This window comes from Paenibacillus sp. SZ31 (assembly GCF_012912005.1).
In the GTDB taxonomy this organism is placed as follows: Bacteria; Bacillota; Bacilli; order Paenibacillales; family Paenibacillaceae; genus Paenibacillus.
Map to the genome: position 1 here is coordinate 1 of NZ_JABBEA010000012.1, position 115,343 is coordinate 115,343.

96 protein-coding genes, 1 tRNA gene and 2 riboswitches (1 of these 99 running past the window's edge) are annotated in these 115,343 nt (G+C 47.0%); of the genes, 80 read left to right on the forward strand and 17 right to left on the reverse strand.

The window, feature by feature from the left end; genetic code table 11:
* Positions 1–81 precede the first annotated feature (81 nt).
* The 9 genes from HF638_RS20335 (at position 82) to yajC (ending at position 8,372) form a co-directional block, all read left to right on the forward strand.
* Positions 82–155: transfer RNA gene (locus tag HF638_RS20335), tRNA-Pro, on the forward strand.
* A gap of 205 nt (positions 156–360) precedes the next feature.
* Positions 361–1,053 carry a BofC C-terminal domain-containing protein gene (locus HF638_RS28915; protein WP_169481805.1) on the forward strand — a complete coding sequence of 231 codons (693 nt, stop codon included), beginning with the start codon at positions 361–363 and terminating at the stop codon, positions 1,051–1,053.
* A 310-nt stretch (positions 1,054–1,363) separates the two neighbouring features.
* Positions 1,364–1,867 carry a crossover junction endodeoxyribonuclease RuvC gene (gene ruvC, locus HF638_RS20345; RefSeq protein WP_017686765.1) on the forward strand — a complete coding sequence of 168 codons (504 nt, stop codon included), beginning with the start codon at positions 1,364–1,366 and terminating at the stop codon, positions 1,865–1,867.
* Positions 1,864–2,478: a Holliday junction branch migration protein RuvA gene (ruvA, locus tag HF638_RS20350; protein WP_169481806.1), complete on the forward strand. Its 615-nt coding sequence runs from the start codon at positions 1,864–1,866 to the stop codon at positions 2,476–2,478. Before ruvC ends, ruvA begins: the two co-directional genes overlap by 4 nt.
* 55 nt (positions 2,479–2,533) lie before the next feature.
* A complete protein-coding gene (ruvB, locus tag HF638_RS20355) occupies positions 2,534–3,544 on the forward strand; it encodes a Holliday junction branch migration DNA helicase RuvB (protein WP_169481807.1) in 1,011 nt (336 codons plus the stop codon).
* 87 nt (positions 3,545–3,631) lie between these two features.
* The gene (locus HF638_RS20360) at positions 3,632–5,734 is read left to right on the forward strand and encodes a SpoIID/LytB domain-containing protein (RefSeq protein ID WP_211175715.1); all 2,103 of its coding nucleotides are present in this window, start codon (positions 3,632–3,634) and stop codon (positions 5,732–5,734) included.
* Positions 5,735–5,741: 7 nt separating this feature from the next.
* A complete protein-coding gene (gene queA, locus HF638_RS20365; RefSeq protein WP_169481809.1) occupies positions 5,742–6,770 on the forward strand; it encodes a tRNA preQ1(34) S-adenosylmethionine ribosyltransferase-isomerase QueA in 1,029 nt (342 codons plus the stop codon).
* An 85-nt stretch (positions 6,771–6,855) separates the two neighbouring features.
* Positions 6,856–7,992, forward strand: coding sequence for a tRNA guanosine(34) transglycosylase Tgt (tgt, locus tag HF638_RS20370; protein ID WP_036616872.1), 1,137 nt, complete (start codon positions 6,856–6,858; stop codon positions 7,990–7,992).
* 68 nt (positions 7,993–8,060) lie between these two features.
* Complete coding sequence (gene yajC, locus HF638_RS20375; RefSeq protein WP_036616875.1) at positions 8,061–8,372, forward strand: preprotein translocase subunit YajC; 312 nt, start codon at positions 8,061–8,063, stop codon at positions 8,370–8,372.
* Positions 8,373–8,491: 119 nt separating this feature from the next.
* On the opposite strand, the gene HF638_RS20380 is transcribed toward yajC, so the two are convergent.
* Entirely contained in the window at positions 8,492–8,884 is a 393-nt protein-coding gene (locus HF638_RS20380; protein WP_017686772.1) for a TIGR04086 family membrane protein, read from the reverse strand.
* Between the two features lie 226 nt (positions 8,885–9,110).
* Here HF638_RS20380 and HF638_RS20385 point away from each other — a divergent pair, with 226 nt between their 5' ends.
* Complete coding sequence (locus HF638_RS20385) at positions 9,111–9,830, forward strand: YetF domain-containing protein (protein ID WP_169481941.1); 720 nt, start codon at positions 9,111–9,113, stop codon at positions 9,828–9,830.
* Positions 9,831–9,833: 3 nt separating this feature from the next.
* Here the strand turns inward: HF638_RS20385 and spoVB are convergent, their stop codons facing one another.
* Positions 9,834–11,456, reverse strand: a complete 1,623-nt coding sequence (spoVB, locus tag HF638_RS20390; protein WP_169481810.1) for a stage V sporulation protein B — start codon at positions 11,454–11,456, stop codon at positions 9,834–9,836.
* Positions 11,457–11,683: 227 nt separating this feature from the next.
* On the opposite strand from spoVB, the gene HF638_RS20395 reads away from it, so the two are divergent.
* The 6 genes from HF638_RS20395 to HF638_RS20420 all read left to right on the forward strand — a co-directional run bounded on the left by HF638_RS20395 (position 11,684) and on the right by HF638_RS20420 (position 18,198).
* Positions 11,684–11,923: a post-transcriptional regulator gene (locus HF638_RS20395; RefSeq protein ID WP_036617497.1), complete on the forward strand. Its 240-nt coding sequence runs from the start codon at positions 11,684–11,686 to the stop codon at positions 11,921–11,923.
* Between the two features lie 91 nt (positions 11,924–12,014).
* Positions 12,015–13,265: a protein translocase subunit SecD gene (secD, locus tag HF638_RS20400; RefSeq protein WP_169481811.1), complete on the forward strand. Its 1,251-nt coding sequence runs from the start codon at positions 12,015–12,017 to the stop codon at positions 13,263–13,265.
* Positions 13,255–14,163 (forward strand): protein translocase subunit SecF, encoded by a 909-nt coding sequence (gene secF, locus HF638_RS20405; RefSeq protein ID WP_169481812.1) that lies wholly within the window; start codon positions 13,255–13,257, stop codon positions 14,161–14,163. Before secD ends, secF begins: the two co-directional genes overlap by 11 nt.
* Positions 14,164–14,236: 73 nt before the next feature.
* Complete coding sequence (locus HF638_RS20410) at positions 14,237–15,196, forward strand: cation diffusion facilitator family transporter (protein ID WP_169481813.1); 960 nt, start codon at positions 14,237–14,239, stop codon at positions 15,194–15,196.
* A 40-nt stretch (positions 15,197–15,236) separates the two neighbouring features.
* Positions 15,237–17,645, forward strand: a complete 2,409-nt coding sequence (recJ, locus tag HF638_RS20415) for a single-stranded-DNA-specific exonuclease RecJ (protein ID WP_169481814.1) — start codon at positions 15,237–15,239, stop codon at positions 17,643–17,645.
* Between the two features lie 37 nt (positions 17,646–17,682).
* On the forward strand, positions 17,683–18,198 hold the full coding sequence (locus HF638_RS20420; RefSeq protein WP_047844084.1) for an adenine phosphoribosyltransferase: 516 nt from the start codon (positions 17,683–17,685) through the stop codon (positions 18,196–18,198).
* A 157-nt stretch (positions 18,199–18,355) separates the two neighbouring features.
* Here the strand turns inward: HF638_RS20420 and uraA are convergent, their stop codons facing one another.
* The gene (gene uraA, locus HF638_RS20425) at positions 18,356–19,672 is read right to left on the reverse strand and encodes a uracil permease (protein WP_169481815.1); all 1,317 of its coding nucleotides are present in this window, start codon (positions 19,670–19,672) and stop codon (positions 18,356–18,358) included.
* Between the two features lie 372 nt (positions 19,673–20,044).
* Between uraA and HF638_RS20430 the strand changes: the two genes are divergently transcribed.
* Entirely contained in the window at positions 20,045–22,222 is a 2,178-nt protein-coding gene (locus HF638_RS20430) for a RelA/SpoT family protein (RefSeq protein WP_169481816.1), read from the forward strand.
* Between the two features lie 12 nt (positions 22,223–22,234).
* Positions 22,235–22,696, forward strand: coding sequence for a D-aminoacyl-tRNA deacylase (gene dtd, locus HF638_RS20435; protein ID WP_047844082.1), 462 nt, complete (start codon positions 22,235–22,237; stop codon positions 22,694–22,696).
* 74 nt (positions 22,697–22,770) lie between these two features.
* Here dtd and HF638_RS20440 read toward each other — a convergent pair whose 3' ends face one another.
* Positions 22,771–22,950 carry a hypothetical protein gene (locus tag HF638_RS20440; RefSeq protein WP_169481817.1) on the reverse strand — a complete coding sequence of 60 codons (180 nt, stop codon included), beginning with the start codon at positions 22,948–22,950 and terminating at the stop codon, positions 22,771–22,773.
* 203 nt (positions 22,951–23,153) lie between these two features.
* On the opposite strand from HF638_RS20440, the gene HF638_RS20445 reads away from it, so the two are divergent.
* The 12 genes from HF638_RS20445 (at position 23,154) to HF638_RS20500 (ending at position 38,504) form a co-directional block, all read left to right on the forward strand.
* Positions 23,154–23,660, forward strand: coding sequence for a type 1 glutamine amidotransferase domain-containing protein (locus HF638_RS20445; RefSeq protein ID WP_169481818.1), 507 nt, complete (start codon positions 23,154–23,156; stop codon positions 23,658–23,660).
* A gap of 104 nt (positions 23,661–23,764) precedes the next feature.
* Positions 23,765–24,211 (forward strand): hypothetical protein, encoded by a 447-nt coding sequence (locus HF638_RS20450; protein WP_169481819.1) that lies wholly within the window; start codon positions 23,765–23,767, stop codon positions 24,209–24,211.
* 630 nt (positions 24,212–24,841) lie between these two features.
* On the forward strand, positions 24,842–26,110 hold the full coding sequence (locus HF638_RS20455) for an SEC-C metal-binding domain-containing protein (protein ID WP_169481820.1): 1,269 nt from the start codon (positions 24,842–24,844) through the stop codon (positions 26,108–26,110).
* A gap of 599 nt (positions 26,111–26,709) precedes the next feature.
* On the forward strand, positions 26,710–27,963 hold the full coding sequence (gene hisS, locus HF638_RS20460) for a histidine--tRNA ligase (protein ID WP_169481821.1): 1,254 nt from the start codon (positions 26,710–26,712) through the stop codon (positions 27,961–27,963).
* Between the two features lie 213 nt (positions 27,964–28,176).
* Entirely contained in the window at positions 28,177–29,955 is a 1,779-nt protein-coding gene (gene aspS, locus HF638_RS20465) for an aspartate--tRNA ligase (RefSeq protein ID WP_169481822.1), read from the forward strand.
* Between the two features lie 18 nt (positions 29,956–29,973).
* Complete coding sequence (locus HF638_RS20470) at positions 29,974–30,732, forward strand: tRNA threonylcarbamoyladenosine dehydratase (protein ID WP_169481823.1); 759 nt, start codon at positions 29,974–29,976, stop codon at positions 30,730–30,732.
* A gap of 431 nt (positions 30,733–31,163) precedes the next feature.
* A complete protein-coding gene (locus HF638_RS20475; RefSeq protein ID WP_074096222.1) occupies positions 31,164–32,462 on the forward strand; it encodes an NCS2 family permease in 1,299 nt (432 codons plus the stop codon).
* 73 nt (positions 32,463–32,535) lie between these two features.
* The gene (locus HF638_RS20480) at positions 32,536–34,335 is read left to right on the forward strand and encodes an ABC transporter ATP-binding protein (RefSeq protein ID WP_169481824.1); all 1,800 of its coding nucleotides are present in this window, start codon (positions 32,536–32,538) and stop codon (positions 34,333–34,335) included.
* Between the two features lie 146 nt (positions 34,336–34,481).
* The gene (locus HF638_RS20485; RefSeq protein ID WP_169481825.1) at positions 34,482–35,147 is read left to right on the forward strand and encodes a TetR/AcrR family transcriptional regulator; all 666 of its coding nucleotides are present in this window, start codon (positions 34,482–34,484) and stop codon (positions 35,145–35,147) included.
* Positions 35,148–35,183: 36 nt separating this feature from the next.
* Complete coding sequence (locus tag HF638_RS20490; protein ID WP_169481826.1) at positions 35,184–35,975, forward strand: DUF4097 family beta strand repeat-containing protein; 792 nt, start codon at positions 35,184–35,186, stop codon at positions 35,973–35,975.
* A gap of 41 nt (positions 35,976–36,016) precedes the next feature.
* Positions 36,017–36,187 carry a hypothetical protein gene (locus HF638_RS20495; protein ID WP_167544426.1) on the forward strand — a complete coding sequence of 57 codons (171 nt, stop codon included), beginning with the start codon at positions 36,017–36,019 and terminating at the stop codon, positions 36,185–36,187.
* Positions 36,188–36,323: 136 nt separating this feature from the next.
* On the forward strand, positions 36,324–38,504 hold the full coding sequence (locus HF638_RS20500) for a HelD family protein (protein ID WP_169481827.1): 2,181 nt from the start codon (positions 36,324–36,326) through the stop codon (positions 38,502–38,504).
* 119 nt (positions 38,505–38,623) lie between these two features.
* Here HF638_RS20500 and HF638_RS20505 read toward each other — a convergent pair whose 3' ends face one another.
* Entirely contained in the window at positions 38,624–39,547 is a 924-nt protein-coding gene (locus tag HF638_RS20505) for a DMT family transporter (protein ID WP_211175716.1), read from the reverse strand.
* Positions 39,548–39,683: 136 nt separating this feature from the next.
* On the opposite strand from HF638_RS20505, the gene HF638_RS20510 reads away from it, so the two are divergent.
* Genes HF638_RS20510 through crcB (HF638_RS20525) form a run of 4 tightly spaced genes read left to right on the forward strand, consistent with a single transcriptional unit; the run spans position 39,684 to position 42,712 of the window.
* Positions 39,684–40,571 carry a LysR family transcriptional regulator gene (locus HF638_RS20510; protein ID WP_169481828.1) on the forward strand — a complete coding sequence of 296 codons (888 nt, stop codon included), beginning with the start codon at positions 39,684–39,686 and terminating at the stop codon, positions 40,569–40,571.
* 42 nt (positions 40,572–40,613) lie between these two features.
* Positions 40,614–41,921 carry a replication-associated recombination protein A gene (locus HF638_RS20515; protein ID WP_036616934.1) on the forward strand — a complete coding sequence of 436 codons (1,308 nt, stop codon included), beginning with the start codon at positions 40,614–40,616 and terminating at the stop codon, positions 41,919–41,921.
* Positions 41,922–41,954: 33 nt separating this feature from the next.
* Positions 41,955–42,356 carry a fluoride efflux transporter CrcB gene (gene crcB, locus HF638_RS20520; protein ID WP_169481829.1) on the forward strand — a complete coding sequence of 134 codons (402 nt, stop codon included), beginning with the start codon at positions 41,955–41,957 and terminating at the stop codon, positions 42,354–42,356.
* Positions 42,353–42,712 carry a fluoride efflux transporter CrcB gene (crcB, locus tag HF638_RS20525; protein WP_169481830.1) on the forward strand — a complete coding sequence of 120 codons (360 nt, stop codon included), beginning with the start codon at positions 42,353–42,355 and terminating at the stop codon, positions 42,710–42,712. Before crcB (HF638_RS20520) ends, crcB (HF638_RS20525) begins: the two co-directional genes overlap by 4 nt.
* A 131-nt stretch (positions 42,713–42,843) precedes the next feature.
* Here the strand turns inward: crcB (HF638_RS20525) and mnmA are convergent, their stop codons facing one another.
* Entirely contained in the window at positions 42,844–43,968 is a 1,125-nt protein-coding gene (mnmA, locus tag HF638_RS20530) for a tRNA 2-thiouridine(34) synthase MnmA (protein ID WP_036616942.1), read from the reverse strand.
* A gap of 321 nt (positions 43,969–44,289) precedes the next feature.
* Between mnmA and cymR the strand changes: the two genes are divergently transcribed.
* The 15 genes from cymR to HF638_RS20605 all read left to right on the forward strand — a co-directional run bounded on the left by cymR (position 44,290) and on the right by HF638_RS20605 (position 60,848).
* The gene (cymR, locus tag HF638_RS20535; protein WP_062835876.1) at positions 44,290–44,709 is read left to right on the forward strand and encodes a cysteine metabolism transcriptional regulator CymR; all 420 of its coding nucleotides are present in this window, start codon (positions 44,290–44,292) and stop codon (positions 44,707–44,709) included.
* A gap of 112 nt (positions 44,710–44,821) precedes the next feature.
* Positions 44,822–45,973, forward strand: a complete 1,152-nt coding sequence (locus HF638_RS20540) for a cysteine desulfurase family protein (protein ID WP_169481831.1) — start codon at positions 44,822–44,824, stop codon at positions 45,971–45,973.
* A gap of 164 nt (positions 45,974–46,137) precedes the next feature.
* Complete coding sequence (locus HF638_RS20545) at positions 46,138–46,659, forward strand: PRC-barrel domain-containing protein (RefSeq protein ID WP_169481832.1); 522 nt, start codon at positions 46,138–46,140, stop codon at positions 46,657–46,659.
* Positions 46,660–46,669: 10 nt separating this feature from the next.
* Complete coding sequence (locus HF638_RS20550; RefSeq protein WP_017686815.1) at positions 46,670–46,879, forward strand: hypothetical protein; 210 nt, start codon at positions 46,670–46,672, stop codon at positions 46,877–46,879.
* Positions 46,880–47,175: 296 nt separating this feature from the next.
* A complete protein-coding gene (locus HF638_RS20555; RefSeq protein WP_169481833.1) occupies positions 47,176–48,243 on the forward strand; it encodes an AI-2E family transporter in 1,068 nt (355 codons plus the stop codon).
* Positions 48,244–48,678: 435 nt separating this feature from the next.
* A complete protein-coding gene (alaS, locus tag HF638_RS20560) occupies positions 48,679–51,309 on the forward strand; it encodes an alanine--tRNA ligase (protein WP_169481834.1) in 2,631 nt (876 codons plus the stop codon).
* 242 nt (positions 51,310–51,551) lie between these two features.
* Positions 51,552–51,812 carry an IreB family regulatory phosphoprotein gene (locus HF638_RS20565; RefSeq protein ID WP_017686818.1) on the forward strand — a complete coding sequence of 87 codons (261 nt, stop codon included), beginning with the start codon at positions 51,552–51,554 and terminating at the stop codon, positions 51,810–51,812.
* A gap of 128 nt (positions 51,813–51,940) precedes the next feature.
* On the forward strand, positions 51,941–52,357 hold the full coding sequence (gene ruvX / locus HF638_RS20570; RefSeq protein WP_169481835.1) for a Holliday junction resolvase RuvX: 417 nt from the start codon (positions 51,941–51,943) through the stop codon (positions 52,355–52,357).
* A gap of 12 nt (positions 52,358–52,369) precedes the next feature.
* Positions 52,370–52,669 (forward strand): DUF1292 domain-containing protein, encoded by a 300-nt coding sequence (locus tag HF638_RS20575; RefSeq protein ID WP_017686820.1) that lies wholly within the window; start codon positions 52,370–52,372, stop codon positions 52,667–52,669.
* Positions 52,670–52,984 carry a DUF1292 domain-containing protein gene (locus HF638_RS20580; RefSeq protein ID WP_169481836.1) on the forward strand — a complete coding sequence of 105 codons (315 nt, stop codon included), beginning with the start codon at positions 52,670–52,672 and terminating at the stop codon, positions 52,982–52,984. It abuts the gene before it with no gap.
* A 75-nt stretch (positions 52,985–53,059) separates the two neighbouring features.
* Positions 53,060–54,100 (forward strand): endolytic transglycosylase MltG, encoded by a 1,041-nt coding sequence (mltG, locus tag HF638_RS20585; protein ID WP_211175717.1) that lies wholly within the window; start codon positions 53,060–53,062, stop codon positions 54,098–54,100.
* A 14-nt stretch (positions 54,101–54,114) separates the two neighbouring features.
* Positions 54,115–55,044: a peptidase U32 family protein gene (locus HF638_RS20590; protein WP_169481837.1), complete on the forward strand. Its 930-nt coding sequence runs from the start codon at positions 54,115–54,117 to the stop codon at positions 55,042–55,044.
* 17 nt (positions 55,045–55,061) lie between these two features.
* Positions 55,062–56,390, forward strand: coding sequence for a peptidase U32 family protein (locus HF638_RS20595; protein WP_169481838.1), 1,329 nt, complete (start codon positions 55,062–55,064; stop codon positions 56,388–56,390).
* A 235-nt stretch (positions 56,391–56,625) separates the two neighbouring features.
* Entirely contained in the window at positions 56,626–58,914 is a 2,289-nt protein-coding gene (locus HF638_RS20600; RefSeq protein WP_248278213.1) for a methyl-accepting chemotaxis protein, read from the forward strand.
* A 236-nt stretch (positions 58,915–59,150) separates the two neighbouring features.
* A complete protein-coding gene (locus tag HF638_RS20605) occupies positions 59,151–60,848 on the forward strand; it encodes a peptidoglycan D,D-transpeptidase FtsI family protein (RefSeq protein ID WP_248278214.1) in 1,698 nt (565 codons plus the stop codon).
* Here the strand turns inward: HF638_RS20605 and HF638_RS20610 are convergent.
* Complete coding sequence (locus HF638_RS20610; RefSeq protein ID WP_169481841.1) at positions 60,827–62,023, reverse strand: AI-2E family transporter; 1,197 nt, start codon at positions 62,021–62,023, stop codon at positions 60,827–60,829. The genes HF638_RS20605 and HF638_RS20610 overlap by 22 nt on opposite strands.
* Positions 62,024–62,197: 174 nt before the next feature.
* Here HF638_RS20610 and HF638_RS20615 point away from each other — a divergent pair, with 174 nt between their 5' ends.
* Positions 62,198–63,601: a polysaccharide deacetylase family protein gene (locus tag HF638_RS20615; protein ID WP_169481842.1), complete on the forward strand. Its 1,404-nt coding sequence runs from the start codon at positions 62,198–62,200 to the stop codon at positions 63,599–63,601.
* A gap of 85 nt (positions 63,602–63,686) precedes the next feature.
* Here HF638_RS20615 and ilvD read toward each other — a convergent pair whose 3' ends face one another.
* From ilvD to HF638_RS20630, 3 genes are all read right to left on the reverse strand, one after another.
* Complete coding sequence (gene ilvD, locus HF638_RS20620; protein WP_036616973.1) at positions 63,687–65,372, reverse strand: dihydroxy-acid dehydratase; 1,686 nt, start codon at positions 65,370–65,372, stop codon at positions 63,687–63,689.
* Between the two features lie 309 nt (positions 65,373–65,681).
* Positions 65,682–65,933 (reverse strand): KGG domain-containing protein, encoded by a 252-nt coding sequence (locus tag HF638_RS20625; protein ID WP_169481843.1) that lies wholly within the window; start codon positions 65,931–65,933, stop codon positions 65,682–65,684.
* A 123-nt stretch (positions 65,934–66,056) separates the two neighbouring features.
* Complete coding sequence (locus HF638_RS20630) at positions 66,057–67,097, reverse strand: acyltransferase family protein (protein ID WP_169481844.1); 1,041 nt, start codon at positions 67,095–67,097, stop codon at positions 66,057–66,059.
* A gap of 221 nt (positions 67,098–67,318) precedes the next feature.
* On the opposite strand from HF638_RS20630, the gene HF638_RS20635 reads away from it, so the two are divergent.
* The 6 genes from HF638_RS20635 (at position 67,319) to mgrA (ending at position 72,795) form a co-directional block, all read left to right on the forward strand.
* Positions 67,319–68,284 carry a sugar kinase gene (locus HF638_RS20635; protein WP_169481845.1) on the forward strand — a complete coding sequence of 322 codons (966 nt, stop codon included), beginning with the start codon at positions 67,319–67,321 and terminating at the stop codon, positions 68,282–68,284.
* Between the two features lie 88 nt (positions 68,285–68,372).
* Positions 68,373–69,038 carry a bifunctional 2-keto-4-hydroxyglutarate aldolase/2-keto-3-deoxy-6-phosphogluconate aldolase gene (locus tag HF638_RS20640; RefSeq protein ID WP_169481846.1) on the forward strand — a complete coding sequence of 222 codons (666 nt, stop codon included), beginning with the start codon at positions 68,373–68,375 and terminating at the stop codon, positions 69,036–69,038.
* Between the two features lie 93 nt (positions 69,039–69,131).
* Complete coding sequence (locus HF638_RS20645) at positions 69,132–69,896, forward strand: alpha/beta fold hydrolase (protein WP_169481847.1); 765 nt, start codon at positions 69,132–69,134, stop codon at positions 69,894–69,896.
* A 33-nt stretch (positions 69,897–69,929) separates the two neighbouring features.
* Positions 69,930–70,697 carry an HAD family hydrolase gene (locus tag HF638_RS20650; protein ID WP_169481848.1) on the forward strand — a complete coding sequence of 256 codons (768 nt, stop codon included), beginning with the start codon at positions 69,930–69,932 and terminating at the stop codon, positions 70,695–70,697.
* Between the two features lie 271 nt (positions 70,698–70,968).
* A complete protein-coding gene (locus tag HF638_RS20655; RefSeq protein ID WP_169481849.1) occupies positions 70,969–71,709 on the forward strand; it encodes an NAD-dependent protein deacylase in 741 nt (246 codons plus the stop codon).
* A gap of 78 nt (positions 71,710–71,787) precedes the next feature.
* Positions 71,788–72,795: an L-glyceraldehyde 3-phosphate reductase gene (gene mgrA, locus HF638_RS20660; protein ID WP_169481850.1), complete on the forward strand. Its 1,008-nt coding sequence runs from the start codon at positions 71,788–71,790 to the stop codon at positions 72,793–72,795.
* A 74-nt stretch (positions 72,796–72,869) separates the two neighbouring features.
* On the opposite strand, the gene HF638_RS20665 is transcribed toward mgrA, so the two are convergent.
* Positions 72,870–73,844 carry an AraC family transcriptional regulator gene (locus tag HF638_RS20665; protein ID WP_211175718.1) on the reverse strand — a complete coding sequence of 325 codons (975 nt, stop codon included), beginning with the start codon at positions 73,842–73,844 and terminating at the stop codon, positions 72,870–72,872.
* A gap of 153 nt (positions 73,845–73,997) precedes the next feature.
* Here HF638_RS20665 and HF638_RS20670 point away from each other — a divergent pair, with 153 nt between their 5' ends.
* Genes HF638_RS20670 through HF638_RS20680 form a run of 3 tightly spaced genes read left to right on the forward strand, consistent with a single transcriptional unit; the run spans position 73,998 to position 77,783 of the window.
* Positions 73,998–75,179, forward strand: coding sequence for a galactokinase (locus HF638_RS20670; protein ID WP_169481851.1), 1,182 nt, complete (start codon positions 73,998–74,000; stop codon positions 75,177–75,179).
* 1 nt (position 75,180) lies between these two features.
* The gene (gene galE / locus HF638_RS20675; RefSeq protein ID WP_017686840.1) at positions 75,181–76,170 is read left to right on the forward strand and encodes a UDP-glucose 4-epimerase GalE; all 990 of its coding nucleotides are present in this window, start codon (positions 75,181–75,183) and stop codon (positions 76,168–76,170) included.
* 14 nt (positions 76,171–76,184) lie between these two features.
* Positions 76,185–77,783: a UDP-glucose--hexose-1-phosphate uridylyltransferase gene (locus tag HF638_RS20680; RefSeq protein WP_169481852.1), complete on the forward strand. Its 1,599-nt coding sequence runs from the start codon at positions 76,185–76,187 to the stop codon at positions 77,781–77,783.
* 81 nt (positions 77,784–77,864) lie between these two features.
* On the opposite strand, the gene HF638_RS20685 is transcribed toward HF638_RS20680, so the two are convergent.
* A complete protein-coding gene (locus HF638_RS20685) occupies positions 77,865–79,874 on the reverse strand; it encodes a leucine-rich repeat protein (RefSeq protein WP_169481853.1) in 2,010 nt (669 codons plus the stop codon).
* Between the two features lie 235 nt (positions 79,875–80,109).
* Between HF638_RS20685 and HF638_RS20690 the strand changes: the two genes are divergently transcribed.
* From HF638_RS20690 to ptsP, 8 genes are all read left to right on the forward strand, one after another.
* Entirely contained in the window at positions 80,110–80,697 is a 588-nt protein-coding gene (locus tag HF638_RS20690; protein ID WP_248278215.1) for an MSMEG_1061 family FMN-dependent PPOX-type flavoprotein, read from the forward strand.
* A gap of 92 nt (positions 80,698–80,789) precedes the next feature.
* Entirely contained in the window at positions 80,790–81,953 is a 1,164-nt protein-coding gene (locus tag HF638_RS20695; protein WP_169481854.1) for an iron-containing alcohol dehydrogenase, read from the forward strand.
* Between the two features lie 218 nt (positions 81,954–82,171).
* Positions 82,172–82,708 (forward strand): NfeD family membrane protein, encoded by a 537-nt coding sequence (locus tag HF638_RS20700; RefSeq protein WP_169481855.1) that lies wholly within the window; start codon positions 82,172–82,174, stop codon positions 82,706–82,708.
* A 60-nt stretch (positions 82,709–82,768) separates the two neighbouring features.
* Positions 82,769–84,325 carry a flotillin family protein gene (locus tag HF638_RS20705; protein WP_169481856.1) on the forward strand — a complete coding sequence of 519 codons (1,557 nt, stop codon included), beginning with the start codon at positions 82,769–82,771 and terminating at the stop codon, positions 84,323–84,325.
* A gap of 165 nt (positions 84,326–84,490) precedes the next feature.
* Positions 84,491–85,345 (forward strand): glucose PTS transporter transcription antiterminator GlcT, encoded by an 855-nt coding sequence (gene glcT / locus HF638_RS20710; RefSeq protein WP_169481857.1) that lies wholly within the window; start codon positions 84,491–84,493, stop codon positions 85,343–85,345.
* 287 nt (positions 85,346–85,632) lie between these two features.
* Positions 85,633–87,684 carry a glucose-specific PTS transporter subunit IIBC gene (gene ptsG, locus HF638_RS20715; RefSeq protein WP_169481858.1) on the forward strand — a complete coding sequence of 684 codons (2,052 nt, stop codon included), beginning with the start codon at positions 85,633–85,635 and terminating at the stop codon, positions 87,682–87,684.
* Positions 87,685–87,761: 77 nt separating this feature from the next.
* Complete coding sequence (locus HF638_RS20720) at positions 87,762–88,037, forward strand: HPr family phosphocarrier protein (RefSeq protein WP_017686848.1); 276 nt, start codon at positions 87,762–87,764, stop codon at positions 88,035–88,037.
* Positions 88,030–89,742 (forward strand): phosphoenolpyruvate--protein phosphotransferase, encoded by a 1,713-nt coding sequence (gene ptsP, locus HF638_RS20725; RefSeq protein ID WP_169481859.1) that lies wholly within the window; start codon positions 88,030–88,032, stop codon positions 89,740–89,742. Before HF638_RS20720 ends, ptsP begins: the two co-directional genes overlap by 8 nt.
* 236 nt (positions 89,743–89,978) lie before the next feature.
* Here ptsP and gcvPB read toward each other — a convergent pair whose 3' ends face one another.
* The 3 genes from gcvPB to gcvT all read right to left on the reverse strand — a co-directional run bounded on the left by gcvPB (position 89,979) and on the right by gcvT (position 94,044).
* On the reverse strand, positions 89,979–91,442 hold the full coding sequence (gene gcvPB, locus HF638_RS20730; protein WP_169481946.1) for an aminomethyl-transferring glycine dehydrogenase subunit GcvPB: 1,464 nt from the start codon (positions 91,440–91,442) through the stop codon (positions 89,979–89,981).
* A 113-nt stretch (positions 91,443–91,555) separates the two neighbouring features.
* Positions 91,556–92,911 (reverse strand): aminomethyl-transferring glycine dehydrogenase subunit GcvPA, encoded by a 1,356-nt coding sequence (gene gcvPA, locus HF638_RS20735; RefSeq protein ID WP_169481860.1) that lies wholly within the window; start codon positions 92,909–92,911, stop codon positions 91,556–91,558.
* On the reverse strand, positions 92,908–94,044 hold the full coding sequence (gcvT, locus tag HF638_RS20740; RefSeq protein ID WP_169481861.1) for a glycine cleavage system aminomethyltransferase GcvT: 1,137 nt from the start codon (positions 94,042–94,044) through the stop codon (positions 92,908–92,910). The genes gcvPA and gcvT overlap by 4 nt, the downstream gene beginning before the upstream one ends.
* 216 nt (positions 94,045–94,260) lie before the next feature.
* A riboswitch (glycine riboswitch) is annotated at positions 94,261–94,362 on the reverse strand.
* A gap of 3 nt (positions 94,363–94,365) precedes the next feature.
* A riboswitch (glycine riboswitch) is annotated at positions 94,366–94,488 on the reverse strand.
* Positions 94,489–94,831: 343 nt separating this feature from the next.
* On the opposite strand from gcvT, the gene gcvH reads away from it, so the two are divergent.
* From gcvH to HF638_RS20765, 5 genes are all read left to right on the forward strand, one after another.
* Positions 94,832–95,224, forward strand: coding sequence for a glycine cleavage system protein GcvH (gcvH, locus tag HF638_RS20745; protein ID WP_169481862.1), 393 nt, complete (start codon positions 94,832–94,834; stop codon positions 95,222–95,224).
* 420 nt (positions 95,225–95,644) lie between these two features.
* Positions 95,645–97,099: a PTS mannitol transporter subunit IIBC gene (locus HF638_RS20750; RefSeq protein WP_169481863.1), complete on the forward strand. Its 1,455-nt coding sequence runs from the start codon at positions 95,645–95,647 to the stop codon at positions 97,097–97,099.
* Between the two features lie 38 nt (positions 97,100–97,137).
* Complete coding sequence (locus tag HF638_RS20755) at positions 97,138–99,240, forward strand: BglG family transcription antiterminator (RefSeq protein WP_169481864.1); 2,103 nt, start codon at positions 97,138–97,140, stop codon at positions 99,238–99,240.
* On the forward strand, positions 99,237–99,671 hold the full coding sequence (locus HF638_RS20760) for a PTS mannitol transporter subunit IIA (RefSeq protein ID WP_169481865.1): 435 nt from the start codon (positions 99,237–99,239) through the stop codon (positions 99,669–99,671). The genes HF638_RS20755 and HF638_RS20760 overlap by 4 nt, the downstream gene beginning before the upstream one ends.
* Complete coding sequence (locus tag HF638_RS20765; RefSeq protein WP_169481866.1) at positions 99,668–100,813, forward strand: mannitol-1-phosphate 5-dehydrogenase; 1,146 nt, start codon at positions 99,668–99,670, stop codon at positions 100,811–100,813. The genes HF638_RS20760 and HF638_RS20765 overlap by 4 nt, the downstream gene beginning before the upstream one ends.
* A 57-nt stretch (positions 100,814–100,870) precedes the next feature.
* On the opposite strand, the gene HF638_RS20770 is transcribed toward HF638_RS20765, so the two are convergent.
* Complete coding sequence (locus tag HF638_RS20770) at positions 100,871–101,122, reverse strand: cysteine-rich CWC family protein (protein WP_169481867.1); 252 nt, start codon at positions 101,120–101,122, stop codon at positions 100,871–100,873.
* Between the two features lie 139 nt (positions 101,123–101,261).
* A complete protein-coding gene (locus tag HF638_RS20775; protein WP_169481868.1) occupies positions 101,262–103,265 on the reverse strand; it encodes an endonuclease MutS2 in 2,004 nt (667 codons plus the stop codon).
* 513 nt (positions 103,266–103,778) lie between these two features.
* Between HF638_RS20775 and HF638_RS20780 the strand changes: the two genes are divergently transcribed.
* The 8 genes from HF638_RS20780 to HF638_RS20815 form a co-directional block, all read left to right on the forward strand.
* Positions 103,779–106,115, forward strand: a complete 2,337-nt coding sequence (locus HF638_RS20780) for an AraC family transcriptional regulator (RefSeq protein WP_169481869.1) — start codon at positions 103,779–103,781, stop codon at positions 106,113–106,115.
* A gap of 282 nt (positions 106,116–106,397) precedes the next feature.
* Positions 106,398–107,351 (forward strand): ABC transporter permease, encoded by a 954-nt coding sequence (locus tag HF638_RS20785; protein ID WP_017686861.1) that lies wholly within the window; start codon positions 106,398–106,400, stop codon positions 107,349–107,351.
* A 45-nt stretch (positions 107,352–107,396) separates the two neighbouring features.
* Positions 107,397–108,269 (forward strand): carbohydrate ABC transporter permease, encoded by an 873-nt coding sequence (locus HF638_RS20790; protein WP_169481870.1) that lies wholly within the window; start codon positions 107,397–107,399, stop codon positions 108,267–108,269.
* Positions 108,270–108,331: 62 nt separating this feature from the next.
* On the forward strand, positions 108,332–109,831 hold the full coding sequence (locus HF638_RS20795; RefSeq protein ID WP_169481871.1) for an extracellular solute-binding protein: 1,500 nt from the start codon (positions 108,332–108,334) through the stop codon (positions 109,829–109,831).
* A 24-nt stretch (positions 109,832–109,855) separates the two neighbouring features.
* Entirely contained in the window at positions 109,856–110,959 is a 1,104-nt protein-coding gene (locus tag HF638_RS20800; protein WP_169481872.1) for a glycoside hydrolase family 88/105 protein, read from the forward strand.
* 107 nt (positions 110,960–111,066) lie between these two features.
* A complete protein-coding gene (locus tag HF638_RS20805) occupies positions 111,067–112,578 on the forward strand; it encodes an extracellular solute-binding protein (RefSeq protein ID WP_211175719.1) in 1,512 nt (503 codons plus the stop codon).
* 346 nt (positions 112,579–112,924) lie between these two features.
* The gene (locus HF638_RS20810; protein ID WP_169481873.1) at positions 112,925–114,193 is read left to right on the forward strand and encodes an S-layer homology domain-containing protein; all 1,269 of its coding nucleotides are present in this window, start codon (positions 112,925–112,927) and stop codon (positions 114,191–114,193) included.
* A 396-nt stretch (positions 114,194–114,589) separates the two neighbouring features.
* Positions 114,590–115,343: the beginning of a DUF5704 domain-containing protein gene (locus HF638_RS20815; protein WP_248278216.1), read on the forward strand. 2,540 nt of this gene lie beyond the right edge of the window; 754 of the gene's 3,294 nt are visible here — the first part of the coding sequence; the start codon lies at positions 114,590–114,592; its stop codon lies beyond the right edge, outside the window.

Sequence of the window (115,343 nt, forward strand, 5' to 3'; positions counted from 1 at the left end):
CGTGGCGGAATGGCAGACGCGCTCGACTCAAAATCGAGTGGGAAACCGTGGAGGTTCGAGTCCTCTCGCCGGTATATATAACGGGATGTAGCTCAGCTTGGTAGAGCACCTGGTTTGGGACCAGGGGGTCGCATGTTCAAATCGTGTCATCCCGATCTCGAAAAAGTACTATCTATATAATTAGATAGTACTTTTTTATGTTTATCTTTATAAGTTACGATCATTACAAGTCGGATACTATCACAATATGCGCACTAACATAACACGTGCGGGTTCCCCTCTTCAGACGACGAGTTAGTTTTGCATAAAGCCCCGTTATTTAGGTCACAATAGGTTTAAAAAGTGATAGAAGGGGTTCATGTGAACACGTTTAACTTCAGAAAACAATTCAAGAGACGCTGGCGACGGTGGAAACGAACATTATGGATGACTGTGGCTTTACTTGCAGTTACCATATTGGCTTATAGCGGTTTGCCTATCTCATCTACGATTGAACGTTTGCTGACGACTAATTTCAGTGAGGCAACCAGTGTGATGGGACCTGTTACGCAGGAAACAAGATCTGAACAGGAGATTCAGGCGCTAGTAGAGCAACTTGATGCTGATCCGGATCATTTAACGAGTGTAGTTTTGGAAACACAGTACATCTGCGGAGTGGAGACAGAGCAGTTAGGCAAGATGGCTAGACCACAGTTGAAGATGCTGCTGGCTCAGCATCCGGAATGGGATGCTAACGTTGGAACATCAGATGAACTGCATCTGAAGCAACGTATAGATGACCTTTCACCACTTTGTAAACAGCAGGCGTACATCAGCATAGATGCTGTAGGGAACCTTAATTTGTATGAGGGTAAGCCAGCAGAAGAGAAGGTCATTCGTACATTCTTTCAATTGGATGTTGGGACGTTGGAGAGTTCTTTGCCTGAAGGCGTACTGGAGCAATTGCAGCAGGGCATTCGGATTCAGGACAAGGATGAATATGATAGCGTAATCTCTACGTTCAGTGACTATGCAGTGGATGAAGACCATCATCTAATCCGCAATGGCGGGTAATCCAATAGTCCTCACCTAAAGCATTAAGATGCTGAAGTACTGATAAGATGGTGGGTATAGCAATAACATTGTTTGGGGTTGCGAAACTAAGGGATAGACCCCAAAATATGTGGAATGTGATGAAGGACATCGAAGAGATGTCCTTTTTGTCGTTTGAACTGAAATACATGAAAATACGTATAAACATGTAAAAAATTCACGAATAAAGACGAGTAATCGGTTAGACAAAGTTTTTCCTGCCGCAGGGTCTATCTTTTGTTATAATGAAATGAACGATACATATGTTCGCTTTTGTGAGGGAGAGATGGTTTTGCGTTTTTTGGGAATTGACCCGGGGATTGCGATTGTTGGTTTTGGTTTTGTGGATAAAATCGGCAGTAAGGTGGTACCCGTACAATATGGATGTATTCAGACGGAAGCTCATACCCCTGAAGAGGAACGGTTGCTTCACGTATATGAAGGTATGGTGCAATTGATTGATAAATACAAACCGGACGCAGTAGCGCTGGAGAAACTTTTTTTCAATCGGAACGTTACAACAGCGATGTCTGTCAGTCAGGCCAGAGGAGTTATGGTACTCGCTGCCGCGCAGAAGGGTTTGCCTATTGCAGAGTATACGCCAATGCAGATCAAGCAGGCCGTTGTTGGGTACGGTAAAGCAGAGAAGAAGCAAGTACAGGAGATGGTTAAAATGTTCTTGCGTCTTCAAGTCGTACCTAAGCCGGATGACGTAGCGGATGCATTGGCTGTAGCTGTGTGCCACGCACACTCTTATACATTAAATTCCAAGTTGAATGAGGTATTGCGAAAATGATTGATTTTCTAAGAGGACAGTTCATTCATGTAGAGAATGATTATATTGTGCTGGATGTTCATGGTGTAGGGTATCGTGTATTCTGTCCGAATCCATTTGCGTTTGCGAAGCAAGAAGGCGAAATTACGGTGTACACCCACCATCATGTGCGTGAGGATGCGATGTTGCTGTTTGGATTTGTTACACGAGATGAACAGCGTTTGTTCCGTAAACTGATTGAAGTATCTGGTATCGGTCCAAAAGTAGCGCTGGGCATACTCGCTGGAGGTACACCAGAACATGTGGTTACGGCGATTTACCAGGAGAATCTTACGTTCTTGACCAAATTGCCAGGCATCGGCAAGAAGACTGCACAACGCATGATCCTGGATCTCAAGGATAAGCTGGATAGTTTTGGCACGGCAGCTTATGCAACAGGTTTGTTCGCTCCTCCATCGGAAGAGTCGGGAAGTGGTTCAGCCTGGGATGAGGCACGTGAAGGTCTCAAGGCACTTGGGTATACTGACAGTGAGCTTGATAAAGTATGGCTCAAAATGAAAAAGGATGTTACTACAGCGGATTCCGTTGATGTGTTGATGAAAAAGGCGCTGCAAATGCTGTTTACGGGATAATACAATTTGCATATTATAATCTAGCTGTAGCCTGCAAAAAAAGGTAGGGATGAACATGGATGATCGGATTATTTCCGCGAACCTGATGATGGAGGACCAGAATGTTGAGTTGAGCCTTCGTCCCCGGTATCTGAATGAATATATCGGGCAGAATCAGGTGAAGGAAAATTTAAAGATATATATTGAAGCTGCCAAATTTCGTAATGAGGCATTGGATCACGTTTTGTTATATGGACCACCTGGACTTGGTAAAACAACACTTGCCAATATCATTGCCAACGAATTGGGCGTTAATTTACGAACTACGTCAGGCCCGGCCATTGAACGCCCGGGTGATCTGGCAGCATTGTTAACCAATCTGCAGGAAGGCGATGTCCTGTTTATTGATGAGATTCATCGTTTGCATCGTACGGTTGAAGAAGTCATGTACCCCGCTATGGAAGATTCCGCATTGGACATTATGATTGGTAAAGGTCCAAGTGCACGTTCCGTTCGGTTGGATCTGCCGCCATTCACTCTGATTGGGGCTACAACGCGCGCTGGCTTGCTGTCTGCGCCACTTCGAGACCGATTTGGTGTTATCAGTCGCTTGGAATTCTATACGGTTGATGAGCTGGCTTACATCGTCTCACGCTCTACAGAAATTTTGGGTGTGGAGATTGTGGGAGATGCTGCGGAAGAGATTGCATTGCGCTCACGTGGGACACCGAGGATAGCGAACCGTTTGTTAAAACGAGTACGTGACTTTGCACAGGTACGTGGTGATGGAATTATAACGCAGACACTGGCGGAAGAAGCGCTACAACGTCTCCAGATCGATCCACGTGGCTTGGATGACATTGATCATAAGATGCTCAAGTCGATGATCAACAGCTTCCGGGGAGGCCCGGTAGGCCTAGATACAATTGCCGCTACGATCGGTGAAGAAAGTCAGACCATCGAGGATGTCTATGAACCATATCTGCTTCAGATTGGTATGATTCAGCGTACACCAAGGGGCAGGGTCGTAACAGATCTCGCTTATCATCACTTGGGTCTACCTGTTCCACCAAGAGACGGGAAATAATCGAACCTGTTGAACATGCTCATTTGAACGTTCACCATAAACATTGAAATAATTACGTGTTAATCCGATATAAAATGAAAGAAATGCATGGAGAGGAGTCTGATTGTGGGAAAAGCAATACGAACGAAGAAGTGGAGTCGTCGATTGAAGGTACTGGCGGCAGCTCTTTTGACAGTGGGTTGTCTGCAAGTGCCTGCGTATGCAGCAGGAAATGATGGACAGACGATCCGGGTAGCCATGTTTGCGAATCTGGGTAGTACGTATAAATCAACTACACCACTCATTACGCTTGAATCGACGGGACAATGGAGCATTCAATCGGAGAGTGGCGCAAATGTAAGCCTTCCGGCAGGACAAGTCCGTTTCAGTACAGATGGATTCCGAGTGAAGGTGTTGGAAACAGCGGACTTTAAGGCAGCATCTGCAGCAGCAAAATTGTTGCAGGCAACCGCGGATAAGCCGTTGCTGTTCACAACCTCTTTGAATGGAAATGCGATCTACCAGCTCTACACTGGTAACTATGCAACGGAGGCACTTGCTGGACAAGCTGTTACACGGATACAAAAGGTAGCAGCAGCTCAATTGGCTGGTCAAAAGCCAGCTGTAACGGGAAGTAAACGCCTGTCTGCTGGAACCTATGGTTCGATTCAGGAAGCAGAGGCAGCTCAAGCCAACCTTTTATCAACAGGAGTTAGTGCCTATCCAGTCCTTCAACTAAGTGGGGGAAGTCAAGCATATGCAGTATGGGTGGGTGAAGCTTCAACGGATGCGGAATTATCCACATTGAAGAAAAGTGTGGAAGCCAAAGCTCCGGGGGTAAGTCTTTCACCTGTCAACAATAGCGCAGGGCTCATCATCCGTCAGGATGCAGGATTAAGTACGGATGCACTGAAAACAGCTCCGCATTACACCCTTGCAGGTACTGATTCCAAAGCATTGGTACAAGGAAATAGCAATGGTATCAAAGTGGTGGAGCGTTCCGAGCGAACGTATCGTGGAGATATGGAAATCAGCATCGTGAGCGGTGATCTGGCGTTGGTCAACGTCGTTCCACTGGAGCAATACCTGTACTCTGTCGTAGGGGCAGAGGTGTATTCCTCCTGGCCTGCTGAGGCTCTGAAAGTCCAAGCCGTAGCTGCTCGATCCTACGCGCTTCAACAGGGTGAACGTTTCAAAATAGCGAATGTCGTGGATACGACGCTCAGCCAAGCCTATAACGGGATTGGTTCGGAGAATGATAAAGTAACCAGCGCAGTAGATGCAACGGCTGGAGAAGTGGTCAAGAGCGGTGGTAAAATCATCGAAGCTGTGTTCTCCTCCAACGCGGGCGGACAAACGGCTCATCCTTCCGAGGTATGGAACGGCGGAGCAGGTGTGTTCACCAATGTGGTTAGCTCAGGGGATACATCGGCCCAGGCAGGATTACATACGTGGTACCATGTGATGCTCAGTTCAGGCGTTAGCGGGTACATTCGTGAGGATAACATCAAAGAATTAACGACAAAGACCAATGCGGGACTGGCCAAAGTGACGGTAACGGCTCAGAATACCAATGTGCGTGCCATTCCGTTAATTCAATCCACCGTTGAACCTGTAGCCAAAATGAATCCAGGTAACGAAGCTGTTGTACTGGCAAAAGTGGCTCAATCCAACGACTATGCCTGGGTGAGAGGACCTTTCACGTCAGCTCAGTTGGTTAAATCTCTTCAGGGTAAAACAACAGCATCTGTTCCTGCTTCAATCTCAACCTTGGAAGTAACCAAGCGTGGACCTTCCGGAAGAGCACTTGAAGTCACTGCCAACGGACAGGCTATGACGGTGAAATATGCCGATACCTACCGCTCTGCGTTGGGTGGATTACCGAGCACTTTATTTGATATTGCAGGGACCGGAAGTTATACTGTATTAGGCGCTGACGGCAAAACAGCCAGTAAAACCGGCTCAAATGGGGCCTCTGTATTGTCTTCCTCTGGTACAGGAACGTCATCCGGTAATGCACTTGTGGTTATGAGTGGTGATGGTCAAGCGAGAGCTGTAACGCAGGGTCAGACCTACATGTTCATCGGTCAGGGTAATGGCCACGGATTGGGCTTGTCCCAATGGGGAGCCAAAGGTATGGCAGATGAAGGGTATGATTACCAGGCAATATTGAAACACTATTATCAAAATGCGACTATTGTTAAGGAATGAAACTAAAATGAATGTGAACTTATATGATTTTGAATTACCAGAGCAATTGATTGCACAGACGCCGCTGCTTGATCGCACGGCATCCCGATTGCTTACCTTGAACAAAGATAGTGGTGAGATTAATCATCAAACATTTCCTGATATCATCGACTTTCTGGAGTCTGGCGATACATTGATTCTGAATGATACCCGTGTTCTTCCAGCCCGTCTGTTCGGTACAAAAGAAGATACCGGAGCAAAAGCGGAAGTGTTATTGCTTAAAAATGTGGAAGGCGACAAGTGGGAAGCACTGGTTAAGCCGGGTAAAAAACTGAAAGCCGGTTCGGTCATCGTATTCGGTGATGAACTGAAAGCGATCATTGAAGAAGAAGGCGAGATGGGGGCACGTACACTCACGTTCACGTATAATGGAATCTTCCAGGAGATTCTGGACCGTTTGGGCGAGATGCCGTTGCCACCTTATATCAAAGAGACATTGGATGACCGCGAACGGTATCAGACCGTGTATGCCAAGCATGAAGGATCAGCGGCTGCACCTACGGCGGGACTACATTTTACGGATGAATTGTTGGATCAGATTCGTGCCAAAGGCGTTAATGTCGCCTTCATCACGCTTCATGTAGGACTGGGAACATTCAGACCGATGTCTGTAGATGTTGTAGAAGATCATGTCATGCATGAGGAGTATTACTCCTTGTCACAAGAAACAGCAGACCTGATTAACCAGACCAAAGAGAATGGACACCGCGTTTTTGCGGTTGGGACAACGAGCTGCCGTACTTTGGAAACGGTAGGGAGCAAATTCGAGGATGGATTACTGCAAGCGAGCAGCGGATGGACCAGCATTTTCATCTATCCAGGCTACTCCTTTAAAGTGATCGATGGGATGCTTACGAATTTTCATCTTCCGAAATCCACGTTGGTGATGTTGGTTAGTGCACTTGCAGGCAGGGAACATATTATGCAGGCATATGAGGAAGCCATTCAAGAGCAATACCGCTTCTTCAGCTTCGGCGATGCCATGTTGATATATTAGAAGCAATTTCATAACTCACTAATAAAGGTATTATGAAATTGCTTCATTAGTATAACGATTAACTTTTAGAGGATGATTAAAACCAATGGCAGCAATTACGTATGAACATATCAAAACTTGTAAACAGTCCGGTGCACGTCTGGGACGTGTACATACACCTCACGGTATCATTGAGACACCGACCTTTATGCCTGTAGGTACACAGGCGACTGTCAAAACAATGAGCCCTGAAGAATTGAAAGAAATGGATGCTCAGATTATCTTGAGTAATACGTATCATCTGTTTCTAAGACCAGGACATGAAATTATTCGTGAAGCTGGCGGATTGCACAAGTTCATGAACTGGGATCGTCCAATTTTGACGGACAGCGGCGGATTCCAAGTGTTTTCTCTCAGCGAGATGCGCAAAATTACGGAAGAAGGCGTTAACTTCCGCTCCCATCTGAACGGAGACAAGAAGTTCCTTTCTCCTGAAGTGGCGATGGAAATCCAGAATGCACTTGGCTCCGATATTATGATGGCGTTTGATGAATGCCCACCGTATCCGGCTGAATATGAATATGTCAAAAAATCACTCGAAAGAACGAGCCGCTGGGCAGAACGTTGTCTCGAAAGTCACGCTCGTCCGCATGATCAAGGTTTGTTTGCCATCGTACAGGGAGGCATGCATGAAGATCTTCGCCGTCAGAGCGCCGCAGATTTGACTTCCATGGATTTCCCGGGGTATGCTATTGGTGGACTGAGTGTTGGAGAACCGAAACATTTGATGTATGGTGTATTGGATTACACGTTACCTTTGTTGCCATCCAATAAACCACGTTATTTGATGGGGGTAGGTTCGCCCGATGCATTGATTGAGGGATCAATTCGTGGAGTGGACATGTTCGATTGTGTTCTGCCTACTCGGATTGCCCGTAACGGAACAACAATGACCAGTCAAGGACGTCTGGTAGTTCGTAATGCCAAGTTTGCAACTGATTTTGGGCCTCTTGACCCTGAATGTGATTGCTACACTTGTCGCAACTATTCCAGAGCTTACCTGCGTCATTTGATCAAAGCAGATGAAACATTTGGCCTGCGTTTGACGACAATCCATAATCTTCATTTCTTGCAGAATTTGATGCGTAATGTACGTAAAGCCATTATGGAAGATCGTTTGCTTGATTTCCGGGATGAATTTTTCGATCAATATGGTCTTCATGACAATGACAAAGGTTTCTGATTGAGATTTAAAGGAAACCGGCGTAACAAGCAATATCTGTATGTATAGTCGATAAGGGGGAGTTTTGAATGTTTCAAGGAATGCCTCTAGCAGGAGCGCAAGGCGGTGGGATCGTATCTTTGATTGTACCTTTAGTACTCATGGTTGCGATTTTCTACTTCTTAATGATTCGTCCACAGAACAAAAAGCAAAAGCAACGGAATTCCATGCTGAGCCAATTGAAAAAAGGCGATAAAATTGTAACGATTGGTGGCCTTCACGGTACGATCGCTGAGATTACGGACGATGTGGTTGTATTGCGTGTAAACGATGTAACTAAGCTTACATTTGACCGTAATGCAATCAGCACGGCTGTAGCTCGTGATACGGCTGTTGAATAGTTACTGTAACATAGAATAACGAGGGTGCGTTTGTGGCGTATTCCTTAGTAGAGAACCGGTCTCCCTGGAGATCGGTTCTCTTTTTTTTATGAGGGAAGGTCGATGTACTCACCGGTCAATCAGGAACGATGTGTGTTAACGCCAAACATGCCACCGAGAGCTGAGATGAAGAAAGCACTGAGTAGTTGCAAACTATCTTTCCAATTAAACGAAGCATCCAACGCGAGAAATCCGATCAACAGTACAAGGAGTCCATATACGATTCCGGTAATCCCTCCGTAGTACCATCCTTTTTCACCAGAGCGTTTGCCTGCCACGAAACCACCAACCAATAACGACAAGCCATGAACAACATAGGTATACAACGAGAGGTCCTGTTCCCGCATTCCGCTCATCCAGAGAAACAAGGAGAGAATTAATGCTCCGATAAACATCCATACAAAAGCCTGACAGAGGCCTGACAGAATCGGATTGGACACTCGAAACGAAACCAAGCGGCGGATCAATTGCATGAAGCAACCCCCTTGTACAAGTTATAAGTTAATACAGTGTATGGTCAAGCCTTCGGACTTATGAACTGATTTCCATTAAATGAACGGATTATTTCTGCATGAGCATGTAAGGTTCAGGTCAAAATAGGGATTGCACTACAGCTAACTGTCAAAAACTCAGTTTCGAAGGAGGACCCCTATTGTGAACTTCCCAGATGTCGGAGCACATATCTTTCGAACCATTCTCATGTACTTTCTTGTGTACTGTGCTATTCGGGTTATGGGTAAACGTGAGATCGGTAAGCTATCCATGTTTGATCTGGTCGTGTCGATTATGCTCGCGGAGATGGCTGCCTTTGTCATTGAAGATATAGATAAACCTTTGTCTCATGGGATTGCACCCATGCTGACGGTCATCATCGTGCAAATCGGAATGGCCTTTGTCGGTTTGAAAAGTCGGAGACTGCGCTTAATGATTGATGGCAAACCTACCGTATTGATATCCAAAGGCGTTCTTCATCGGGATGAGATGCGCAAACAGCGATATAACCTGGATGATCTGTTGTTACAGCTTCGTGAACAGAATGTAGATAGTATTGGCGAAGTTGATTTCGCCATTTTGGAGACTACAGGTAAGCTGACCGTGTTTCCTAAAGATCAGAATGATTCTAATGGCAGCAGTAGCAGTTCTTCTGACTCTGACTCAGAAGGGTCTTCTTCCAGTAAATCCAAAGCAGGAAAAAATCAGATTGATGGATTCCCCAATATCAAATATGAAGGTCTGCCACTGCCCTTAATTATGGACGGCAAGGTCCAAGATCAGAATCTGGAACTCATTCAGAAAACGAGATTTTGGCTAAAAAATCAAATTCAGCACAACGGAATTATGGATTTCAAAGATGTGTTTATATGTTCTATCGATCACAATGGCAAGGTGTATGTAAGTCCAAAAGATGATAAAAAGTGAACATCATTTGCTTGACCGACGTTTGAACCATGAACCTATAAAAGGAGCACGGGACAGATCATGGAAGTCAATCATCTTGGTCCAGCCCATAACGATGAAATAAACGATGAGGCCAACGAAAGGAGCGAGAAGCATTCGGACCCAGAAAGGCAAAATCATGGCAGTCTCTTCGTATACAAGCAGGGTTGCTGCTCCCATAATAAACATTCCGGCTCCCGTTTTGACCCAATCCATGATCTTGAAGCGGAACTGTAGCATTTTACGTACGCTTTGGGCATGTAATAGGGTAACGACAGTAGAATTCACACAGATCGCGATAACTGCACCGAAGATGCCATACTCGGGCCGGGAAGCGAGCGTTAAAATCAACGTGATTTTGATAACAGCACCGATAAATGTATTTAGCAGTGCTTTGCCTGGACGGTCAAGGGCTTGCAATGCAGCTTGAAGAGGGGCTTGAATATAAATGAACAAAGCAAAAGGAGCCATTAGCTTAAGCATGCTTCCGATCGATGCATCATTATACAGAACAAGACACATCGGTTCGGCAAGCACATACATAAACACAGAAAACGGAGCACCTGTCACGAGTGCCAAACGTAATGCCTGATGCATTCTTTTGTGAATCAGTGCGCGATCTCCCTGAGCAGAAGCTTCGGACAGTGAAGGTACAAGTGATGTCGCAAGAGATGAGGTTAGTGCTCCTGGCAGCAGCAGTAAAGGGATAATCATACCTTGTAGTGCACCATACTGTGCTGTGGCAAGTCCTTTGGATATGCCTGCCAGAGCAAGACTCTGGGCAGTGACAATGGTTTCAGCCAGATAGGAGAGAGAGCCAACCAATCGACCTGCCGTAACGGGAACAGAAATCGCAAGCAAACGCCGAATTAATCCGGTCTGCGTAGTATCTGTATCTTTCATAACTGGGGTTCCTGTGGTTATAGGCTTGCTTGAGAGATTGGACATATTCTGATGATTACCTAGCGGCAACTCATTCTTCTGCCTGTTATACTTCCACAAGAGTACAAGCATACCGCCGAATTCTCCAACGAGTGCGCCCAGCATGGCACCTGCAGCCGCCTGTGCAATACCGTGGGGGAGGAGAAGCCAGGCAAACCAGATGACACAGACGATGCGAATGATGGTTTCAACAATGGATGAAATGGCAGTAGGCATCATATTTTGCTTGCCTTGGAAGTACCCTCTGTAGACGGCAGATACCGCGATAATGGTAATCATGGGGCTCATACTAACGAACGTATGGTACACCCGTTCATCTGTGAGCACGTACTTGGTAACCCATGGTGCAAATATAATGCACAAAAACATGAATACTACACCCAGCGTCAGCGTGAAGCTTAAGCTTATTTGCAGGATGCGCTGGGGGGAATAACGATTGGCACCGGTGTCAGCTTCGGCTACGAGCTTGGCTACTGCTAGCGGAATACCACCCGTAATTAATGTCACCAGTACGATAAAAAAGGGATAGCTCAATTGGTAGATGCCAACACCTTCTGCACCGATGACTCGTGGCAGCGCTATGCGGGGGATGAAACCAAGTATTCGATTAACTATGCCTGCCGCGAGCAGGATCATGGCCCCCTGGATAAATGTCTGTTTCTTCAAGACTACCCCTCTTTCCCGGTTGAAAGTACAGGTTATCATCATAAACGGGACAAAGCCGTTGTACTTCATCCTATGCCAGTCCTTCATCTTCTCATGACAACTTGGACACGATTAACAAAAAGAACCATAACCAGCAAGAAGGAATATGATCAGGCGAAGTCGAATGATGTAATATTGATGCCGCATAAAGGCTTGGATGTACGAAGGGAGGCTCCCCGTTGGAAGAAATGAATGATGTGGAGTTGGAACAGTCAATAGAGATGCTCTGCCGTAGCAAGGCGGAGGAATTAAGGCTTGTCGGTTACGAATATGTCACCAGCAAAGATGTCTGGAATTGCGTCAGTCATAAATATGAAAAACAGGGCATCCCACCGCTTCACCAGCTGGTGAACGACATTTTGTCACTGAAAGCAACAAGCTTTATGAACTTTATGACCGTGTCTGCATACCGGGGGTCCTCTTTCTAGACGAAAGGGATCTTTTTTGTTGAAAATTGACTGCTTTTTACGGCATCGCTATAATAGGAATATTGAGAACGAAAGGGGATCTAGGAACGGCATGAAAAGAATTATCAGTTTCATTCTGGTCGTGCTTGTCACCACAGGGGTAATGGTGGGAACAAGCCCGGAGCTGCTCAAAAATATACGCTTGGGCCTTGATTTAAAGGGAGGCTACGAGATCTTATATGAAGCAGAGCCGCTCGATGAGGGACAACAAGTCACCAAAGCGTCACTGGTGCAAACGGCCAAGAGTCTTGAAAGCCGCGCCAATGCGCTCGGAACAAGCGAACCGGAGGTAACCACTGAAGGAAGCAACCGGATTCGATTGAAGTTGGCAGGGGTAACGGACGAGGCTGAAGTTAGGGCCAAAATGAAAGAACCAGCAGTTTTGACCTTCCGTAGTAAAGCTGAGAATGACAAGGAAGGCGAATACACCAAAATCGAACTTCGCGGAAATGAATTTGTTGAGAATGCAGCCAAAGTTGTATTCACTCAATTGAATGAGCCGATGATTGACATTCAAGTGAAAGACAAAGCCAAATTTTCCGAGATTACCAAACGTTTGATCGGACAACCTCTTGCTATTTATTTGGACGATGAGTTGCTCTCTGCTCCAACCGTTAGACAACAGTTGACAGATGGTTCGGCTCAGATTTCGGGTGCCTACACACGTGACGAAGCAAACCAGCTTCGTGACACCATTAACTTGGGTGCATTGCCACTGAAACTTACAGAGAAGTATTCACAAAGTGTTGGTGCAACACTTGGTAAGCTTTCTCTGGATCAGACCATTAAAGCAGGATTAATTGGTTCCGTTATTATTCTGGTGTTCATGATTGGGCTTTATCGCATTCCTGGTATTATTGCGAGTTTTGCCTTGATCACACATACGTGGCTGGTACTTGCGATCTTCTACATGGGAGAATTCGTACTTACCCTTCCAGGTATTGCGGCGTTCATCCTGGGTATAGGTATGGCGGTCGATGCCAATATCATCACGTACGAACGGATTAAAGAAGAAATGCGCAGTGGTAAGTCGATCTTGTCTTCCGTTAAAGCGGGAAGCAAGCATTCCTTCCGGACAATCATCGACTCCAACATCACAACCATTATTGCTGCGGCTGTTATGTTCTTCTTGGGTACAGGTGCGGTTAAAGGGTTTGCACTCGTGCTGATTTTTGACATTGTCACCAGTATTATCACGAATATTTTCTTCTCCCGCTTCCTGTTGACCCTGCTTGTACGGGGTAACGTGTTGAAGAAGCCTAAGTACTTCGGAGTGAAGGAGAGTGAAATTCGTGCGCTTTAATTGGAATTTTGATTATATTAAAGGCAGTAAGATTGCCTATATCTTCTCGATTATTCTGACGATTACGGGGATCATTAGCATTCTGGCTTTGGGTTTGAATTATGCGGTTGATTTCCGTGCTGGATCGAATGTGGATATCTCGGTATCCAAAGCAATCACAGCGGAGCAGATTAAACCTATCGTTAAGGACATCGGTGTTGATGAGGGTGATGTTACCATTACACCGGGGGCTGACCGTGTAAACGTTCGTTTCTCCAATGAACTGGATGAGACCCAAGAGAGCAAATTTAAAGAAGAATTTACTAAACTGGATGCATCTGCTTCCTATGAAGTAAATACGGTTGATCCGGAGATGGCCAAAGAATTGGAACGCAACGCGATCTACGCGGTACTCATTGCAAGTATCGGGATCATGATCTATGTTGCGATCCGATTCGAGTGGCGCTTTGGTTTGGCTGCGGTTATCGCACTCTTCCATGATGCATTTGTCGTAATAAGTGTGTTCTCCATCTTCCGTTTGGAAGTGGATCTGACCTTTATTACCGCAGTATTGACCATTGTCGGGTTCTCGATCAACGATACCATCGTTATCTTTGACCGGATTCGTGAGAATCTGCGTTTTGCCAAAAAGACAACCAAAGCCGACTTGCGTGAGGTAGTCAATCGCAGTTTGGCTCAAACGATGACACGTTCCCTGAATACAACATTTACCGTGTTTGCAGCTTCAATCTGTTTGTTCATATTCGGTGGAGAATCCATTCGCATGTTCTCACTTGCAATGGTTATCGGAACACTGTTCGGCGCATATTCTTCAATCTATATCGCTGCCCCACTATGGCTGATGCTCAAAGGTAAACAAGTGGATAAGCCAAAAACAGTAGCTAAAGAATCTAACTAAACATCTTATTGTGAAGCCGCGTCTGCCAGGCGCGGTTTTGCAACTTTATGTACAGAATTAAGGGGGAATATTCATGACCAGAGAACATATCCCATCGGCTCATGCTGCCACATGGAGCGGTATTGCTGGTAATATGGGACTTGCGGTGATCAAAGCGGGAGTCGGTTATATGGCAAACAGCAAATCATTGCTCGCTGACGGCTTGTATTCTGCTTCTGAAGCTGGTTCTGCCCTGGCTGGTCTCTTTCCCTCCAAGTCTGTACGCCATAAGAGCAAGGCTCGCAGGGAACGGTTTAGAGAACATTCACGTGTTGCCAGACCGGGAATTTCAGTATTGTTATCTGTCCTGATCCTCATGGGTGGATTGCAGCTTGCCATCTCTGCATTGGGTAGTCTCTCCGGAAGTGAACCGGCAGCACCTGGCAAGTCAGTACTTTTGGTGGCTGTTGCGGCTCTGGCTGTGAAGGAAGCAATTTTTCAATTTCAGTACAGATATTTCCGTAAACGAAATCAGTCTCAGGCGCTGGCCTATGCACAGCAACATCGGCGTGCACTCTATTGCTCGCTTACCGTATTAATCGGTATTATCGGTTCGATGGCTGGTGAAGAGACGGGCTTGAGCATGCTGCTCTACTTGGACCCCACGGCTGCATTGATTGCTTCCTGTTTTGTACTTCACAAGGGTTACCGAATGATTGTGGACACAGTCTATGGTTCACTCGTTCAGGAACTGGAGCAAGAAGAAGCGTCCGATTTCAAAGAGACAGTACAGCGGGTGTATGGCATCATTACGATCGAGCATTTGGTCGCACGTGAACAGGAACATGACGTTACGATTGAGCTGGTCATTAGTGTGAATCCAAGGATTTCAATATTGGAAGCACAGGAAATTGCGAATCGGGCCAAGACACTACTGCTAACCCGTTTCAGTCATGTGAAAGAAGTACAGATTCAAGCGATACCTTATGATCCAGGTTATCCCTATAAATCCAATCATGAACTGCCCGATCACGAAGCGACATTAATTCAGTAGTGAAGCGCGGGTCCAGTAGATCAGGAAAGGAGCGTTATCATTGCTTTATTCGCAATACCGGTGGAATACACCGAATATCGATTTGGAGGCGGCTGCGGGACTCTCGCAGGCGCTTTCCGTTTCACCCCTTGTTGGACGTTTGCTTGTGAGTCGAGGAGTGCACAATGAGAAGGAGGCAGAACGTTTTTTGCATCCTGATCTGAATCAGATGCATGATCCCTATCTGCTACTGGGCATGAATGAAGCAGTGCCTCGAATCAAGCTGGCTTTGGAGCGGGAAGAACACATTTTAATCTACGGGGATTATGACGCTGATGGCGTATCCAGTACATCGCTGATGATCCATTTGATGCGTCATCTTGGGGCTTCGTACGATATATACATTCCTCATCGCTCGAATGAAGGGTATGGGTTACACAACCATGCGTTGGATTGGGCCCATCAACAAGGCGTTTCATTGATTATTACCGTGGACACCGGAATCAGTGCTGTTGAACAGATTGCCTATGCGGCAACACTGGGTATCGAAGTCATTGTGACAGACCACCACGAACCGCCTGATGTTTTGCCCGAAGCCTTTACACTTATCAATCCAAAACTTCCGGGATGTCCGTATCCTTTTAAAGGTTTGGCAGGAGCGGGGGTAGCCTTGAAGCTGGCTCAGGCATTGATCGGGGAAGTGCCCGGTGAATGGATGGAGATTGCCGCTATTGGCACTGTAGCCGATCTGATGCCTTTGGAAGGTGAGAATCGGGTTATCGTCAGTTATGGAATAGAATCTATGCGTGGTTCACGTCTTCCGGGTGTAAGTGCATTGCTTGAAATCAGTGGTGTGGATCAGAGTCAGGTGACTTCGATTAATATTGCCTTTGCTATGGCACCGCGTATTAATGCCAGTGGACGGTTGGATCATGCCGGGAGAGCAGTGTCGCTTCTCACCACCGAGAATCTGGATGAAGCTCATACGCTTGCCGGCCAGCTCGATCTATTGAATCGGGAGCGGCAGCAAGTCGTTGAGGGCATATTACAAGAAGCAACGGCACAGTTGGAACAAAAGATACAGCTTCGTTCAGGATCCGTTCCAGATGTAATCGTATTGGCTGGTGAGGGCTGGAATGTTGGAGTGGTTGGTATTGTGGCTTCCAAATTGCTGGACCGCTATTACCGACCTACACTTATTCTTGGGATCGATCCGGAGAGCGGTGTCTGCAAAGGCTCTGCACGCTCCATTGAGGGCTTGGATATCTATCAGGCGCTCACAGTCAATAAACACACCATGGACCATTACGGGGGACATCCTGCTGCAGCAGGTATGACCCTGCATCGGGATCAGCTGGAGGAACTTGAGGCTGGCTTGAATGAGTTTGCTGCAACGGTGTTGACCGAAGAGGACTTTGTACCTCAGCGTCTTGCAGATGATGAATGCAGAATCAGTGATGTTCCGCTGAAAGTGATCCAGGAGATTGACAGACTTCAGCCTTTCGGGATGAGTAATCCTTCGCCAAGGTTTGTGTTTAGAAGTGTGACTGTGAAGGAAACCAGAACGATGGGTCGAGAGAAACGTCATCTGAAATTGGTTCTGGAGCAAGATGGTCAGCAACTGGAAACGGTGGCTTTTGGTAAGGGAGCGTTAGCAGAGTTCCTTCTCCCAGGTTCCGTTATTGATGTGATGGGAGAACTGTCCATCAATGAATGGAATGGGATGAGAAAACCTCAATTGATGCTTCAGGACATTCATGTTCCTCAGGTCCAAGTATTTGATTTGCGCGGTAATGCGGAGCCATTGAATGCGATGAAGCATTTCTTGAGCTCACTTGAGGTGCATCTGCGATACAAATCAGGTTCTGTTGGCGCTATTGTTCGGAAAGAAACAGACGTTTCCGAGGGAAATTCATTGTATGAACCTTGCCTTTGGGTATATGATAGAAAGGTCGGGTTATTTCCGTGTAATGCTGCTGCACAGCATTATGGACAGGAACAAGTCCGGACGTTATTTGTGTTTGATACGCCGGAAACCCCGGAACAACTTGATGCCATGCTGGCTTTGTTCAGTAGAGCTGAAAATATCATCCTTCTACACGGATCAGGCAACCGCCGAGATCGCCTTCAGATGCCTTCCAGAGATCTCTTTAAGCGTATTTATATGCAGGTGTTAAAATGGAAAGCTGAACCCGTGGAGGAACAAGAGATTACTCCTGTGCTCAGTCGTCAGTGTGGATGTTCGCCGCGCATGATTACGATGATGTTGGATGTATTCGAAGAGTTATCCTTCATTTCCCGTGATAACGGCAAAATTGCGTTTGTGGATAACCCACCTAAGCGTGAACTAACCGCTTCACGTCACTACCAGGCGATCGAAAACATGGCTGAGATAGAACAGGTGATGCTGGATGCAGCCACACCGCAACTGACACAATGGATGATATCCCGGATGAAGGGCGTATCTTAGATGGAAGTTTGTGTATTTATTTTAGGAGGAGATTATTTTGGATTTTAAAGATTATATTCGTGTCATCCCTGACTTTCCACAACCGGGAATCAGCTTTAAGGACATTACAACATTGTTGAAAGATGGAGAAATGTACCGCAAGGCGATCAATGAACTGAAAGTGATGGTTTCTGATCTCAAAATTGATGTCATTGCTGGACCTGAAGCACGTGGTTTCGTTGTGGGCGCCCCTCTGGCATATGCTTTAGGTGTCGGTTTTGCTCCGATTCGTAAAAGTGGAAAACTGCCTGGAGAGACGATTGAAGTTGGTTATGATCTCGAGTATGGCAAAGATACACTCGCGATGCACACAGATGCGATTGAAAAAGGTCAAAATGTCTTGATCGCAGATGATCTGCTCGCAACGGGTGGAACGATTGCAACTTCCATCAACTTGATTGAACAATTGGGTGGGAACGTTGTCGGTGCTGCATTCCTGATCGAGCTGTCTGATCTGAATGGTCGTGCTAAATTGCCTGAGAAAATCGATGTATTCACATTGATGAACTACTAAGTTTAAAATCTCCACTTGGAGTGTTGTGATTAAAACCTGAATTGCTTTTCCCTTTTCCCGGGAAATAATATACAGCATTAATGATTGCGAAAAAGCCTGTTCTCTCCATCTCCGTTAGGGTTGGAAAGAACAGGCTTTTGATGTATATACGATGGAATTAATGTTGCGTCTTTTCAGTGATAGGCTGTTTTTTTGAATCATCATTCAACCAACCCAGCACTTCAAACAGTTTGAACAACAAGCTCATCAGGATTCCCACGATGGTTGCCAGTGCCATCCCTTTCAGATGAACGCCGTAGAAAGTAACTTCTGTACCACTCAGTCCAATGACCAATACAAGTGTAGTAAGCAACAGATTGGTCGGTTTGGCAAAATCGACTTTCTGTTCAACCAGAATACGCAGACCGGATGCTGCAATAACCCCGAACAGAAGCAGGGATACACCACCCATAACTGGCACAGGAATGTTGGCTACAAGCGCCGAGAATGTTCCTGAGAAGGAAAGTACGATTGCAATGACCGCTGCGCCACCAATGACATATGTGGAGTATACGCGAGTCAGGGCCATAACACCGATGTTCTCACCATAGGTTGTATTGGGAGTTGATCCTACAAACCCGGACAGAATGGTGGATACGCCGTTACCAAGCAGGGAACGATGGAGGCCAGGGTCTTTCGACAGATCTTTGCCTACGATGCTGCTCGTTACAAGCAAATGTCCAATATGTTCAACGATAACTACAAGCGCTACAGGTAAAATAGTGAAAATAACGGACCAGTCAAATGTAGGCGTTGTTACCGTAGGAAGTGAGATGAAATCAGCGGTTCTAATAGCCGCTTTATCAACCAGACCCATAGAATAGCCAAGCACATAACCCACTACAATACCGATTAGAATATGAATGATTTTGGGGAATCCACGGAACGTTACGGCCCCAATGACAGTGATACCGAGCGTGACCATGGATAAAATAATGGGTTTGGCCTGCGGCACCCAGTTCGGGTTAGCTACAGGATCAGAATTAATCAATCCTGCCATGCCAGCTGCAACAGGTACAAGCTCCAGACCGATCAGAGCAACGATGGCGCCCATAACCGCTGGTGGAAAGACTACGTTAATCCATCCGGTACCCGCAAATTTAATAATGAGGGCTACGAGACAGAACACAAGTCCTGTTATGATAAAAGCTCCAAGTGCCATGGAGTAGCCATTCTCTGGATGTTGTTTTAATACCATTGTGACAGGTGCAATAAAGGCAAAGCTTGATCCGAGATATGCTGGAATCTTACCTTTACACATGAGTATGTACAACAGTGTCCCAATCCCGTTCATCAGCAGGATCATACTTGGATCGACACCGAACAGGTTCGGTACAAGTACTGTGCTACCAAACATGGCGAACAAATGCTGAAGGCTAAGCAGTGAACCCGAGCCAAGTGGCATCTTTTGATTAACCTGAATTTCGCGTTGCAATGAATTTCATCTCCTTTTCCGAAACACAAACTTTCAATAGATTACAGAGTTTCTCTTAATTAAGCAATAACATATTTGACGCAGCAGAGCGATGGAATTTATATTTTCATGAAATTTCCTTCTATTTCAGCAAATAACGGTAATAATACATAAGAATGAAGAAATATATTCAATCACCTGTGCGTCATGGAAAACAGCTTAGAGGTCATGCGGATCACCAATATAAAAATTGGATAAGCGCTCTTATTCGTCAGCAGTTGACGGGAAACGGGCGAAGCGTCATAATTATAGGAAATTACTTTTACGGGGAACCTGTGTTGCAGCATTGTCACGGGTTCCATTTGGTATAGAAAGGACACGGAACAGATCAGAATGGGCATAGAGCAATTACTCGAGAAGGCCGGGGCATATATCAAAGAACCCGATCTGGTGCGCATACGAGAAGCTTACGAATTTGCTGATCAGGCCCACCATGGACAGACGCGAAAATCGGGAGAACCGTATATTCTGCATCCGCTTGCGGTTGCCGACATTGTTGTGAACATGCAGATGGACACCATCTCCATAATAGCAGCGCTTCTTCATGATGTAGTAGAAGATACTACGGTCTCACTTGAAGAGATCCGCAATCATTTCGGCAATACGTGTGCCATGCTTGTTGACGGCTTGACGAAGCTGGAACGTATTCAGTTTCGCTCCAAGGAAGAACAGCAGAACGAGAACTACCGCAAAATGTTCATCGCCATGGCGCAGGACATCCGTGTCATCGTGATTAAATTGGCTGACCGTCTGCATAATATGCGGACACTCAAGTTTCAGTCGGAAGAAAGCCAGCGCCGAATCTCATATGAGACGTTGGAAATTTTCTGTCCGATTGCGAACCGTTTGGGTATCTCTGCGATCAAATGGGAAATGGAGGACATCGCCCTCCGTTATTTGAATCCGCAGCAATACTACCGAATTGCAAACCTGATGCACAAAAAGCGTGCGGAACGTGAGCAATATATTGATACAGTTATGGATGGAATTACGAACAAACTCGATGAGATGGGAATTCAGGCAGACCTTTCTGGCCGCCCGAAACATATCTACAGCGTGTTCAAGAAAATGACCACCAAAAACAAGCAGTTTAACGAAATTTACGACCTGCTTGCCATCCGTATTATTGTGGATAATATCAAGGATTGTTATGCTACCCTGGGAATTATACACACGCTATGGAAACCGATGCCTGGACGCTTTAAGGACTACATTGCAATGCCTAAGGCGAATATGTATCAATCGCTGCATACAACGGTAGTCGGTCCCAATGGTGAACCAACGGAAGTACAGATTCGGACATGGGATATGCACCGGACTGCTGAATTTGGTATCGCTGCCCACTGGGCTTACAAAGAAGGCGCTGCGAACGGAAATCATTTTGAAGATAAAATTACGTTCTTCCGTGAAATTCTTGAACTTCAAAACGAAGCACAGGATGCTTCGGAATTCGTAGAATCACTCAAAATGGATTTCTTCTCGGATCTGGTATTTGTATTTACGCCCAAAGGAGAAGTCATCGAATTGCCGATCGGTTCTGTTCCTTTGGATTTTGCTTACCGTATTCATACGGAGGTTGGTAATCGCACCATTGGTGCCAAAGTGAATGGTCGAATTGTTCCGCTTGATTACCATCTGAAGACAGGCGATATCATCGAAATTTTGACGTCCAAACATTCTTACGGACCAAGCCAGGACTGGATGAAAATTGCTAAATCTTCTCATGCACGAGCAAAGATCAAGCAATGGTTCAAGAAGGAACGCCGTGAAGAAAACGTTGAAAAAGGTCGGGAGAGCTGTGAGCGTGAACTGAAACGTATGGGGCTTGATCCTTCTGCGTGGATGACGGATGACAAGTTGATGGAAGCTGCCAAAAAATATGCGTTTAACGATATTGATGACATGCTTGCGGCTGTTGGATTCGGTGGGATTACTGCTGCACAGATTGTAACCAAAGCAACCGAAAAACTGCGTAAAGAGCAGGAAGAGTCCAGTTTGCTGGAATTGAATTCCGAGATGCGCGAGCTGAAACCTGCACCTGAGCGTAGAAATCGACCAACCAACGGTATTCGTGTCAAAGGCATCGATAATCTGCTTGTTCGATTCGCACGATGCTGTAATCCTGTACCTGGGGATGACATTATCGGATACGTTACACGGGGCCGCGGCGTTTCGGTACACCGTAGTGACTGTCCGAATATCCCGACAAGTGCAGACGGAGAAGAAGCAGCACGTGTTATTGAGGTCGAGTGGGAAGAGAATATCGAAGCGAGCTACAGTGTGGATATTGAGATCACAGGCCATGATCGGAATGGCTTGCTCAACGAGGTACTTCAGGCTGTTTCCGAAAGTAAAACCAATATATCTGCCGTTACGGGACGGACAGACAAAAATAAATTAGCATTGGTGCACGTGACCATTCTGATTCGCAACACGGATCATCTGCATTCCGTTGTAGAACGGATCAAACGGGTGAAAGATGTTTATTCTGTGCATCGGATTATGCAGTAAGGAGCCTGTAAGATGAGGGTGCTTGTACAACGCTGTAAAGAGGCTCAGGTGACCGTTGGAGACGAGCTGACAGGTAAGATCCAATCCGGACTAATGCTGCTCGTAGGCATTACCCATGAGGACACAGAGAAGGATGCCCAGTATCTGGCTGATAAAGTTAGTGGGTTACGGATTTTTGAGGATGATCAGGAGAAGATGAATCTCAGTCTACTGGATGTAGGTGGTGCTGTATTGTCTGTTTCCCAGTTCACCTTGTACGGGGATTGTCGCAAAGGAAAACGCCCGAGCTTTGCGGCTGCGGCCCGACCTGAAGCGGCAGAACTGTTGTATGAAACGTTCAATCAGCTACTACGTGATAAAGGTATTCAAGTTGAAACGGGTCGTTTCGGAGCGATGATGGATGTAACATTTACCAACTGGGGACCGGTGACCTTGATGCTTGAAAGTCCTGTTCGTCAGGAACCGCGTGCATAATTTCGTGGAGTTCAGGCCATAATGAGGGATAATTCGTTGATGACAATTTTATGATCAAAGGAGTATCCAACCCATTATGCGCCAATCTGCGAAAGAAACACGTACTCGTACGGAACCTTTGGTGTTCCCTGGAAACTTGTATGAATCATTGCATCTTGCCCGTGCGGCTGCTGAATGTGTTGCAACAATCTGGGCACTTCAGGATTCAGACAAAGGGAAGCAGAGCCATCTTCCGCGATCTTGATTGTCTTCACAGGTATATAAACATCCGAAATTTGGATTATACAGATTCTGAAAAAGTCCTGGTTCGTAGTTATCGAATCAGGACTTTTTGTTGTGTGTTGTTATAAATTGCTCTGGTGAGGGTAATAACAAAACGAGGCACAACGAAGTGCCAATGTACTGCAAGTCCCGATTTCTAAAGAAAGTTCGAACACGGAAAGGAGAACATTACGTTATGAGTAAAGTTGCTTTTTTATTGGCGAATGACTTTGAAGATTCGGAGATGCAGGTCCCGTATGACGAAGTGAAAAAAGCTGGACATGAAGTGGAGATTATCGGATTAAAAGCCGGCGAGACCCTTAAAGGTAAGGGAGGAAAGGCCTCCTATACGGCAGATAAGGCGATTACCGATGCATCCGCTTCGGATTATGATGCGGTCGTAATTCCTGGTGGATCATCCCCTGAGAATTTGCGAAGTGATGCGCATATCTTGAAGTTCGTCACCGAGATCAACAGTGCGAAGAAACCGATCGCAGCGATCTGTCATGGTCCGCAGATTTTGGCAAGTGCCGGTCTGTTGAAAGGCCGCACGATTACATCTTATCCACCACTTAAGGATGACATGGTAAACGCAGGAGCAGAGTTCAAGGATCATGAGGCCGTTGTGGATGGAAACTATATTACATCCCGCACACCTGAAGATGAGCCAGCATTTGTACGCGAACTGCTAAAAGTCATTTAACTTCACCCAGTTTAACTGACATACATGGATGTATCTTAACTACGTTACATCGTGAAGCCTACAAACTTCACGTTGCATTTCATTCCGAAAAAGGAGGGTTTGACATGACAAAACATATTCAGGCGTATTTTCGAACCGAAGACGAGGCAGAGGGAGCAAGAACTTCGCTCCAAACGTTCCGTACGGAGCATTTGGAAGTAGGTCAACTGGACAGTGCGGTAGGTAGAGACACGCGTGTTATGGTGCCACTGGTGCCTTATAATACAGCAGGTGGCGTAGGCACCAACGGAGCCATGGGTGTAGGTGCAGCCCCTGGTGTTCCAGCCAGCGAAAATGTGATTCCTGTGGTAGCGAATGTGGACCGTGATGCAGAACGTGATTCTCGTGACAGAGTGAATGAGGATGGAGACCTGCTGGATGCAGCGGATGTGTCTTCGGCCGATTATGATGATCTGCATTATGTTCTGTCTGCCAAAGTAAGAGATGAGGACTATGACGAGATTGTTCATAAGCTTCGTTCCAACCATGCCTATGTGGAAGATTTGAATTAACGTGTAGATACTTCTTGGCCCTTGTACTGCTCGACCACACAGTCGAGTGATGTGCAAGGGCTTTTTAATCAGGAGGATATTAAAAAACTAATTTATAAAGCGCTATCATTTTTGTAATATTACTGTAATATTAGATACATAAGCCTTTAACATTGTGGGCTTATAATAACACACATGACCCCCTTTTTTTATATATCCTTTGAGCCTGCACACCGTGTGCAGGCTATTTTTTTGAGCTGAGAATGTGTATGTTTTGGGCAGAGCTTACCCCTTTATTCAATTTTTGCTAGAATAGAGAGATGGGTTTATATATTCTACAGCGAATTGTTTTCATAGTTGGGCTACATTGGACGGTAAATCTAGCCCAAGCGATTAGGTTCAGGCGAATCCAATCCTATGACAGAGAGTATGAGGAATTCATCGCCAGAGTGATCCGTCATATTCCAGATGAACATATAATCGCTGAAACGGCCCCACCTTTTTTATATAAGTACGGGGCAGTCGTTTCTGCTTGATCGATGGAATTCGAAAGTTATATAGAATGCCTCGTTTGAGAAATGACACCTGCAATGCTAAAGCAACAGAGTTCTCATGCGAATGGCTAGAGACAGATTTAAGGGGGAATTAGTTTTGAGTAAGGTTGGAAGAAATGATTTATGCCCATGTGGTAGTGGGAAAAAATATAAGAAATGTTGTCTGAACAAGGAGTCCTCTGCAGTAGAATCCATACTGGGGATAATATCAACGGAGCAACCGGTTCGGGAAGCCTCCATTCAGCCTGAGAGCAAGCTGACCTTGACTAAGTTGAAAAAGATGGTGGCAAGCGAATTGAAATGGGAGCATCCGGCTCACGAACAGCTGGCCCTGCAGACTATTGAGAACATGAGGAACCAATACGAGCCAGAGGTGATTTTGGAAGCTCTGGTGCTATGGAACGGCTACTCCCGTCAGACCCGCCCTACTGTGAAGAAGACAGGCTCGTTCTCTGCTGCAATTGAGTATTTGCTGTCCGAGGAATACGGCTTCAATGTCTCAAAGGCTGAGCTGGCTGATAAATATGAGGTAACGACAGGCACGATCTCCCGGAAGGTTAAGGAGATGAATAGTTACATCGAAGAATACGGCATGGGCGGTGAAACGGACGAGCTATTGATGCTGAACGGCCCAGGCACATCGAAAGACAAAGCACAGGCTCTGCTGTCTAAGGCGATGGAAGCGAGCTCTTCCAAACGGAGAGTACATCTGGCGGAAACAGCGCTAGAGATGTATCCTGACAGCTCTGATGCGTATCTTATTCTTGCTGAGGAATCGGACGATGAGCAAGATGCACGAGCTTACCTCAAGGCTGGAATCGCTGCTGGCGAACGTGAACTGGGCGAACTGTTTTTTGAGAAGAACAAAGGGGACTTTTGGGGGCTTCATGAGACGCGTCCCTATATCCGGATATGCAAAAGCTATGCCGAATCCTGCTGGTTTGGCGGAGATGCCAAAGAAGCGGCACAAACCCTGGAGCATATTCTGGAGCTTAATACGGAAGATAATACCGGAGCACGTTACCTGCTCGCTGCTGTGTATTTGTACACCAACCAATTGGATCAGGCGGAGCAATTGTTAGAGAAGTATGGAAAAGGTGACGCTGCAGCTGCATTTGCCTATGACCAGATCATTCTGGAGTATAAGAAGAATGGAATCACCTCCCAGCTCAAAATGCTGTATCGTGTAGCCCGGGGTGTGAACAAACATGTGCCTGATTACCTGCTGGGTTTGAAGCGACTGCCGCTTAACCTCCCTGATTTTGTGGGAATGGGCGACTCCGACGAAGCGATTGAATATGTCATTATGCATTCCCGTTTATGGGCGAGCGCGCCGGATCTGTTGAAGTGGATGCTAAAACAATAGCGTTATGAAGCAATAGAAGTTGGAATTCATTGGTGGAATCCAGCTTCTATTAGCCGTGATTTCAGTGGACTCCCCATACCGTACAGCGTGTGAGTAAATTTTTTTAATGCTATCTTTTCGTGTTAACCCTTGACTTTAGCACTGCGGTTCATTACAATCAGAAAATAATACGTTGACTATAGTCAATTTAAGTCGTTTCTTGAACTATATTATTGATTTGATGACGGGACCAAGTACTCCGTGCCCACATGACCAGAGAGGAATCCCCAGGCTGTAAGGATTCTCTTGATGAGCGGACGAATGACTTCCCCGAGAACAGACGGCGAACACAGCAGACATGATCTGTTGACCAGTAGCCGGCCTGCGCAGGACGTGCGTTACACGTAGAGCGGAATATCTGCTTGATTACAATGCCCTAGGCAATGTTGAGTCACCAGATATCACCTGAACGGCTAAAGTGTCAGGTTTTCCGGAATGTGGGTGGTACCACGGGTGAATGTATATTACACAATCTCTCGTCCCTTTGTTTGCTGTATACACAGCGACAGGGCGAGGGATTTTTTTGTTATATAGAGAAAATCAATGCTGGAGGGATCATTATGGCTTTTCAAAAACCGACTGGAACGCAGGATTTACTGCCTGGAGTTGTCGAGAAATGGCAGTATGTAGAAGAAAAAGCACGAGATCTATGTCGACGGTTTAATTATCGCGAGATTCGTACACCGATCTTCGAACAGACTTCTTTATTTGTACGCGGTGTAGGAGAGACTACCGATATCGTTGAGAAAGAAATGTATACCTTTGATGACAAAGGCAATCGCAGCATGACGCTTCGTCCAGAGGGAACAGCGGGTGTTGTCCGTGCGTATGTAGAGAACAAAATCTACGGTGAACCGGATGTGAGCAAGCTCTATTACATCGGTCCGATGTTCCGGTATGAGCGCCCGCAGGCAGGTCGTCAGCGTCAGTTCCACCAGTTTGGTGTAGAAGCCATCGGTGCGCTGGACCCGGCGATTGATGCGGAAGTAATCGCACTTGGCTACCAGTTGTGTGTAGAACTCGGCTTAAAGGATGTCAAAGTGGAGATCAACTCCGTTGGTAACTCAACCAGCCGTGCAGAATACCGCGAGACGTTACTTGGGTTCCTCAGACCGATGAAAGACAGCCTGTGCAAGGACTGTCAGTCCCGTATGGAGCGTAATCCGCTGCGTGTGCTTGACTGCAAAGTCGATCAGGACAAATTCGTAGGGGCACCGTCCATACTGGATAGCCTGGATGAAGAGTCTTTGAATCACTTCGCCAAGCTGCAGGCTTACCTGGATGATTTCGGAGTAGATTATGCTGTGAACAATCGCTTGGTACGGGGCTTGGACTATTACACGCTGACTGCTTTTGAATTAAAAGCCCAAGGTATTGGAGCAATTGATACCGTTGGCGGCGGTGGTCGATACAATGGTCTCGTTGGTGATATCGGCGGACCTGATCAGCCGGGTATCGGCTTCGGTATTGGTCTGGAGCGCATTCAACTGATTCTGGAGCACCAAAATATTGAGGTTACTACGCTGGCTCCACTGGATGTGTACTTTGTTGCTCTGGGAGAGGCAGCTGATCGTGAAGTGAACCGACTCTTGTTCAAACTTCGTCAGTCTGGACTCTCTGGGGAACGTGATTATCTGGGCCGTAAGATGAAAGCACAGATGAAATCAGCTGACCGTTTCAAATCCCGCTATACTGCCATCCTTGGTGATGACGAGCTGGAGCGTGGTGAGATTGCCCTCAAGTCGATGAATACGGGTGAGCAACAAACCGTGAAGCTGGATGATCTGGTAGCGGCAATTCGCGAAGGTAAATGAGCACGAAGTGTTACATTAAATCTTAAACATTCAAGTAAAACAATTGATCCGGCAAAATTACTGAGGTTCACCGACGATTCCAATTAAGCGGAAGTTGGCGAGCCAGAGGTAACATGCCTTTTCGAATACATGGTCTACACGTAACCGGACTGTTGAAGAGCAGGCACTAACTGCCCATACAGAACGGAAATTCACATAATGAGGAGTTTGGTTATGAAAAGAAGTCATCATTGCGGCGCATTAACACCCGCACACATCGGTGAAACAGTAACATTAAACGGTTGGATTCAGACCCGTCGTGACTTGGGGGGCGTACTCTTCATCGACCTGCGTGATCGCAGCGGGATTGTACAAGTTGTCTTTAACCCGGCTTATTCCGGTGAAGCTCTACAAATCGCAGATCGCGTACGTAGCGAGTATGTTATCGCTGTAACGGGTAAAGTCGTTAAACGTGATGCAGAAACAGTTAACAAAAACCTGCCTACAGGCGAAATTGAAGTTCAAATTACAGAAATTGAAGTGCTGAACGCAGCAAAAACACCTCCATTCTTCATTGAAGATGGTGTCGAAGTTGATGAATCCCTTCGTTTGAAATATCGTTACCTGGACCTGCGTCGTCCGGAAATGTTCGAAACATTGAAACTGCGTTCCAAAGCATCCAAAGTGTTCCGTGACTACCTGGATGGAGAAGAGTTCGTTGAAGTGGAAACACCAATCCTGACCAAGAGCTCCCCGGAAGGTGCGCGTGATTATCTCGTACCGAGCCGTGTGCATGAAGGTGAATTCTTCGCCTTGCCACAATCCCCACAAATCTACAAACAATTGCTGATGGTGGGTGGCGTTGAGCGTTATTATCAGATCGCTCGTTGTTTCCGGGATGAGGATCTGCGTGCAGACCGTCAACCAGAATTCACTCAAGTCGACATCGAGACTTCTTTCTTGCAACAGGATGACCTGCTGCCAATGATGGAAGAACTGATGGCCAAATTGCTACGTGAAACCAAAGGTATTGAGCTGGAACTACCTTTCCAACGGATTACGTATGCAGATGCAATGGGCAAATATGGTTCAGACAAACCAGATCTGCGCTTTGGTATGGAACTGGTTGAAATGAACGATATTGTAGCAAACAGTGGTGTGAAAGTATTTGCTTCTGTCATCGAAAAAGGTGGAGAAGTCAAAGTATTGAACGCTAAAGGCTGTGGCACATGGAGTCGTAAAGAGATCGATGATCTTGGACCATTTGCTGCACGTTACGGTGCGAAAGGTCTGGCTTGGATTCAAGTGAAAGACGGCGAGTTCAAAGGGCCAATCGTGAAGTTCTTCACGCCTGAAGAAATCGAAGCTGTCAAAGAACGTACAGGTGCTGAAGATGGCGACTTGCTGCTCTTCTCCGCAGACACCAAAAAAGTGGTTGCTGACGTTCTGGGCGCATTGCGTCTGAAAATCGGCCGTCAACTCGGTCTGATTGATGACAGCAAATTCAAATTTGCTTGGGTTGTGGACTTCCCACTCCTCGGATATGATGAAGATGCAAAACGTTATGTGGCAGAACACCATCCGTTCACTCGTCCAAAAGACGAAGATGTGCATCTATTCGACACTGATCCGGGTGCAATTCGCGCTCAAGCCTATGACCTTGTTCTCAATGGTTATGAAGTAGGTGGCGGTTCGATGCGTATCTACAAACGTGATGTTCAAGAGAAAATGTTTGCTGCCCTTGGACTCTCTACAGAAGTAGCGAATGAGAAATTCGGCTATCTGCTGGAAGCATTCGAATATGGAACTCCACCACATGGTGGTATTGCCTTTGGTCTGGACCGTCTCGTCATGTTGCTGGCAGGCCGTACGAATCTGCGTGAAACGATTGCCTTCCCGAAAACGGCAAGTGCAACGGATCTGCTCATGAATGCACCTTCCGAAGTGGATGACTCTCAATTGGAACAACTTCACATCCGCGTAGCCCGTAAACCGGTAGCGGAAAAGAAATAAAGGAGGCATCGATTCTCAATGCTCCATCAATTTTCAAGAACAGAACTTGCGATCGGACCTGAAGGTCTGGATACGTTGAAGAATAGTACAGTCGCTGTGCTCGGTATTGGCGGCGTAGGTGGTATTGCTGTAGAAGCTCTTGCCCGTAGCGGCGTTGGGCGCATCATCCTGATTGATAAAGACGTAGTGGACATCACCAACATTAACCGCCAGATTCATGCGCTGACTACGACAGTGGGGCAGAAGAAAGCGGATCTGATGGTGGAGCGTGTGAAACTGATCAATCCGGAATGTGATGCGATTGCCCTGAATATGTTTTACACGGAAGAGACGTATGAGGAATTGTTCAAATATGAACTGGATTATGTGCTGGATGCATCCGACACAATTATCTATAAAATCCATCTCATTAAAGAGTGTCTGAAACGTAAAATTCCGATGATTTCCAGCATGGGTGCGGCGAATAAAATGGACCCGACGAAATTCCAGGTTGCGGATATTTCGAAAACGACCATGGACCCGATTGCCCGTGTTGTGCGTACCACACTTCGCAAAGACGGCATTAAAAAAGGCGTGAAAGTGGTCTTCTCGACTGAAAAGCCGATGAAACCACGCGAGGACGTAACACAGAAAATCGTTCCCGAGAATGCTCCGGAAATTCGCAAGGCCAAACAGCCACCTGCGAGTAACTCATTCGTGCCTCCGGTAGCTGGACTGATTATGGTCAGTGTTGCCGTTAAGGATTTGTTAGAAATTGCAGAGAACAAGCAGCAGTAACATGCTGCTAACAGAAAAAGCGTGGATGCCGATGAGGCATCTGCGCTTTTTTGTGTAGGTCATACGTCGAAAGACGGAGCAACGGGACGTCAATCGTCTATGATAGCCGAACTGCATCTCTAGATAAATGTCAGAGTTACGTCATGTACTTCAAAGTCAAAACCGTGTATGATATTCACTGCTGCGCGAAATGATGATACATACATAATGAATTTGCGGCCATATAAGTTGAATAAGATTTACACAAGAACGAAGAGGACAGAAGAAACCTGAAGAAGCAGAGCGTTCGCCTTTATCACCGGATTCGTACATTTAAAAAATTTAAACAAAATCTGGGGATAACAGCGATCGGAAAGTTGTTCTGTCCACGTAGTGGTGGAGTGTAAATACTCAGTTATTCAGCCTATATAGAGAGAGGGGAATAGAACGAAATGAAACACGGATGGATGACCAGACGGCTTGGCATGGAGCCAGGAGACCAGTGGAAGAAGGAAGTCGTGGCGGGAGCCATTTCCTATTTTGCCGTGGTCTATATCGTTATGGTCAATGCTACAATTCTTTCCGATGCCGGGATGCCCTTGCAGGCGGCTATGGTTGGAACCCTGCTGACGTCCATTGCAGGCTGTTTGCTCATGGCATTTGGCGGAAAATCACCGATTATCGTAGTACCCGGAATGGGGATTAATGCATTTTTTACGTATACACTCGTACATTCCATGAAATTAAGCTGGCAAGAAGCATTGGCCGTTGTAACCGTTACAGGTATACTGTTTGCCATTGTTGCATTTACGTCATTATACAAAATGATTAGCGAAGCAATTCCGAAAAATTTGCAGCATGGCATTACGGTCGGGATTGGTTTGTTTCTGACATTTATCGGTTTACAAAAAAGTGGAATCGTCATCGCACATCAGACCACGTTTGTCGCGATTGGGCATTTCAATGATCCGAATGTCATTACAGCCTGCGTTACGCTGGTGCTTGCCTTGATTTTATTTATACGAAATGTACAGGGGGGACTTCTGATCAGTATTCTGGTCGGGACAGGCCTTGCCTATGTACTTGGAGCAGTGAACCCGGGTGAATCCGTATCAGCGATGGATGCGCTGCGTCAATACGGCGGTTTGTTTGGCGAATTGTCTTTGATGAAGTTGGCTGATGTCGCGTTCTGGATCGCGGTATTTTTGCTACTGCTAATTGTAGTGTTCGAAAATATCGGATTAATTACCGCTCAGACACAGATGATTGGTCGTCCAGAGCGGTTCAAAGGAAGTTTGCGCGCACTATCCATTAGTACCGTGTTGGCAGGCATATTCGGAAGCAGTCCTCCAGTTGCTGCAGCAGAGACTACAGCCGGAATTGCGGCAGGCGGTCGCACAGGTTTGACTCCGCTCGTTACAGCCGTGTTATTCGGGGCTACTTTTTTCTTCATCCCGCTGCTCGGTTACATTCCGGACAGTGCGATTGCTCCCATTTTGATCATTATTGGTGGTCTGATGGTACAAGGTGTGAAAGATATGGATTTTGGTGACTTCACAGAGGCATTCCCAGCATTTCTGATCATGGTCATGATTCCATTTACATATAGCATCGTGGACGGTATGGCGTTTGGATTTATTGCCTATCCATTAGCGAAGCTGGCAGCAGGTCAAGGTAAACAGGTGCCTGTGGTCATGTATGGCATTTCCATCCTCTTTTTAGCCAACTTTGTGTTGCATGGAGTTTTGTAATAACAAAAGGCAACGTCATGTAAGTTCATACGTATGATCTCTGGTGAGCAGATGGAGAACGGGAGGAACGGGAATGGAAGAGCAGCAACAAGCAGGGCAGAATGAACCGAAGGTAGGAAAAAAGGGATTTAAGGATTTCGTCAAGCTTATCGCCTCCACGAACCCGCCAAAACTGATCTTGATTCTGGCCCTCATCTTAACCCTGATTCAAACTACAGCCGGACTGATCGTGCCATTGATGACCAAAGGTCTGATTGATGGATTAACCACTTCGGCATTGAACAAATCTGTTATTTTGTTATTGCTTGGGGCATTTGTGATTCAGGCGATTGCCTCGGGTATTAGCATTTATATGTTAAATTACGCCGGACAACGCGTCGTCGCAACACTTCGCACCAAGCTGTGGAACAAGGTATTGTCGCTACGAATGCCGTATTTCGACCGCAATCGTACAGGCGATACGATGAGCCGGATTACGAATGATACAAGCCAGATCATGACGTTGATCGCAGATTATCTGGTTTCCTTTGTGTCCAACATCGTCGCTGTTGTGGGTGGCGTGGTATTACTTTTTTACTTGGATTGGGTGATGTCGCTCATTATTCTGAGTCTGGTGCCACTTACGCTGTTGATTCTATTGCCGGTCGGTAAGAAAATGTACAAGATCTCCAAGAAACAACAGGATGAGATGGCAGGTCTTACGTCCGTGCTCAGTCAGGTTATTGGTGAGATCCGCTTGGTCAAAGCCTATGGCACGGAGAAACAGGAAGTGGAAGCAGGGGATTCCCGGATTCGTAAAATGTTCGCTTTTGGCTTGCAGGAAGCGCGCATTCTTGCTCTGATCGGTCCTTTGTTTACATTTGTCATGACTGCCGTTCTAGTAGTTATTCTGGGTGTGGGGGGAATGCGCGTAGCGTCTGGACTGTTGTCGCCTGGTGAACTGGTTGCGTTCATTTTACTGTTGTTCCAGGTCATTATGCCAATGGGACAATTCACGACGTTATACTCTCGTTTGCAAAAAGTCGTAGGTGCAACGGAGCGCATACAAGCGATCCTTGCCGATGAGGAAGAGCCACATGACAGCACTAAGGTAGCGCCAAAAGGAAATGAGACGATTGCATTCCATGATGTACATTTTTCCTATGTTACAGGTGAGGAAGTGTTGCACGGAATCAATTTGACGGTACCTACACAAAAAGTGACAGCTATTGTCGGTCCAAGCGGTAGCGGCAAATCAACACTGTTCTCTTTGATGGAGCAGTTCTATATGCCCGATTCAGGCCATATTTCGTATGGAGGACAAGCGATAACCGATTATTCTTTGGCCTCCTGGCGTAGCAAAATCGGGTATGTATCTCAGGAAAGTCCGCTTATGGCGGGTTCAATCCGAGATAATATGACCTACGGATTGAACCGTGAGGTCACGATGGATGAGATCCGGCGAGCTGCTGAGATGGCCTATTCTGCCGATTTCATCGACAAGCTGCCACAGGGATATGACACGGAAGTGGGCGAGAGAGGAATCAAGTTATCCGGGGGCCAACGTCAACGGATTGCTATTGCTCGTGCCTTACTGCGCAGTCCAGATATTCTCATGTTGGATGAAGCGACATCCAGTCTGGACAGTACCTCGGAGTATGAAGTACAACAGGCTTTGTCCAACCTGATGGAAGGAAGAACTACGATCGTGATCGCGCACCGATTGTCCACAGTGGTGGATTCCGATCAGATTGTTGTATTGGAGCATGGACATGTTACCGGAACAGGAACTCATACGGAATTAATTAGCAATCATCCGGTATACCGTGAATTAGCGCAGAAACAGTTTGTGGCACAGGAAGTAAATGCAGCTACAGTACAAAACGAAGAATAATTCTCATTAATGCAGGGTCTCCGTTATACCCATGAGGTATTTCAACGGAGATCCTTTTTCTTTTTCTTAAATTCCTCATATTTACAGTAAGACCAACATACTCTATATTATAGATACCGACCGTTGGTATGTATAAGGAGGGACTTATGGCCAGAAATAAATACCCTGAGCAGACACTGGACCTGATTCTGGCAGTCTCAACTCAAATGTTTACTGAAAAGGGATATGAAAAGACCAGTATTCAAGACATTATAGATGCATTAGGTATGTCCAAAGGTGCAATATATCATCACTTCAAGTCTAAGGAGGATATTCTCAGTGCAGTGATGGAGAAGGAGCTTGGGCGGGCAGAAGATATGTTTATGGAACTCATCCAGAACACGCATGCTCCGAATGCCAGACAGAAGCTCATCAGTATTTTGGAAAATATTATCGTTGATCCTGGAATCCAATCCAACTCAATAGATCAGGTTCTAAGCACTCAGATCAAGAATCCACAGTTTGTACTTGGTGGAATCAGGAAGGGTGTTCTAAAAGACGCACGAATTATTGCCAATATCATGGAGCAAGGCAAGAGTGATGGATCGATCTCTGTCGAATATCCGCTGGAGTGCGCTGAAATCTTCATGCTGCTCGTTAATATCTGGATCAACCCTCTTCTTTTTGGACGAGATCAGGCACAGACATTGGAAAGACTCAAGTTTCTACAGCACATGATGAAGCTTTTGGGAGCGGATATCGTAAGTGAACAGCTCATTCAGCGAATTACGAATCGGCATGCCAGCACGGGAGGCTATGCGGAGGCGGAATAAACATACACCTGATGGTTTGAAATGGAGAGGGAAAAGATGTTGAAAAGTAGTGAGCTTGCCATATGCAAGAGCATAGACATTGATCAATCCATTCATGATATACAGTTAAATTGGTTGTCAGGAGATATCAGAGTTCTTCCGAGTGTGGATGAACTTATCCACGTCATACAATATGCGGATGCGTGGTTTTCCAAGCGAAGGCTGATGCAAGTTAACATAGGAGGGGATACCTTAAGCATTGTGGACGGGAGAAAACGGAGAGGCCTCGTTGGAATAAATGTCGGTAGAACAGCATTGGAGATTCATCTACCAGCTCGGGTTTTTAATCGTATTTTGCTAAACTCCACAGGAGGACAACTCCGGTTGAATCGGCTTCTGGCCACTCGCTGTCAATGCAAGATTACCTCAGGTCATGTAGATCTATCAGGGAGGATGGAGGAGCTTGAACTGTGTGCAGTGGCATCCGTAGTGAAAGTACAACACCTTATTGCAGATAAGCTTAATCTTCAATCCAGTTCAGCCAAGATCGACATTTCGGGGGAGTTTCGTCACTTGCAAATTACCACAACAGGCAGAGAATTAAATATGGACTGTCTCAAGATGCCAGAGAGATTGCATTCCGTATCCACAGGGGCAAAGGCAGTGGTTTCCATTCCAGATAACGAAGGTTTCCGAATCTTACTTAAAAGAAGATCAGGAGCGCTAAAAAGTGAATTTGATTTGACTTCCCTTCATGGGGACAGCAACTGTCTAATACACAAAAGTGGAAAATGTGAATTCCAAGTGGATATTCGAGGAGGAGCTTTTCATCTGAAATCCAAGAAATGAGAGACTGTTCGTGTGTAGTGAAAACAAAGGGGGCAGATATCATGGCTGGTTGGATCGTAGGGATTAGTTTTTCCACCATCGTACTGCTAATCGGGATTTACGGCGCATTGAATAGCAGGCGCAGGCAGTCCAGAAACAAGTGGGCCTGGTGGTTTATTCTGTTTGGTTGTTGTGCGCTTGTCAGTGCCATTATTAATTATCAATTCAGATGAGCCTCATATATTACAAAAGTAAGCCTACAAAACGGATGTGGCTTTCAATTGCCCTATGTGATATAGTAAGTATCCTTTTGTATTTCCAGATGTAGGCGATACAGAGCAAAACATATTCTTAGGAGGTAACTGAAACATGTCAGACAGCTTTCAAAGTGCCTATCAAGAAGAAGAGTACAGGTTAGAGCGAACGATGGAGGAAGTGGACAGTCAGTTGGAACGACTGCAAAATATTCCGGTGTATACCGGCCACGACTTCACAGAACAAGTGCTGGAAGCTGGACGTGAAGAGCGCCGCACCGCCTTGTCCAAGAGCGCGCAGCAACCCTATTTCGGACGCTTGGATTTCGAAGAACAGGGCAGTGGTGCACGGAAACCGCTGTATATTGGCAAAATCGGCGTAGACCGCGAAGAGGTGGGTGAGCATCCGCTCGTCATCGACTGGCGTGCTCCTGTCGCAAGCCTGTTTTACTCATTTACGGGAGGCGAAGCCTCCGCTACGTATGAAGCCCCGGAAGGGCTTATCGAAGGTCTGGTATACCTGAAACGAAACGTTGTCATTCGGCAGCGGATATTGGAACGTGTGGCGGATACATATAACCGTGACAGCGACCAGCCAGCGGTATCTGATGAATTTCTCGTTTATCGTCTGGGAGAGAACAAGGATAACAAACTCCGTGACATCGTATCTACGATTCAGGCGGAGCAGGATCAGATCATTCGTGCGGCGAGAAACACCGCATTGATCATTCAGGGTGTAGCCGGATCCGGGAAAACAACGGTTGCCCTGCATCGGCTTGCCTTTTTGCTGTATCAGTACAAGGAGCAGGTATCTGCGGAGAAAATGGTTATTTTTGCACCCAACCACATGTTCCTGGATTACATCTCAGATGTGCTCCCGGAACTCGGAGTAGGGGACATTCAGCAGCGGACATTCCCGGATTGGGCGATGAACCTGCTGGAGCTGGAAATGCCTTTGGCGAATACGTCGGATACATTGAACACCTGGTTCGAAACTCCAGATGCGCGGCCTGAATTAAATGATGATGTATCTGGACGTTACAAAGGATCCATCCGTTTCATGGAGCTTATTCGAGAGTGGCTCTCGGGCATGGAAGCGGATTCCGTACCGGATATGGACTTCAGTCCATGGGATGGTAAGGTGCTCAGCAAGACGGAGATCGAGAACTGGTTCGGTGAGGAATATAAGCATTATCCACTAGCCAAACGCAAAGAACGGGTCATGGCGCGGGTTCACCGCTGGATTGAGATGGAACTTAAGAAACCGATGCCAGAAGCTGTGCGCAAAGAACGCAAGAAAAAAGCGTCTACTCGTGAGAAAGCTTATGCCAAAAAATGGCCTCAATACGAGCCGCTTACGCTATACAAACAGTTGTTCAAAGCTGCAAAGGGTGGCTCTGTGCCAGCCTCGCTCAGCGGGCTTATTCCAAAACTAGTCATGAAACAAACCGCAGCAGATCTGAAACAGGATATCATCCGTGAAGAGGATCTGCCTGCATTGGTATACATTCATACACTGGTCCATGATATTGAAGGTTCGGAGCGATTTGACCATATTGTGATCGATGAAGCGCAGGACTTTTCACCTTTCCATGTGGCGTTATTGGATCGTTTCGTCAAAGGGCATTCCTTCACCATACTGGGTGACTTGTCCCAAGGCATTCATGAGTACCGTGGTGTTCATGCGTGGGAAGAGATGAGTTCTCTATTTCCTGAGGATCAGAATGCATACTTTGCATTGACTCGAAGCTATCGTTCCACGATGGAGATTATCGACTACGCCAATACGATTCTGGAGCGAGGCGTCAAGAGTGGAATCACGGCAATCCCTGTGTTCAGGAGTGGTGATCCGGTTCGGACATTAGCATATGGAGGCGAAGGGCGGACGGCGAGTCTGGAGCAGGCTTTGAAGGTGTTAACCGTCAAAGACTACCGAACGGTCTCCATCCTGACCCGTACACTGCATGAAGCAGAGGTGCTTCACCGTGACCTTCAGGCCGCAGGCTGGGATCTGAACCTGATCGATGGTGGCAAAAAGCATTACACGGGTGGACACTCTGTTTTACCTGTCTATCTGTCCAAAGGGTTGGAGTTTGATGCCGTTATTGTGGCAGACGTAGATCAGAAGCATTATTTGCCAAATGCGGGTGATGCGAAACTGTTGTACGTTGGTTGTACAAGGGCCTTGCATGAATTGTGGTTGTTCCACGAGGGTGATTTGCCAGAATACGCGGCTGCAACACATAATCCTGACGGCGAGCCTGTAACCATTCAGGGTTGGCCTGAGCTTGGGTAAATAAAAGTTTGCTTATACAAGAAAAGGCATGGCGTTCATGGGAAAGTCCCATAAGCGCATGCCTTTTTTGCTTTTGCGCGAGAATTGCTTAATCTTCCGACGAAGAACGATGGGGGAGTTCAAGTATATGTTACGCTATTTCCCATTCTGGACGAGCGACGGTTCACCAAGAATATGCCGACACCAATGAATAACCCGCCTGCCAATGCAAACCACTGGACATGCTCTCCTAGCAAAATCCAACTCGACAATACACCAAAGAATGGTGCTAGAAACAGATAAGAACTGGTTTGGGCCGGATCACTATGTTGTAGCAAATAAAACCAGAGTGAGAACTGGATAATGGAGCAAACAAGCGTCAACCAGAGCAACACCATAACCGAGGTGGCATTCACTATAAAGTGAGGCTGTTCCGTACATAGGCTCAGTAGAAGAAGCACAGCACCTCCAGCGAGCATCTGATAGGCTGTTAATACAAAAGTATCGTAGCCATCGCCCCAGCGTTTGATGAGCAATGTGGACACGGCAAAGGAGATCGCACCGCCAAATCCAATCCAGGTTCCAGGGCTAAAGCTCATCTGCCATCCAAAGGTTAACATAATCCCTATGAAGCCGAGCATAACACCGATCCACTGGCTGAAACGGTAGGTCACTCTATATAAGAGAGCACTGAGGATAATGACCAGTAGCGGATTGGTAAACGTAATAATGGCGGATTCACCGGATGTAATCCAGTTCATGCTGTAGTAGGCGCAGCCCATCACTCCTGCGGATTGGAACAGACCAATGAGGATTATTTTCAACCAAGACTGCCATCCAGTAGGCAAAGGACGTTTACGAAGGAACAAGGCCATCAATCCACCAGCCAGTACATAACGTATGCCCATGAGCAGGAAAGGTGGGGCATATAACATGCCGATCTTGCCAACTGGAAAAGAAGTACCCATGATTAGCGTTGTTAAAATGATCAAGATTGTATATTTCAAAGGTTTTATGGTGCGTGTACCTGTGATCAAAGTAACTTTATTTTTCCAGTATGTCATGCTCAACACTCCTTATCATCATCCAGTCAGAGGACTGGTTTGGGATCTACATGAATTGTAGTCCGGTTTACACATGAAGTATAATGATTGGTAATGAAGTGGATATCATTTTGAATGATGTCAGAGTGGAGGGACCATGGAGAGCGGGGATCTTAGAATATTTCAGTGTGTTGCACAGGAGGGGAATCTGACCAAAGCTGCTTCTAAACTGGGGTATGTGCAATCCAACGTAACTGCACGAATCCGGCATCTGGAAGCAGAAGTGGGTACAACGCTGTTCATTCGTCATAATCGAGGCATGACGTTATCTCCAGCCGGAGAGATGCTACTGACCTATGCGGATAAAATTATTGGTTTGCTGAATGATGCTTCCAAGGCGCTTCGGGCGACGAGTACACCATCGGGTCCCTTAAGAATAGGATCTACACAGACTGCCGCAGCAGTTCGTTTACCTGAGCTTTTTGCAAAATACTATAAACAGTATCCCGAGGTGTCCTTGTCATTGGCTACTGGCAATTCGCAAATGCTTATTGATCAGGTGATAGGGTATGAATTGGAAGGGGCTTTCATTGGTTGTGCCTGTGATCATCCTGATATTGCGTCTATAGATGTATTTGATGAAGAACTCTATGTGGTATCATCTGGTGTGGGGCCCGAAGAAGAGCTTACCCGTAAACCGATCCTTGTCTACAGTATGGGATGCTCCTACCGACAAACGTTAGAGGAGTGGTTGAACTCAAGTGGGGTAAATCGTCCAGTGATTATGGAGTTTGGAACTTTGGAAGCGATTATTAGTGGAGTAACGTCGGGAATGGGGATTTCTCTGTTACCGGAGATTGTGATTCGGCAGCAAATCGAAAGTGGCAACCTTCGCAAATATTCGCTCCCCTCCGGTATAAGCCGCATGATGACTCGTTTTATTACACGCAAAGATGCGTTTATCAGTAGTGCGCTTGGCGCATTTATGGCTATGTTACCGCGGGAGTATGATATGATAGAGAGTGGAGATACAACAGAAGTGTAATTGTACACAAGCCAAGGCAATTCGTTAAGGAAGTGATGAGCAATGGATTTATTTTCGTTTCAACAGGACTCAAAACCACAAGCTAGACTGCTCGCGGACCGCTTGCGGCCAGAGCATCTGGATGAATATATTGGACAGGAACATATTATTGGACCGGGAAAATTACTCCGGCGGGCCATCGAGGCTGATCAGATTTCGTCCATCTTGTTATACGGCCCTCCGGGATGTGGCAAGACAACCCTGGCACATATTATTTCTCAGCAAACGCAAGGACAGTTCGTACGTCTGAATGCAGTGGAAGCTTCCGTTAAGGATGTGCGTGAAGTCATCGAACAGGCGCAAACGAACAAACAGCTGTATGGAACCAAAACCATTCTGTTCCTCGATGAGGTACATCGGTTTAACAGTTCACGTCAGGACGCGCTATTGCCTGCGGTGGAGAAGGGTACGATTATTTTTATCGGCGCCACAACAGAGAATCCCTTTCATTATGTCAATGGGGCCTTGATGAGCCGTTCTACTCTGTTCCAACTAGAATCGCTAAACAAGGATCATTCCCTAATTGCAATGCGCAGAGCATTGAGCGATGCGGACAAAGGTCTGGGGTTCATGGAACTACAGGCGGACGATGAGGCGCTTGAGCATATTGCTACGATGGCCAATGGGGATATTCGGCGTGCGCTTAACGCGCTTGAACTGGCTGCGTTGACCACGCCACCGGAGAAGGATGGATCCATTCATATTACGCTTGGTGTAGCAGAAGAGTCTATTCGTCGCCCCATTGTGAAGGCGGATGAATCCACACAGTATGATGTGTTGTCTGCATTTCACAAGAGTATTCGAGGTTCCAGTGATGCGGCGCTGTTCTGGTTTCTATACGCGGTGGAGAAGCTCGGCATGGACCCAATGACCTTCATTCGGCGCCTGATTGCAGCGAGCAGTGAAGATATTGGACTAGCGAACCCGCAAGCTATGACTCAGGCGATTGGAGCGCTTGATGCGTACCGGAATAACGGTTGGCCCGAAGCCAAGCTGAATATCGCACAAGCGATTCTGTTTGCAGTCGAAAGTCCGAAATCCAATGCGGTGTACACCGCCATTTCCAAAGCCATGAACGCTATTGATGAGGTGAAATCGGCAGAAGTTCCACTCCACTTGCGAGATACGCATTATTCCGGTGCCGTGAAGCTTGGACATGAGGGCTATCAATATCCGCACAATTACCCTGGGCATTATGTGAAGCAAGAATATTTGCCAAAGCAGCTCTCACGGAGAGTATTCTATGAGGCGACGGAGCAGGGTAACGAATCGAAGATTAGACTGAATCAACAACGACGCAGGGATTTGTAAGATCAGTCAGATCACTCGGGAGATGCACATAACATGAAAGAGCTTTTGTATATAGGAGTAGGTGGGTTTCTCGGTACATTGACCCGATATGCCATACAGTTAGGGACACCAGCTGCTCATGTGGGCTTTCCGTGGGCAGTGCTGCTAATCAATGCGATTGGCAGCCTTTTTTTGGGTTGGTTCTTTACTATAGCTGTTCCAGGCAAAATAACACCACAACTTCGACTTGCGATTGGTACAGGTTTTACTGGCGCATTTACGACATTCTCCACGTTTACTCTGGATATTGTTCGTTTATCCGAGGGTGGAGAATGGGTCAATGCTGCGATTTATATAATCGTAAGTCTATTGGCAGGGTTGTTGCTATGTGCGCTGGGAATGAGTCTTGGACAGCGTATGTTGGCAGCACGAAGACAAGAGGGTGATGCCTCATGATCCTGTGGATTGGATTTGCAGGTGTGCTGGGTGCGATACTGCGTTACAGTCTGGGAAAATGGGTCTCTGGCTTGCTGGGAACGGCTTTTCCATGGGGGACATGGATCATTAACGTCAGTGGTTCACTGTTGCTTGGGTTGTTATATGGGTGGCACCAATCTGAGATGATTTCAGATGCAATCTGGGTGATCTGGGGAACCGGGTTCTGCGGTGCGTACACCACATTTTCCACCTTTGGCTATGAAACGTTAGGACTTATGGGTCGACAACGATACGCCAGAGCGGCGCTCTACGTCGTCAGTTCAGTTGTAGTGGGAGTGTTGGCCGCCTGGGCAGGAGTCTGGTTGACTGCATAACGAACTATTTTTAATTTTTTTGCAAAGAAAAGCAGGAAAAAAGCCATCCTTCATGGTATTACATGAAAGACGGCTTTTTTAATAGGGATACACGGTATTGTGTATAATCCGCTTTTTATGGACAAGCTCTATTACTGCATTGCGGGTACCGGTACTTTTTGCACCTGATCGATCGTACCCCCACCCAGGCAGACCTCTCCATCGTAGAAAACAACGGCTTGTCCTGGCGTAATGGCTTTTTGCTGCTGGTCAAATTGTACATCCACACTTCCATCTTCCTGCCAGGTCAATGTAACACCTTGATCCGGCTGACGATAGCGGAACTTGGCAGTACAACGGTATGGCACATTAGGCATGTGCTCTGCACCAGCAATCCAGTTCACACCCGTTGCGGTTAGACCTGTGGAGTACAGGCTTGCATGGGCATCGCCCTGAACAACAAGTAGTTGATTCTTCTCCAGGTTCTTGTCTGCAACGAACCAGGGTTCACCATTGCCGGAACCGCCAATGCCAAGACCTTGGCGCTGTCCAAGTGTGTAGTACATCAGACCGTCATGACGGCCTTTGACTTCACCAGTCGCGATATCAACCATGTCTCCGCCTTTGGCAGGCAGATAGTTGCTCAGGAACTCTTTGAAATTGCGCTCGCCGATGAAGCAGACACCTGTACTGTCTTTTTTCTTGGCGGTATACAAACCAGCTGCTTCTGCGATTTTGCGTACTTCCGGTTTGGGCAGATGACCAATCGGGAACATGGCTTTGGACAGCTGGTTCTGATTGAGAGCATTAAGGAAATACGTCTGATCCTTATTGTTGTCTACACCACGCAGCAACTTTAACGTGCCATCTTCTTCAATCAGGCGAGCATAGTGTCCTGTAGCTACATAATCTGCGCCGAGATCCAGAGCTTTGTTCAGGAATTCACCAAATTTGATCTCACGATTACACATGACATCCGGATTTGGCGTGCGGCCCGACTTATATTCATCAAGGAAATAGGTAAATACTTTATCAAAATATTCTTTCTCGAAGTTGACAGTGTAGTAAGGAATGCCGATCTGTTCACATACGCGGCGTACGTCCTCTGAATCTTCTTCAGCGGTACAGTGGCCGAACTCGTCGGTGTCATCCCAGTTTTTCATGAAAATGCCGATGACATCGTAACCCTGCTCTTTCAGCAGCAGTGCGGTAACGGAAGAATCGACACCTCCGGACATGCCAACGACGACCCGTGTATTTTCAATTGTTTTGGACATCGTTATCACCATTTCTATATATAAATGTGTTTCGTTTCTTATTCTAGCATAACCGGACTCAAGATACGATACACCCGGCCAACTTTGGATAGTGTCCACCACAGACGCACATTTTGGAATATCGTCAATCTTTCTTTTCCATAAAGCATGCAGATATGTTAACATTAGCTGAGGGTTATGATCGGAATACGGAGGATTAGAAGGTTTATGCTAATCTCAATGCATCTCCGCTGTGGACAGATCGTGAAACAGAAGGTCATGGACCACAGGATATATTATAAAGTTTCCAAGCGTTTCTGAAAATTGAAAGAGGTGACTCCTTTGAAAATATCGACAAAAGGCCGTTACGGCCTCACAATCATGATGGAGCTGGCTGCTAGAACAGGCGAAGGCCCTACATCACTTAAAAGCATTGCCGAGCGCAACCAGCTCTCGGAACATTACCTGGAGCAATTGATCGCTCCATTGCGCAATGCAGGACTGGTGAAGAGCATTAGAGGTGCTTACGGCGGTTATATCCTTGCAGGTGATCCTGCAACCGTGACTGCAGGCGACGTGATCCGTGTACTGGAAGGGCCAATCTCTCCAGTAGACTTCACGGAAGAAGATGATCCGGCGAAGCGTGATCTATGGTTGCGTATTCGTGACGGCATTGCGGAAGTGTTGGATTCCACAACACTGAAAGACCTGATTACATTCCAGGATCAAGAGAAAAAAGATAGTTACATGTTTTACATTTAAAAAAGACTTCTATGAACTTGACATGGTAACATACTTGAGCCCCCATTTGGGGGCTTTATCCATGCCTTAACAGAAAAATAAGATATTTTAACATATAACGGGGTGAAGATAAATGAAACGAATTTATTTGGATCACGCCGCATCGACACCTATGCATCCACGAGTCGCAGAAGCGATGATGAACGTCATGACAGGGCAATATGGCAACGCATCAAGTATCCATGCCTTTGGGCGTGAAGCCAAACGGACCGTCAGCGGAGCAAGGGATGTCATTGCGGCGTCTTTGGGCTGTTTCCCGGACGAATTGGTGTTTACCGGAGGCGGCACCGAAAGCGACAATTTGGCCATTTTTGGAGCAGTCTCATCAAGACAGGACAAAGGGAAACACGTCATTACGACGGCCATTGAGCACCATGCTGTTTTGCATACGTGTCAGGAATTGGAGCGTCAAGGCTACGAAGTAACCTATCTATCTGTTGATCGTTATGGACGAATAAGTCTGGATGAGCTGCAAGAGGCCATTCGACCGGATACGGTGCTGATCACCATGATGTATGCCAACAACGAAGTGGGAACGATTCAGCCGATCCGCGAGGTGGGTGAGCTTGCCCGCCAGCATGATATTCTGTTCCATACCGATGCGGTTCAGGCTCTAGGCAGCCAGAATATTTCCTGCAAGGAACTGCCTGTGGATCTGATCAGCTTCTCTGCCCATAAAATCAATGGACCTCAGGGCGTGGGTGCACTCTACGTACGGCGAGGAATTGTGCTGGAAGCAAGAGCACACGGTGGGCTGCAAGAGCGTCAACGACGCGCAGGTACGGAAAATATTGCGGGTATTGCCGGATTTGCAGAGGCTCTCAAGATTGCATCAGAGCATGCGGAGGCGCATCGTCAGCATGATTTGGAATTGCGGAAGCTTTTGTTAGAGCAGCTCGAGAGTCATGTGGGGACGGAGCACTTTCATGTGAATGGGCACCCCGAGCATACGTTGCCAAACATCCTGAATATCAGCTTTCCGGAAGTGTCCACTGAGACGATGTTAATGAATCTGGATATGGAAGGAATCGCTGTGGCAAGCGGTTCTGCCTGCACTTCCGGTTCGCTTGAAGTATCTCACGTGCTCAAAGCGATGGATCTGCCAGAGACTTTTTTACACTCTGCGATTCGATTTAGCTGGGGATTGGGTAATACTACGGAAGAAATCATGATAACCGCCGAAAAAATTGGAACCATTCTTGGGAGACTGCGTAATAGACCCTAAGGGTAACTTTACACATGGAACAGAAGGAGGGAAGAAGTTCCATTTCATCGGTTGGATAGAAGCGGTTTTGATGATCGGCGTCTGATTGCCACTCATCAACTTTGGGCATACCTAGCAATAGCGCCGCGCCTATTTAATGATAAGAAGATGAGGGGGACCCAGCGATGAAGCTTCAGGAAATGATCGGACTTGCCGTTTTTGATGTTGAGGACGGGAAGCAGGTCGGTAAAATCCAGGATTTCATTGTGAATGATGATTGGGAGATCGAAGGCATTGAACTTGAGAACAAAGGCCTGTTTACCAATCATGTCAAAATCGTACAGTGGCAAGATATCGTTGCCTATGGCGAGGATGCCGTCATGATCCGTAATCAACAGGCTGTCCGCAAGACGGGAGCCGACGACATAAAATACACGTACCTCCTCGGTCGTTCTAAATTGAAGGAGATGTCCGTGCTCACCGAAGAAGGTTTGCTGCTTGGACGTGTCTCTGATGTTTATTTTGACCAGGAGTTGGGAAATACAATAGTAGGGATTGAAATTACGGACGGTTTTGTGTCCGATCTGATCGAGGGCCGTAAATGGCTGCCATGTACAAGCGATATGTCCATCGGGGAAAGTGCCATTATGGTGCCGCCGCTGAGTGAACAACGCTTGGAAAATGCCATTCATTCTGTTAATGGATAGGTGAATGAATATGAAATGTCCAAACTGTAGTTCCAAAGATATCGGGAAAATTGGTTCCCACCAGTTTTATTGCTGGGGATGCTTTATTGAGTTAACGGTGAACGGTGAGAAAATGTCTGTATATCAGGTGGAAGAAGACGGCACGCTGAGCTCCCTGGATGATTTGTTCTTCGGGGACGAGCTGCCGCAAGACTTCCCTCATCTTCACGCTTCTTCTTAAAAAGCAGGATAACTTCCTCTATATGCGGTTTCATGACAATGTATGTCATGGGATGCTGTCGTTACTTGTTGGCAGGTGTATATAGATGCGGTTACATAATGGTTCGGGTGGGACATGGTTGATTATATGTTACCCCGGACCGCAAGATGCGCTTCCTTCTCTGATGAAGGAGGCGTTTTTTTTGGTTCAGGAAAAAATGTGAGGATTGCTGCTTTCCACTTCTGCGCTGTGTTAATAAATATTACCTTTCCTACATATACTGACTCTCAGAGCCAGTCCAAAAGGAGAGATGCAAAGTGGAGCAATTAACCAAAAACAAGCTGTTCCGTTACGCGATCTGGCTGCTGCTCGGGTTGATCATTCTGTATTTTATCTGGCTGCTGCGGCCTTTACTGCTTCACATATATGCTTTCCTGAAAACAGTGCTGGCCCCTTTTATCGTAGCCCTTATCATATCCTATGTACTCAATCCGATTGTCAGCATGCTGGGAGGGCGCAAGGTGCCGCGTACGATTGCGGTCCTGCTCATATATGCCTTTTTCCTGACCTGTATCGGTGTCATTCTGATGAATGTCATTCCGGTATTGATTGAACAGCTAGGGGAACTCAACGAGCATATGCCGGAACTGTCCATGCGTGCCCAGAGCCTGATGAACAATATGGATCACAAATTAATGCCGCCAAGTGTTCGAACTGGCATGAACAGCTGGTTCTTTCAGATGGAGGATCGATTAACTCAGGGAATTGCCGTGCTCATGGACAATATCGGGGCGACCATCAATGTGTTATTCAATGTGTTTATCGTGCCTTTTTTGATCTTTTATATGTTAAAAGATTTTGAAGTGTTCGAGCGCACCATTGTGGCGTATCTTCCGCGTTCACGTCGTAAAGCGATTGTCTCGGTGATGAAAGAGATCGACACTGCGCTGGGAAACTACATACGAGGACAGTTTATTGTCTGTGTCATTGTCGGTATCTTTGCCTACATTGGTTATATCGTGATTGATATGCCGTATGCCCTACTGCTTGCGAGTATTGTGGCGGTGTTTAACATTGTGCCCTACTTGGGGCCGTTCCTTGGCGCTGCCCCTGCTGTGGTCATGGCATCGACGGTATCGTTTAAAATGGTGCTGCTTGTTGTCATTGTGAACACACTGTGCCAGGTGCTGGAGAGCAACGTTATTTCTCCTCAGGTGGTGGGACGTACGCTGCATCTGCATCCATTGTCGATTATATTTGCACTGCTCGTCGGAGGTGAACTGGCAGGCATTGTAGGCCTTATTCTGGCGGTGCCCGTTTTTGCCGTCCTGAAGGTGATTGTGCAGCACTTTTTCGCCTATTACATCAAACGAAGGACTGACTAAATAGTAGGGTTAAAACATCAAGGAAGCCGCGTTGACACCCGCTTGTGCTACCGATATAATGAGTGTGTATGTTTAGAACATGAAATCGATGATGAAATAAAGTACGCCGAGGGTTCCTTTCCTCAGAGAATAGACTTCTTCAGATCAGGGTGAGCCTGAACTGATGGCTGGAAGAGTCTTGAAAGATGAAGCGGTGGAAAGCTAATTTCGGAGTGCAGGACAACCCTGCCGGGTGCGACCGTTATTTCGCATGAACGAGGAGATTGTTTGTTTGTCCGGGCAGCAAGGGATGAACAGCAATAACCAGGGTGGTACCGCGATAACATCGTCCCTGATTATTCAGGGGCGTTTTTTGTGTTTATTTTTAGAAAAACAATGTTGACCAACCGGAGCGAATACGCAACGGACTATTATAATTTAATGGGGGCATCCAGTATGAAAGCCAGTGAAATCCGGTCCAAATGGATAGAGTTTTTTGCAAGTAAAGGTCACAAAATCGAGCCGAGCGCATCGCTCGTACCTCACAATGATCCTTCTCTTTTGTGGATCAATGCAGGTATGGCACCGCTCAAACCATATTTTGACGGACGTGAGAAGCCAGAGAACCCGCGCCTTGCGAACTCTCAAAAATGTATCCGTACCAACGATATTGAAAATGTCGGCAAAACGCGCCGTCACCATACGTTCTTCGAAATGCTCGGCAACTTCTCCATTGGAGATTACTTCAAGGAAGAGACGGTTACCTGGGCATGGGAGTTCCTGACGAGCAAAGAATGGATCGGTTTTGATCCAGAGCGTCTGTCCGTAACGGTATATCCGGAAGATGAAGAAGCATTCAAACTGTGGAACGAAAAAGTGGGACTGCCTGCGGAGCGTATCATCAAATTGGATGAAAACTTCTGGGATATCGGCGAAGGCCCATGTGGACCTTGTACCGAGATCTTCTATGACCGCGGTGAAGCATACGGAAACGACATGAGTGATCCCGAGATGTATCCAGGTGGGGAAAACGAACGTTATCTGGAAGTGTGGAACCTGGTATTTTCCCAGTTTAACCATAACAAAGATGGTAGCTACACACCGCTTCCTAACAAAAATATTGATACAGGTGCTGGTTTGGAGCGTTTTGCTTCCATTCTGCAAAATGTGGATTCAAACTTCGACACAGACCTGTTCCAACCGATGATTCAGAGAACAGCCGCTCTTGCGGGTGTGAAATATAACGACAGCGTAGAGATTGATGTTGCACTGAAAGTCATTGCCGATCACATCCGTACCGTTGCTTTTGCAGTGGGTGATGGCGTTCTGCCAAGTAATGAAGGACGTGGATATGTCATCCGTCGTTTGCTTCGTCGTGCAGTTCGTTATGGTAAAGTGCTTGGACTTGACCGTCCATTCCTGTATGAACTGACCTCAACCGTTGGTGAAGTGATGGGAATGTACTACCCTGAGGTAGTGGACAAACAAGAGTTCATCGCCAAAGTGATCAAAACTGAGGAAGAGCGTTTCCACGAAACACTCACAGATGGTCTGGCTATTCTGGCTGATATGAGTCGCACTGCCAAATCCGAAGGACGCACGGTTATTAGCGGACCTGAAGCTTTCAAACTGTATGACACATACGGTTTCCCGTTTGACCTGACAGAAGATTATGCCGCAGAGCATGGTCTGACTGTAGATCGTGAAGGTTTTGATGCTTCCATGCAGAAACAACGTGAACTTGGACGTGCTGGGCGCCAAGAGAACGAGAGCATGAAAGTCCAAGGCGGACCACTTGCTGATCTGGAGGTTAAAAGCGAGTTTGTTGGTTATACTGACCTGTTGACGGAAGCGAAAGTGGTAGCCATCGTTGCCGGTGACGCCCTTGTTGACACTGTAGGCGAAGGACAGACGTGCCAGGTTGTTCTGGACAAGACTCCTTTCTACGCAGAAAGTGGCGGTCAAGTGAGTGATCAGGGCTTGCTGCGCGGTGCTAGTGTAACAGCGAAAGTACAAGGCTTGTTCAAAGCTCCACTCGGACAACATGTACATCTGGTAACTGTGGAGTCCGGTGAACTGCGTGTAGGCGATCTGATCAATGCTCAAGTAGACGCGGCGAAACGCGGCGACATTATCAAAAACCATACGGCAACTCACTTGCTGCACAAAGCACTCAAAGATGTGCTCGGCACGCACGTAAACCAGGCGGGATCACTCGTAGAGCCACAGCGTCTGCGTTTTGACTTCTCTCACTTCGGCAGCATCACGCCGGAAGAGTTGACAGAGATTGAGCGTCAGGTGAACGAACAGATCTGGAATCGTCTGAACGTGAACATCGAGCTGAAAGCTATTGATGAAGCCAAAGAAATGGGTGCGATGGCCCTGTTTGGTGAAAAATATGGAGATATTGTACGTGTGGTTCAAGTTGGAGAATACAGTTTGGAACTTTGTGGCGGCTGTCACGTAAATAATACTTCAGAGATTGGAATCTTCAAATTGGTGAGCGAGAGCGGGATTGGCTCCGGCGTTCGTCGAATCGAAGCTGTAACTGGCCGCGGCGCATATCTGTATGTAGAGAGCCAGTTGGAATTGCTCAAACAATCAGCAGCGCTGCTCAAAGCAAATGTGGCTGATGTGCCTAAACGGATTGAAGGTCTGAATCTGCAACTGAAAGAAGCAGCTAGAGAGACTGAATCCCTGCAAAGCAAGCTGAGTGCCATGGAAGCAGGTCAACTGACCGATCAAGTGGTACAAGCAGGAAATACACAATTGCTGGCAGCACGTGTAGATGCTCCGAACATGGATGCACTTCGCACAGTGGCTGATGAGTTGAAAATCAAATTGCCTAACGCCGTACTCGTATTGGGTGCCGCAGCCGACGGCAAAGTGAATTTTGTAGTAGCTGTACCTGCTGAACAAGTAAAACAAGGATTACACGCAGGCAAAATCGTCAAAGAAGTCGCAGCAGTATGCGGCGGTGGCGGTGGTGGACGTCCAGATATGGCGCAAGCCGGAGGCAAGGATGCGACCAAGCTGGATGAAGCGCTGAAACTGGCGGTTTCGCTGGTTAGCGGGCATAATGCATAAATCCATTGAGTGGCTTTCAATCGTCAAAAAATAAATCGAAATGGTTCTGTTCGTTAATTTTTTGTACCCGAGAGCGTGTGGAATCGAATGATGCATTATGCTTAAGCCAGTAAAGGACAAGCAAAAAACACAATTGCCTTATCCTTTGTTTACTTGTGGCAGTCAGAATATGTTATTATATAAACAGAAATCAATTCGGCAGGACATGGTCCCCATGTTCATGCAGGAGCGAGGTGTCATCAATGGACTCCATGGATAAGACGGTTAAATTTAATGTGAAAGGTGACGAACAGGAAGCATCATCCAAAGAGATTCTTCTCACGGTATATGATGCATTGGTCGATAAGGATTATAATCCGATCAACCAAATTGTTGGGTATCTGATTTCCGGAGACCCGGCATACATTCCTCGTCACAACAACGCACGTAGTCTGGTCCGTAAAAAGGAGCGCGATGAGCTGATTGAAGAGCTTGTACGTTCCTATCTGGCCAATCACCGGTAATGTACGCCGCTTCCGCTGTGTTGCAGCTATGCAGACAGCGGGAAATGAACCGACAGAAGACAGCCTGAAGCTTGAGAAGGCGATTATTTGTAATCGACCTGAGCAGGCCCCAGGATGGGAGAGCATGGATGAAAATATTAGGTTTGGATTATGGGGACCGAAGAATCGGGGTTGCCGCGAGTGACGCCTTCGGTTGGACTGCCCAGGGATTGGAAGTGCTTGAACGCCGCCGTGATGAAGGTGAGTTCACTCGAATTGCCGATCTTGTGCGTGAGCATGAGATTAGTGAGATCGTAGTCGGACTTCCCAAAAACATGAACGGCACCGTAGGACCGCGCGGTGAGATATGTATTGCTTTTGCCGAACGCCTGCGGGATGAACTGAATTTACCTGTTCACCTTTGGGATGAACGGCTGACAACCATGGCAGCAGAACGTACGCTGATTGAAGCGGATGTCAGTCGGAAAAAACGCAAGCAGGTTGTGGACAAAATGGCCGCAAGCTTGATTTTGCAAAATTATTTGGATGCCAATAGTAGAAGGTGAGGGGGATCAACAATGGCTGAAGATCAACTGGGTATGGAAGAAGAAGCGGAAATTATTTACATTGCGGATGACGAGGGTAATGAAGAGGAATTCGAAGTCATCATGAAGTTTGAAGTAGATGGTTCGGAGGCCAAGTACATGATGGTTGCTCCGGTTGAACCTGAAGATGGCGAAACGGATGTATATGCATTCCGTTATGAAGAAGAGGGCGACGATATCAAACTTTTCGTCATCCAAGATGATGCCGAGTGGGATATCGTCGAGGAGACGTTTAATACATTTCTTGCTGAAGATGAAGAGGAAGCGAACTAAATGACGGAATATAGCCGCAAAGACCTGAAATGGACAGATTCACTGCGTCTGGCATTCGGTGCTCATGTTGAGCTCGAAGAAGATAACGGTAAATCACAACCGTATGACTTGTTGGCTGAGTTCGAAGTCGGCGGTCAGCAATACGCGGTGCTCCGCAGTTCGTTGCGACCTTATGACGAGGTTGAACTTCTGCGGGTATCACCTGGAAGTGAAGACCAGATCATGCCGGAGTTAGTTACGATCGACGATGATGATGAGTGGGAGAACATCTCGGAGCTTTATGATGAATGTACTCTCCCCATTGACGAAGATTAATCAGCTTCAAATTGAAGAAACCGGGAGGGCGGAGAAGTCCGCTCTTTTTGGTTGTGTAAAGGAGTTGTTTCTTTTTTGAAAGGGAAAGCAATAGTAGTCATACTGCTTATCATTGTAGTTCTTGCCGGAGGCGCAGGTGGATACGTGTGGAGTATGATGCGTCCTGTGGAAGCTTCTACAGAACCGGTCGTATTCGAGATTAAGAGCGGATCGGGAACTTCGAAAATCGCAGATCAGCTTCAAGAAGAAGGGCTCATTCGAAGCGGGTTGACCTTCAAAGGGTATTTAAAGTGGAAAAAACTAGGTTCTAATTTCATGGCGGGTACATATTCTATGAGTCCTGGCGTGACATATGACGAGATTGTTAGCAAGCTGAGTAGTGGTGAAGTTGTCCCAGAAGAAATGGTGAAATTTACAATTCCGGAGGGTTATACCGTTCTGCAAATGGCGGGTAAGCTTTCTTATGAGCATGTTGTTGATCGGGATGAATTCATCAAACTGGCCAATGATCCTTCGGCCCTCGATGTGGATTTCGTCAAAGATATTCCAGTGGATGAAGAACTCCGCTACGTTTTGGAAGGGTATCTGTTCCCGGAGACGTATGAGCTGAAAAAAGGAAGTTCTACGCATGATGTGATGCAACGGATGCTGGAAGAATTCCAGATCAAGATCAATTCCATTCCTGATCTGGAAGCCAAGCTTCAGGAAAAGAACCTCTCTCTGCATGAGCTGCTGACCATTGCTTCACTGGTGGAGAAAGAGGTTGTAGTGGATGAGGAACGTGCTCTGGTTGCAGGTGTAATCTACAATCGGATCAATCAGGATATGAAGCTGGAGATTGATGCTACCGTGCAATATCTGCTCGACAGACCGAAGGAACGATTGTTTTTCAAGGATCTAAAGGTGAAAAGTCCCTATAATACGTATCTGAACAAAGGCTTGCCACCAGGTCCGATTGCCAGTCCAAGTCTTCCGTCCATCGAGGCAGCGCTAAATCCGGAAGCTTCGGAGTATCTGTTCTATGTGACGAAAAAGGATGGTTCGTCCGGACATTTGTTTGCCAAAACGTATAAGGAACATCAGCAAAATATAGCCAAAAGTAAGGCTGCGCAATAAGCGGAGGGGATTATATGAGTAAGAAACATGAACTGCTCGTTACAGCAGCGAATGTGAAAGAGGCAGAAGTGCTTCTCCAAGCTGGAGCAGATGCTCTGGTCATTGGAGATGATCGATTCGGCATGCGTCTTCCAGGGAGCTTCAGCGTGGAAGAGACAGCAGAGGTGGTTGCTATTGCAGCCAAACATCAGGCGCGTGTGTATGTATCCATGACTAATCTGATGTCCAACGAGCTGCTGAAAGAATTGCCAGAATATGTTCAGGCTTTGGGCAGAATCGGTGTGGATGGTGTGGAGTTTAATGATCCATCCGTGCTGGCTACCATGAAGGAATACGCTCCACATGTGAAGCTGCACTGGAACGCGGAGATGACTTCAACGAACTATGCGACGGCCAACTATTGGGGAACCAAGGGCGCTAGTCGTGTTGTGCTTGCCCGTGAGTTGAATATGGACGAGTTGACGGAAATGGTCCCTTTTTTGAAGGTGGAAGCTCAGGTTCAGGTGCATGGTATGACGAATATTTATCATTCCAAGCGTAGTCTGGTGCAAAGTTACATGGCTCATCAAGGACGGCCGGTTGAGGGACATCTGGGTAAAGAACGGGGATTGTTCCTGATCGAGGCTGAGCGCCGGGATGAGAAATTCCCGATCTATGAGGACATGAACGGCACGCATATCATGAGTTCTGAGGATATATGTATCCTCGAAGATCTTCATCTGTTGATGGAGGCGGGTGTGCACAGTTTCAAAGTTGAAGGTATGTTAAAATCACTTGCTTACAATGAAGCTGTTGTACGTGCATATCGGGCAGCGATTGACAGTTATGTAGCCGATGCTGATGCATATGCGTTCTCTGAAGATTGGCTCGCTGAGGTGCGGGAGTTACAGGACCCTGAACGTGAATTGTCGTTTGGATTTTTCTATAAAGAACAAGTGTATTAATAGACGAGGTGAACAGAATGGAAACAGTGGCGGTACAGCGGAAGTTCTCGGGTAAACGTAACCGTCTGGACAAACCGGAGCTGCTAGCTCCGGCGGGTAATCTGGAAAAACTAAAATTTGCGATCCATTACGGTGCAGATGCCGTATATATCGGTGGACAGGCCTATGGACTCCGTTCCAACGCGGATAACTTTAGCTTTGAAGAGATGCGTGAAGGTGTGGAGTTTGCCAAAAAGTATGGAGCCAAAGTGTTCGTAGCGACGAACATCTATGCACATAATGAGGATGTTGAAGGTATCGAAACGTACCTACAAAACCTCTATAATGCGGGAATATCTGCGATCATTGTAGCCGATCCGGCTATTATTGAAGTAGCGCTTCGTGCTGTGCCGGGCCTTGAGGTACATCTGAGTACTCAACAATCCACACTCAACTGGCAAGCCGTGAAGTTCTGGAAAGATGAAGGACTTCCCCGTGTTGTTCTTGGACGTGAGACCAGCTTCGAAGAGATTGAGGAAATCAAGGCAAATGTGGATATTGAAATTGAAGCCTTTATTCATGGAGCGATGTGTTCATCGTATTCTGGCCGTTGTGTGCTCTCCAATCACTTTACGGATCGGGACTCTAACCGGGGTGGCTGTTGCCAGTCTTGCCGTTGGAAGTATGATCTGTTCGAGGATGCGAGAGAAGATACGGTGTGGGTCAGCGAAGAGGACATGCAGATGCAGGCACCTGCACCATTCAAACTGGGTGAGAACCAGCTTCCCCTGTTCCAGGAACAGGACAATTCATTCTCCATGGGATCAAAGGATCTGTGCATGATTGGTTATATCCCCGAGTTGATTGATGTGGGTGTGGACAGCTTCAAGATTGAAGGCCGCATGAAATCAATTCACTATGTGGCTACCGTGGTTAACGTATACCGTCAAGCCATTGACGCCTATATGGCAGACCCGGAAAATTATGTTCTGAAGCCTGAGTGGGTTGAAGAAATGAACAAAGCGGCGAATCGTCCGCTCAATACCGGATTTTTCTATGATACTCCAGACCACGAAGATCATATCTATGAGCCGGAAGAAAAGGCCGTACCTTTTGACTTCGCTGGCTTGGTTACGGGGTATGATGCTGAAACAGGAATGGCAACCATTCAACAGCGCAATCACTTCAAACCAGGACAAGAAATTGAATTTTTCGGTCCGGGAGGTCACTTTTTCAAACAGGTCGTCGGTGAAATACAGGATGAAGAAGGCAATGTGCTCGATGCTGCCCGTCACCCGTTGCAACTGATTAAAATGAAGGTGGATCAACCGGTTTCGTACTTCGATATGATGAGAAAAAAGAAGTAGGCTCAAATACCTACAATGTGTCAATATTGTATTATGATTTAACAAAATAGTGTCATGGAATTTACATTTGGGACCTCCGTTTATCGGCATATGGGGGTCTTTTTTTTATAGAAAAATAGGAATAAAGTTGTAAAATATTTCTGGGAAGTGAAAGGGGAACGAAGAAAGCTGTCGAATACTACATATTTATAGGGGAGAGAAAGAAAAATCCAACAAGTAAATTACTGGCAGGTGAATGGGATTGGTTCAAAAGAAGCAGAAAGACAGTGGGGAGCAAGTGACAAAAGACGAGCAGGTTAAGCCTGAGAAGGTTCAGAAAGTGAAGAAAGAAAAAGTAGTCAAAAGCAAAACGACAGGTAGTGGCAAAAGATTGTTCAAGATTGATCGCAGTAAACTCAAGCTGGGCTGGATCAAGACTGATTGGGTGAAGAAACAACTGAAAAACCGGGATTGGAAAAACTTTGGGGGGTCTTCTTTCGAACAGATTAAGAAGGCGAATCCGGTTAAATCCGTAGGGGTTAAACTGTTCTTGATCTTCTTTGCGGGCATTATGATTTTTGTAGTGAGTTTGGGTCTATTATCCTATTCGAAAGCCAAGGGTACGATTGAGACCAATGCCTCACGAGCTAATCAGGAGACGATTGATCAGACCAAACAAAAAATGGACATCATTTTGGAGAGATTTGTAGACACATCCACACAGATTTTCTTTGATCCGGAAATGCAGTCATTGCTACAAAAAATGTCAGATAAGAATCTGACTGCGTATGATACATTCGTGAATTCAAGTTCAATCAACAAGCAACTGTCCAATATTGCATTTACAAATAAATCTATGGAAGCGATTTATCTGGTACCTACGGACGATACGAAGTCCATTATGGGTACGGGTAGCAACAGTTCCTCCATGGGCAGTATTCGCCAGGAACCTTGGTATAGTGAGTTAATCGAGGCAGGCGGTTATCGCTGGCTTCCAACAGAAGTGAAGGAAGATGGTTCGATCCCAACGTTCAAAATTGCACGTTCAATGAAGAACCTGCAGGGAACTACCCAGTCGTATGTTCTGGTAATTGAACTGAAACTGGAAGTTCTGGAGGAACAATTGAAATCGCTTGACCTGGGACCAGGAGCTGTTCTGCAACTGATCGCTCCGGATAATAAAGTGGTTGCATCCTCCATCCCGGATCGTACCGGACAAGATACAGAGCTTACATTTGTCAAAGAACTAACCGAACCAGCAGGTAGTACGAATACGGAGTATACGGTGGATGACAAACCTACAGAAATGCTGGCTGTATACAGCACGATGGAAACGTCCAATTGGAAACTGGTCGGTATGATACCAACCTCTGTTCTGGTTCAGGATGCTAAAGGTATTCTGACCCTTACACTGTGGATGGCACTGATTGATGCCGGTATTGCAGTGTTGATCGGGATCTGGATGGTTCGTATGATTGCTCGTCCACTTGGCAAATTGAAAGATCTAATGCAGGAAGGTGCGAAAGGTAATCTTAAAGTTCGTACCCCATATAGCTCCAAAGATGAAATTGGCCAGCTCTCATCCGCATTTAATCTGATGATGGAGCAGATCACAAAGCTGGTTGAACAAACCAATCGCTCTGCACAGGAAGTATTGGATACCGCATCCGAGCTGAGCAGTGCATCCAAGAAAACGGCTGTGTCTGCTTCTGAAATCGCTGTAGCTACAGAAGAGATTGCAGGTGGTGCAGGCAGCCTGGCAACCGAAGCGGAACGTGGCAATGAATTGACGGATAATATCTCTCGTCAGATGGAGAGTGTAATTGCTGCCAATGAACAGATGGGCGATTCTGCTCGTCATGTAGAGAAGTCCAGTCACACAGGCTCACAACATCTGAATCAGTTAATGACCAAAACCCAGAAGACAGAAGAAATGATTGGTGCACTGGTGAATAAGGTTGATTCGCTGAAAGAGAGCACGTCTTCTGTCCTGAAAGTGCTTGAAGTTCTGCAAAACATAACGAAACAGACCAATATCCTTTCTCTGAATGCAACCATTGAAGCAGCACGCGCCGGTGCAGCCGGACGAGGATTCATGGTGGTAGCTGATGAGGTTCGTCAGCTTGCGGCTCAATCCAGACAATCCATTGAGATGGTTGGAGAGATCACTGACAAAATCATGACCGAAATGAATGAGACAGTGGATGCTTTGTCTGCAGCCTATCCGTTATTCAAAGAACAGATGGATGCGGTTAAAGATACCAACGTCATCTTCGCTTCCGTACAGGAACAGATGGGTGCATTTGTAGAACGTCTAGGCATGGTGACAGGTTCAATTGGAGATTTGAACAAATCTCAAAGTACGTTGTCCGAAGCGATGAGCAATGTCAGCGCAGTAGCTGAAGAATCTTCTGCAACGTCTCAAGAAGTAGCTTCCTTGAGCAGTGAACAGCAAAATATCAGTAACCAGCTGGTTAATCTGTCTGGCAAACTGGAGAACGTGTCCACTGAACTGAAAGAAACATTGTCACGCTTTACGGTGTAACAAGCCAAGGTTGAAATGAGGAGAACCTGTCCCGCACATGGGACAGGTTTTCTTTATGTTTACCGGATAATTCCAAGCCTTATCAGCAATAATATGTCAAAACGACAAAAGGTGAGATTGGGATGCATCTTCTTGCGAAACGGCGGATTTATATAGCTTGTATTCTTCTAACTCTTGTCTTTGGGCTACTTATATTGCGATTGGGATGGGTTCAGATCGTTCAGGTGAATCAGACCATGCCTGGATTTCACCGAACGGTACGTGAAATGTCTGTATTGCAGCGTGAACGTGGGGTGATGCTTGATCCAGGGCGGGGACAATTTACGGATTACAAGGGCGAAGCTTTGACGGGGAAGCTGCAGTGGGGCTTGGTTCTTTTTCCACAGACAGGTCCATCAGAGAAAGTACGAAAGTATGGAGTGTTGGAAGGCTCCAAGATGACACAGTTAGCAGCTATATTACATACGGATCTGGATCAATTAAAAAAGGAATGGAATCAGGAGAGCACACCTCATTTTTGGACAGCAGGTGAACAGCAGCCTGTTCATTTGACCGAATCTCAGGTTGAGCGCCTACGTACTCTGCATCTGCAAGAAGCCGGCATATATCCGATGATGACAAGGTATCTTCAGGGGTATACGGGAATGCAGTGGATGGGTTATCTGGCTGAACAGCCGGGATCTTCCAAAGGAAAACCTGGACATCAGGATGAAGTAAAACAGCCTTTTGCCATGAAATCAGGGGCAGCTGGACTGGAGAGAACGCTTGAACCCCTGTTGATGGGCATTGGCCCTACACTAGTATCACGTATGGTCTCGGGTGGTGGAGAGATTATCCCCGATGTTCAGCCGCATGTCATTGCACCAGCCAATAGCCATTATCCTTTACGTGTGGAAACTACTGTGGATGCCGAGTTGCAGCGTGGGCTGGAGCAACTGACAGAAGAATCTGGATTAGAAGAGGGAGCTGTTGTTGTGCTTGATGTCGCTAACGCAGATGTTCGCGCCATGATCTCCCGCCCTTTCTATCAGCCACAACACGTGGACCCCAAGCAATCGGCCTGGGGAAATCGTGCAGTACAGGGAGCCGTACCGGGTTCCATTTTCAAAATCGTCACTGCAGCGGCTGCGTTGGAATATCATGCGGTTTCTAACGGAGAAGAATTTCATTGTGGTGGTGAATACGGAAAATATGGGCTGTCCTGCTGGAAGGAGCATGGGCATGGAAACCTGAATCTGGAGCAAGGGTTTGCCGAGTCTTGCAATATCGTATTTGCGGAAACGGCACGCAGGCTTAGCATGGAGCAACTGGAGCAGACGGCAGATCGTCTGGGACTGGCACGTCCTGTTGGTTGGGAGGGGAAACAGATGGCTGGCATGCCCGTCTTACGGCACTTTGATCATGAAGATCACGGGCGTGTGAGAACAGAGGCAGTTTCGTCTGCCGATGAAGGAGCGAGAATCCAGACAGCGATTGGTCAGCGAGATGTATTGGTTACACCGCTACAAGCTGCCAATCTGATCGTGACATTATTGCATGATGGGAAGGTTAGTGCCCCGCGTCTCGTTGAGCGCATCCGGTATGCTGATGGTGGCACCATGCTGGAGATGCCCTTGCATGATTCACCTTCGGCAGCCGGACAGATTGCTCCCGCAACAGCGCATAAACTACTATCCTGGATGAATACGGTAGTCCGTGAGGGAACAGGAAAATCCCTGCAGCATGCACGATGGCATGTTGCAGGGAAATCAGGTACAGCTCAGATACAAAAACATGGAAAGAAGCTCAATCATCAATGGTTCATTGGTTATGGACCGATAGAACGACCCAAATACGCCGTAGCTGTTCTTGTCCAGAATGTCTCTCCAGACAGCCATCACCAGGCGACAGCTCTCTTCAGGAAGGTGATGGACTATTTGGCGGAGTCCTCGTGATCCTTCGCAGGAACGGGACGTTGTACAGTAGATTCGGCAGAATTCGCTGAGGCCTTGTTAACGGGTGGGTCCATGACCAATGGAGAGGATTCAAATTCATCTTTTGGCAGGTGAATCCACTTTTGCAGGTACCCTTGTTGTAACAGTTCTTTTAGAAGGATCAGGAGCACTGGAGATAACACTACACCAGCAAGGCCGAAGATCGAAAGGGAGATCAGCATAAACGAAAGCATCAAGTACGCCGAAGATACACCGATCGAGTTACCTGAGATTTTCGGTTCCAGCAATTGTCGTGTCAGCATCGTTACTGCCAGAATGACAATCAGGCCGATCGCCAGGCTACTGTTGCCTATAATGAACAAGTAGACGATCCATGGAATGAATACAACAGGAACACCAAGCAGTGGCACTAGATCGAAGACTGCACAGATGGCTGCAATGGTAAAGGCGTTAGAGGTTCCCAAAATCAATAAACCTGCATAAATCAATACGAACGTAATTAGCATCATGATCATCTGTGCCTTCAAATACGAGCGGATCGTTTTGAACACATGATTACGCATGAATTCAATAGCTAATTTCAAGGTTTTAGGCGTTTTCGCACGGGCGAACTTGCGCCAGGATTCGATCTCGATACTGAGAAAGAATGCCAGAATAATCGCAATTCCGAAGTTCGTAATAAAGGAAGAGAATGAACTGAGGAAGCCGACGACGAACTGTGCTCCGCTAGTTACCCATTTGGACAGGAAACCGGTCAGTGTTGCAAAATATTCGTTCGCTTTTTCCATAATCCCATCAGGTAGAGCATCGGACTTGTCCTGCATAAATAGAACCAGATTGGTGAATTCACGCTGTATCATCTCAATATATACGGGAAAATTATCTTGAAGATTGGAAATTTGTGAAATGATAATCAAACCCACACCAAAAAAGGCAGCGATAATTAGTGCAAGAAATAACAAGACGGAGATGGCGGCTCCAAGCGTCTTGGGTAATCCTTTGCGATGTAAAAATTTGGCCAGCGGCTCAATCATCCAATACACGATGAATGATAGAAAGACGGGTGCAGCCACTTGGTATAATTGACTAAAACCGTACATGATCACATACACGGTTAATACGAGCAATGCGATGTCAAAGACGGTTCGCCCGTATTTTTTGTAAAGCGGTAGCATGGACATGGCTCCTTTGATGGCAATAATTAGATTGTATTTATTGTACACGATAGCTATCTTTTTGGGAAAACAGGATTCAAGAAAAGTCTGAACTATGATAAAATTAAAGGCGGTTTATTTTAGATAGTGCCATAGCGCACCGTAATTCAGCAGGAGAAGTGGGGAGCTAGCAACATGACATCGATACTTCAGAGTATTCTACTGTGGTTATTGTATCTTTCATCTTTTTACGCCTTTATTCCAAGTTTGATTAGCAGGCTTTTCGGTTTTCGTGTATTCAGACGGGGAAGAAGTGATACACAATTTGCCTTAACGTTTGACGATGGGCCAGATCCACACTATACGCCGAGGCTGCTCGATCTGCTCCATCAGCATCAAGCAAAAGCAACATTTTTTGTCGTTGGAGAACATGCTGCGAGACATCCGGAACTCATTCAGCGCATACATGAGGAAGGCCATCTTATTGGTATTCATAACTATATTCACAAAACGAATTGGCTCATGCGGCCACGTACCGTTCGAAATCAGATTCTGCGAACGGGTCAGATTATTCATGAAGTAACTGGAGAGAAGACTTGTTATTATCGTCCACCTTGGGGGATTATGAATCTGTTTGATTTTTTCAGCAAGAAAGAACGTAAAATCGTACTGTGGTCTTCCATGTTTGAAGACTGGAGAAGCCGAGTAGGTACCCAGAGATTGACCGAACGGATGCTGAAGGAACTAAGAGGTGGGGAGGTTATGCTGCTGCATGATCGAGGAACCACCTTCGGTGCTGATGCACACGCGCCGGAGCAGATGCTTCAGGCGCTGGAAGTCGTCTTGCAGGAAGCTGAACGGCTTGGGCTGCAAAGTGTACGCGTTGATACGTTGATGGGAGGTATTACAGTGAGCGAATCTCAGAACAAGACTCAATTACAGACACCGTTGAAGCTATGGAAACGAATCGTTGTTGCCTTATGGCTGGGTTGGGAGAGGTTGTTCCACTGGGTATATCATCTGCGGACGGCTTCGCCAGAGGACCCGATGCTGCACTTCAGATCCCGCGTATATCATGGTGCGCGGGTGGAGATGAATGACGGCCATGTCATTCAAAATGGAGATCCGGTGATTGAATTGCATTTTGACAATCAGAAATTGTTCGAACTGGGGGTGACTTCGCGTTCCAGTATGCACTTGGCTATTCGCATGATCCGCACGATGGAACAACAATTGCCGGATCTGGCGCGCATGATAGCACTTGAACCTGATTTACGTTCTGCGAAGGCCGTATACGGTGTGAGCATGATTAACAGAGGTCCGGAAAAGTTCGGCTTTACCATACAAGACTTGCCCCCTGGACCGTTCAGTGCTGCATCCAAAGTATACTTGAAGCTGCTGTTAAGTGTAATCCACCCGGCAGGAACCAAACGTTTGAAACAGCGTACTGAACAACTGGTACCCAAGATGATTGCCATGCCGCTGGATCTATTATTGGAACGTTACGGTCAACATACGATGCAGGTAGCAGCAACGGTAGAAGAATCCAGAGATGAATCGTTGTTAATTGAACAAGAGATACTGCCAGAGCGGAACTAAACGGACTGATCACACCAACCAGCAAAAGAAAAGGGTTGCCCTTCGCCAGATTTGGCAGAAGAGCAACCCTTTATTTATTAGTGAATTAGATACTCAGTACGCCGCCATTGCTTGCATTTGTAACCAGTTTGGAATAACGAGCCAGGTAACCAGTTTTTACTTTTGGTTCAAAGCCTTTCCAACCTGCGCGACGACGTTCAAACTCTTCGTCACTGATGTGCAATTCGATGATACGGTTGTTCAGATCCAGTTCAATGATGTCCCCTTCTTCAACAAAGGCGATTGGACCGCCTTCAGCTGCTTCCGGAGAGATATGTCCGATACTGATTCCGCGGGATGCGCCAGAGAAGCGTCCATCGGTGATCAGACCAACTTTGGCACCAAGACCCATACCTACGATCTGGGAAGTAGGAGCCAGCATCTCAGGCATACCTGGTCCGCCTTTTGGTCCTTCATAACGGATAACAACAACATGTCCTTCTTTTACTTTGCCGTTAGCAATACCTTCGAGCGCTTGCTCCTGGGAGTCAAAGCAGATGGCAGGACCTTTATGGTATCCACCAACCGAAGCATCAACTGCACCAACTTTGATGATAGCTCCTTGTGGTGCAAGGTTACCAAACAATACAGCCAGGCCGCCTTTTTCGGAATGCGGGTTATCCAGGTGGTGGATAACGTTGGTATCCTGAATTTCTTTTCCTTCTACGTTTTCACGGATCGTTTTACCTGTTACTGTAATACAGTCACCATGAATCGCGCCTGGTTTTTTGAGCAATTCGTTCAGTACTGCGCTTACGCCGCCTGCATTGTGAACATCTTCGATGTGAAGATCGGAAGCAGGAGCAAGCTTCGCCAGATGCGGAACGCGGTTAGCTACTTCATTGATACGTTCGATTGGATACTCGATGCCTGCTTCATGAGCCAGTGCCAGCGTGTGCAGTACCGTATTGGTAGATCCGCCCATCGCCATATCCAGTGCAAACGCGTTATCGATCGCTTCTACAGTAACGATATCACGTGGTTTCAAGTCCATTTTGATGAGTTCCATCAATTGGGTAGCAGATTGTTTAACAAACTCACGACGCTCAGGAGCAACGGCAAGGATCGTTCCGTTACCTGGCATAGCCAGTCCCATCGCTTCAGCCAGACAGTTCATGGAGTTTGCAGTAAACATACCGGAACATGATCCACATGTTGGACAGCCGAACTGTTCAAGTTCAAGCAAGCTCTTATCATCGATTTTACCTGCTTGGTAAGCACCCACGCCTTCAAATACGGAAGTCAGAGAAAGTGCTTTACCATTACTGTCACGACCGGCTTTCATCGGTCCACCACTTACGAACAGGGTAGGGATGTTTACGCGAAGCGCACCCATCATCATGCCTGGTGTGATTTTGTCACAGTTCGGGATACATACCATGCCGTCGAACCAGTGTGCAGATACAACGGTTTCCACGGAATCCGCGATAATGTCACGGCTTGGCAGCGAGTAACGCATACCAATGTGTCCCATGGCAATACCATCATCTACTCCGATGGTGTTGAATTCGAATGGAACGCCACCGGCTTCACGAATAGCATCCTTTACAATTTTACCGAATTCCTGAAGGTGGACGTGGCCGGGCACGATATCGATGTATGAGTTACATACGGCAATAAACGGCTTGCCGAAATCCTCTTCTTTAACGCCCGCTGCGCGGAGCAAACTCCGGTGTGGTGCACGGTCAAAACCTTTTTTGATCATATCGGAACGCATCTTCTTGGCTGACATGGTGTATTTCCCCCCAAATATATAATATTGAGCAACATGAATGGAAAAGTAAATGGCAGTGCATCTGTCGTTTAATTTCATCCGTACTCTAAAAAAAAGGACCGGCAAGCCGGTGTCGAGCTCCCCGTAGTTTGTGAAATTCTTTGCTGCTTTAAACCCGTGAACACCCGGTTTTTCTATTGAGTCTATCACAACCGTCGTCATATTTCTACAATCAATAGAAAGAAGCCTCAAACCATTTTCATGGAATTAGACTTCTTGATTTGCGGGAAAGCTATGATCATGTTTCGATGTGGCGTGCGGGATTCATCAGTTGCTTCCGCCTTTGCGTCCAATCTCACGATAGAATTCCTTGTTATGGGTTTCGGATGTTGCTTCGCCGCCCTTGCGGCCAATCTGCTTGTAAAAGTCAGTGTCATGGGCATCTGAAGTCGCTTCTCCACCTTTTTTTCCAATCATCTGGTAGAAGCTTCGATCATGGCTCTTGGAAGTGGCTTTCCCACCTAATCTGCCGGCTTCTTCACGGCTCATCTTGCGTTCTGACGTCGGTTGACGTGCCATTACAAATCACTCCTTACAACGATAAGTTGTTTTTTGTAGCGCGTATCCCTAATTTACCACCTTATTTCCAGCCTGAAACAACACACCAGGATAGAATCGATAGCGAAGAGATCCGTCAGAGCTTTAGGCCGACCGTTTAAATATCTCATGCCGATCGAAAGAAAAGCGGGATATATCTGGTTCAATTAAGGGTTTGAACGTGTGACGTACAGCTGGCAGAGCCAGCGTGACTGCGAACAGTACGGCAATGAGAAGTATGACTGGGATATACGCCGAACTTCCCATATAACTGTAGACTCCAGACCAGATCGCAAGACGAACGAGAAACCCGTGCAGCAGGAACACATAGAGTGTGCGTCGTCCAAGGTCCGTCAGTCTGGAAGTCAAGGAAGGTACCCAGGCCAAGAACAGTGCTGCCGATGCAATTTCCAGCAAGTATACACCCAGTCGGAAGATGCCGGCATACCATTCATGATGACCCAGCTCGGCGTACGTCATGCTGCCCAGTAACCATCCCGATGAAATATTCAAACCTCCATACCCGATCCATACCAACAGGGCAGCAGAGAGGATAGCTGCCGTTTTTCGCCCCCAACCGGATAATATTCGAGAACGAATGGATGCTCCATAGTCATAACCGATGACAAAGAACGGCAAGAATACAAACGTACGGCTGAAGCTGAGCCAGAACCCATCGATGGGCAAATACCCGGCAATTACACCGAGCGCAATCGATCCAATCAATCGATATATCGGTTTCCATGAAATCGTAAGACGGAGTAAAAGTCTCCAACAGAAATGACTCGCGAGAAACCATAACAGCAAGTAAGGTGCAAAGAAGGATAGCCGCATATGGGGTGTGTGGAACACGGTAAAGTCCATTAATGCATACAAGGACTGAAACAGTACATATTGTAAGGCAATCTGCTTCAAAACGTTTCGCCCAGGCGCGCCTTGGAGTGAGTGTGTCGCAAAATACCCGGTTACCCATACAAAGAGTGGCATGTGAAACGTATATATCCACAGGAACAGAGCTTCCGCTCCTGCAAAACGTGTGATGAGTGGTTCAAGTGCATTACCTGCAAGGACACAGACGATAAGCATAAAGCGCAGATTGTAAAAGAAAGATTCCTGATCATCCTGGATCAGTGTCTGATTTTTCATGGTGCAGCCCCCTTATAGACCCCTTTTGTAAGGTCGTTTGCATCTGTAATAAGGGTAATATGGATGTACATTGTCTATTGTGATTTAATTCACATTAGTAAGCGTTATCTTTTCTCAAAGCTGTGACAAAAAATGAACGCTCCGGGATTGACAACGGTTGCATAGAGGATGACAATAGTAACAGAAGATGAGGAAATGTAAATATAAGGAGGGAAGAAATCATGTCAACGAGTCCCTATCCAAGCCCGGAAATTATTACATTTGGGGAAAGTATGGGTTTGCTGACTGCCAAGGATACAAGAGGGCTGGAATATGCGGCCACACTGGACAAGTCGTTCGGGGGTGCCGAGAGCAACCTGGCTATTGGCGTTTCCCGGCTGGGACATACCAGTGGTTGGTTTGGACGTTTGGGCAATGATCCGATCGGTAACATGATTCTGAAAGCCATTCGCGGTGAAGGCGTAGATGTCTCCCGAGTACGGTTAAGTGATCACGAGCCCACCGGTTTGATGATTCGTGAGAACGCTTCCGGGAAAGCCTCGGTACATTATTATAGGAAGCTATCCGCTGCAAGTGCGATCACACCTGATGATCTGGATCCCGATTATATTGCGGGGGCGAAGATACTTCACCTTACAGGTATTACCGCAGCGATAAGCCCTTCCGGTCTTGCTACGGTAGAAGCCGCCATACATATTGCCAAACAGGCAGGTGTGAAAGTAAGCTTTGATCCGAATCTGCGTCTCAAACTATGGTCAGCGGATGAGGCCCGTCCAGTTTTACTGCGTCTGGCTGAACTCGCGGATTACTTTTTACCGGGTCTGGACGAGATGAAACTTCTCTATCACGAAGAAAATGATCAAAAAGTACTTGAGCGTCTATCTGCCATGAAGGCCGTGTGCATCGTGAAGGGTGGCCCTGATTTGACCTACGTATTAGCGAATGGTACCCTAACGGAAGTTCCGTACTTTAAAGTGGAGCATGTTCTGGATACGGTAGGAGCAGGAGATGGATTCTGCGCGGGATTTTTATCAGGCTTATTAAAAGGATACTCCCCGCAGGAAGCAACCCGTCTCGGCAATTTGACCGGTTCCATGGTTATACAGGCTGTTGGCGATTGGGAGGCGCTCCCGACGTGGGGGCAGGTCGAGGCCAAGCTGAACAATGTTGCCCATGTTGAGCGCTAGTCGCTGCTGAAATCATATATGTCTCATCTTCGTTCTTAAATGTAAGGCTTGTATACACAACCACCACATTGACAAGGGAGAGAATGAAATGAAGAAGCTTCAGCTGTTGCAAAAAATTACGGATAATGGTGTTGTGGCGGTTCTGCGTGCAGATTCTGCGGATCAAGTCATTGCCATGGCCGAGCAAGCGATTGCGGGTGGCATTAAAGTTATTGAGATTACGATGACAGTACCCAGTGCCCTCAAAGCCATTGAAAAATTAAGCCGTGTATACCACTGGAACACACAAGACCCAGAGAAATTCGCGATTATTGGTGCGGGAACGGTGCTTGAACCGCAGACGGCGAGAGCAGCTATCATGTCAGGTGCCGAGTTTGTAGTCGGACCTTCCCTGAACCCGGATACCGTGCAGATCTGCAACCTGTACCGAATTCCAATTCTGCCTGGTGTGATGACGATTGCTGACGTGCAGCGAGCATTGGAACTCGGCGTGGACATTGTGAAGTTGTTCCCGGGTAACCTGTATGATCCTACGATTATCAAAACGATGAAGGGTCCTATGCCGCAGGCGAATTTTATGCCAACTGGCGGGGTATCCTTGTCTAATCTGGGGGATTGGATCAAGGGTGGAGCAGTGGCTGTAGGGATCGGCTCCGACTTGACATCGGAAGCTGTGAAGACGGGTGACCTGAGTCATGTCCGTCGCAGAGCGGAACAATATATGGATGCTTACCGCAAGGCCAAGGCTGAATAATATTTTTCAATTCGTAGAAGGGGAGCCTGATGAACGAAGGCTCCCAATTCTGTGAGCCGCGGCACCTGCGGAAGTGAAGAAAGGTGATTAACGTTGAGAAATCGGTATAATACAGGGCGCAAGAAGAGGGGCATCGGGAAATTCCTGCTCGTACTTCTGGCGCTCATTGTCATTGGATGTGGATTTGTTGCGTGGAAATTATTCACACCGTACGGTCCACAGGAAACAGCTCAAACGGCCATGGCTACAGCCAATCAAGTGACCGTGAGCGAACAAGAGAACTGGATTGATTTTGTGCCAGACAAACCGGCTGGGAAAAGCGTGCTTTTCTATCCTGGTGGATTGGTAAAACCGGAAAGTTATGCACCGCTTGCGCATGAGCTGGCTGCTGCTGGTCATCACACGATTATTGCCAAAATGCCAGTCAACCTGGCAGTGCTCAAGCCAAACTTGGCAGATGAGATTCTAGCCGCATATCCAGACGAACAATTTGTTATGGGTGGACACTCACTCGGTGGGTCCATGGCTGCACGTTATGTAGCCGCACATCCTGATGCACTTCACGGAATATTCTTCTTGGCATCTTACCCGGATGAAAAAGGAAGTGTATTGACACTGGGAATACCTGCTTTATCCATTCTGGGTACTAAAGATGAGGTTGTGAATATGACCAAGTATCAGAGTGGACGTATGTATTTGCCCGCGGAGACGGTATATTACACCATTGAAGGTGGAAACCACGCCCAGTTCGGTGATTATGGTCATCAAAAAGGGGATGGCGAGCCGGAAGTGAGTGGAGAAGAACAGCTGAATCAGACCGTCAAGACAGTTCTGGCTTGGTTAAGTACCATCAAGTAATGATTGCCAGACTCATCACCGGAGGTGATACGGATGACCATGCTTCAAGTCCATGGAGCGCAGATTCCATGTAAAGGTATCCTGTTCGATAAAGATGGAACACTGTTGGAATTCCTCCAGTTATGGGGACCGTGGGCAGAGACGTTGCTCAATCAGTTAAAAACACGTATGAATGAGCTTGGAGCTTCATTTACGGTTGAATTGGAGCATGTTCTCGGCACCATCCATAATGCACAAGGTCATATTGTCGGATATGATCCGCAAGGCCCGCTGGCCATTGCAACTGTTGATGAGTGCACGGGATTGCTTGCGGGGCAGCTATATGCGGCAGGCATGCCATGGAATGAAGCGATCACAACGATACGCCAATTTTCAAGTGTAGCCATGCGAGAGGTTAGGCAGAAGAAATTGGCTGAACCAATGTCAGGATTGCTGGATTTCTTGCAGAATTGCAGGGCAGCAGCCATACCGCTGGCGGTCGTCACTTCAGACAGTACAGCGGCAGCAGAAACACATCTGGATTGGATGGGGATCCGTTCCTTTTTCACATCCATTGTGGGCTGTGATCGGGTGACCCAGGGTAAACCAGATGGAGAAGCAGCACTCTTGGCTTGCCGTGAATTACATATCAATCATGGAGAGGCCGTTGTAATTGGGGACAGTAATGGGGATATGCAGATGGGGCGGCACGCAGAGGTATCCTATACCCTGGGTTACTGTCCGCAGTTAGATCAAGGATCACACCTGGTTGATGCCCATGCCATCATTCGTCATTATAATGAGATAAGCGTGATTATATAAGTCACCCTGGCTTGGTTGGACTATATAAATTGAACTAACATTTACACGAAATGGAGAGGACAGAAATAACCTGAAGAAGCGGAGCGTTCGCCTAAAAGCTTTCTAAAAGAAAGCTACATCGGAAGCATATGCTATCCTCGGATTTATCCTTTATAAAGGGAATCAAAAAAATCTGGGAATAACAGCGATCGGAAGGTTGTTCTGTCATCGTAGTGGCCAGTGTAAATATTCTTTAGTTCAATTTATATAGTAAATAAAAGGAGGAGAGAGGATGAACGCAACAGAACAACTGGCTACCTGGATTCAGGAAAGCTCCCGTATTGTTTTTTTTGGAGGAGCCGGGACTTCAACAGAAAGCGGGATTCCCGACTTCCGCTCGGCTGCGGGTCTGTATCAGACGGAGCAGCATTCGCCTTATCCACCTGAAGAATTGTTAAGCCGGCATTTTTTTGATCAACATGCTGATATTTTCTATGATTTTTATCGTGGCAAAATGCTTCATCCGAATGCCGAACCGAATGGGTGCCATCGACTGTTGGCTCGTCTAGAGCAAGAGGGGAAACTTCAGGCAGTCATCACGCAAAATATTGACGGACTGCACCAGATGGCAGGCAACAGCAATGTCTTTGAGCTTCACGGCTCAGTTCATCGTAATGCCTGCATGGATTGCAGGAAGTTTTATACGCTGAATGATATTATGCAATCCCAAGATACCGTACCTCGCTGTACCGCATGTGGTGGTGTGATCAAGCCGGATGTGGTGCTGTACGAAGAGGAACTGGATCAGACGACATTGTATCGCTCCATTGATGCACTGTCTTCTGCAGATCTGTTACTCGTGGGAGGCACGTCACTGACGGTATATCCAGCGGCCCAGTTAATTACGTATTTTCAGGGAAAACATACCGTTCTGTTGAATGCTACACCTACCGCCTATGACCGTAGAGCTGATTTGCTGATTACAGAGCCGATCGGTGAGGTAATGAATAATGTGGACCAGCTTCTTGGTTAAACGTATGGACTGAATAACCGCATTCTCCGGCATAGACCGGACACAAGAGGCGGAACCTGGGGAAAGAAGGGATTCATAATGGTCTACGTAGCAAGCGATACTCGCTATGAAACGATGAAATATAACCGCGTTGGGCGTTCAGGTTTGAAATTGCCAGCGATTTCACTGGGGCTGTGGCATAATTTTGGCGGTATTAACAATGCCGAGAATGGCCGTAATATGATTACCCGTTCATTTGATCTGGGTATTACCCATTTTGACCTTGCCAACAATTATGGCCCACCGGCAGGTTCGGCAGAGCAACTATTTGGACAGGTACTGGCTTCGGATCTGAAACCTTATCGTGATGAACTTGTGATCTCTACCAAAGCGGGATATTATATGTGGCCCGGGCCGTATGGCGAGTGGGGTTCACGCAAAAATCTGGTATCCAGTCTGAATCAAAGCTTGAAGCGTATGGGCCTGGATTATGTAGACATTTTCTATTCACATCGGTATGATCCCGAAACGCCTTTGGAAGAAACGATGATGGCACTGGATCATATTGTTCGCTCGGGCAAAGCCCTCTATGTAGGAATCTCCAACTATCCTGCAGAGCAGACAAGACAGGCCGCCGAAATTCTGAAAGGTCTGGGTACGCCATTGTTAATCCATCAACCGAAATACTCGCTGCTGGAGCGCTGGATTGAAGATGGTTTGCAGGACGTGCTGGATGAGTATGGAACAGGCAGTATTGCATTCTGTCCATTGGCACAAGGCGTGCTTACGAACAAATACTTGAATGGTATCCCGGAAGACTCACGTGCCAAAGGTCCGTCGGTATTCCTGAATGAGAACAACATCTCTCCAGAGACGCTCCGCAAAGTGCGTGCGCTGAATCAGATTGCAGCAGCCCGTGGTCAGAGTTTGGCCCAATTTGCACTCTCCTGGGTTCTGCGGAATGGCAGGGTAACTTCTGCGCTGATTGGCGCAAGTCGTCCTTCCCAGATTGAAGAGAACGTGGCTGCACTCAGTCAATTGGATTTCTCTACAGAGGAATTGGAACGGATTGAATCCATTCTGTCTCCGGAGCCTGATGACAAATAAATAAAGTGCAAAAGGTGCATCTTAGCCATAGTGGCGGAATGCACCTTTTTTGTCATATGGTTCCGTAACGTTGTTCAACGTCTATTTTGTTGAGTGTTCTTCTGTAACCCCTGATGTGGCGAGCGGGACAGGATTTTCTCTCGATACAAGCTGGGCGCTTCACCGTGAAATCGTTTGAACTGTTTGGAGAAATACAGCGCGTCTGGCAGTCCGACCGATGCAGATACCTGTTCGATGGACAGATCCGGGCGTTCCCTGAGGAGTTGGCGCGACTTGTCGATCCGCAGTTTTAGCAGATAAGTGACTGGTGAAAGTCCGGTTTCCTGTTTGAAAATACGGGATAGATACGCACGGTTGTAACCGAGACTCGCAGACATTTGTTCAATGGAGACAGGATAGGCATATTGGGTGGACATATATTGTATCATCTGTTTCACCGTACGTCGGATGGAGGATTCACCGGGAATTAAGGTTTGACCCTGCGAAAGGTGATTTTGTGCTTCGGCTAGAATCATATATAACGTACCCAGTGATGTGAAATGGGAGCTTTCTTTGCGCTCAGCAAAAGCATTTTGCATCACGGATAGCCAATCGGACATTCCACAAGAGGGTCCGGCGTGAAAAACGGACTTCTCCGGGCGGAATCCCGCCTCATCGGCATGCTGGGCAGCCTGGCTGCCCGTGAAGGCGATCCAGCGGTATTGCCATGGGTTGCGGGCATGGGACTGGTAGCTCACCAGTTGCCCGGGATGAATGAGGAAACAATCACCTGCGGATAACTCGTAGGTGTGCAGTTCGGTACGGAACGTACCCGCCCCTTTTTCTACATAGTGCAGCAGATAATAATCAAACAGTTTGGGTCCGAGGGCGTGACCCGGAAGTGTCTGGCTTGCTCCGGCAAACAGGACATGCAATGCGCCTTGTTCATAATAGACAGGATTGGAGGCAACCGAATAACTGAGAGCTCCGCTTTTACCGGAAGGTGGTTCCTGTATTTTTTCTGTAGAAGATGCAAGAGGTTCTTTCTTGATGTTGAATTGGTCTGCCATAGTCGTTTCCTTCTTTCCGGGATGCTTAGATCATTATACGCCTTAAGGTCACATTTATCCATATGAAACACACATGGTTGCATTACAAGAGGCATCGCTTTCTTATATAATAACATTAAGAAAACCACAACAACGAGGCGAGGTGCACCAGCAGTGAACGTAACTGAATTGAAACAAAAGTTTATTGAGAAGTACGGAGAGAGTGGAGCGGACATCCGTGTATTTCATGCCCCTGGGCGTGTGAATCTGATCGGTGAGCACATTGACTATAACGGTGGATACGTGCTTCCGGCAGCACTTGAATTCGGAACAACATTAATTATCCGTGAGCGTCAGGACAACAAGTTGCAGCTGGCTTCCACGAACATGTCTTATGAAGGAGCATTGGATACTTCCACCATCGGTAAAGAGAAAACCGGAGAATGGATCGACTATCCTGTTGGTGTCATGGTTGAACTGCAAGGTAAAGGCGTGAATGTAACGAAAGGGTACGACTTCCTGTACCATGGGGAGATTCCGAACGGGGCAGGACTTTCATCGTCTGCATCTCTGGAGGTACTCACGGGATTCGCGATTCAGTCTCTGGAGGGCGTAGCGGATATTGATACAGTTCAACTGGCGCTTCTTTCCCAAAAGGCAGAGAATGAGTTTGTCGGTGTCAACTGTGGGATCATGGATCAGTTCGCTGTCGCAAACGGTGCTCAGGATCACGCGATCCTGCTGATGTGTGACACACTGGAGTATGAAAAGGTTCCTTTCCGTACAGGTGCCTACAAATTGGTCATCGGTAACACAAACAAACGTCGTGGTCTGGTGGATTCGGCTTACAATGAACGTCGCTCTCAATGCGAGCAGGCACTTGCCATCTTGAAGGAACAGCTGCCTGCACTGAATTACCTGGCTCAATTGACGCCAGAGCAGTTCGTAACATTACAGGATCAGATCAAGGATGAGAAAGTAAGACAGCGTGCACAACATGTCGTGGAAGAGAACGCTCGTGTGCTCGCATCGGTCGAAGCATTGCGGGGTAATGATCTGGAAACCTTCGGCAAGCTGATGAACGCTTCTCATGAATCGCTTCGCGACTTGTACGAAGTAAGCTGTGATGAGCTGGATGTTATGGTCGAAGAAGCTCAGCGGATTCCAGGCACGCTCGGTGCTCGGATGACTGGCGCAGGATTTGGTGGTTGTACCGTATCGCTTGTGCATGAAGATGATGTCGAGCGTTTTGTAAGCGAAGTGGGCGCTGCATATGAAGCGCGTACCCGTCTCAAAGGTGATTTTTATGTGTGCGGCGTAGGTGACGGTGTTAAAGAATTGAAGGAGGCGAAGTAAAATGGCAATTTTGGTGACAGGTGGAGCAGGGTATATTGGATCTCATACGGTAGCAGCATTGTTGGAACGTGGGGAAGAGGTTGTCGTACTGGATAACTTGCAGACAGGGCATCGTGAGGCGTTGCTCGGCGGTAAGTTGTATGAAGGGGATCTGCGTGACAAAGAAATTCTGGCGAAGCTGTTCGCTGAAAATTCAATTGATGCAGTCATTCACTTTGCAGCCAACTCACTCGTAGGCGAGAGTATGAAAGACCCGGTTAAATATTATGACAACAACGTGTTTGGTACACTCTGTCTGTTGGAAGCGATGAATGCAGCGAACGTACGCCGCATCGTCTTCTCCTCTACAGCAGCTACCTACGGTGAGCCTGAGAAAGTGCCAATCGAAGAAAGCGATCGTACAGAACCAACCAACGTATATGGTGAAACGAAGTTGATGATGGAACGTATGATGTCATGGTTCGATAAAGTTCAGGATATCAAATACGTTTCCCTGCGTTACTTCAATGCAGCCGGCGCTCATGACAGCGGTAAAATTGGTGAAGATCACCAACCAGAGAGTCACCTGATTCCACTGGTGCTGCAAACGGCTTTGAAACAACGTCCGCACATCGCTGTGTTTGGTGACGACTATGCTACAGAAGACGGAACATGTATCCGCGACTATATCCACGTGAGCGACTTGGCTGATGCGCATCTGCGTGCCGTAGATTATCTTCGCAAAGGTGAGAACAGTAACGTGTTTAACTTGGGTAATGGTACAGGATTCTCGGTGAAACAAGTGATCGAAACGGCTAAAAAAGTGACTGGCCTTGATATCCCGGTTGTACAGGAGCCACGTCGTGCAGGTGATCCGGCTGTGCTGGTAGCTTCATCTGCAAAAGCGAGATCTGTCCTGGGCTGGAATCCGAAATGGACCAATCTGGAAGATGTCATTCAAAGCGCTTGGAGCTGGCACCAATCACGTCCTGACGGCTACGGAAAAAACTAGGAGGCGAACACCTTATGTCACAGACTCATATTGCAGCAGGTGCCACAGAGCGGACACCGGAGCAGCAGGAAGCACTGCATGCCATTGAACGTCTGGTTGCATTTGCCTTGCAGAAACAATTAATCGAGGAAGCGGATTGGGATTATAGCCGCAACCTTCTGCTGGAACAATTCGGATTCTCAGAGCCTTATGCTGGAGAGTTGGACACGACAGTGCCCGATGGTCCACAGGCGATGCTGGATACGTTGATTGATTATGGATTCACCATTGGACTCATTCCTGAAAATAGCGATACATTCCGTGATTTGCTGGATGCCAAAATCATGGGTCATTTGATGGCACGCCCTTCCGAAGTGGTACGTGCATTCCGCCACACGGAGCAGACGGAAGGCATTGAGGCGGCCACATCTCAATTCTATGACTTGTCGATTAACTCCAACTACATTCGGATGGATCGGATCTCGAAGAACGTCTACTGGACACAGGACACGGCCTATGGAGACATGGAGATTACTATTAACCTGTCGAAACCGGAGAAAAGTCCAAAGGAAATTGCTATGGCGAAATTGCTTCCGCCACCGGTATATCCAAAATGCCAGCTGTGTCGTGAAAATGTAGGTTACGCTGGTCGGGTGAATCACCCGGCCCGCCAGAATCTGCGCGTGATTCCGCTGGAGCTTAACAGCGAGCCTTGGTTGTTCCAATACTCGCCGTATGTGTACTACAACGAGCACTGCATCATTTTCCATCATGATCATGTGCCGATGAAGCTGACGAAGGATACGCTGCGCAGGCTGCTTGCCTTTGTTGGGGAGTACCCGCATTACTTTATCGGATCTAACGCGGATCTGCCGATCGTAGGTGGATCGATTCTGACACATGACCATTTCCAAGGTGGTCGTCATACATTCGCGATTCAAAATGCACAGCCAGAGGCGGTCTTCCACCATGCGGATGCACCTGGACTTACATTGAGTCTCGTTAAATGGCCAATGTCCGTAATGCGTTTGGCCTCACACGATTCTGCAGAGCTGCTTGAAGCGGGTAACGCTGTATATGAAGCGTGGAAGGTCTACAGTGATTCAGCTGTGGATATCGAAGCGTTCAGTGAAGTGGACGGGGAACAAGTACCACACAATACGGTAACACCAATCGTTCGTCGCAGTGCAGACGGTGGCTATGAGATGGATCTTGTATTGCGTAACAATCGTACGAATGATGTGCATCCAGAAGGGATTTTCCATCCGCACCGTGAGATGCATCATCTGAAGAAAGAAAACATTGGTCTGATCGAAGTTATGGGACTTGCCATCCTGCCAGGTCGTTTGAAAGAAGAACTGGACAGTATCGCGGATATCCTCGCTGGCGATGCCAAGCTTGCTGAAGCGGCTAAAGCTTCTGATCATGTGTTGAACAAGCATCTGGGCTGGGCAGAAGAATTGATTGAACGGTTTGGTCCTAAGCTGGACAAAGAACAAGCTATTGCCATTGTACAGCAGGAAGTCGGATTGAAATTTGCCGAGATTCTGGAGCATGCAGGTGTCTACAAATATGATGAAGCAGGACGCCAAGCTTTCCGTCGTTTTGTAAGCAGCATGGGATACACTGAATAACAGGTATAACGACGAACACCAGCCCATACAAGGGCTGGTGTTTTTTAATATAAATTTGCAACGGAGTCGCGAGTCAGTCGTTTATTCTGTTGGAATTGAACGATAGAGCAGGGCAGCCAGCTCGGCTCGGGTTAGGAACTCCTCCGGCCTGAACTGTCCGTGATATCCCAGAACCATTCGAGTCTCGGCCAGTGTGGCAATATAATCATGAGCCCAGTGGGAGGATGGCACATCCTCGAAAGAACTTGTTTGAATTAGCGGCAGGTCCAGAGCGAGCACCAGAATTTTCGCTGCCTCAGCCCGTGTAAGTGCGGCGTCCGGATGGAAGAAATCATTCAAGTCGTTTGAGTCGTTCGAGCGGTGGAAGCCGTCAATAAGGCCAATCTGCTGTAGTCGAGATATAGATTCAAAGTAGGGATGTCCGGGCTCTACATCTGCAAAGAGAGTGGCTTTTCGAAGTATTGGTAGCTCAAACGTCCCGCTGATTATACCGGCCATGTGTTTACGTAAGATGGGCTGATTAGGCCTGAATGTGGCATCGGGATAGCCCGTTATAAGACCACGTGAAGCGATACTTTCAATCATCAAGCGTGCCCAGTGGGTTGAAATATCCTTGAACACGATGGGAGTCAAAGGTGTTGTTGGAACTTTAGGTTTAGATTCAACATTAGGTTTAGGTTCGGCTGTAGGCTTCGTTCCCGTTTCAAGTTCCTGAGATGATGTGACAGTATGAGAGCTACTTGGCCAGAAAGAAGAACTACCACCACTGTTTTCAGAGCTATTCGTTATTACCCATTTGGCATATAGCGTTATGTCCCGACTTACGGTATCACTAGAAAAATTCCAGGGAAGTGATAATGCCGAATCTATGTACCAACCATCAAATGAAAAACCACTCTTGCTGGGCTGAGTGGGCGGCGCAATCGCTTGATTGAGCCTGGCAATAGTATCTAATACAGGGCTTCCGCCGCGAGAGTCAAAAGAGACTGTCAAAGCTGAAATGGGATCTTCCTTATTAGTGACTTTGGACGCAGTTGTAACTGAACTCGTCCACTTGGCGTACAGCGTGATGTCCCCAGTCACGATATCGGTATCAAAACTCCAGGGAAGGGAGTAAACCGAATCGATGTACCAGCCTTCAAATGAGAAGTCATCCTTGGTAGGTTGCGTGGGAGGCACAATGGTTTGCCCATAAGTGGCTTGAGTGACCGCAACCGGGTTCCCTCCATTGGAGTCAAAGGAGACGACTACATTCAATTTTTGAAAGGGAATGTCATTAAAGTAAGCGAAGTCTTGAGCCTCGGAAGGATCAAAACCCGTAATAATAAGGGATGAGTTACCATCAAACGCTAAGAAACCAATTGACAAGACACTAGCTGGAATGAAGACAGTCGCCAACCGATTGTCCGCAAATGCGATCGCCCCGATAGAGGAGACACTATCCGAAATGACGACAGAAGTCAGTTGATTGTCCATAAATGTAGCATGTCCTATGGAAGAGACACGATTTGGAATAACAATGGAAGTCAGCTGGTTAGATGCAAATGCCCAGTTCCCAATAGTTGAGACATTCTCTGGGATTACGACAGAAGTCAGTTTATTGTTTGTAAATGCACTATTTCCGATCGACATAACAGTCTCAGGAATAACGACAGAGACCAGTTGGTTGTTAGTGAATGTGGAGTTCCCAATCGTGGATACACTATCCGGAATGACGACAGAAGTCAGCTGGTTGTATGCAAAGGCCAAGTCTCCAATAGTCGTGACAGTCTCTGGAATGACGATAGAAGTCAGTTGATTGATTTCAAATGCCCTTTCTCCAATCGTGGAGACGGTATGCGGAATAACTACAGAAGTCAAATGATCGCTGTAAAATGCTTTTTCACCAATAGAAGTAACTAGTTGACCGCCAATGGTTTCGGGAATAATGACATCTTTCGAAGTGCCCACATAGTCGTTTATTGTGATTCCATGAGCATTAGCGCTCGTTATGAAGTCTTTTTCTTTATTCGGCTCAGCATACATAACCATCTGTCCCGAGGGTACGAGGAACATTAGCAAAGCAAAGACGAAAATGCTTGCTTTTTTCAATCCAATAACCTCCTTATTTATGTTAAGGATTTTGAAGTCCTTGTGGTTACAGTACAACTGTTAGATGAGATTAACAATACTGAATCTCCAATAGGTCAAGCTGAGGGCATGTGGGGTTCCAGTATTTTGAATAACACTCATATTTGTTGTCTGAAATGGAAGATGCCAGTTCCCACATGTATAATGGTGGAAAGCCATTGAAAAACATAATCAATGAGGAAACGGGGACGAATAATTGGAAAAGCAGGCATTGAATATTCCGTTGATTACAGATGCAGAGGAACTGCAAAGCATGGTGGGTGAACCTCATGAACATGTGCGTAACAAGGCAATTTCATTTGTGGATTCACATGTTCAGAATTTTCTATCCATGTCACCATTATTTTTCCTCTCCACGTCCGATCGTGATGGGAAAAGTGATGTATCCCCACGGGGCGATGGAGCGGGATTCGTAAAAGTATATGATACATATCGGCTTGTCTATCCCGAACGCCCAGGCAATCGGCGGATAGACTCCTTGTTGAACATCTTGTCTAACCCTGGTATTGGTATGCTCTTTTTGATTCCGGGTCTGAATGAAGTGCTGCGCATTAATGGTGCAGCGACCATTACCAAGGATGAAGAATTTATCGCGAGTATGGGCTGGAGCGGTAAAACGATTGGTGCGGCTGTCATTGTGGATGTGGAAGAATGCTTTATCCATTGTCCGCGGGCATTCAAACAAGCTGGATTATGGTCTGCTGAAACATGGGTGGACGCTGAGGATTTGCCTTCCACGAGCGATATGTTTCGAGCCCATTTGGAGATTAACGGGTTGTTATAAAGTGAGTGGCTATCGATTTGTTTTTCTATAAACGGGGTACTATAATTGGAGTTGCACTAAAATTCTAAACTCCATTGGAGGCGAAAATAGATATGAAATCTTTCCAATTCTATAATCCAACCCGACTGATTTTCGGTAAAGGACAACTGGAAGCATTGAAAACAGAAGTGCCGAAATACGGTAAACGGGTTCTGCTTGTATATGGTGGCGGCAGTATCAAACGCAGTGGTTTGTACGATCAAGTCATCGGTTTGCTTAAGGAAGCTGGAGCAGAAGTGACAGAACTGGCTGGCGTGGAACCTAACCCGCGTCTTTCTACGGTGCATAAAGGGGTAGACCTCTGCAAAACAAATAATATCGACCTGATCCTCGCTGTAGGTGGCGGTAGTGTATTAGATTGCTCCAAAGCTATTGCTGTAGGTGCTAAATATGATGGCGATATGTGGGACTTTGCTCAGCGCAAAGCCGTTGCACAGGATGCTCTTCCACTCGGTACCGTATTGACGATGGCAGCAACGGGTTCGGAGATGAACTCCGGTTCGGTTATTACCAATCAGGATACACAAGAAAAACTGGGCTGGGGCAGCGCCTATTCATTCCCTGCATTCTCCATCCTGGATCCGGTGAATACATACACTGTTCCGCTGGACCAAACGGTATACGGTATGGTGGATATGATGTCCCACGTATTGGAGCATTACTTCCATCTGGATGCCAACACACCGGTTCAACTCGGCTTCTGTGAGACGATTCTGCGTACCGTAATGGAAGCAGCCCCGCGTCTGGTAGAAGATCTGGAGAACTATGAACTGCGTGAAACAATTCTGTATTGCGGAACGATGGCATTGAATGGTGTACTGAATATGGGTCTCGCAGGAGACTGGGCAACACATAATATCGAACACGCGGTATCCGCAGTGTATGACATCCCACATGGCGGTGGACTGGCAATCTTGTTCCCGCACTGGATGAAACATAACCTGGATGTCAATGTGGACCGATTCAAACGCCTTGCGATCAATGTATTTGAAGTGAATCCTGAAGGCAAGTCGGATAGACAGGTTGCTGAAGAAGGTATTGATGCACTCAGCAAATTCTGGACATCCATTGGTGCCCCTAACCGTTTGGCTGATTATGATATCGATGATAGCCAAATCGACGTTATGGCTGATAAAGCGATGTTGTTCGGCCCATTCGGTAACTTCAAGAAACTGCAACGGGAAGATGTTGTATCGATCTACAAGGCTTCTCTGTAATTCAATACTCACTGACAAGTGAACGGACACATCCTGTTGTTCAATAACCGCAAGTCTCCTTCATGGGGGCTTGCGGTTTTTTTATTCAATACCCATTATCGGATCCAGAATACATTTGAGGAAAGATTTTGAAACATTTTGATGTTAGTTACGTATTTATTTACATGTGGAATGCCCAGATAGGATGAATTTGCGGCAGAGGAGAGGAGGAACAAGGGATGGAGACAATTTATTGGGGGTGTCTAATCGGAGGGGCGATATTTGCGGTTGTCAGCCTTGTGCTGGGTGACTTGATTGATGGCTTGATTGACGGAGCCTTCGAAATGCCAGGTCTTGATTTTTTCAAACCCGTTGTGTTAGCTGGTTCTATTACAACCTTTGGTGGAGCAGGCATTATGCTGACACGTTATAGTTCATTAAGTGCGATGTCCGGTCTAATATTATCCCTGCTTATAGGTATTGCTGCAGCCATGCTGGTATTCTTCGCTTATATCAAACCGATGCGTAACAGCGATGTCTCCATTGCATTTTCAATGAAAGAGTTAGCAGGAAAAATTGGGGAAATCACCATTCCGGTGCCAGAAAAAGGTTTTGGCGAAGTGATGATCCGTTTTGCTTCCGGTAGTACGATTCAGACAGCATCCAGTTTTGAACACCTCCCCATTGCGGCGGGAGCCCGTGTTGTTGTGGTGGATGTTGTAGATGGCGTACTGCGTGTGTCGGAATGGGATGAGGATGTACTTAAAGATTTATAACGTATTCTTATTACCTAAGTAGTTTGAGCACTCATAAATGAATAAGGGGAGAGATGTGGAATGGAAAATTTGAATTTGAACTGGGATGTTTTGTTGATTCCTATAGTTGTAGTTGGTGTCATTCTGATTTTGGGTTTGGCTTTCTGGGCGAGATACAAAACGGTTGGACCGGATGAAGCGATGATCGTTACGGGATCATTCCTGGGTAGCAAAAATATTTCCGATGATGACTCTGGGCGGAAAATTAAAATTGTTCGTGGTGGCGGTGCATTTATCCTGCCGATATTCCAGCAATCTGAGTTTATCTCCTTGTTATCCCACAAGCTGGATGTCTCCACACCTGAAGTGTACACGGAACAGGGTGTTCCAGTTATTGCTGACGGTGTCGCTATTATCAAGGTTGGTGGCGCTGTAGAGGACGTTGCTACGGCAGCGGAGCAATTCATCGGTAAACCTGTAGAAGCGCTGAGAAGCGAAGCACAGGAGGTACTTGAGGGGCATTTGCGGGCCATCCTCGGTACGATGACGGTGGAAGAAGTATATCGCAACCGGGATCGGTTTGCGCAAGAGGTTCAAGGAGTCGCAGCTAGAGATCTGAAGAAAATGGGACTACAGATTGTCTCGTTTACCATCAAGGATGTTCGTGACAAACAGGGATACCTGGATGCTCTCGGTAAACCGAGAATTGCGGCGGTGAAGCGTGATGCCGAGATTGCCGAAGCGGAAGCGATGCGTGATGCACGTATTCAAAAGGCCAATGCGGAAGAACAGGGTCAAAAAGCGGAGTTGCTGCGTGATACCAATATCGCCGAGGCAGCCAAAGAGAAAGAACTCAAAGTAGCCACATTTAAGCGGGATCAGGATACAGCAAAAGCGGAAGCCGATCAGGCGTACCATATCCATGAAGCACGTGCGAGACAGACCGTGGTGGAAGAAGAAATGAAGGTTGAACTCGTTCGTAAAGAACGTGAGATCGATCTGCAGGAAAAAGAAATCGTCGTACGTGAGAAGCAATATGATGCCGAAGTGAAGAAAAAGGCCGAAGCGGATCGTTATGCGGTGGAGCAGGCGGCCGAAGCGGATAAAGCCAAGAGAATGCGTGAAGCCGATGCGGTACAGTACTCGATCGAAACGCATGCCAAAGCAACCGCTGAACAGAAACGACTTGAAGGTCAGGCTATGGCGGATGCGGAACTCGCAAAAGGTACAGCGGATGCAGAGGTTATTCGTCTACGTGGTCTTGCTGAAGCAGAAGCGAAAGAAAAACTGGCTGAGGCGTTCCAGAAGTTTGGCGAAGCGGCTGTACTCGATATCATTGTCAAAATGTTGCCTGAACTGGCCGGCAAAATTGCAGAGCCAATTGCATCCATTGATAAACTGACTGTGGTAGATACAGGTAAAGGTGAAGGTGCCACGCGGGTTAGTAACTATGTTACCGAGTTAATGGCCACAGCTCCAGAGATGCTCAAGAGTGTATCCGGCATCGATGTAGAGCAGCTGATTAAAGGCCTTACCAAGTCCAAAACACCTGCGCCGGTTGCCATCCAACAGAGCGAGACTGTAACGACCCCTTCTATAATCGACAAGATTGTGGAAAGAGCTGGGGTTGACGAGTAAGAAGCACTTCGAATGTTGCATGGTTGCTCTATTGACCTAAAGGCGAAATTTTGTTACTTTTTAAGCGAGACGTCCGGCGCGATTTGCCTGCTCCGGATGTCTTTTCGTTCTTAACTAGGGTGTGACTTATCACATCTAAGATGGTGTGAAAAAGAGGTGCAAACTTTGAGTAGCCTGCATGTAGCCAAAGCGCTAAATAATAATGTAATCATCGCACAGCATCCTGAACATGGGGAAGTCGTCGTGATTGGTAAAGGCATCGGCTTCAACAGGAAAACCAATGACATTATTCCACTAATGGCTGTGGAGAAGATGTTCATTTTGAGAAACCAGCAAGAGCAAGAGCAGTACAAGCAGCTACTTCCACAGGTGGATGAAGCGCTGATCGAGATTATTAACGAAGTCATTACGTATATTGCAGAGCGTACGGACGTTCCTCTGAATGAACATATCCATATTGCATTAACCGATCATATTTCTTTCGCGTTAAAACGCAAGGAGCAGGGAATTGTCATACAGAACCCGTTTCTATATGAAACCCGTGAGATATATCCTGAAGAATATCGGATGGGAGAATACGCTGTTCGTCTGATCAAGGAGAAAATGGGTGTAGATCTGGGGATGGACGAGATTGGTTTTGTTGCCCTTCATATCTATAGCGCAATGACTAACCAGAATATATCCCAGGTACGTGAACACTCACAGCTGATCACCGATTTGGTGAACCTGGTGTCCGACCAACTCGATTATTCGTTTGAAACGGAATCGCTTGACTACTCCCGTTTGCTGACTCATCTTCGATTCGCTCTTGAGCGTGTTCGTCGTGGAGACAAAGTCGAAGAACTTCATAAATTGGATTCGCTGCTTAAGTTGGAGTACCCCGAAATGTACTCGCTTGCATGGAAGCTGACCAAGGTAATGGAGAAAAGGCTGAGTCTGCCAGTCTATCCTGCGGAAGTAGGCTATCTGACCATACATCTTCAACGGCTGTATCAGCGGAAAGAAGAAGAGAATAAGTGAAATCATTCCATTGATGGAATGCGGGATTGATTTTTTTGCTGTAAAGGCTTGCAATGGATTAGAACTGGTGCTACAATGGTCTCCGTAATCAAGCAACTGAATAAACAAAAGCGACGTGTTACTGACTCGATCAGGCATGAGTTAATTAGAGTGTGATTGTTCTTTCCTTGTACAGGGTATGCTATACCCCAAGGTTGGTACAGTTCACTTTATTAATTCATGCCTTTTTTGTGTCCCCTTGCTTGCATCACGACACACAACTTAGACGAAAGGGAGAATACGACGCGATGTTTAAAAAGCTTTTCGGTGTCTTGCAAAGAGTCGGTAAAGCTCTCATGTTGCCTGTAGCCATTCTGCCTGCGGCAGGTTTGCTGCTCGGAATCGGTAACATGCTGGTTAATCCAGACTTTTTGCAATATGTAACAGCGCTCGACACCCCATGGGTGAACTCGATCGCAACAATTATGATGAACGCAGGTCAGATCGTATTCGATAATCTGGCATTGCTGTTCGCCGTCGGTGTAGCCGTCGGATTGGCCGGTGGCGAAGGGGTTGCGGGTCTTGCAGCCATCATCGGTTATCTGGTCATGAACGTCACACTGGGTACCGCGGTAGGAGTTACCCCGGCAATGATCGGCGAAGTACCGGGTTATGCCAGCATCCTGGGTATCCCAACATTAAGTACAGGCGTGTTCGGAGGTATTATTATAGGTATTGCCGCCGCGCTGTGTTACAATCGATTCTTCAAAATCGAACTGCCGTCTTACCTGGGTTTCTTTGCAGGTAAACGCTTTGTTCCGATTATCACTTCGGTTGTTTCACTCTTAATTGGTTTGCTTCTCGTGATAATCTGGCCACCGATTCAAAATGGATTGAATGCTGTGTCTCACTTCATGGTAGATACAAGCCCGACATTGTCGGCATTTATCTTCGGAGTCGTGGAACGGTCATTAATTCCGTTCGGTCTTCACCACATTTTCTACTCCCCATTCTGGTTTGAGTTCGGTGAGTACGTAAACAAAGCTGGAGATGTGATTCGTGGAGACCAGCAGATCTTCTTCAATCAATTGCGTGATGGTGCAGACCTCACAGCGGGAACGTTCCAGGTTGGTAAATTCCCGTTCATGATGTTCGGTTTGCCAGCAGCTGCACTTGCGATGTACCATGAAGCAAGACCAGAACACAAGAAGTATGTTGCAGGGATCATGGGTTCGGCAGCGTTGACTTCGTTCCTGACAGGGATCACAGAACCACTTGAATTTTCGTTCCTGTTTGTAGCTCCAATCCTGTTTGCAGTACACTGTATCTTTGCAGGTTTGTCTTTCATGACCATGCAAATTCTGGGTGTCAAGATCGGTATGACCTTCTCCGGTGGGTTCATTGACTTCCTGATCTTCGGTATTATTCCGAACCGTACACCATGGTGGGACGTGATTATCGTCGGCCTGATTCTTGCAGTGATCTACTATTTCGGTTTCCGATTGATCATTCGCAAATTCAATCTCAAAACACCAGGACGCGAAGATGCAACGCCTGAAACAGCATCTGGCGGAGGTTCCGGTTCAACGGATGATCTGCCTCATAACATTCTCGAAGCTTTTGGTGGCAAGGAGAATATCAAACATCTGGACGCTTGTATTACTCGTTTGCGGATTGAAGTTAATGAGAAATCCAATGTGAAAAAAGATCGTTTGAAACAATTGGGTGCATCTGGTGTGCTTGAAGTGGGTAATAATGTTCAAGCCATCTTCGGAACACGTTCCGATACGATTAAATCTCAAATGCAGGATATTATTGCAGGACGAACACCAGCACCAACGCCAGCAGCTGCTAAACCAACTCCTGAAGAGGAGAAGGCACAAGGTGAGCAAGGCGAGCGTATCGTTGCTGAGGATATCGTGATGCCAGTGAATGGTGAATTGCTGGACATTTCGAATGTACCTGATCCGGTCTTTGCTGAGAAAATGACAGGTGATGGGTTCGCAATTTTGCCACATGATGGCACAATAACTTCTCCTGTGTATGGTAAAGTGTTTAATGTATTTCCAAGCAAACATGCCGTGGGCATCATGTCTGACGGTGGCAAGGAAGTGCTTGTTCATATAGGCGTCAATACGGTGAAGCTGAAAGGTCAAGGCTTTAACGTACTGGTGCAGGAAGGTGATCTGGTATCGGCTGGTCAGCCGATTATGGAAGTGGATCTGGAGTATGTCAAAGCAAACGCTCCATCGATCATTTCACCAGTTATTTTCACCAACCTGCCAGAGGGCTCCACAGTGACCTTGAAGAAGAGTGGAGTGCTCAAAGTTGGCGATCAGCCAATCATTGAGATAAAATAAGAAGTGTTACGACGATGGCAAGCAAGTGTAAATATATGCAATGCCTAAACCAAATTACTGAAAGTGAGATGATTGTAATGCAACAAACATTCAGAATTACAGACGAAGATGGTATCCACGCACGTCCGGCGACAGCCCTGGTTAATACAGCTAACAAATTCAAAGGTGCAGAATCCTTTGCAGAAGCTAACGGTAAAAAAGTAACTTTGAAATCCATCTTGGGTGTTCTTTCCCTCGGATTGGAACAAGGCGACACTATCAGCATCATCGTTGATGGCGAAGGCGAAGCTGAAGCTCTTCAAGCTTTGACTGACGTTATGGTTAACGAAGGGTTGGGCGAAATTAATGCTTAATGTCTCCGGGATCGCGGCTTCGGCGGGTATTGCTATCGCCAAGGCGTTTATCTTGGAGCATCCTGATTACTCTGTAGAAAAACGCCAAATCAACGACGTTGACGCAGAGATCGCGAAACTCGACTCAGCTCTGGGTAAATCCCAGGCTGAGCTTGAGGCGATCAAAGAGCGTACTTTACAAGAGCTTGGCGAGAAAAAAGCTGAGATTTTTGCTTCGCATTTGCTCATTCTGAATGACCCGGAACTGATTGATCCGGTTAAAGCTAGAATTGCAGATGACATGATCAATGCAGAATTTGCTTTGAACGAAACGGCATCGCAATTTATCTCCATGTTCGAGAACATGAAGAGTGAATACCTGCAGGAACGTGCAGCAGATATGCGTGACGTTACCAAACGTGTGCTAAATCACTTGCTTGGTATCGACTTCATGAGTCCGGCTGAGATCAATGAAGAAGTAATCGTGCTTGCGGAGGATCTGACGCCTTCCGACACGGCTCAACTGAACCGCCAATTTGTTAAAGGTTTTGCAACCAACATTGGTGGACGTACTTCTCACTCGGCAATCATGGCTCGCTCTCTTGAAATTCCGGCTGTTGTTGGAACCAAGGACATCTTGGCTCAAGCGAAACAAGGCGATATGATCATTGTTGACGGTCTGGATGGTCACGTACTGGTTAATCCTACGGATGAAGTTATTGCTGAATACCGTGCCAAACAGGAACAGTATGATGCACAACGTGCAGAGTGGAGAAAACTACGTGATGAGCCAACGGTAACCGTGGACAACGTTCATGTTGAACTTGCAGCCAACATCGGTACACCGAATGATGTAACGGGTGTTCTGGAGAACGGTGGCGAGGCTGTAGGCCTGTACCGTACGGAGTTCTTGTACATGGGCAGAGACAAACTTCCTTCCGAAGACATTCAGTATAATGCTTACAAAGCGGTACTGGAAAAAATGGAAGGTAAACCTGTCGTTGTTCGTACACTCGACATCGGTGGAGACAAAGAGCTTCCATACCTGGATCTGCCAAAAGAAATGAATCCATTCCTCGGCTTCCGCGCAGTTCGTCTGTGTCTGGACCGTCTGGATATCTTCCGTACACAATTGCGTGCATTGCTGCGTGCAAGCGTACATGGAAACCTGCGTGTCATGTTCCCAATGATCGCAACACTCGGAGAATTCCGTGAAGCAAAAGCTGTCTTGCTCGAAGAGAAAGAGAAGCTGGTTGCTGAAGGTATTGCTGTTTCTGACAGCATTCAACTCGGAATCATGGTCGAAATTCCTTCGACTGCAGTTCTGGCGGATCAGTTTGCCAAAGAAGTGGATTTCTTCAGTATCGGAACGAACGATCTGATTCAATACACAATGGCTGCTGACCGTATGAACGAACGAGTGGCTTATCTGTACCAACCTTACAACCCGGCCATTTTGCGTTTGGTTAAAATGGTTATCGATGCAGCGCATCGTGAAGGCAAATGGGTTGGCATGTGTGGTGAGATGGCAGGAGACGAAACAGCAATTCCATTGCTGCTCGGTCTTGGATTGGATGAGTTCAGCATGAGCGCAACATCCATTCTGCCAGCTCGTAGTCAGATCACCAAGCTGTCCCGTGCGGATATGCAGGAACTGGCTGCTAAAGCTCTGGATATGCAAACGGCTGAACAAGTTGTTGAATTGGTTCAAAGTATTCAAGCGTAATTTTGCCGGAGTTTCCTCCGGATTTGAGGTTTTTCTTTTTCCGATAATGAGCTGCATTCATGCAGCGATTTTGCCGGTATCCGCGAATCATGTGGATATCGGCTTTTTTTGTTGCTCGAATGTATAGGAAATAAAAGGGGAGTACAAGGAGAAAGGTCCTTTAATGTCCAGCCAAAAAATGCTCTTACTGATGTAGTTAACATCAGCAAGAGCCTGAATTAGTATTCACTTAGTGCTTAGCTGCACGCGCAGTTCAGTACAGGTTTGCGGGCCGCTGTAGTCTCATCAAGACGAGTAACCGGTGTACCGTAAGGTGCGTTCAGGACCAATTCAGGTGTCTCTTCCGCTTCTTTGGCAATCCGTATCATCGTATCAATGAACCCATCCAGCGTTTCTTTGCTTTCGGTTTCTGTCGGCTCGATCATGATGCATTCCTCCACATTGAGCGGGAAGTACACTGTAGGCGGGTGATATCCAAAATCAAGCAATCGTTTGGCGACGTCAAGTGTACGCACACCATATTGCTTCAGTCCTCGACCAGACATGACGAATTCATGTTTACATACGCCCGGATACGGAATTTCGTAGTAAGGTGCGAGGCGTGCCATCATATAGTTGGCATTCAGTACCGCACATTCAGAGACACGGCGCAAGCCTTCCGGTCCATAGGTGCGAATGTAGGCATAGGCACGTACCAAAATACCGAAGTTACCATAGTAGGCTTTCACCCGGCCAATGGATTGATCTCCTTCACGATCGAATGCATACATACCATCATCATTTTTGATCACCATCGGCTTAGGCAGGAACGGAATCAAACGACTTTTCACGCCGACTGGTCCTGCACCTGGTCCACCACCGCCATGAGGCGTACTCATCGTTTTGTGCAAGTTCAGATGCACCACGTCAAAGCCCATATCACCCGGACGGGTAATGCCCATAATGGCATTGGAGTTGGCTCCGTCATAATACAACAAGCCACCAGCCTGGTGTACGATGGATGCAATCTCCTGAATGTCTTTCTCGAACAAACCAAGTGTATTCGGGTTCGTCAGCATCAATGCTGCTGTATCCGAACCGACGGCTGCACGGAGTGCGTCCAGATCGACCAGTCCGTCTGCACGGGACGGAATTGTCACAGTCTCAAATCCTGCAACGGTTGCACTTGCCGGGTTGGTACCATGAGAAGAATCGGGCACGATGACTTTGGTACGTTGTTCACCACGACCTTCGTGGTAGGCACGAATCATCATAAGTCCAGTCCATTCTCCATGGGCACCAGCGGCCGGTTGCAGGGTCACAGCGTCCATACCTGTCAGACCTGCAAGGTCGTTTTGCAATGTATATAACAGTTCAAGAGCACCTTGAATGCTGGATTCATGCTGGTACGGATGGATTTTGGCGAATCCATTGTAACGGGCTACATCCTCATTAATCTTCGGATTGTATTTCATCGTACAAGAGCCGAGTGGATAAAATCCGTTATCTACACCGAAGTTGCGACGGGACAGCGCAGTATAGTGCCTGATAACATCTACCTCGAACACTTCCGGCAGTGCCGCTGCTTCCGAACGGAGCATTTCCCGGGGAATCAACGTATCGGCAGACTGGCGAGGAACGTCACATTCTGGCAAGGAATAAGCGACACGTCCAGGACTGCTGAGTTCAAAAATCAATGATTGTTCTGGAGCAGGAGACAGGGTCTGTGCACTGAATGTTGTATTCGTCTCAGGTTGAGCCGAAGTGGAGAAAGAGCTACCTGTTTCAGGTTTTCCTTGTACCGATGTTGTCGTTGTCGTCGTCGTTTCCTGAGTCACAGCGATCCCTCCAATGCTCGTGCGAATTCGTCAATCTCTTCCTTACTGCGTCTTTCGGTAACAGCAATCAGCATATGTCCAGTAAGCTCAGGATAATCATGTCCGAGTTCGTAGCCACTAATAAAGCCTGCATCCAGCAGTTTCAACTGAAGAGCATCCACGTCTGTTCCTTCAGGAAGTTTAATAACAAACTCATTAAATGTTGGTGCGTTAAAAGTAAGGCTAACTTCAGGAATGGCAGTTAATGTATTCAGGGTATAATGACTCTTTTGCAAATTCAGATCCGCAACATCGATCATGCCCTGTTTACCCATGATGGACATATATACAGATGCGCTGAGTGCAAGCAAAGCCTGATTGGAACAGATATTGGATGTCGCCTTTTCGCGGCGGATATGCTGTTCACGTGCTTGCAGTGTGAGTACAAAACCGCGTTTGCCGTTGCGATCCGTGGTCTGGCCTACGATTCGGCCAGGAATTCGGCGCATATGAGGCTGGGATACGGCGAAATATCCGCATGTCGGGCCGCCGAGTGAAGCGGCGATGCCGAGGGGCTGTGCATCGCCAACAACGATGTCAGCACCCAGCTTGCCTGGGGCTTCCAGCAGACCCAGCGATAGCGGGTTAGCACTTACGACGAGCAGACCCTTGTGCGCATGCACGAGGTCAGCGGCTTGCTTTACATTTTCCACGGCACCGAAGAAGTTCGGGCTCTGAATCATGACCGCTGCGGTATCGTCCGATATGGCGGCTTGCAGGGCATCCCAGTCAGTGACGCCATCCTTATAACCAATCTCGACAATCTCCAGACGGAGTCCGTGCGCATACGCCTGCAATACCTGACGGGCTTCCGGGTGAACCGTACGGGATACGATGAGCTGTTTGCGACGCGTTGCCGCTGCGGCCAAGTTTCCTGCTTCCGCAAAGGCAGTTGCGCCGTCATACATGCTGGCATTGGCTACAGCCATACCGGTTAATTCACAGATGTAGGACTGAAATTCGAAAATGGCCTGTAGTTCACCTTGGCTGATCTCAGGCTGATAAGGTGTGTAGGCAGTGTAGAACTCGGAACGGGAAATGACATGATTGATGACGGAAGGAACATGATGATCATATATACCTGCGCCGAGGAAGCTGGCGTGTGTTTCGAAATTGGCGTTGGCGCCAGCTTGTTTGGACATGTGACGTGTCAGCGCATATTCATCAAGTTTGGAGGATACGGGCAGCTCGCCCTGATAACGAATCTCTTTTGGAATGTCTTGAAACAGTTCCTCCAGCGTATCCACACCGATGGTTGCGAGCATGGCGCTCTGATCTTGCTCAGTCATGGGAATGTAACGGTGCTTGCTCATGCTTGATCAGCTCCTTGAGTAGGTGTCTTTGACGTACGTGTCCGTTTATGAAAAGGGGTCTTCACGACCTCGGCTTTCAATTTCTTGCCGCGGATCTCAATCTCAAGCGGGGTTCCCAGCGCAGCGTATTTGCTGTCGATGAGGGCAAGCCCCAGATTACGCTTCAATGTAGGTGATTGTGTGCCTGTAGTAACTTCACCAATCTGTACGCCTTCGGCGTAAATCGGATAGTGGGGCCGGGGAATGCCGCGCTCCAGCACTTCGATGCCGACCAGTTTACGGGCAGGCCCGTCAGTTTTTTGCTGTAATAAGGCTTCGTGTCCGATAAAAGGTCCGGCATTCAGCTTCACAAACATGCCTACGCCAGCTTCGAGCGGAGAGATGGTTGCCGACAATTCCTGTCCATACAGGGGGAGCCTCGCTTCAAAGCGCAGCGTATCCCGGGCACCGAGTCCGGTTGGCACCAGTCCGTGACTTTCTCCGGCTTGCATTAATCCATTCCAGACCACAGCGGCCTGGTCCGCAGGTACATATAGCTCAAAGCCATCTTCACCGGTATAACCGGTACGGGACAACAGTAATTTAACGCCACATACCTCTGCATACTGTACAAAACGGAAAGGCTCAATCGAGTATACATCTGTATCCGTAACTTCCCGCATAATATCTACAGCCAGTGGACCTTGCAGGGCGAGCAGCGCCGTCTGCTCCGAATCATTGGTCATGCTTACGCCAGGGATCAGGTGCTCTTGCAGCCACGCCCAATCCTTGTCGATGTTGGAGGCGTTAACGACGAGCATATAATGCTGATCTTCCAGCTTATATACGAGCAGATCATCCACCACACCGCCATCTGGGTAACACATCAGGGTGTACTGGGCTTGACCGGGAACCAGCGTGGTCACATCATTGGTCATCATTTGTTGCAAAAACGCTTCAGCTTGCTCACCCTGTACCGTGAATTCGCCCATATGAGATACATCAAACAGTCCAGCGCGCTCACGCACCGCTTCATGTTCTTTCTGGATTCCGCTAAATTGTACTGGAAGCTCCCAGCCTCCAAAATCAATGCACCGCACGCCTTCATATTGCTGATATAGTGGGAAAAGTGGTGTTCTAAGCAAATCGGACATCAAATCACCTCGTCATGGGCCGTCAACCGGCCGAATATGCAATCGTGGATCAATGAATCAGGGTATTTTTAATTTTGATCTAGACATCTTTAGTAGATAAGTATGGTAAGGCAGCTATGGCAGCGCCGATCTGAATCCTGTTTTTCGTTTTTTTGGGAAAAAGGAAAAGGACAGGCCAAAGAACCGGCATGCCAAGTAGCACGCTGTATTCTAAGGCTCTGTCCCTTGTACCTGAGAGTTACCCCGCCGCATTAGTGCAGCAGGTTTCCCCTTGGGTGATCATAACGCCCGCACAGGGCGAATAGATGCTCTCCAGAGTTGCGTCCCGTAAAAGTCCTTTTGCCTGAGAGATTCACCCCCGCTTATCGGTGGTTTACTCCTTCGGCGTTACCTCATGAACATCCCGAATCGGGTGTCACGGGTAATCTCTCCCTTTACATTCATCCGCGGGTATAACATAGTCCAACAAACACATTTACTCCTCTCATTAAAACGTGAATCCACTGCTGATGTCAAGAACGATATCATAGAAAAGGATTTAAAACCGAATATTTAATATACTTTTAATATTATTGTTCGTGTATTTATAAAGACTGCGCTTACTATTCTAATATTCACCAGTATATGTAGAAAGAGTGTATTCAGGTTACGGTTTGAGGAGGCAATTATTAAATAAATTGTGAGGTATCTTGACATTTGATTCGGAAATATCATACGCTATGTTCTGGGAAAAAGGTTAAGGTCAAAGAACGCATGCACTCATTAATGAAAAGCGAGGCGGATATCGATGAGCGAATTGAAAAGTGATTTCCTGTACAGTGAAGAGCACGAATGGGTGCAAACCTTAGGGGAGGATACTGTACGTATTGGCATTACCGAGTTCGCGCAGCATCAGCTGGGTGACATTGTGTTTGTGGAATTGCCTGACCTTGAATCCAGTGTAAAAGCAGAAGACAGCATTGGAACGATCGAATCGGTCAAAACGGTTTCGGACTTGTTTTCTCCTGTCACTGGTTCAATCATTGCAGTGAATGATTCGTTACAGGACTCACCTGAGCTTGTGAACAGCTCTCCTTACGAGGAAGGCTGGATGATTGAGATCCGCGTTGAGGGAGATCTGACAGCAGCATTGTCTACATTGATGAATGCAGACGCGTATCGTAAACATACGGAAGAATAGTATCAACGAACTTGTACTTATTAACATACATTTTATAACAAAATGAGATGTGCTTCATCTTGTTTCAACCTGTGTGAGCCTGAGGGCTTGCACAGGTTTTTTTGTGCTTTCCGAGGATGGTTTCCAATGCAGATTGAAGCAGATTATGGATGTGAATCGCCTGATTGGAACAAGCTATAGGAGCGAAATTGATTTTGGAAATGATAAAAGTCATAGGCGATAAAAGCCTTGTGTACCAATGGGTTCAGCTAATATGCATAGATTAAAACGATTACATAACCTAATGTTGTCATCATTGTTCATGACGAAAGTACGCTTTCATTTGATTGAACAGGAAAGCATTCTCGCTTAGGATTACAGCAGGGGAGAACTGATACCGTTCTCATAATCATAATGACTCGATCCAAGGAGGATAATACAATGAGTAATTTGGACCAATCGTCCAATTCCAAAGGTGGACTACGGGTAGGTGTGCAGCGTTTTGGCCGATTCCTGAGTGGTATGGTCATGCCGAATATGGGTGCATTCATCGCCTGGGGATTAATTACGGCTCTGTTCATTCCAACAGGCTGGTTCCCTAACGAGACGCTTGCACAGCTAGTCGATCCGATGATCAAATATTTGCTGCCACTGTTAATCGGTTACACCGGAGGTACGATGGTGCATGGCCAGCGTGGTGGTGTTGTGGGTGCCATTATGACCATTGGGGTCATCGTGGGTAGTGATATTCCGATGTTCCTCGGGGCCATGATCGCCGGACCACTGGCAGCATGGATCATCAAAAAATTCGATAAATCGATCGAAGGTAAAATTAGAGCCGGATTTGAAATGCTGGTTAACAACTTCTCAGCTGGTATTATTGGCGGAATCTTGGGGGTTTTTGCGCTACTGGGCATCGGGCCTGCTGTAGAAGCGATTAGCAAAGTATTGTCTGCTGGGGTACAAGGCTTAATGAATTTGGGCTTGTTACCGCTGGTCAACCTGATTATTGAACCGGGTAAAGTATTGTTCCTGAACAATGCGATCAACCATGGAATCCTCACACCGATTGCAACAGATCAAGCGAGAGAATTAGGGCAATCCGTATTATACATGCTTGAATCGAACCCAGGTCCGGGACTTGGTATCTTGCTTGCTTATTGCTTCTTCGGACGCGGAATGGCCAAATCATCTGCACCAGGAGCCGTTATCATTCATTTCTTCGGGGGAATTCATGAGATCTACTTCCCTTACATTCTGATGAGACCGATTCTGATTCTTGCCGCAATTGCGGGTGGCGTCGCAGGTACATTAACATTCATGCTTACCGGAGCAGGACTTGTTTCAGCACCATCGCCGGGTAGTATTATCGCGTATTCCCTCTTAACACCAAAAGGTGGATACCTGCCGATGCTCGCAGGAGTGCTTGTGGCAGCAGTCGTTTCCTTCCTGGTGGCAGCAGTGTTGCTGAAAACAGGTAAACAAAAAGACGAAGATCTGGAGTCTGCATCCAGTCGGATGAAAGACTTGAAGAGCCAAGGAAACGTGCCAAACGCTGGCATTACGGCTAACCAACGTGAAGCAGACAGAGCCGCGGATATGGCTTCTTCTACAGTGAAAACAGACGTGAAGAAAATCGTCTTCTCCTGTGATGCAGGTATGGGATCGAGTGCCATGGGCGCTTCCATTCTACGCAAGAAGATGAAAGCAGAGGGGATTGATGTTACGGTGACCAACACGGCCATCAGTGATATCCCGCCGGATGCAGACGTGGTGATCACACAACAAGTATTAACCGATCGTGCCCGCTCTGTTGCACCGAATGCAGAACATATATCCATCGACAACTTCCTAAAAAGCCCGGAATACGATGCGCTCGTTGAACGTCTGAAGTAATTGCACGCATTCGTTTTCCCTGAGCCGGAGGCTGAGATATGAGTATTACCAAAAGACAACGTGAAATCGTGGAGTTTCTGCTAGAGCATCCACATGAAGTAACAGCCGGCGAAATCGCCGTTGAAGTAAAGGTCAGTACCCGAACGGTTCACCGGGAGCTTCAAATGATTGAACAATGGCTTGAACCGTTGGGCATGAAGCTGGAAAAAAAATCAGGAACCGGTATCCGAATCGATGCCGGTTCCGATGATCTGGCTGTATTGCGCCAGCAATTGGAGGGTAAAGAATATGTAGAGTTTACGCCGGAAGAGCGTAAGCTCTTCATGCTTTGCATCCTGCTGGATGAACCGGAGCCTGTAAAGTTGCTTGCCCTGGCTTCCGATCTGAAAGTGACCGTATCCACCGTAACCACTGATCTGGACGATCTGGAGTCACGGATTCGTCAGGCGGGACTAAAGCTGGTTCGCAGACGTGGATATGGCGTCAAGATTAACGGAAGTGAGACGATTCATCGCACAGCCATAGCTGCACTTGCTCTCGAATTTTTGGATGAGTCGGACCTATTCGGAAGACAGCCAGAACAGGGAGGCTCCATCGTAAACCAAAAATTGTTGGATATGATTGGACACGGTGATGTGCTTACGGTCGAAAATGCATTATGGCAACCAGACATCGAATGGCTGGAGAACATCCCGGAACGCCAATACATGAAGTTGCTGATTCAATTATCCGTAGCGGTTGTACGTATTCGTAAAGGCTTTGGCATTGGCCGTATACCTCCCCTGGAGAACAATGGAGATGAAGTCGCAGAGCAGGATGAGATGAAGGTTCCACCTTATATGGCTTCCCGCTTGTGTGGTGTGTTATCGACCCAGCTGGGGCTGACATTCTCCCAAGATGAGCAAGCTTATTTTCACAGACTATTAGTTGAGACAGAGCAGCGGATTCATTCTTCGCGGCTGTTGCCAATAGATGATTTGATTTTACTGGACAGGGTACATTCACTGATTGATCAGATGCAGGCGAGAACGCATTACGCCTTTCATGAGGATCGTTTGCTTCGTGAAGGTCTACTTGGTCATATGCAACCTGTAATGGAGCGAATTGAAGGACAACAGATGATTCGTAATCCGCTACTGCAGCAGATTCGCAAGGATTATGATTCACTCTTCGAAGAGGTCAAAAAATCTGTGGAGCAAGCTTGGCCAGGCACAGACGTTCCGGATGAGGAAATTGGTTTTTTGGTCATGCATTTTGGAGCTTCCATTGAGAGGTTACGTGCATTAAAACGGGAGATCAGGGCCATCATCGTGTGTACAAGCGGAATTGGCTCATCACGTATGCTCTCCAGCCGATTGTCCAAGGAGATTCCCGAGATTCGGATTATGGATAGCGTGTCCTGGTATGAAGCTGCCCGGATACCTACCGATCAATATGATCTGGTGTTATCCACTGTCGATCTGCCGATGGATGAACATCAGTATTACAAAGTGAGTCCACTGCTTACGGCGGAAGAGAGCGAGCGCCTGCGTCATTTTATTAAAACCACAACGCTACAACAGCAACATCACAAGCCCCGTGAAACAGAGGTTCAGACAACGAGTCGTTACTCGGACCCTGACGGAATGGAAGCTACACTGATTGAAATCGTTCGAATTATTGGCAAGTTTCAGGTGTACCCGCTGGATAACCAAGATATCGGTTTCTATGAAACCGTGTATACGATGTGCAACGTACTTCATGGATCTGGTGTATTGAAGGAACCGGAGGAGATCGCAAAACGGTTGGAGGCACGTGAGGCAGTGGGCAGTCAGAAGATTCCCGGCACAAGACTTGCACTGTTTCATACACGCAGTGAGGGGATCTACAGGCCATCTATCAGTCTGTTTCAGCTCACGGAGCCACTCCTTCGTACGCCGGATGACCCGGCAGGAGTTACCCATGTTCTTTTGATGCTCGGTCCCCGAGAATTATCCAAGGAAAGTTTGGAGGTTCTCAGTGAGATCAGCGCCCTGTTATTGCAGGAAGAGATGATTACATTGCTTGAAAAGGGAATCAGAGATGAGCTCATTCATTACCTGTCCCAGGAACTGGTTGGATTTTATCGCAGTAAAACCGAAATTGGAGGTCAACAATTATGAGTATGTTAACAACAGATAAAGTCATCATGAATGCGACGGCTCAGGACAAATATGAAGCGATTCGTATGGCAGGACAGATTCTGAAAGATGCGGGACATATTACCGTTGACTACATTGAAAAGATGATTGAACGTGAAGAGATTGTCTCGACCTATGTAGGGAACGGACTTGCGATCCCGCACGGTACGAAGGAATCCAAAGCTTTCATTTTATCCACAGGTATCTCTGTCATTCAGTATCCACAGGGTGTTGATTTTGGCGAAGAAAAAGCCTATATGGTGATTGGTATCGCGGCTCAAGGCGGGGAACATATGGAGATCCTGACTAGTATCGCGGTGATCTGTGCTGAAGATGAGAATATGGAGGCCCTGCGTCTGGCTAAAACTGCTGAAGAAGTTATTGCTATTCTGGAAAGTGAAATGGAGCTATGAAGGCCCTACACTTTGGCGCAGGTAACATTGGACGCGGTTTTATCGGGTTGATTCTCTCCCGTGCAGGGTATGAGGTGATTTTCTCCGACGTGAATCAGACCTTGGTAACAGCTCTCCAGCAACGGGGACAATATACGGTGGAACTGGCCAACGAGAGCAAGGATCAGGAGACCGTCACAGGTGTGAATGCAATTGATGGAACCCAGCTGGAGACGGTTGCCCAAACTGTGGTGGAAGCTGATCTGATTACAACCGCAGTGGGCGTCGGCGTACTGAAGCATATTGCACCAGGCATTGCGAAGGGACTTGAGAAAAGGCTAAATTCCGGTCCTGCTCAAAACCCTCTTCACATTATCGCTTGCGAGAACGCCATTGGAGCCAGTACGCAATTGAAAGAGCATGTATATGCTCTGCTCAATGAAGAGGTACGTTCCCTTGCAGATCAGTACATTTATTTTCCTGATTCGGCGGTAGACCGGATTGTACCTATTCAGCATCATGAAGATCCTCTACATGTACAGGTTGAGCCTTTTTACGAGTGGGTGGTGGATCGTTCCCAGATGGCTCCTGCATTCAAACCGGTTGAGGGCATCGTATATGTCGATGATCTGGAGCCGTATATCGAACGGAAGCTGTTCACGGTTAATACAGGACACTGCGTTGCTGCATACATCGGTAATGTGCATGGGTATAACACGATCCAGAAGGCTATTGCCGATGAAAAGGTGAAATCTATTGTATATGGTGCCTTGCAGGAAACCGGGGAAGTTCTGGTGAAACGGTTTGCATTCAACCCAGAAGAGCATGAGCAGTATATTGTCAAAATATTGGGACGGTTCGTCAACCCGTATCTCACCGATGAGGTTACTCGTGTTGGTCGTTCCCCGCTGCGGAAGCTGTCTCCGAATGATCGTCTGGTTCGCCCGGCCCTTCAGGCCTATGCGGATGGAACCGAAACGACTTATCTGGCTATGGGTATGGCAGCAGCCTGCAAGTTCGATGTCTCCGATGATCCGGAAGCAGTTGAACTGCAGGACATGATCCGCCAGAAGGGGATTACAGCTGCGCTCCACCATTATACGTCCATGGATGAGCATCATCCGGTGCTTGAACAGGCTGTTGCCCAGTATAACCAAATGTAAGAGCAGTGTAGCCAGTTAACAGTATAGATAATGCATAGAAGAAGAGCCATACAGTCGTTAACTGTGTGGCTCTTCTTTTGGTTGGCTTTTATCGGCATAGTCGTCCAAACAGCGTTGACATATGCACGATTTTCGGCGCTGCTCTGCCGGAATACGGTCAAATACACCTTCGGGGAAAGTAGCCCGGTTACACCAGCATTCCGAATGAGGATGTCCTGCGGCATAGGAACAGCGATTAGCTTCCCCGCATAATGGGCAGACAAGAACATCGATATGGATGTGCTCTTGATCGTCTTGTTCTGCAGACATTCAGTTCTTCCCTCCCTGTGGAATAGCTACGAGCTGAAGTTGAACATACTGGTCCCAGTATAACAGAAATGTGCTGGTGATTATGAAATTCACTGTGTATATATGACTTCCAGTTCACCACATCTGTTTCTCCCATCGGCTATTCTTCAGGCGGTAATTCGATCTGTAGGCCTTCCACATGTTTGCGTCCCATCAACTTACGCTTCTTTCGATTTTCCTTTGTTTCTAGCACAATTTCCAAGTCATAATCGTCACCTGGATAAAGCTCATTGGCAGATATATGAAGAGTCAGGCGTTTCTTATGGATTTTGACTTTGCGTCCCCGGAGCATGACCCCGATATTTCCACGGCTATCCTCCACATCACAGACGATACCCGACTGATTGAGATAGGCTGCATATACCCGATCCCCTTTGCGAAAATTTTTGGCAGGAGCAGGGGGATCTGACTCTCTTGGTGTTGTCTTTTGGTGGAGACCGATTGAATCTTTTGGTTGCTTCCACTTCTCCCACTTGGACAACTCTGCTGGGCCGTCTGATACTGTAACGGAACGATCAGGCGCCAGGACCGGAGTTTCCAAAGGAGATGACGTGAACCCTAAAGTACGATCTCTCGAAATACTTTGATCGGACAGGGACTTGGAGCGCGCGATAATTCGCTGTGGCATGCCCAGCTTCAATGCAATGGAATAGGCGTAACTTTCACCAGCTTCTCCGATACGCAATCGATACAGCGGCTGGAGAGAAACGGTGTCAAATTCCATACGGGCATTTTCGAATCCTGGCGTGGCAGCTGCAAAATGTTTGATTTCACCAAAATGCGTTGTCGCCACAACGGTTGCTCCGCGGCTATGAAGTTCCTCCAGCATGGCGATGGACAGTCCGACGCCTTCACCGGGATCTGTACCGGAAGCCATCTCATCAATGAGCACCAGCGTCGATGGATTGGCCTGTTCCAGTATGCCAATCATATTGCGAATATGTGCGGAAAATGTACTGAGCGCTTGTTCCAGACTCTGCCCGTCACCGATATCAACCGCTACTTCGTTATAAACAGCCATCTCGCCACCTTCCACTACCGGAATAAGCAAACCGGATTGCATCATCAGGGTTAGCAAACCTAGCGTTTTGAGTGCGACCGTTTTACCACCGGTATTCGGGCCAGTAATAATGAGCGACGAATACGTTCTGCCGATTGCAAAATCAAGTGGAACCATGGAAGAACCCATGAATGGATGACGTGCACGTTGAAGGCTGATGTGGCCTTGCGTATTGACTCGAACGGTACGTCCATCCATGGTGGCCGCATATTTGGCTTTGGCAAACAGGAAATCCAGCACACCTACCGTTTCGGTGTTCAGGGCGATTTCACGGCTATACGATTCGGTTAGGGAGGTTAAATCACCGAGAATTTTCATCTCCTCTCGGGACTCCTCGGCTTGTAGAGCAGCCAATTCCATCTGCAGACTTACTAATTCAACGGGTTCAATATACACGGTTTGCCCGCTCCCCGATTCATCCAGCACACTGCCTTTCACCTGTTTACGGAACTCTTTCTTAATGGGAAGAACCGTTCTTCCTCCGCGTTGACTGATGACATGTTCCTGCATAATGGAGCGATGTTTGCTCACCAGAGAATCAAGCTTTCGTTTCATACGCTCCTCATTCACGGTCATTTTTTTACGAATTCGAATCAGTTCCTTGCTCGCCTGATCCTGAATGCGTCCACTATGGATGCAACGCTCGATCTCACTCAGCAAAGGTTCGATTAGAATCATGGATGCTGCATAACGACTGACGGTGGGAGCGGCCCCGGATTTGCCCTCCATGTATTTCATGAGTTGTGCGCAGCTCCGCAGGAATTGAGCGAGATGACTGAAGTCGCGTTCACTGAATAGATAACCGGTGACGAGCAGATCCATAATGGTCTCCATTCCATCCAGTGAAGGGAGGGGGATGCTGGCGCCAAAACGAATCAACGCAGCGGCTTCCGCTGTTTCTTCCAGGCGAATCTGGATCAGGTGAGCATCTACCATCGGTTTTAGTTCTCTGGCATAACGTTTGCCCAGATATGACAGGGCGCAGTCTGCAACGTTTTTTTGAATTTGTGGATAGCCCAAACTGTTTAAAGTGTTTTCATTCATGCGTAATCTCTCCTTGGATTCGAATTGGCATTTCAGTTGATGCGCTAAAACATATTCCTGGAAAACGCAAAAAGGGCGGAGAATGAACAAACGTCATTCTCCGCCCTAAACGTATGGGAAAGCAAAGTCCACTAAAGGTCTATATTAAAAAAATCCGCGCTGAACACAGCGCGGAAATAGACCCGGACAATGACAATCCCGGAGGCGATTTATGATATCCGCTGTTCTTAACTAAGTACAGGGATCTGGCGCATCATGAAATACACGTATGCCATAACGGCACAAGCGCAATGAAAGGCCAAACTCCTGAATATGAAACTTGGTTAGTTAAGAACATTCACCGACATTAAAAATCTCTCCTTTGATTGAGGAATATGCAACCAATATAAACTGGAAATTGGTTTGAAGTCAACCTTTAGAATAAATAAGTGGACTTGAATAAGAATGGGTTTTAAAATAACAATAGTAAAATAATCCAATGAAAGCGATTTTATAAGAAGGAGGATGCTCTTCTTGCCTAAGTATTTACTGCGTTTGCTCTGCTTTACCCTGATCCTCGGAGCCCTTCCGGTCATTGTTATTGGTTCCGTCTCGTATACGATTGCATCACGTGACATTGAGCAGAAGGTGCGCGAGAGCAATCTTCAGATATTGCATCAGACCCAAATGCGGGTAGAACAAGTTCTGCGCAGCCTGCAATTATCATCCATCCAGTATGTCAATTCGCCCTTGGTACTACAAGCGATGAAGAAACCACTGGACAGCAGCGAGTTTCAGGAGATTCGTGATCTGACTTCCGGCTTTAACAACTTGCAAGCGGTTACGAACATTGACCAAGCCTATCTGGTTAATCTGGATGAAGATTGGGTCGTGTCGATGCGTTCTTTTGGAAAATTGGATGATTTCAGCATTCGAGACCGGATTGGCTCCTATCTAACCTATACCAACAGCCTGTTCTGGGTCACTCAGAATGCGAGTTCCGCCAAAGAAAGTGTACCTGTGTCAGCAGGCATGGGTGAATTAACACCCGAACAAGCGCCTACACTTATTTCATCCGATAATGTGGTCAGTATGGTGTTCAAGATTCCAATGGTACCGACGAATGTGAAACCCAAAGGCTTTCTGGTCATCGATATTGCTGACGCGGAGCTTAGTACATTTCTGAGTCGCAATTCGAATTCCGGGGACTTGTACGTTCTGGACCGGGAACAGAAATATTTTTTGAATGATACCCAGCAAGGGGCGAAATATGACACTTTAAATAAAGAAATCCACGAGATCGTCCAGACGACGGGGGAGCCAGAGGGTTTCTTTAGTGCGGAGGTGGAAGGTAACCAAGTAGCAGTCAGCTACAGACAGTCTCCGCTCAATGGCTGGTTGTATGTGTCCGTCGTATCTCTAGGACAGATCACGGCTCAGTCGCAGAAAATTGCATTGGTAACCGGCGTCGCTACGCTGGTCATGTTATGTGTAACGGGACTGGTCGCCATATACGGCAGTCGGCGGATGTACTCACCGATCTCCAGATTGCTACAGTTTACGAAAGGGCTGGATGCTCCAGTTGCTCCGTCTGGGCGGCGTCAGGATGAATTTATCTATATCGAGGAGCAGCTGTCAACGTTGTTCAGTTCGGAGAAAACGATGCGTGAGCAGATGAAGGGGCAGCATGTGCACCTCCAGGAGTTTTTTATGACCAAACTGCTAACAGGCAAAATCTCGGAAGAGGATTTCAGATATCAGGGAGAATTGTACGATTTTCCGACAGGGTGGGCGAATCTTGGTGTTCTCATGCTCCAGATGGATACGTTGGAAGGGACTCGATATGAGGAACAGGATCGGGATCTGCTGCTGTTTGCTGTCAACAATATGGTAGGTGAGCTTCTTCCTTCGGCAGTTCGGTTCACTCCCGTCATGCTAGATGATGCTCAGGTCACCGTACTTGCCTCCGAACTGACGGATGAGGTGAAGCTGAAGGAATGGATGCATACCCAGGCAGACTGGATCCGCGAACGTGTCGTGACCTATCTGAATCTGCCCGTAAGTATCGGCATCAGTCGTTCTTACACTTGTATTGGTGATACGCCAAGAGCGGTTCAGGAGAGCCGAGAGGCTCTGCAAGGCCGGGTGAGTCTGGGGAGCCGTATTATTTTGCATTACGAGGATATTCAGCCACGTGGTCAGATGGAGGCCGCGTTGTACACCCAGTTACGCATGATTGAGGACCAGCTCGCTTCTGCGCTCAAGCAAGGAGATGAAGAGAAGACAGACGCCTACTTTAAGCAATATTTGGGATTGCTTGCAGACAAGAAGCTTCATTTCAGTGAATATCCTGTCATTATGGTTCAGTTATTGTCTCGTGTATATCAGCTTGTGCAGGAGCAAGGCGGAGATGTAGCCGAAGTACTGGGAGAAAAAGCATCCATGTCACATTTGCTGAAGTTGTCCACATTGGACGAAATGACCAATTGGTTCCGCAAGCGGTTGTTCCTGCCCGTTATCCGTTTCTGGCGAGAACAGGAAGAATCCCAATACATGAACATTGCAAGGCGCATGATTCGCTTGATCGAGGAACGTTATGATCGTGAATTGTCGCTGGAAGCCTGCGCCGCTGAGCTTAATTTTCACCCTGTCTATCTAAGTCGGGTATTCAAGAAGGAAGCCGGAGTTAATTTTACGGAATATCTGGCAGAGTATCGTATGGAAAAAGCCAAGACCTGGCTGCAGACGACAAATCTGAAAATATCGGAGATCGCTGAGAAATTAAACTATACCAATCCAACCGCATTTATCCGTACATTTCGCAAAATCACAGGAACGACCCCCGGCAAGTACCGGGAGCAGCAGCGATAAAACAAGCCTGCTCTGCCCGCCATGGCAGGCGGGCTTTTTCATGTCCAGATGGAGGAAGAAGACTGCTTTTCTCCATAAAGTTAAGACAGGAACATGGAGGTTGAAAGCAGTTCATTGCTCCTTTAAATTCTGTGATGAAAATGCGCTAAACCCTTGCTGCATAAGGGGAAACAAAAGGCTAAAACGAGACGATAGCCAGTCATTCGTTTATCCTCCACAATGAAGACATGAATTCAGGAAGTGATATTTTGTAATCGTTTCCAATGTGGGGAGGAAGACAATATGAAAGCCGAAACGGCGGCTCGAACACGGCCCGCTACCCGCAGTGACAAAAACCTGCTGTGGAGAGACATTATCAAAAACCGGTGGCTGTATATCATGTTAATACCGGGTGTGCTTTACTTTGTTATTTTCAAATACATACCCATGTATGGTATCACGATGGCTTTCCAGGATTACACGCCTTACAAGGGCATCTTGGGAAGTGACTGGGTAGGGTTCAAACATTTCCAGCGTTTCTTTGGAGAACCGCAGTTCTGGACATTATTTCGGAATACGTTTTTGCTTGCCATTTATAACATTGTGTTCTTTTTCCCACTGCCGATTGTACTGGCACTCATGATGAATGAAGTTCGTCGTGAACGGTTCAAACGATTTGTACAGACGCTCGTCTATGTTCCACACTTTGTTTCCTGGGTTGTTGTTGTCGGTGTGTTCTACATGCTGTTCACAACCGAGGGCGGTGCCATTAATGAATTGCTCTATAACCTGACTGGACAAAAAGTGGCGTTCCTGCTTGAACCCGGATGGTTCCGAACGATGATTGTCGGACAATCCATCTGGAAAGAAGTCGGTTGGGGCACAATTATCTTCCTGGCGGCGCTCTCCGGTGTGGATACACAGCTCTATGAAGCTGCACGGATTGATGGTGCCAATCGCTGGCGCCAAACCTGGCACATTACGTTGCCGGCCATCCGCAGTACGATCGTCATTTTGCTCATTTTGCGTCTGGGCAATTTCCTGGATACAGGCTTTGAACAGATCTTCCTGATGCTGACTCCGACGAACCGGGATGTGGGCGAGGTATTCGATACCTACGTGTACACGAAGGGTCTTACCCAGGCACAGTACAGTTATAGTGCTGCTGTCGGGTTGTTCAAATCGGTTGTCGGGCTGGCGCTTGTCCTTGGTGCCAATACGCTGGCCAAAAAATTCGGGGAGGAAGGCGTCTACTAACCCTCGGGTGCAGACGTTCTTCACCAGACAGGAGTGAACATTAAGATGCAACAGGATAAAACGTGGGGCAACCGGATCTTTGATTTTGTGAATCACGGCTTGCTGCTGTTGATTGGAATCGTGACGGTTATCCCGTTCATGTATATTTTGGCCGTCTCGTTTACCAGTCCGCATGAAGTGGCTAAGGGAGGATTCATTCTTTTTCCAAAAGAGTTCTCTCTGGCCGCGTACCGTTACATTTTCTCTACAGATACCTTGATTCGCAGTCTGGGTGTATCGGTCTATATTACGGTAATCGGTACTTTCATTAACCTGCTGTTTACGTCACTTATGGCGTATCCGCTATCCAGAAGATATTTGCGTGGACGCCAGCCCATTTTGCTGGGTGTATTGTTCACGATGCTCTTCAGTGGCGGGATGATTCCAACATACTTTGTCGTGAAATCTTTGCACCTGACGGATACGTTATGGTCGCTGATGTTACCTACTGCTATTAGTGCATTTAACTTGATCGTACTGAAAAACTTCTTCCAGGCCATTCCCGACGAACTGGAGGATGCAGCCAAAATTGATGGATGTAACGATGTCAGCGTATTGTTCCGGATTGTACTGCCGTTGTCCATGCCAGCGATGGCGACATTTTCACTCTTTTACGCGGTGGCCCACTGGAACAGTTTCTTCAGCGCTGTTATCTATATCAACGATAGTGAGAAGTGGCCTGTCCAAGTCTGGCTGCGTGAGATAGTCATTCTGGCACAGAGCCGAATCGGAGACACGAGTATCGAAGAGACCGAGATTCAGCCGCTTACGATTCGTATGGCCGTTATCGTATTCTCCACGATCCCGATTATGCTGGTATATCCATTCCTGCAAAAGCACTTTGCTAAAGGAGTGATGCTGGGTTCGGTGAAAGGTTGAGTCGGCACATGGTTCAAAGTCAGTTCACTATGACTGCATAAAAAAAGGGAGGTTTTCATGTTATGAAAGCAACAAAAAAGAAAGCCGTAGCTGTCTTGAGCACACTGGCACTGGTGACAGGTTTGCTGGCAGGATGCGGATCAGACGAGGGTCAGGCTGCCGAGGGCGGCGTACAAAATGTGTCCATAGCCATTGCACAGGTGGGTGATGTGCCAAGCAAAGGCAATGAAGTTCAGCAAAAGATTGAAGCGTATACCAATACCAAACTGGATATCCAGTGGATTCCGGCTTCGGCCTACAATGACAAAATCAACGTGATGATCGCTTCAAGCGATATGCCGAAAATTGTGAAGGTGCAATATAACCCAACGGTGACCAGCGCGATGCGTAATGACGTATTCTGGGAAGTTGGCCCATTGCTGAAAGACTACAAAAATCTGTCGGCACAGAACGAGCGTTTTTTTGACAACATCAAGGTAGAGGGCAAAATCTACGGGGTTCCTGTATTCTCCGATATTGCGCGGGCTACGGTGATCTATCGCAAGGATTGGTTCGAGAAGCTGAATCTCAAGGTGCCAGCCACACCGGATGAATGGTATGAAACGATCAAGACACTGGCAACCTCCGATCCGGATGGAGATGGTCAGGATAATACGTTTGGACTGATGCTTTTCAAAAAATACAATGAGGACCAATATTCCTTCACGACGCGCCTTGGCGTAAGTTTTGGTGCACCTAATAAGTGGAAGGTCGAGGATGATGGCAGCTTCACGCCGGAATTCATGACACCGGAATATATGCAGGTGCTGGATCTGCTGAAACGTTTGTACGATGAGAAACTGCTGAACCAGGACTTTGCCGTATTCGACTCTACGGAAGCGGAGAAAAAGTATGATTCCGGTGTTGTTGGTATTCGTGTTGGTGTTGCGCAGAACGGTAAAAGTCAGCAAGAGCGTTTGTCCAAAAACAATCCGGATGGTGTGGTAGACATCGCTGGTTTGCTTGGAGCGAACGGAGATCGTGTTGCAGGACAGACGGGTAACTCCGGGATTCTGGCATTCCCTAAATCAACGGTGAAATCGGAAGAAGAACTGAAGAATCTTCTCTCCTTCCTGGATAAATTGATGGACCCTGAGATGGCTACCCTGTTGATGCGTGGTATGGAAGACAAACATTACACCAAAGTGGGCGAAGATCAGGTGGAGATGAGTGACTTTGATGCATTCCAGCGTGAAGTGAAACCTTATCGTGATAATCTTCCTTATGTCGAAGGGTATAACGTACCGAAATTAAAGGATACCGAACTGGGTGAAAAAGGTACGGCACTTGCCAAGGAATTGGCGGAGCACGCTGTGTCAAACCCTGCGCTGACGTTATATTCTCCAACGTATGGTGACCGTGGGGCAGACCTGGACCAGGTGATTGCCGATGCACAGACCAAATATATTATGGGCAAGATCGATCAAAGTGGCTGGGAAAAGGAAATCGAGAATTGGGGCAATGCGGGTGGAAACAAGATTCGTGAGGAATATGCCGAAGATTACAAAAAACAGGCTCAATAAAGAGCCGGAAGCGGAGGCTTGATCATGAAGGAAACATTGCAATTCACATCCGTGCGTATGGCACAGCAGTTCATGGAAAGTTATCGTAACCATGAGCTGTATCCCAAATGGCATTATGAGAATGGCTGTCTGCTGAAAGCACTAGAGGAGCTGTATACGTACACGGGGGAGCAAAAGTATTTTGACTACATCCGTGAGCTGATGGATCATTTCGTGCAGGAAGATGGCTCGATTCGCTCCTATACGGTCGAGGAATATAACCTGGATCAGATCAATCAGGGGAAATCACTGTTCCTGTTGCACGAGAAAACGGGAGAAGAGAAGTATCGCAAAGCTGCGGAGTTGCTTATGACTCAGCTTAAGGGACAGCCACATACGAGTGAGGGCGGGTTCTGGCACAAAAAGATTTACCCTTTCCAGATGTGGCTGGATGGATTGTACATGGCTACTCCTTATCTGACCCAGTATGGTGCAGTGACGGGTGAAGAGAAGTGGTTTGACAAGGCGGCTCTGCAGCTCTTGTTGGTGGAGCAACGTACACGTGATCCGCGTAGCGGTCTCTTGTACCATGCCTGGGATGAGAGCAAAGAGCAGCGCTGGAGTTCGGGGGAGACGGGATGGTCTCCACATGTCTGGAGTCGGGCGATGGGGTGGTATGTGATGGCGGTTGTGGATACATTGGATCACTTGCCGGTAGATCATCCGCAGCGCGGACAGATTGTTGGTATTTTCGAAAGGGTAGCGAATGCACTTGTTCATGTGCAAGATCAACGGACTGGACTATGGCCACATCTGCTGGATCAGCCGGGACGTGAGCGGAACTATCTGGAGGCTTCCGGGACCTCGATGTTTGTCTATGCGTTGGCCAAGGGTGTACGTAAAGGATATCTGAGTGGCAAGTTCAAAGCGGTTGCTGAAAAAGGGTATCAGGGTCTGCTTCAGCATCTGCTGCAAACGGATCGTGAAGGGGTGCTGTCCCTGACGCAGTGCAACGGCGGAGCAGGTCTCGGAGGAAGCCCATATCGTGATGGGTCATACGAGTATTATGTGACTGAATCCATTCGAATCAATGATCCGAAGTCGGTCGCTCCGTTCATTATGGCAGGGGTGGAGATTGAACTGGCGTAATGCTGGTTCTTTTCTTCAGATTATTTATGATAGCGCATACATGGTTGGTTTGAGTGAAATGAGACAAGATCGCTGAACAATTTGGCTATCCAAAGGAGAGATGGTTCATGAGTCCAAAAGGTCCAATGTCCCGTTTAGGCGGAATCGTTGTAATTGGTGCAATGTCCGCTGGGCTGCTTGCAGGTTGCGGGGGAGAAAAAGGGCCTGCTGCAGGGGAAGGTAAACTTCCCATTTCCATCTCTTTAATGCAGGTTGGTGATATACCGGCCAAGGAGAACGGGATTGAACAGAAGATTGAGGAATATACGAATACGGATGTCAATGTACAGTGGATTCCGCAGTCTGCTTTTGATGATAAAGTGAACGTTATGGTTGCTTCAGGCGAGATGCCGACCATTATGCGAGTGAATTATGTGCCGACAACATTTAATGCCGCCAAAACGGGACTGTTCTGGGAACTGGGGCCTTACCTGAAGGATTATAAGAACCTTTCTGCCCAATCAGAGGCTTATTTTAACAATATCAAAATTGAAGGCAAGGTCTACGGTATTCCGAACTTCCGGGATATTGGACGGACTGCTATCGTATATCGCAAGGACTGGTTTGATACGTTGAAGCTGGATATACCCAAAACGCTGGATGACTGGTATGAAGTGATGCGCTCCATTCGTAAGGATGACCCGGACGGGAATGGTAAAGAGGATACGTATGGTGCACTGCTATTCAAAAAGTATAATGAGGGTGTCTCTTCCCCACTGACGCGGATCGCTGTAAGTATTGGCGGCGTTAACAAATGGGGTGTGGATGATGCTGGAAAACTGACCCCGGAGTTCTTGACCACCGAATATGTGGACACAATGAAACTCTTCAAGCAACTGTTCAGCGAGGGACTGATTAATAGTGACTTCCCTGCCCTGGACCCTTCTGATGCGGACAAAAAAATGGATTCGGGCCTGATTGGCATGAAGCTGAATGGTGTGGCCCAGAACGGAAAGTCCTCTCAGCAACGGCTTACGCCTAATGCTCCCGACGGAGAGATTGATGTGGCTCCATTCCAGGGAACCGATGGTATCCGAATCGCCGGGGAGCCAGGAAACTATGGAATGCTGGTCATCCCAAAGGCGTCAGTAACGGATGAGGAGCAATTGAAGCAGGTTCTCACGTTCCTGGATCAGTTGATGGATGAGGAATTAAGCGCGTTGCAGCTCCGTGGATTGCTCGATGTGCACTACACCAAGACTGCTGATGGGAAAACCGAACTTAAGGATTTTGACGCTTATCAGCGTGAAGTGAAGCCATACCGGGATAATCTGTTAAGCATTGAAGGGTACAACGTACCTGAACTGGTCGATGTCCCGATTGGCATGAAGGGGACGAAGATGGCACGTGAGAATGAGCAGTACGCCATTGCCAATCCTGCACTCACATTGTCTTCGGCGATCTATACTGAGCGTGGCCAGGAGCTGGATCAGATGATCTGGGATGCGCAGACCAAGTACATTATGGGTAAAATCGATGATGCTGGTTGGGAGCAGGAAATAGCGAGCTGGAGGAAAGTTGGTGGTGATCAATTGATCACCGAACTGGAAGCATCCTATAAGGAATTAAACGGAAAATAAAGCTGGATGGAATAAAAAAAGGTTGATCAAATGGAATGATATGGTTTATTCTATGAGTGAGTTCATTTTCCAATATCATAAGAAAGACCACACCCTTAAAGCATAAGGCTATGAATCTGCGGATTCATGGCCTTTTTTTGTGTTTTAAGCGAATGAAGTGGGTCTATGGAAGGAGGGGCGCACGCCTTGAAGTGATGGGGATGGACGAAAAATAATACCAATAGCCTAGTACAACATGGTAGAATATTGATTATTATGTCAAATTTAGGTTTTATTTATGAAGAGAAGTGACTAGGTTGACCAAGTAAAGCATCCCCATACTAAGGTACATAGGAGCGTGAGTAGATTGAAGAAGCAGATTGAAGGACACGAGAAGAAGAAAAAACGGAACGGTTGGATCGTCGGGTTGTTAACGACTGCTGTATTGGCAGGAACACTATTACCCGTTGGCCCCGTACATTTAACGTCAACAGCGAATGCTGCATCGGGAACAAGTGACACTGCCCTTAGCAAGTTCAAGGATATCAAGGGCCACTGGGCTCAAGCAACAATTGCCAAAGCGTATGAAAAAAATCTGATCTCTGGTTACCAGGACGGAACGTTTCGTCCCAATGGCAAAATCACGCGTGGGGAATATGCGACAATACTCGCCCGTGCGACTGGACTAGAGAAGGTAGAGGGGCAGAATTCCTTTGCTGATCTCAAGGGCCATTGGTCTGAAGCCGCGGTTAGCCAACTTGTCGGACAAGGATTCATTAACGCTGGTGATTACGCCAAAGGGTTCAATCCAAATGCGGAACTGACACGTTACGAGATGATGAAATGGATTGCAAATGGACTGATTAAGTCCGGGAGCAGCTTCCAGGATGCTTTTAACGATACGAAAAACACGTTGCTCCCCACACCGGAAGTGAACCGGGGTACCATTCGTGCCGAGCAGATTCCTTATCTCGCCCTCGTACGTGGGACAGGCATTGTGGGTGGGTTCCAGGATGGCACATTAAAACCAGCGGATTCCACTACTCGTGCAGAAGTATCGGCCATTTTACTGCGTTATATGGACGTAGAGGGCACGGATGCCGGGAAGTACAGTGACTTGAATGAGATGAGAGAGGTCGGCACGACAGGTACGAATCTAACGACGATTAGTAATTATTTTTATACTAAAAATTCAGTTAAAGTAAGTGATATATCTAAAGAAGAAATTAATTTGTCTAATAAGTCTGGTGTAGTTACGCTTCATCGATATATCGTCGTGGATGTTACTCAAGGTAAAGCGAAAGGCATCTATGCACCATTATTTATCGGTCCAGAAACACATATTTTCAAAGGTAATTATATGGCTTTTGCAGATATATCTTTTACATCAAAAATTGAGAAATCCAATCTAATCACCTTTAATGGCGGTCTATATAGTGGTTTTTTACAATTTAATCGATTGGATCTTAAACAAACCTCTAAAAATGGCTGGGTAACTATCCCTGAGAATTCGAGTGAATTGATTAAGAAAGATGTAAAGAAGAGATTTTGGATCACATCCGTTTTGGATGGAAAAAGTGGGGCATATATCTTTAATGAAAAAAGTGAAAATGTTCTACAAATTCAAAATATGTAAGTAGTATTAAATGGTGGTGAAGTATTATTGTGGGTTAATGGTGAGAAGAAATCCTTAATTGTTATCTTGATTTTTCTTTTTAATATACTATGTTTGAATTTATCATCGCCTATAGAAGCTGCAAGCTCGGATCCGTATGGGCCCAAGAAACAAGAAATATCTAATACAATACAGTCGTTAGAAAGAGTAGCAAATCCAGGTGTTTATTGGTATCAGCTTGATAATGGTAGCTTCAGGGCAGATCACACTAACGGACCAACATTCTCGAATAACCTTAATAGTAATTCATGCTCTAGACCATTTCCGGCTGAAAAAGAAATACCTAACGAAGTCGATTTTTCCAGGTGGCCTGCTGAATATTGGCCAGAGTTCCAATCCCAAAGAATTACACAGCGAATGGTAGAAAATATTCGGATTAAGAGTGTAGATTATCAAACAAGCAATAAGCAGTTATTCTATACTGGGGTTGGTACTACGGTTATAAGAGAAGGTAGTACCATAGTAAAAATCAATACCAAAACAGGAGGTTCACACCAAGTAACGGAGTGGAATGATTATGAGAACGGTGGTAGAACAAATCAAGGTTGTCTCAAACAAGTGGTAGCCTACCATACACCAATGGATATCATTTGGGAAGGCGATCTGGTTGAAGAAAAAGAAATCGATGTAACCCCAGATTCAACCCTTACCATAGGACAAACCCAGCAGATGGAAGCCTTGGTGAAGACGAAGGGTTATGGTGCGACAGCCTTTGGTGAGGGCATCGAGGTTTCCCGCAGGGAAGCAGAGATCAAATGGTTTTCTTCTGACGAGACGATTGCGAGTATAGAGCTCAAAACAGGGATGTTAACAGCTGAGAGTCCGGGCACGGTCACTGTGCGTGCCATCTGGAACAATGGTACATACCTTATCTCGGATACAGCCACCATAACCGTTACGTCTGAGCCAGGACTCGTGGTGAATCTGCCGAACGCTTGCAAAGCCAATACCACACCCCTACAGGCGGAAGCGGTTTTAACCAAACCGGATCGCTCTGTTCATAAACTGACGGCTCATTCCAAATTGACGTGGCAGAGCTCGAATCTGGATGTGGCAACGATCGGCGCAGATGGCAAAATCACGACCAAAGGGATCGTGGGTAGCACAACTA

What these genes read in the sequence shown, in the direction of transcription:
- ruvA (WP_169481806.1), top strand. Translation starts at nt 1,864, where the DNA reads ATGATTGATTTTCTAAGAGGACAGTTCATTCATGTAGAGAATGATTAT.
- ruvB (WP_169481807.1), top strand. Translation starts at nt 2,534, where the DNA reads ATGGATGATCGGATTATTTCCGCGAACCTGATGATGGAGGACCAGAAT.
- HF638_RS20360 (WP_211175715.1), top strand. Translation starts at nt 3,632, where the DNA reads ATGGAGAGGAGTCTGATTGTGGGAAAAGCAATACGAACGAAGAAGTGG.
- queA (WP_169481809.1), top strand. Translation starts at nt 5,742, where the DNA reads ATGAATGTGAACTTATATGATTTTGAATTACCAGAGCAATTGATTGCA.
- tgt (WP_036616872.1), top strand. Translation starts at nt 6,856, where the DNA reads ATGGCAGCAATTACGTATGAACATATCAAAACTTGTAAACAGTCCGGT.
- yajC (WP_036616875.1), top strand. Translation starts at nt 8,061, where the DNA reads ATGTTTCAAGGAATGCCTCTAGCAGGAGCGCAAGGCGGTGGGATCGTA.
- HF638_RS20380 (WP_017686772.1), bottom strand. Translation starts at nt 8,884, where the DNA reads ATGCAATTGATCCGCCGCTTGGTTTCGTTTCGAGTGTCCAATCCGATT.
- HF638_RS20385 (WP_169481941.1), top strand. Translation starts at nt 9,111, where the DNA reads ATGTACTTTCTTGTGTACTGTGCTATTCGGGTTATGGGTAAACGTGAG.
- HF638_RS20395 (WP_036617497.1), top strand. Translation starts at nt 11,684, where the DNA reads ATGAATGATGTGGAGTTGGAACAGTCAATAGAGATGCTCTGCCGTAGC.
- secD (WP_169481811.1), top strand. Translation starts at nt 12,015, where the DNA reads ATGAAAAGAATTATCAGTTTCATTCTGGTCGTGCTTGTCACCACAGGG.
- HF638_RS20410 (WP_169481813.1), top strand. Translation starts at nt 14,237, where the DNA reads ATGACCAGAGAACATATCCCATCGGCTCATGCTGCCACATGGAGCGGT.
- HF638_RS20430 (WP_169481816.1), top strand. Translation starts at nt 20,045, where the DNA reads ATGGGCATAGAGCAATTACTCGAGAAGGCCGGGGCATATATCAAAGAA.
- dtd (WP_047844082.1), top strand. Translation starts at nt 22,235, where the DNA reads ATGAGGGTGCTTGTACAACGCTGTAAAGAGGCTCAGGTGACCGTTGGA.
- HF638_RS20445 (WP_169481818.1), top strand. Translation starts at nt 23,154, where the DNA reads ATGAGTAAAGTTGCTTTTTTATTGGCGAATGACTTTGAAGATTCGGAG.
- HF638_RS20450 (WP_169481819.1), top strand. Translation starts at nt 23,765, where the DNA reads ATGACAAAACATATTCAGGCGTATTTTCGAACCGAAGACGAGGCAGAG.
- hisS (WP_169481821.1), top strand. Translation starts at nt 26,710, where the DNA reads ATGGCTTTTCAAAAACCGACTGGAACGCAGGATTTACTGCCTGGAGTT.
- aspS (WP_169481822.1), top strand. Translation starts at nt 28,177, where the DNA reads ATGAAAAGAAGTCATCATTGCGGCGCATTAACACCCGCACACATCGGT.
- HF638_RS20470 (WP_169481823.1), top strand. Translation starts at nt 29,974, where the DNA reads ATGCTCCATCAATTTTCAAGAACAGAACTTGCGATCGGACCTGAAGGT.
- HF638_RS20475 (WP_074096222.1), top strand. Translation starts at nt 31,164, where the DNA reads ATGAAACACGGATGGATGACCAGACGGCTTGGCATGGAGCCAGGAGAC.
- HF638_RS20480 (WP_169481824.1), top strand. Translation starts at nt 32,536, where the DNA reads ATGGAAGAGCAGCAACAAGCAGGGCAGAATGAACCGAAGGTAGGAAAA.
- HF638_RS20485 (WP_169481825.1), top strand. Translation starts at nt 34,482, where the DNA reads ATGGCCAGAAATAAATACCCTGAGCAGACACTGGACCTGATTCTGGCA.
- HF638_RS20490 (WP_169481826.1), top strand. Translation starts at nt 35,184, where the DNA reads ATGTTGAAAAGTAGTGAGCTTGCCATATGCAAGAGCATAGACATTGAT.
- HF638_RS20495 (WP_167544426.1), top strand. Translation starts at nt 36,017, where the DNA reads ATGGCTGGTTGGATCGTAGGGATTAGTTTTTCCACCATCGTACTGCTA.
- HF638_RS20500 (WP_169481827.1), top strand. Translation starts at nt 36,324, where the DNA reads ATGTCAGACAGCTTTCAAAGTGCCTATCAAGAAGAAGAGTACAGGTTA.
- HF638_RS20505 (WP_211175716.1), bottom strand. Translation starts at nt 39,547, where the DNA reads ATGACATACTGGAAAAATAAAGTTACTTTGATCACAGGTACACGCACC.
- HF638_RS20510 (WP_169481828.1), top strand. Translation starts at nt 39,684, where the DNA reads ATGGAGAGCGGGGATCTTAGAATATTTCAGTGTGTTGCACAGGAGGGG.
- HF638_RS20515 (WP_036616934.1), top strand. Translation starts at nt 40,614, where the DNA reads ATGGATTTATTTTCGTTTCAACAGGACTCAAAACCACAAGCTAGACTG.
- crcB (WP_169481829.1), top strand. Translation starts at nt 41,955, where the DNA reads ATGAAAGAGCTTTTGTATATAGGAGTAGGTGGGTTTCTCGGTACATTG.
- crcB (WP_169481830.1), top strand. Translation starts at nt 42,353, where the DNA reads ATGATCCTGTGGATTGGATTTGCAGGTGTGCTGGGTGCGATACTGCGT.
- mnmA (WP_036616942.1), bottom strand. Translation starts at nt 43,968, where the DNA reads ATGTCCAAAACAATTGAAAATACACGGGTCGTCGTTGGCATGTCCGGA.
- HF638_RS20540 (WP_169481831.1), top strand. Translation starts at nt 44,822, where the DNA reads ATGAAACGAATTTATTTGGATCACGCCGCATCGACACCTATGCATCCA.
- HF638_RS20545 (WP_169481832.1), top strand. Translation starts at nt 46,138, where the DNA reads ATGAAGCTTCAGGAAATGATCGGACTTGCCGTTTTTGATGTTGAGGAC.
- HF638_RS20550 (WP_017686815.1), top strand. Translation starts at nt 46,670, where the DNA reads ATGAAATGTCCAAACTGTAGTTCCAAAGATATCGGGAAAATTGGTTCC.
- alaS (WP_169481834.1), top strand. Translation starts at nt 48,679, where the DNA reads ATGAAAGCCAGTGAAATCCGGTCCAAATGGATAGAGTTTTTTGCAAGT.
- HF638_RS20565 (WP_017686818.1), top strand. Translation starts at nt 51,552, where the DNA reads ATGGACTCCATGGATAAGACGGTTAAATTTAATGTGAAAGGTGACGAA.
- ruvX (WP_169481835.1), top strand. Translation starts at nt 51,941, where the DNA reads ATGAAAATATTAGGTTTGGATTATGGGGACCGAAGAATCGGGGTTGCC.
- HF638_RS20575 (WP_017686820.1), top strand. Translation starts at nt 52,370, where the DNA reads ATGGCTGAAGATCAACTGGGTATGGAAGAAGAAGCGGAAATTATTTAC.
- HF638_RS20580 (WP_169481836.1), top strand. Translation starts at nt 52,670, where the DNA reads ATGACGGAATATAGCCGCAAAGACCTGAAATGGACAGATTCACTGCGT.
- HF638_RS20590 (WP_169481837.1), top strand. Translation starts at nt 54,115, where the DNA reads ATGAGTAAGAAACATGAACTGCTCGTTACAGCAGCGAATGTGAAAGAG.
- HF638_RS20595 (WP_169481838.1), top strand. Translation starts at nt 55,062, where the DNA reads ATGGAAACAGTGGCGGTACAGCGGAAGTTCTCGGGTAAACGTAACCGT.
- HF638_RS20600 (WP_248278213.1), top strand. Translation starts at nt 56,626, where the DNA reads ATGGGATTGGTTCAAAAGAAGCAGAAAGACAGTGGGGAGCAAGTGACA.
- HF638_RS20605 (WP_248278214.1), top strand. Translation starts at nt 59,151, where the DNA reads ATGCCTGGATTTCACCGAACGGTACGTGAAATGTCTGTATTGCAGCGT.
- HF638_RS20610 (WP_169481841.1), bottom strand. Translation starts at nt 62,023, where the DNA reads ATGCTACCGCTTTACAAAAAATACGGGCGAACCGTCTTTGACATCGCA.
- HF638_RS20615 (WP_169481842.1), top strand. Translation starts at nt 62,198, where the DNA reads ATGACATCGATACTTCAGAGTATTCTACTGTGGTTATTGTATCTTTCA.
- ilvD (WP_036616973.1), bottom strand. Translation starts at nt 65,372, where the DNA reads ATGTCAGCCAAGAAGATGCGTTCCGATATGATCAAAAAAGGTTTTGAC.
- HF638_RS20625 (WP_169481843.1), bottom strand. Translation starts at nt 65,933, where the DNA reads ATGGCACGTCAACCGACGTCAGAACGCAAGATGAGCCGTGAAGAAGCC.
- HF638_RS20630 (WP_169481844.1), bottom strand. Translation starts at nt 67,097, where the DNA reads ATGAAAAATCAGACACTGATCCAGGATGATCAGGAATCTTTCTTTTAC.
- HF638_RS20635 (WP_169481845.1), top strand. Translation starts at nt 67,319, where the DNA reads ATGTCAACGAGTCCCTATCCAAGCCCGGAAATTATTACATTTGGGGAA.
- HF638_RS20640 (WP_169481846.1), top strand. Translation starts at nt 68,373, where the DNA reads ATGAAGAAGCTTCAGCTGTTGCAAAAAATTACGGATAATGGTGTTGTG.
- HF638_RS20650 (WP_169481848.1), top strand. Translation starts at nt 69,930, where the DNA reads ATGACCATGCTTCAAGTCCATGGAGCGCAGATTCCATGTAAAGGTATC.
- HF638_RS20655 (WP_169481849.1), top strand. Translation starts at nt 70,969, where the DNA reads ATGAACGCAACAGAACAACTGGCTACCTGGATTCAGGAAAGCTCCCGT.
- mgrA (WP_169481850.1), top strand. Translation starts at nt 71,788, where the DNA reads ATGGTCTACGTAGCAAGCGATACTCGCTATGAAACGATGAAATATAAC.
- HF638_RS20665 (WP_211175718.1), bottom strand. Translation starts at nt 73,844, where the DNA reads ATGGCAGACCAATTCAACATCAAGAAAGAACCTCTTGCATCTTCTACA.
- galE (WP_017686840.1), top strand. Translation starts at nt 75,181, where the DNA reads ATGGCAATTTTGGTGACAGGTGGAGCAGGGTATATTGGATCTCATACG.
- HF638_RS20680 (WP_169481852.1), top strand. Translation starts at nt 76,185, where the DNA reads ATGTCACAGACTCATATTGCAGCAGGTGCCACAGAGCGGACACCGGAG.
- HF638_RS20695 (WP_169481854.1), top strand. Translation starts at nt 80,790, where the DNA reads ATGAAATCTTTCCAATTCTATAATCCAACCCGACTGATTTTCGGTAAA.
- HF638_RS20700 (WP_169481855.1), top strand. Translation starts at nt 82,172, where the DNA reads ATGGAGACAATTTATTGGGGGTGTCTAATCGGAGGGGCGATATTTGCG.
- HF638_RS20705 (WP_169481856.1), top strand. Translation starts at nt 82,769, where the DNA reads ATGGAAAATTTGAATTTGAACTGGGATGTTTTGTTGATTCCTATAGTT.
- ptsG (WP_169481858.1), top strand. Translation starts at nt 85,633, where the DNA reads ATGTTTAAAAAGCTTTTCGGTGTCTTGCAAAGAGTCGGTAAAGCTCTC.
- HF638_RS20720 (WP_017686848.1), top strand. Translation starts at nt 87,762, where the DNA reads ATGCAACAAACATTCAGAATTACAGACGAAGATGGTATCCACGCACGT.
- ptsP (WP_169481859.1), top strand. Translation starts at nt 88,030, where the DNA reads ATGCTTAATGTCTCCGGGATCGCGGCTTCGGCGGGTATTGCTATCGCC.
- gcvPA (WP_169481860.1), bottom strand. Translation starts at nt 92,911, where the DNA reads ATGAGCAAGCACCGTTACATTCCCATGACTGAGCAAGATCAGAGCGCC.
- gcvT (WP_169481861.1), bottom strand. Translation starts at nt 94,044, where the DNA reads ATGTCCGATTTGCTTAGAACACCACTTTTCCCACTATATCAGCAATAT.
- gcvH (WP_169481862.1), top strand. Translation starts at nt 94,832, where the DNA reads ATGAGCGAATTGAAAAGTGATTTCCTGTACAGTGAAGAGCACGAATGG.
- HF638_RS20750 (WP_169481863.1), top strand. Translation starts at nt 95,645, where the DNA reads ATGAGTAATTTGGACCAATCGTCCAATTCCAAAGGTGGACTACGGGTA.
- HF638_RS20755 (WP_169481864.1), top strand. Translation starts at nt 97,138, where the DNA reads ATGAGTATTACCAAAAGACAACGTGAAATCGTGGAGTTTCTGCTAGAG.
- HF638_RS20760 (WP_169481865.1), top strand. Translation starts at nt 99,237, where the DNA reads ATGAGTATGTTAACAACAGATAAAGTCATCATGAATGCGACGGCTCAG.
- HF638_RS20765 (WP_169481866.1), top strand. Translation starts at nt 99,668, where the DNA reads ATGAAGGCCCTACACTTTGGCGCAGGTAACATTGGACGCGGTTTTATC.
- HF638_RS20770 (WP_169481867.1), bottom strand. Translation starts at nt 101,122, where the DNA reads ATGTCTGCAGAACAAGACGATCAAGAGCACATCCATATCGATGTTCTT.
- HF638_RS20775 (WP_169481868.1), bottom strand. Translation starts at nt 103,265, where the DNA reads ATGAATGAAAACACTTTAAACAGTTTGGGCTATCCACAAATTCAAAAA.
- HF638_RS20785 (WP_017686861.1), top strand. Translation starts at nt 106,398, where the DNA reads ATGAAAGCCGAAACGGCGGCTCGAACACGGCCCGCTACCCGCAGTGAC.
- HF638_RS20790 (WP_169481870.1), top strand. Translation starts at nt 107,397, where the DNA reads ATGCAACAGGATAAAACGTGGGGCAACCGGATCTTTGATTTTGTGAAT.
- HF638_RS20795 (WP_169481871.1), top strand. Translation starts at nt 108,332, where the DNA reads ATGAAAGCAACAAAAAAGAAAGCCGTAGCTGTCTTGAGCACACTGGCA.
- HF638_RS20800 (WP_169481872.1), top strand. Translation starts at nt 109,856, where the DNA reads ATGAAGGAAACATTGCAATTCACATCCGTGCGTATGGCACAGCAGTTC.
- HF638_RS20805 (WP_211175719.1), top strand. Translation starts at nt 111,067, where the DNA reads ATGAGTCCAAAAGGTCCAATGTCCCGTTTAGGCGGAATCGTTGTAATT.